Raw genomic sequence first — 115,343 nt, 5'->3', positions numbered from 1 at the left:
CGCCTCAGGCCGAGAGTGATCTGTTCTCGCGTCAACACACCACGCACCTGACGACAGCCGACGTCGAGGGGAATTGGGTCGCGATCACAAGCACGGTCAATACGAGCTTTGGGAGCTGCGTTGTGATCCCCGGAACCGGCGTCGTCATGAACAATCAAATGGACGACTTCAGCATGTCTCCGGGCACGCCCAACTACTTTGGCTTGATCGGAGCGGAAGCCAATGCGATCGAAGCGGGAAAACGGCCGCTCTCGAGCATGAGTCCAACGATCGTGCTCGATGCGGCAGGGCAGCCGCGATTGACCTGTGGTGCTGCAGGCGGCCCCAGAATCATCAGCACCGTCTTGCAATGCATTGTTCGCGTTCTGGACCTGGGAATGACAGTCGAGCAAGCCTTGTCAGCACCGCGTGTGCATCACCAGTGGCGTCCCGATCGGTTGATGCTCGAACCACAGTGGGGAGCGTCCACCGCAGACCAACTTCGCGCACGGGGACACAAACTGTCCGCCCCCTTTCAGGTCGGCGTGGGCCAAGCGATCGAACAAGCGGAGCCAGGCGTCTTGTCCGCCGCAACGGACCCCCGCGTCTAGGCATGGTTGAAACCATTGCTTGCACTCGGGTAGCTCGCATCAGCATGCGATATCACCTTCTATTTCTTAATCCTAACCTTACTCTTAATCCTAATCTTCTCCGACTGGTGCCGGTCCGGCGCAGGCTTGCGCAGACGGGATTAAGATTATGAGTTGCTTGTTCAAGGACTTGAGGAAGCTGTATCGATTGGCGTTTACAGCAACGTCGCCATCGCGAGTGTGATCGACCGTAATCGGCCGGTCGGAACCGGCACTACTCGACGTGGCACCTTTTAATTCTTAATCATACTCTTAATCCTAATCTTCTCCGACTGGTGCCGGTCCGGCGCGGGCTTGCGCAGACGGGATTAAGATTACGAGTAAGATTAAGATTACGAGTTGCTTGGCCAAGGACTCGAGGAAGCGGTATCGATTGGCGTTTACAGCAACGTCGCCATCGCGAGCGTGACTGTTCAGCCCCAAGGGGGGCGGTCCTATGTCAGCCCAGGGCACAGCACAGCGCCGCCCTGGGGGGGCGGAACAGTTTACAAACCAAAGCCCCAACGGGGCGGCCCGAATCAACCACGGGTTTACGACCGCCCCGTTGGGGCTGCGTTAAAGAGTTGCTTGTTCAAGGACTCGGCGAAACCGTATCGATTGGCGTTTACAGCAACGTCGCCATCGCGGGCGTGACTGATCGAAATCGGCCGGTCGGAACCGGCACTACTCGACGTGGCCACCTTTTAATTCTTAATCATAATCTTACTCTTAATCCTAATCTTCTCCGACTGGTTCCGGTCCGGCGCAGGCTTGCGCAGACGGGATTAAGATTATGAGTTGCTTGGCCAAAGACTCGAGGAAGCCGTATCGATTGGCGTTTACAGCAACGTCGCCATCGCGAGCGTGACGGTTCGAAATCGGCCGGTCGGTACCGGCCCTACTCGACTCACTTTCGGAGCCTTACGTAAACGGCGGTTCGGCCAGCTTGCTTGCTCTTTTTGATTTCGAACAGATCGATCGCCTCAAACATGTCACTGAGTTTTGGAAAACCGTAGGTGCGGTGATTGAACGGTCCTTGGTTGGAAATGTAAGACCCTACGGGGCCAAGCGATGCCCAACCATCTTCGTCGGCTGCGTCCTTGACGGCCGACCGAAGCGTGTTGATCAGTTTGGTGTTTTGTTTTAGCGAGGAGAGCGAATTCTCCTTCTTCTTCTGCGGCGTTTTGCTGGTGTCGTCTTCGTCCAGATAGATGAAATGACTGCACGCCAACACGAAGGCCTCCGGCGATGTTTGTCGGCCGAATCCGATGACTTGCTTACCATCCTCTCGCAGCCGAAGAACCAGCGGGGTGAAGTCGCAGTCCGACGAAACCAGACCAAACGTATTGACCTGCTTGGTGTAGAGGATGTCCATGGCGTCGATCAGCAGCGACATGTCGGCCGCGTTTTTTCCTTTCACCAGGTCGAAACATTGTTTCGGGGCAATCGCATATTCATGCAGCACCTTGATCCAACCATCCAGCGCACGCTTGGTCCAGTTTCCATAGGCTTTTCGGATATTGACGACGCCGTAGGTGGCCAGTTCGGAGATGATGAAGTCGATCTTTGCGGCCGGCGCGTTGTCCGCATCAATCAGTAACGCAATGCTGTCGTCGAGACTGTTGTCAGGCATGAATGTCGATCACTCAAGGGAACGGTGAGCAAGGGAATGGGGCACAGCAAGAGGCGTAGACCGAAGCACGGCATGAAGGTCGCTGCGACAAACGTGTTGGGTGCCACCCCGCGGTCGATTATAGCGTCGGTCACGGCTGAAAAGTGGAGCACGCGATTTGTACCGTCAATCGCCAGATTAATAAGCAAAAGTAGGGCTGGTTCCCACCGTTCGTTCCTCTCCTTCCCCCGCTACACCGCTGTCGGAATCGGTTTCCTTGATTTTGTGTTCCGATTTCTTAACCTCCCATTTTTCAACCTGTCTTCCATCCACGACGCGGAGGCCGGCACGTTCGAATCGACCCCGTTCGCCTTTTCTTCGTCCTGCAATGCCAATCGAAAATCGAACACTTAGCCTGCCTCCGGCGAAGCCCTCCTCTACTGCATTAAGAATGTACGCCCGCTAACATCACCTTCTTTTCTTCCGTTGTGTCCCTCGTGCCCTTTCGTGGCCAGCCCATCTCCATAACCGCAACCTCCGATATCGTCGGCAAACTCTGGTCGTTCTGACACGTCCATTCGCTGGGTGGCATCGTCTTTTACTTTTCTAGCCACAACAGGGCACAAAGCTCACAAAGAAAACCAAACAGCCCCTCGAACCCCGCTCTGTAGGAACCGGTCCTACCTACTTCGCAGCAAGGCGTTGATCTCAGCTTTTGAATGAGAATGGTGACGTTTATCGGAAGTACAAAAATACCTCAGCTTCGGTAGATCAAGAAGCGGACGAAGGTCACCGCTAAGGATCTTCGTGTCCAAGATGACGAACTCTTCCAGCTGCGAACATCCTCGCAGAAACTCCAAGTCCTTAATGTCAGCACAACGATCAAGCGTCATCTTCTTAACGCTCTCCAATTGTCCAAGTTGATCGATGTCTTCGATCTTCTTACACAGCTCGAACTTAACTAGCTGCAAACTCCCGCCTGACAGAGAGGTGATATCGGCAATGCGGGTTAACTTCGCAAACCGGTAGAAATGCAGCGATTGCACATGCCGCTGCCGCTCAACTCCCTCGAGCGAAGTGATCGCAGACAAGTTCAATTCGAGGTGTTTTAGCGATGGAACCACCGGAAGGCAACTCAAATCAGAGCGGGGACACTTGTACTTAAAAAGCGTCAAATTCTCTAGTTGCTCGTTGCGTTCATCCGGACTCAATTGCGGCGACCACTCGGCGCTCAGCGTCCGCAGTTTCGAGAACTGGCCCAAATCCGGCGGACCTTTGTAGGTATCCAAAGTCAAGTACTGCAAGCCTTTGAGATACTGCAGCCCCGCCAGATCAATTCCTTTCCCATAACTGATAGCGACTGCCGTGATGTTGGGAAAGTCTCGTAAGAACTCAAGGTCCTTCTCCGCGTAACGGGACATTGCCGAAATATGAACGCCCGCGAGATCTCCCTTGGAAAGCCTGCGCAAACAGGCGTCCCAATGCTGCGAATCGATCGTAATCAAGTCACCGGCTGGGCAGTCGCAGATGTTAGGTTGCCAGTCGCTCATTGTTTTTTGCCACGTTAGTGTGCAATGGTTCCCCCGACCTAAATTGTGTCTTTACGTTTGGGTGATTTGATTCGATTTCGATTGATCGAGCTACCGCTTGCTTCATCAACCTGCATCCGGTGCACTCACGCGTCGATTATATCGTCGGCGGCACCTCAAAAGTTTTATCAGGCAATGAGGATCGTCGAATCGGCTATGGACTTGCGATTGACTACGAATGGATTTGGGCGTGACTGTTCAGCTCCAAGGGGGCGGCCCTATGTCAGCCCAGGGCAGAGCACAGCGCCGCCCTGGGGCAACGGAACACGTTTACGAACACAAAGCCCCAACGGGGCGGCCCGAATCAACCATGGGTTTAGGGCCGCCCCGTTGGGGCTGCAGGTCCCATTTCGGAAACAAAAAACCAGGGCTTCACCCTGGGCTGACACAGGACCGCCCCGTTGGGGCTGCGTTAAAGAGTTACTTGGCCAAGGATTCCACGAAGCAGTACCGATTGGCTTTTTCAGCAACATCGCCTTCGCGAGCACGACCGATCGAAATCGACCGGTGGGAACCGGCACTACTCGACGTAACCTCCTTCTATCTCTTAATCATAATCTTACTCTTAATCCTAATCTTCTCCGACTGGTTCCGGTCCGGCGCAGGCTTGCGCAGACGGGATTAAGATTATGAGTAAGATTAAGATTACGAGTTGCTTGGCCAAGGACTCGAGGAAGCTGTATCGGCTGGCGTTTACAGCAACATCATCATCGCCGACGTGACCGATCGAAATTGGCCGGTCGGAACCGGCCCTACCCGACTCCCCCGATTCGAGCTACTGCAGCGGAAGTCCACCGATCAACATGGAATGTAACTGAACGCCACTGTTCTCGGGAAAACGGATTTCGATCTGGTGCTCTCCTGCGTCAAACGTCAGTTCTTCAGGAAGCGAAAACCATTTCCAACTACTGCTGTCAACATCGAGCTTGATCGCTTCGCCTCCATCAACAATGACTTGCATCGGCGCCGCCGAGCCCGCTTCGTCGGAGGCGTTGGCGGGATTCCGGGCCCGTAAACGGACCGGATACGAGGCGGATTCGGGGACATTGACGGTAAAGGTGGCTGTGCCTGCTTTCACGCCGGAGGCGGTGGCGAGGAACTTCCACCCATCAAGTAGATCTTCATCGATGAGCTCAACGGCACCGCTGCGTTTGGCGTCTTCCGCTTCGACCAACGACCACAGATAAGTATCGCGCGACTGCGGTGCATCGGCGGGCACGAGATTGACATCGTCGAGATAAAGGGTGGCTTCGACGGGCTCTTTAGTATGAGTGCCGACGGCGATGTAAGCGGCATCGGTCCCTGCGGGAACCGTGAACTCGGTCTGCAGTAGTTGCCATTCGCCGAGCCGCGTCAGGTCGTAGGGCTCGGTCGGGAACGATTGCCGCGTCCGGCCTCGGCTGCGCGTGGAAAGTCGCGCGGTCGGGGCAGGCGCACCCTCACTGATTTGGTCGATCCGTAGCCACAGAAGCAGACGCATTTTTTTACCGGGTCTAAGCGTCAGGATCTCCCACGGGGGGCCGCTGGCGTAACGTGTCACGACATATTCGTTCTGTTTGTCGCTGCGGCCTGAGATCTTGGCGGCTCCGACGCCACTGTGACGAATTTCGCTGCTATGGGTCAATTTCAAGCCGGGACGGGCCACCCAACCGTCGGTGTGCTGTTCGAAATCAGGATTCGGCACGGCACTGGGCAGAATTCCCCGCGTAGGGTCCAGTGCGGCTTCGACATTACGATGGTACTCCTCGGCGAGCGTAGGCCCGGGAAAATGCGCCATCTCATCGAGCGCGAACGGTGCCGAACAAGTGGTGTAGGCGAGCGACTTGCCGCGGGTTGCCGTGCCCGCAGCGATCATGCCCCGCAGAAACGTCTCCTGCGCCACCCGCATCAAATTTCTGTCGCGGGATTGGTTGGCCGCAAAGGCGAGTCCATTGGCAATAATCAGCGGACTGGTCGACGCGACACCTGTCAGCGGGCACGAGGTGTAGCGAAAATTACCGGACTTCGCATCGTACAGATTATCCACCAGCCAACGAGCGATATTCACGATCCGTTGTGCGATCTCCTCGTCACCGGTCGCGAGATAATAGTATTTGAGGGACGTCATCATCACGCCGGCCATGAATCCCGCTTCGCCGTAATGGGGTTCCTCGCAATTGCAGTGACCGCGGCTGAGTTTGTGCACCCACAATCCCGCTTGGGGGTCGGCCTTCTCCTGGACCTCTTCATAGATCAAGTGCATCGCATTGAGGTAATAAGGATCCTGGGTGGCGAAGTAGGATGACATCGCGATGATGCCCATCCAACCGGGAACGCGGGCGTTGCCGTAGCGGAAGTCGATGGTGTTCGGCCCGGCCAGCCAGTCGCCCAACTGCAACGCGGAACGACGGACCTGTTGATCTCCCGTCAGCAGCCAATAGGCGAGATTGCCTTGATTCCACATGTGCCCTTCGTTTTCGGCGTAGCCCTGAGCGTAGATCGACATCCCCATGTAATCGCGGGGATAGTAGCCGCCGGTGTGTCCCATGCAGTGAACCCAGGCTTGTCCGACCCGCCGGGCGTTACCGGGACCGGCCTTTTGTCCGGCCGCAAAGTGCACGACGTCGACGTCGGCATTGTGGCGGGCGGCGTCCTCGGCGACATCAAAAAAGCGTTTGTCGGCGGTGCGAAAATACTGGGTCAGCATGGCGTTTTGCAGATCGTATTCGATGTTCCCCCAGTTGCCGCCTCGCTCGCCCCACCAGTCGCCGAAGTTCATCAGTCCATACCAGTTGTTTTCCTCACGCTGCGCGACGTAGCCGTCGGTATCGTCGGCAAGCATTTTGTCATAGGCCGAAAACTCCGGTGCATTCTGGGCCGCCAGACCCGCCAGTGCCCCCGAACCGAGATACCAGTCCGGTGAAGCCGTTACCAGCAGCGGTTCGTTCACGCGGCCCTCGATTTCATCCCACTGGACCTCGCCCGTCGAGGGACCGATTAAAAGTTCGTGCCGTTTTTCAAATCCAGAGCGGAACGTGTAGTTCCCGTCACGCAGATAGAAGTAAAGGACGTGCTCGTTGGGCCGATTCGCGTAGCGGTCCTCGGAGTCAATCGCAGGGTAGAGCCCCAGCGCCAGAGCCCCTCTTTCAGCGGTGATCGCCTTGGGCCACTGCTGCCAGAAATCTCGCACCGCGACGGTCAACTTGCCTGAAGTCGCCAGCCCGGGCGAACGAGTTCCGGTGCCGCCCGAGGGCAACGAGAAGGCATCGCTCTCGTGCTGAAAAAGACGTTCACCAGGAGCAAGCGAGTGTTTTTTGTTTTCATCGATCGCGACACGAGCTCCCTCCGTTTCGGTGCCGAAAACGAGATCCAGCGAGCGGAACGATTTCATCTCGTCGCCATACTTCATGTCCGCCGACACGATGTCGTGCTGCAGAATGTGATCGACGCGGACATAGGGATCCCCTGCGTGAAGAAAGTACCGCAACTCGAAGCCAAACAGCGGCTCGCCCGCTTCGTCGAGATGATGCCCACGAGTCAGAATCACGACCCTTTGCGGCCCGCTCTCCTCCACCGTGCCGCTCTCGACTTTGCCCATGAAGACGCGTCCGTCGGTGCTGGTCAAACGGGACTGGGGCAGTTGACTGAGCAGTCCGTTGGCGGTTTCGATGGTGCCGAGACCGGTTTTGCGGTCCATCACAAAACGAGTTTTCCCGGTATCCACCACCATCGAGTTGCCGCTTTCCTGCAGCAAGGATTTAGCGGAATCCGTCGCCGGTTTGACGTCACCACCAAAGGCAAGCGTGAGATTTTTGGTCTGATTGGCCTTCAGCTCGACCCGCCCGCTGACGAGTAGCCATTTCACCGTGCGATCAGGCCAGCGGACCAGCGCGCGGCATTGCGCGGCGATCGCGTTTTTCCCATCCAAGAGTGCAACGCTATCCGGATGGCCGAGCGCCCCTTGCGGGATCGGCAAACCAAACGTGACCGGTTCATTGCGAGCGACGCCGGCCGTTTCTCGCACGGTCAGGGGAACCTCCGTTCGCTTTCCGGATCCGGCGGGAAAGGGTTTCGGCGGTGCCACTTCGATGACGTCCGACGAAAAGCCCCGCTCTCCGGCCGTGCCATGAACTTGGATGAAATGGGGCTGTCCGATCGTCGCAGCAACATCGAATCGGTGGTTGCGCAGGGCTTCGATTTCAGGCCTGCCCGCTTTGAGTGCTGCGGCCGAGGGACCGCTCGTCACGTAACAGATCGCCGGTGCTGAGGTGGTGAAACGCACCTGCACATGCCAACGGGAACCCTCTTCGGCAAGCACCGCCTGCGTGCTGAGATGCTCGATCACGGGTGCTTGTGGAGAATCCTCGGCACCAGCTGACTTAACAGGACCTGGGATCCCCAAAAGTGAAAGCGACAAGACAACCGTGACAAAGACGGAATGGGGCGGGCAAAATTTCATGTTGATTGACTAAACGATGTAAGGATGAGATGAGGGAATCTCAAGAAGACTCAAAGGGGCAAATCCGAATGCGGCGGGCTGAAGCAGCTCAAATGAACCCGTAGGCGATTGCGAGCGGCGGGGCACGACATTCTACGTACGGAGCTCCGTCGTTGCAAAAACGATGCGATCCCAGACGAAGAGCCGCTGCTTTGATGAATCAAATCCCCAAACTCTGGCGGGGAACGACTCCTGGAACCTTTGTTTTCCCTAACACGTCAAGCATAGCTCGCGACGCCCATCGAAGCTCGCATCCTCCCGTCGAGATGCCCATTGATTAGGCAATCCATGCGCGCATTCAGGGCAACTCAAGCCTCTTCGGCGAACCACGCTCCCGCGGCAGCGTGCTCGGCAGGATGTTTTTTTACCGAGCCAAAACACCGTCAAATACGAGTAAACGGTTCCCTTTAGCGAGCCGTTTCCGCGTTCGATTTGCCGCTGGTTTGGGAGACGGGCACAATGTTTGCTATTGCTTTGCTATTTGCTGACACGCCAGGCAACTGGCTACCGCTCCCTCTTCACTTCCCATTTGCAATCCAGGAATCGATCATGAGCTCCACGCTGCCCCCCGAGACCAAGAGCACGCCGACACGTGGGCCAGTCAGCAACGGGCACGCATCCACGCCCCCTGCCACCACGGCGCGACTCGCGGCGATCGCGGCGGTGACGGGCCACCAATCCAGTGCCCCCTCGCTCGATTCCTCCGCCGTCCCGATGCAAGACCTGTTCTGTGCCAATGTGTTCAGCAAAAAGGTGATGCAGGAACGATTGCCCGAAGCGGTATTTCAATCGTTGATGAAGACAATCGAATCGGGTCAGAAACTCGATCACTCGTTGGCCGATGCGGCAGCCACCGCGATGAAAGAATGGGCGCTCGCCAAGGGCGCGACCCATTACGCCCACGTCTTCTATCCGCTAACCGGGGCTACGGCCGAGAAACACGACAGCTTCCTTAGCCCCGACGGCAAGGGTGGCGCGATCGCCGAGTTCAGTGGCAGTCAATTGATCCAAGGGGAACCGGACGGTTCGAGCTTTCCCACCGGCGGCATTCGACAAACGTTCGAAGCGCGTGGCTACACGATCTGGGACGTCACGAGCCCCGCCTACATCCTGGAAAACCGCAACGGAAAAACGCTCTGTATTCCGACGGCGTTTGTGTCATGGACGGGAGAGGCGTTGGACAAGAAGACGCCGGTATTGCGATCGATGCAGGCGTTGAACCAACAAACCCAGCGGATCTTGAAATTGTTCGGGCACCACGATGGCGCCTTCGTCGCCTCGACCGCGGGTCCCGAGCAAGAGTACTTCTTGATCGACCGTCATTTCTACTACGCACGCCCCGATCTGATCAACGCAGGCCGAACGCTGTTTGGTGCCAAGCCGCCCAAGGGTCAAGAATTCGACGATCACTACTTCGGCGCGATCCCCGAACGCGTGCTGGCGTTCATGATGGAAACCGAACGCGAGTTATTCAAATTGGGCGTGCCCGTCAAGACGCGGCACAACGAGGTCGCGCCGGGCCAGTATGAAATCGCACCGATGTTCGAATCAGCAAATCTGGCGACCGATCATCAACAATTGCTAGTGACCACGCTGAAGCGAATGGCGGAAAAGCATGGCATGACTTGCTTGATGCACGAGAAACCGTTCGCCGGCGTCAATGGTTCGGGCAAGCATGTGAATTGGTCGCTCGGCAGTCGCTCGCAGGGGAACCTAATGGATCCTGGCGACACCCCTCACGACAACGCACAATTTTTGGTGTTCTGTGCCGCAGTGATTCGCGCCGTCTACAAGCACCAAGGCTTGCTGCGAGCGGTCGTAGCTTCGGCCAGCAACGACCATCGCTTGGGAGCCAACGAAGCGCCACCCGCGATCATGTCGGTGTTCTTGGGCGACCAATTGACCGACGTGTTCGAGCAGATCAAGGCGGGGGGCGCGAACTCTTCGATCAAACGAGGCACGCTCACCGTCGGGGTGGATGTCTTGCCACCGCTGCCGAAAGACGCCGGGGATCGCAATCGCACCAGCCCCTTTGCGTTCACAGGCAACCGCTTTGAGTTCCGTGCGGTCGGCTCAAATCAATCAATCGCGGGACCGTTGGTCGCGATGAATACGATCGTGGCCGAGTCGATTGACTACTGCGCGACGAAATTGGAAGCGGCGACGCAAGGCAAGCCCGAATCGTTGCACGGCGCCATTCAAACGTTGTTGGCGGAGATCATGAACGAGTGCTCGTGCATTATCTTTAATGGCGATGGCTATTCCGACGCTTGGCATGATGAAGCGGAGCGTTTGGGCTTGTTGAACCTGAAGTCAACTCCCGATGCATTGCCCAGCTTGGAAGCCCCCGAGGTAACCGAGATGTTCCAAAAGTACGGAGTCTTGTCGCCTCGCGAGCTAGCAAGTCGATTGGAAACGTACTTGGAACAATATTGCATGTCGATCAAGGTCGAAGCGAATTTGACCTTTGACATCGCCAAGACCATGATCTTGCCCGCGGTGAATCGTTACCAGAACGAACTCGCTACGACCTGTGTCAACATGCAATCGCTGGGCTGCGAGCTTGACTCCGACGCCTTGGACGAGATCAGCTCGCTCCGCCAATCGCTGCAGCAGAACTTGGCGACCCTCTACAGCGCGATGAACGACGCGTTCGAAGGTAGCTCAACGGAACACGCCCAGCACTATGGCCGAGTGGTGTTGCCCGCCATGAACGCGGTTCGAGAAAGCGTCGATGCCCTCGAAGGCATTGTCGCCGATGACCTGTGGCCGCTACCGAAGTATCAAGAGATGTTGTTCATCAAATAGTTTCCCATCGAACCCTTTTCTTTCGCCAAACCACTGGTACCCGGTTGAGGGTACCAGTGGTTTTTCAATCGAGAGATCGCGGTTGACGTGTTGCGGGCTGGACGTGTTGCGGGCTAAAAGGGTGTCGTGCACGATTCATGGGGTGCCACCCGCTTTGTGCTGGGGCGCGGCTTAGCCGAGCCAGAACGACACGGCGGCGGCAACGTCCTCGTGCTCCAAGGCTTCGTGGGCGAGCAACTCGTCGGCGACGGCAGCGATCGCGGCCCACCAAGGATCCTGCTCCATCTTGCGATAGAGTTGCGCGATCAATTGCTCCAGAAAACGGACCTGTTGAACCGGGTCGGCAAAAACGCCCATCGATCGCTCACATGCTTGTTGCCAATCGCCCTGCCAAGGGCCGAAGTGGGCGGGATGTAGCCGCTCGCCGCGATAGACCATCTCGGCGACCGGCCCGGCTAAAATCGTCATCAATTCTCGCTGGCGTTGCCAATCACAGCCGGCATCGACGTGGCCCCAATTGACCAAGCAATCGCCGAAGCGGCGGGGTAAATCGTCGTCAATCATGCTATCGAGCCGCACTTCGTCGATCTGGGCTCCGAGCAGATAGCCAACGACCACATGCCCCGCCTCGTGGTAAGCGGTCAGAGTTTCATCGTCGTCGTTCAAAGTTGACTTCCTTGTGATAAACTGCGGCGGCCTGAATTCAAGTTCACGCCGCCCATCCATCACTCTGCGATCGAGACCCCCATGAAAGCGTTATTGTTAACCCAATACAAAGAGATGCAAGTCACCGACGTCGACGCGCCCGAGACGGGTCCGGACGACGTGCTCATTCAAGTCGAAGCGTGCGGCATCTGCGGCAGTGACATTCATGGCTACGACGGCAGCACCGGTCGCCGCATTCCGCCCTTGGTGATGGGGCACGAAGCGGCCGGCATTGTGATTGCCACGGGCAAGAATGTAACCGACTTGCCCGCCGGAACGCGAGTCACGTTTGACTCGATGGTTTCGTGCGGCGAATGCCATTTTTGTCGCCAAGGCGATGCCAACTTGTGCGATAACCGACGAGTGTTGGGCGTCTCGTGTGGCGAATATCGTCGTCATGGAGCGTTTGCGGAACAAATTTGCGTGCCGCGCCGCATCGTTTATACGTTGCCCGACACGTTGCCGTTTGAACACGCGGCGCTGGTGGAAGCCGTTTCGGTGGCCGTGCACGCGGCCAATGTGACCCAGGTGACGCTGGGGGACACCGCCGTGGTGGTGGGGGCGGGAATGATCGGGCTGCTGACGCTGCAAGCGATCCGGGCGGCGGGGGCTAGCCAAGTGATCGCGGTCGATTTGAACGACAAACGTTTGGCCGTCGCCAAACAACTCGGTGCCGATGTGGTGTTGCGTGGTGACCAAGTCGACGTCCCAGCGGAAGTCCGCAAATGGACCGGGGGACGCGGTGCGGATGTGGCCTTGGAAGTCGTCGGGGCGACGCCGACGATCCACACTGCGATCGAGTCGGTCCGCAAAGGCGGCAGCGTGACGTTGATCGGAAATGTGTCGCCCACCATCGAATTGCCTTTGCAATCGGTCGTGACGCGTGAGATCACGTTGCGAGGCACCTGTGGTTGCAATGGCGAGTACCCGCAATGCATCGATTTGATGAACCGAGGGATTATCCAAGTCGCACCTTTGATTACCGCCAAGATCTCATTAGACGAGGCCCCAGCGTGGTTCGAACGCTTGCACGCTGGCGATCCCGATCAGATGAAAGTCGTCGTGGAGCCGCAAAAACACTAAGCCTCCATCGGTTGCGTAAAAGTTTTGCAGTGTTCCGGGCCGAAGCCCCAGCAATTTGCCTCGTCTGGCCCAGCGGGCCAGATCTTGGTTGCCCACAAAACCAAGGGGCAACGGCCCGACCCTTCATCGGGTTTCTTCGAGGTTTTCGGATCGGTTTCCCAAGCCACCGAGGCGATTAGCGGGGCGAAAGCGGTCGCGCCGGACTGGAGTGCCAGAGCGTCCCCCTTTGGCATACAATGAAGGTTATGATTAGCGAACCTACCATCATTCTGTCAGGCACCGATCCGGACCTCCCCCAGAACGTACCTCTTGGGCTGGCCCGTTACAGTCATCTGCGCGAGATGGCTCGTGGCGGCAGTGCGGTCCTCCGGGCTGGATTCGACTGTGTCACCGGACGCACCGTGGCCATCAAATCGCTGCTGCCGGAAACTCGCCATGATCGGCGTGAACAGCGACGAATCCTGCGCGAAGCACGCGTCACCGCGCAACTACAACATCCCAACACCGTGCCGGTTTATGACATTGGCAACGATGAGGTCGAAGGGATGTACTTTGTCATGAAGCGGATCTCGGGAGAGAACTTTTTCGAGATCCTCAAACGAATTGCACGCGGCGACGAAGCGACCATCACCGCCTTTCCGACGCATGCGAGATTGGAGATTGTCGCCAGCGCTTGCCAAGCGCTCGCCTACTCGCACGCGCGAGGCGTGATCCATCGCGATTTCAAGCCCGAAAACATTTGGGTGGGAAATTTCGGCGAAGTGATCCTGCTCGATTGGGGTGTTGCCAAGGTGTGGGGACACGCCGACGACAACGAACCCGTCAATCGCAGCGTTCTCGAAACGCGGGAAGAAGCCGAGCACGAACAACTGCGCACCCTCACCGGAGGCGGTCAACGCCCGGGCACGCCACTGTACATGTCGCCTGAGCAAGTCGATGGCAATCGCGGCATTGACGAACGCACCGATATCTTCAGTGCCGGTGTCGTGTTGTACGAAATGCTGGCCCTTCGCGAACCGTTTCGTGGTGCGGATATCAACGAGACCTTCGACAACATCAGGCATAAAGAGCTCGAACCGCCGAGCCAGCGGTCGCCCGATCGCCACATCCCCAAGGCGGCCGACGAGGTGGTGATGCGAGCGATCCAAAAACGCCCTGGCAATCGCTTTCAATCCATGCGAGACTTGATCGAGGCGATTCGAGCAATCGATTGCTCGTAAACGCTGGATCGGAAACGCTGGGAAGCCGACGCGTTCTCGTGTTACGAGCGATGCCCTATCTTGTTCCGTTTTTTCGCATCGCAGTCGCTTCCGCTCAGCCCTTGGGAGCGTTCATTGGTATTACTGGCTCGTTGGTGTCACTGCGATTGACCGCTTGCTAAGCAGGTAGGCAGAATAATTGGAAGAAAACCCATTAGCCGCTTGGGCGTTAGCCCCGGTTGAATGTGGGAACCGTGGCTAACGCCAAATCGGCTAATATACGGAAAGACTCCTGCCTAGCTGCTTAGAGCATTTTTAATTTTGATGTAGTCTAGTGCCGCCCAACGGTGGACCACGTTCTGGCGAACGCAGCTACGGCTTGAATCCCACGTCATCGATACCCCATCTTCGAACGCCCCCCCTTTCTCCAACGACACGGAACAACAACGCAATGTGTGGCATTACTGGGGCGGTTTGGCTCGATCCGCGACGAGCTGTCGATGCGTCGCGGCTGAGCAAGATGACCGACTCGATTGCCCACCGTGGGCCCGATGACTCCCAAACCTGGATTTGCACGGACCAGCATGACGCCTACGGACGCCAGGTCGGAGTGGGGCTCGGATTTCGTCGGCTTAGCATCATCGATCTCGAAGGTGCCCGCCAACCGATGGCCAACGAAGACGGCACCGTGCGGATGGTCTTTAACGGCGAAATCTATAATTTCGAAACGCTGCGGCGTCGACTCGAAGGTAGCGGACACACCTTCGCGACCCATGGCGATGGCGAATCAATCCTGCATCTCTACGAGGACATCGGCACCGATTGCTTTTCACATCTCAACGGCATGTTCGCGATCGCGATCTGGGATGCCAACCGGAATCGACTCGTGTTGGCACGCGATCGGATTGGTCAAAAGCCTCTCTACTACGCGCTCAAGGACGATCGGCTTGTCTTCGGCAGCGAGCTAAAGTGCTTGGTGGCGGCCGGTGGCGTTTGCAACGAGATCGACCCTGCGGCGATCGACGAATTCCTGACCTACCAATACATCCCTCACCCTGGCACGATTTGGAAAGGCGTACACAAATTGCCGCCGGGTCACTTCGCGGTATTCGAAAATGGCCAAGTTCGCGTCGAGCGATACTGGAACTACGATCCCACTCTCGAGATTCCGATCTCGCATGCCGATGCCTGTGATCGATTGCGAGAATTGTTGACCGATTCGGTCCGACTGCGGATGCACAGCGACGTTCCGCTCGGGTCGTTCCTGTCCGGTGGCATCGACTCGTCGCTGATCACCGCGATTGCTCAATCGCTTTCGGATCAACCGGTCAAGACCTTTAGCATCGGTTTCCCGATCGCCGATTTCGACGAAACCGCTTACGCGGCCCAGGTCGCCAAGCATCTCGGGACCGACCACCAACGCTTCGAAGTCACTCCCCGTGGCGTCGACGTGATCGACCACTTGGTATGGCACTACGACGAACCGTTTGGAGATTCGTCGGCGGTTCCGACGTGGTATTTGTCCGAGCTAACGCGAAAACAGGTGACGGTCGCACTTTCGGGCGACGGCGGCGATGAATTGTTCGCGGGCTATGAACGGTATCGTGCTTTGTGGCTTAGCAATAAGCTGCAAAAGATGTTTCCTCTGCACCGCATGCCGGGCATCGGATTGGTCCAGCGGTTGCCTGATTCTGCGAAGCGTCGCTCGTTCACGCGCCGCGCCAAACGCTTCCTCGAAGCCCTTGGGCAACCGGCCGCGCGGCGTTATTTGAATTGGCTACAAATCTTTCCCGAATCGTTGCGTGCGGGCCTGTACACGGACGACTTCGTGCAACAGTTACCAGGGGATGATCCGTTTGATTTCCTCGATTCCGTGTGGGCTCGTTCCGCAGGACGCGATGTCGTCACGCGCGCTTCGACGAGCGACGTGTTGAGCTATCTGCCCTGCGACCTTTGCACCAAAGTCGACATTGCCTCGATGGGCAACGGATTGGAGGTGCGGCAACCGTTGCTCGATTACCGCGTGGTCGAATTTGCAGCGTCGTTGCCGGTGCGATACAAATTCCGCGGGGGTCGAGGAAAGTTGATCCTGCAAGACGCGTTTGGCTCGCTGATTCCCAAATCGATTTTCACACGCAAAAAGATGGGTTTTGGGATCCCGATTGCAAACTGGTTTCGCGACGAACTCAAACCGATGGTCCACGACACCTTGTTAGCCGACGATGCCAAGATCCTTCCTTTTTTGCGTCGCTCGACGGTAGCCGAATTGGTCCGATCGCACGAACAGAACGAACAAAACCACGGCTACCGACTCTGGAATCTACTAATTCTCGAAAAGTGGTTGCGGCGTTGGACTTGAGCGGTGCCAACGATGTGTTGCAGGCCTTTGGCCCTGGACCGCTAAATCCAAACGCGTCACTTCAAGAGGGACGCGTCGGGTTGGGACCAATCCGACTTAGCGGTAATCGCGGTCCTGGCCACTTGCGCCGGTGCCCGAAATCTCGGTGGCGAGTTGCTTGACTTTAGGACGACGTTTGCGGCGAGTTTTGCCTGGAATCATCGCCCGCATCGCTTCGAGTTTTCCAAAGCACAACAAGCGGTCGCCCGGTTCGAGCGTGCGTTTGAGACGCGGATTGGGAATCACACTGGTCCCGCGATAGAGCGTCAACACGTTGATGTCTTGCTCGGGAAGTCCCGATTGGTCGATCGTTTTGCCACAAAACTCGGAGCCCTCGGGGATGTGAATTTCGGTCACCCCGTACCCACGACTGACGGTCAACCGTTGCCTCACATCGACTTCGGGAAAATCGACTTGCGCCGAAACGTAGTCGATGATCGCTCCCGCGATATCAAGCTGGGTGCAGGTCTCGATCCCTTCTAAGCCGGGCGAAGAATTCACTTCCATCACTTGAGGTCCATCGCGGCCTTCGAGCATGTCGACGCCGGCGACGCGAAGTCCCATGATTTGTGCACAGCGGACAGCGGTTTCGCAGTACTCGTCATCGAGCTCTACCAATTCGGTACGACCGCCGCGGTGCACATTGCTACGAAACTCTTGGCCCTGAGCCACGCGTCGCATCGCCGCGACCACGCGATCGCCGACGACAAAGGCACGAATGTCACGCCCTCGACTCTCGGCGACAAACTTTTGCACGAGGACGTTTTGACGAGTGCTTTGCAAGGTTTCAATGATCGCTTCGGCGGTCTTGACCGATTCCGCCAAAATGACGCCGACGCCCTGCGTGCCTTCGAGCAACTTGATGATGATCGGCACGCCCCCGACGCGTTCGATCGCAGGCAGCACGTCTCGCTTCTCGCGAACAAAGGCGGTTTCGGGAATGCCGATGTGATGGCGGCTGAGGATCTGCAGACAACGTAACTTGTCGCGCGCGTTGGTAATCCCAGCGGACGAGTTGGTCGTAAAGATATCCATCTGCTCGAACTGACGCACCACCGCGGTTCCGTAGAAGGAAATCGACGAACCGATGCGAGGAATCACCGCGTCGTAATGACTGAGCAACTTGGAACGAAAGTAGAGATCCGGTTCGCCTTGCTTTAGGTCAATGGAAAAACGGAGCGTGTTGAGAACCTTCACTTCGTGACCACGCGACAGCGCCGCTTCTTTTAAACGCCGCGTGCTGTAGCAATTTGGACTGCACGAGAGAATCGCCAACTTCATTAAATGATCTCAAAGCAAAAATTTTAGGGGCAACGATCTTCGGCCAGCTTATTCGGCGAGCACAAAGGCAAAAGGGCACAAAGGCGAAAAGAGAATGGGCTGCGATCCCTAATGGGGGCAACCCGATTCAACAAAGCGGCTTCACCGACGAGGAGAAAAACGCACCAACCATGACGACGCGAACATTCAAAAACGAAACCGGAATCCTCTTTTACTCCCACACAAAACCAAGACTCGGCAAAAAAGGACTCGACCATGAAAGTCATCATCCCGCTCTAATGCTTTTTCTTTTTCTTGGGCGGGCGTCCACCAAAGTACGATTGTCCTGGTTCAACCAGCATGCGTCCGCGAACCGCCTCGCGTCCCAACAACATGCGGAATCCCATCTTGTAACGATTCGCCAGCGTCAACTCCACCTGCCAAGTCGTCTCAAGCCAATGCACCTCGGTCAGGATAAAGATCCGCTTGGAGGCTTCCCCGCTGGAACTGCGGACACTGCGGATATCATGAATCGGGGCTTCACATACAATCGTTTTGGCATCGGAGCGTTGATGGGGATGCACATCAAACCTGACCATCTCGACGCCGTTGGTCTCGAAGGTTTCGATATTGAACGCATGCAAACTTGACGATCTCGCCCCTGTATCAATTTTCGCCTTAATATGACGAATCCCCAAACTTGGCAAAGAAACCCATTCACGCCACCCGATGATCCATTGATCCCCTACGGTGACGGGTGCGGGTACGTTTGAGCGGCGGGCGGATGCGCCATCTGAATCTGTCGGAAATGTCAAAGCGATTAATCCCGATTCGTCATCGGACATAGTTTCTTAACGGTCTTCCAAACAACATTGGCTTCCAAGCAACATCGGAGCCACTGGAACGTCCATATCAAGAAGTTACCCCTGGCCGCTACAAGATGTCCAGACGGCAAACTCTCACAAATCGAATACACTGAGTTTTCCGGAACACGTCACCGAACATCCCGCTCGAGTAAATTGCCGCTCCGAATTGCCTCTCAGGGCAACTTGCCGAACCCCAAGCAACTTGCCGAACCCAATGTTGCCCACCAAGGAACCTGGAAAGTGTCCGACGGATTGCCTGCGAAAAAAACCGTAAAAAAGCGGCCCTTAAAAGCGAAAGCCCCCGCCACAGACGAGGGGCCTCGTGTACGCAAGATCGGGTCCTTGGTGAACCAATTGATTGCCCGTCGAGGCTATGCTCAAGTCGCCGCCGTCAATGAGCTCCAAGAGGCCGTCATCGCGTTGATCGACGAGCGCATTCGAGCGAACATCCGGGTGGGAAATCTGAAGCGCGGCGTGCTGGAGATCTACGCCTCCGATTCCGTCACGCTCCAGGAACTGAATTTTCAAAAACGCTCGATCCTCAAGAAGCTTCAAAAAGCACATCCGACATCCAAGATCGGCGATCTTAAATTCCGTATCCAATCCAATTAACGATGGCCCCCAATTAACGACGGCCCCCACCGGACACCATCGGATCCATGCTCGGCTGGCATCCGTTTGAGAGCGAGCCGAGCAACGGCTTGCGATTCAACCGCACCCCTCTCCACGATCCCTACCAAGCCAATATGAAAGTTGTCTTCTTAACGGCCGGCGCCGCAGGCATGTATTGCGGAAGTTGCATGCACGACAATGCCACCGCGCGAGTGCTCCAGGCCTCAGGAATCGATTGCATCTTACAGCCCATCTACACACCGATTCGGACCGATGAGCCAAGTATCGCTCAGGAACAAATTTTCTTTGGTGGGATTCACATCTATCTGTTGCAACAACTGCCGTGGACACGATTTTTTCCCAAATCGATTCGACGGCTACTCGATTGGCCACCGCTGATACAGATGGCGACCCGACGTGCGATGTCGACCGATGCGGCCAAGCTTGGTGCGTTGGCAATCTCGATGCTCAAGGGAACCGAGGGTCGGCAAGCCGAAGAAGTCCAGCGGTTGACCACTTGGCTGGAGTCCGAGATGCAGCCCGACGTTCTGGTTTTGAGCAATCTGTTGATCGGGGGTGCGTTGCCGACGATTCGCCAGCGGTTGCCAAACACGAAGATTGTCGTGCTGCTTCAAGGCGATGACATTTTCCTGGATCACTTACCCGCCGAGGCGCGTGCCCAGGCAATTGAGTTGTGCGCCAAGCTTGTCGATTCGGTTGACCAATTTATCGTCAACAGCCGCTTCTACGCGGACAAGATGGGCTCGCTGCTAAGCATTCCCGAACGCAAATTGACAACGATCCCGCTGTCGATTGATCTACATCCCTTCGCGCCGCGAGAATCATCAACAGAAAACGTGGAACGAATTCGACTTGGATACCTAGCTCGCATCGCCCCGGAAAAAGGACTGCACCGGCTCGTCGATGCATTCATCGAATTAGCGCACCAGCCACCGCACGCCAACCTCACGCTCGAAGTCGCTGGCTGGCTCGGCGAAGCCAATCGGCCCTACCTCGACTCGATTCAGCAGCGAATCGACAAAGCCAATCTCCGCCATCGTTTCACCTATCACGGCAGTCCCTCGCTTGATGAAAAGTCGCAATTCCTCCGTTCCCTGGACCTGCTTTGCGTTCCTACCGAGTACGAAGACCCGAAAGGATTGTTTGCACTCGAAGCCATCGCCTCGGGGGTACCGGTCGTGCTGCCGGACCACGGAGCCTTCGGAGAATTGATTGCCTCGACCGCAGGTGGCGTGCTCGTGCCGGCCAATGATCACCATGCCCTCTCCGACGGTATCGGGCGACTCGCCCGCGATCACGAACTCCGTCATCATTTGGCTCGCACGGGACGGATCAATGTCCAACAAACGCATTCGATTGAAACGACCGCCGAGCGACTCGTCTTGCTGTTCAACGAGTTGACGTCGACAGCTTGAGTTACTGCACCCCTTCGCGCCGCAACGTCAATTCGCGGCGGATCTCGCCCTGCACGTACTTGATCGGTACAAAGTTATTGTTCGCCATCGGCACGCCCACTCGAACAGTCACTTCACGTGTATCGCGATTGATTTTGTTGGGGATCACTTGGACACGAACATCGACAAGCCCCAGCGAATTCAGTAGCGAGCGTGCTTTTGCTTCGGTTTCTGCCGCAGTGGCACCGGGCAGGATTCCGGTCCGCGCGGCTTCGTAGACGGCATTGTCGGCGGTGTGACGAATCATCGCGGCGCGACAAAACTCAAACGCGGCAAAGAAAAACAGAAACAAGAGGGGCGCTACGATCGCGAATTCCACCAAGGCCGCGCCTTGCCGCGGACGTTGTTTTTGCACTGGCTTCATTGACTTTTGCCGATCGCAGGTTGGGTTTGGATTGAGCTTCGAACTTGACATCATGATTGGCCTCTTACTGCGTCATCATCGTTGACAAGGTGAGTGCGATTTCGCGATAGATATTCCGCAATTCATCACCGCTGACGGCGTTGAAGGCGCGTCCGTTACCGATCTTGGCAATCTCTCGCATGCGTGCGACGTCCGCGCCGGCACCAAAGGTAATCGTGTGAATGGTCACTCCATCGGCGGCAATCCGAGTCGCCGCTCCGCGCGGTTCAGGACCTCGATTGTGTTTTCCATCGGTCATCACAATCATCGTCTTTTCGATAAACCTAGGATCACGACTGCGGTTCATAATCTGGTGCCCCGCATCCATGCCCCGCGAAATACTGGTGAGCCCATTGACCGGCAATGAATCCATCGCCGTGGTGATCAGATTTAAATCGACCGTCAATTGAACGTCTTCGCTCGCAAACTCGCTGTACGATGCCAAGCCCACTTGTTCTTTGACCGGCGTTCCCGCAAGGGTTTCCGTAAATATCTTAATCGCCTCTCGCAAGTCTCTAATTTTCTGGCCGCTCATCGAACCGCTACGATCGACAACCAGCACCACATCGCGTTCGATATAGGTGGCGGTCGCGAGGGCTTGAGGTTCAAAGAACTCAAAACCGACAAAGTTGCCAAAGAACATTGGGATCGCTCCGGCGACCGAATCGTGGGTTCGCTTGCCGTTGACTCTCACGCTGTTGAGCGGCGTTTGTCCCGATTGGAATTGAAATTTTCCAGAATCCGATTCCTTGCTGCTCCCAAATTCAAATTGATCCGCAGCGATCACTAGCGGTTCACCGATGACCGAATTACGAAGCGAGACCTGTTGACCTCGCTGAATCGCTTTCGTTGTGCTCAACGATCGCGATAGTTCGAGTGCAGCGGCTTTGGATGCCGCGTCCGTCGCACTGCGAAGCTCGGTTCGGGCCAGATGCATTTGGGCAATGTCGATCGAAAATGCAACGGCAATCATGAAGGCAACGAGCATCAGCACGATCAACACCAACATCGCCCCGCGACGTTGGGATCCAGGCTGGGAGGCTAGATTTCTCATAAGGATTATTCTTTCAACATCACGACGCGAGCGACTAAATCACGATTGGAAACAAACTGACCCGCCAACGGACTGTTGGGCTGTGTCGGAGCAACAACTTCAACGGAGATTTCGTTTCCGCGTTGCACCGCATTAGGATCTCCATCCGGAAAACGAACTTCAAAGCCTTGCACATTTCGTGCGGCCAAAATATTGGCAGCTCGATCTTTGGCCGCGGTTGACGTCGAATTGTTCAACGCCGCTTCGCGAGCCCCTTCGTACGCCGCCACGCTGAGTGCCTGTTTCAGAAAAATAAAACTGCTCGCTTCGATCGCGCCAAAGACCAGCAGTACCAGAATCGGCAAGCAAACGGCGAACTCGGCAGCAGCCACTGCTCGGCGAGCTCGGCCACGCCGCGGAACCCCACGTCGGTGCGGAACCCCACGTCGGTGCGGAACTCCACTTTGGTTTTGCTGACCCGGATTACTCGGATCGGAAACACGATTGCTGGAAATTGAATGCATCGATTGGAATGGGTTTGTCATGGTTGACGTCATCGTTCTTAAACCTCCTTGCCCGTAGCCGAGGAATCATCACCACTCTTGTTTGTTCCATGAACACGCTCAGCAATGGCGTTGAAGTCCACTGCCATTTGATGCCAAAAGTCGTTACTACGAAATTGCAGCGGAGCGACCGTGCGGCCCGCACGCACATCGGACAATGCATGGCGTAGTCGCAGGATCGGACCTGCGAAACGGTTGGTCAACTTCAAGGTGTCCCAGACAAATGCGGGAATGAGTGCCATCGTGATCACAAAGAACGGAAGGAACCGCTGCAGGGTGTCGGCAAACGTGCGTCCCCAATCCACATCGGGTTGCTCAAACAAGCGAATCCAAATGGTCAGTGCAATCGCGTTGCAAACGAAGAAGATGATCCAATGCAAGGCGATCCTACGAAGCAAGCCTCCCTGAACTTCTCGATCGACAAACGTACGACTGCGGCGTGATTGGGTATCGAACATGGTCTCGTCTGCGGCAATGGTTTGATAAATGACTAAACGAGAGTCCATCGGCTCTCACAGGGAACCTAGGTCAGAGTTGAGCAAATCATTGACGCCACCCCCAAACTTGCTGTACCAATCCGTTTGAAGTGAGGGTTAGGCCGAATAGAGCGAAAACGCAGCCATCGATCCCCCCCAAGGTCCCAAACCACCGCAAAGTCAGGCGATCCCAAGCGAGCGAAGGATGAGAGGCACCGCCGGCAAACCCGTCGCAAAAATGACTCGCCCTGTGTGTCTCGCGTTAGCAGCCCTGATGCTCAACGGGACCTGTTTGCCTCCATCTCGGCATGGACCACGCGGGAGCGACGTGGATCAGCCGAGGCTGCGGCAACCCCGCCATAAGTTCTTTTGCATCTATGACTTACCAGCCCCCAAAAAGCAAAATGTCAAACTCGCAAGCGCGCGATTCTCACCCCCAACTGGCGGCGCGATCTCCGGCGACGCCCGATCGGGTAACCGACATCGAAAAAGCAAGCCATTTGTTCTATAACGTCGGATCCAGCCCGGATGGCTTACGCACGATCACACATCCCCCCCCCCCCGAGGCAACGATGCATCAGTGTGCCCATCACGCTACCGAGAACCAAAACTACGGACCGGCATTTGCGATCGGTGTCGGTCTAAACGTGGTGTTTGTCTTAGTCGAAGCCGGCTATGGCTTCTACAGTCATTCGCTCGCGTTGTTAGCCGACGCAGGACACAATCTGTCGGATGTGCTCGGCTTGTTGATGGCTTGGGGCGGATACGCGCTTGCGAAAGTGCCACCGTGCAACAAACGCACGTATGGATGGCGCAGCACCACGATCCTAGCAGCCCTGTTTAACGCATTGTTCCTACTGGTCGCCATTGGCGGCATCGGCTGGGAGGCGATTCACCGCTTTCAAGAACCGAGTGAAGTGATCGCTCCCACCGTGATCGCCGTCGCCCTCATTGGAGTGGTCATCAATACGATCACGGCGATGTTGTTCATGAAAGGCCGCCACGGTGACTTGAATATTCGTGGCGCGTTTCTACATATGGCCGCCGACGCGCTATTGTCCTTGGGCGTCGCGATCGCTGGCGTCCTGATCCTGTACACGCAGTGGAACTGGATCGATCCGGCGATCAGCTTGGCGATCGCGGTAATCATCTTCTTCGCAACGATCGAACTGCTTCGCGAATCGGTTAACTTAGCCCTGCAAGCCGTGCCGGGGAAAATCGACCTCGAGGATGTCAACGATTACTTGCTGAGTCTTCCGGGAGTGACGGCGATCCACGATTTGCATGTCTGGGCGATGAGTACGACCGAGGTCGCTTTGACCGCTCATCTCGTCAAACCGGACGTTGAAAACAACGATGCGCTGCTCAAGAAAATCTCGCACGATCTAGATCACCGATTCCAAATCAGTCACGCAACGGTCCAATTCGAAGCCAATGTCGACGCTGCGAATTGCCGTCAAGCGGAGACGGGATCGCTGTGAAATGGCATGCGGTGGACCGCATTTTAGCAGTGAAGTGGTAATTTCAGTGGGAAAAAGGTGTCGCCCAATCCTTGTCGCCTTGACTAAAATGAAGTGTTATCTCCTCACCCCTTCCGCACCGCAATCGTTGCGGCCACGGCGACACTCTAGCCCTCCGCACCGTCTATGCCGCACCTTTTGCTCTCGCGCTCCCGCACCCGACTCGTGGCGATATTGATCGCCCTTGCCCCCTTGAGTGTCCACGGCGCCGACAGCGATGCATCGGTGCGGGTTCCCGCAGCAGCAAGGCAATTGCTGGAAAACTCGTGCGTCGATTGTCATGCCGACGAGTCGGGCGACGGCGGGTTTGATGCGAGTACATTGGGCGCCGATTTATCCAACCCCAGAACGATCGCGACGTGGCAACGTGTGTTTGACCGAGTCCAACTTGGCGAAATGCCGCCACGCGATGCGGAAACGTTGGCCCCCAAGGCCCGCAAGCAATTTCTCGAGGCGACCTCCGACTGGATCACGACGACTCAGCTCAGCGAGTTTGCCGCACGCGGCCGCGTGCGAGCACGACGATTGACCACACTGCAGCTCGAGCGAACGCTGCACGACCTGCTCTCGATCGACATCCCCCTTGCCGCGCTCGTGCCCGAGGATCCTCGCGTCGATGGGTTTACGAACATTGCCTCCGCCCAGGCGATGTCACACTTCCAGCTCGACTCGCACCTAAACATCGTCGACGCGGCGCTCGACGAAGCGTTTGCTCGCGCAAGCACCGAGGAGTCGCCTCATACGAAAACGTTAACGGCCAAACAAATTGCCCGATCGAATCCGAACCAGCGATGTCGTGAACCGGAAATGCTCGATGGCAAAGCCGTCATATGGTCAGGCAATGTGACGTTCTATGGCCGCATCAAATCCACGACGGCTCCCAAAGATGGTTGGTACCGCATCAAGGTGACCGCATCAGCGATGAACAAGCCAAAGGACCATGGCGTTTGGTGCACGGTTCACACGGGCTTTTGCACTTCGGGAGCTCCGCTGATGTCTTGGGTTGGATCGTTCGAAGCGACCGATGAACCAACCGAGCGAACCTTTGAAGCGTGGATCCCTAAGGGACAGATGTTCGAGATTCGTCCAGGCGATGGAACATTGAAGCGGGGGCGATTCAAGGGAGGCCAAGTGGGTGCAGGAGAAGGCACGCCACAGAATCTTCCTGGGGTGGCGTTTCACCAGATACAGATCGAAGAAATCCACCCGGGCGGAGACAGGCAAGCCGTTCGCGCCACCTTGTTTGGAGACCTCAAGCTTAGCAAGCAGGGCAAATCGAATCGTCTGGAATTGGACAAGGATGTCACTCGAGCCGAGCTGCATTCTCAATTAAATCGATTTGCCCACCACGCGTTTCGGCGACCGGTGTCCAAGCTAGAATTACAGCCTTACGCTGAGCTGCTTTCGAGCGTATTAGAGAACCAAGGCAATCCGCTTGAAGCGTTGCGATCGAGCTATCGTGCGATCCTCTGCTCGGCTCGATTCATGTACTTGGTGGAACCGACGTCCACCAAGCAGGAAAACAGCAAGCCGTCACGGGCTCCGTTAGATGACTTTGCCATCGCGTCGCGGTTGAGCTACTTCTTAACGGGAACCATGCCCGACACCGAATTATTCCAACTTGCTCGGCAACATCGTCTTCGCGATCCCAAGGTACTGGTTTCTCAAATCGATCGTTTGCTAGACAACGGGGGACAACAGCAATTTGTCACTGACTTTACCGCTCAATGGCTCGATTTAGTTGACATCAACTTTACCGAACCCGATCGCAAACTTTATCCTCGCTTCGACTCGGTAGTGCAGAACGCGATGTTGGCGGAAACGCATCATTACATCGACACATTGCTCAGTAAAAACGCCAGTGTGGACCAACTGGTTCGCTCGGACTTTACGTTCTTGAATAGTCGATTGGCGAGGTTCTATGGCATCGATGGGGTCACCGGGGATGCCATGCAACTTGTCAAGCTTGACAAAGGATCGTCGCGGGGAGGACTCTTGGCCCAAGGATCGATTTTAAAGGTCACGGCAAACGGCACCACCACTTCGCCTGTGTTGAGAGGCGTTTGGGTGTGTGATCGCATCTTAGGCCAACCCGTCCCGCCGCCACCGGAGAGTGTTCCGGCGATTGAACCCGACATTCGCGGCGCAAAAACGATTCGCGACCAACTGGAGATGCACCGTAACCATACCGAGTGTGCAAGTTGCCACTCCAAGATTGACCCGCCGGGGTTTGCACTGGAGAGCTTTGATGCGGCCGGACAATGGCGCAAGCATTATGCGATTCCAGGAAAGGGCAACCGCAAAGGCCCTCCGGTGGATTCAAGCTACCAACTTTCCGATGGCCGTCCGTTTGATGGTTTCAACCAATTTCGTGCACTGATTGCGAGCGAAAAAAAACTGCTGGCTCGTAACTTCGCAGAAAAACTATTGGTCTACGGCACCGGAGCACCGATCGCGTTCGCGGACCGCCAGACCATTGAGCAAATGGTCGATTCCACTTCGGATGACAACTATGGAATGCGATCGCTGCTCAACGCGGTCGTGTTAAGCCCGCTCTTTTTATCAAAATAGAATTCGACCGCGTTCCTCCCAAGCCTCTCCTATCCCTCACTGAAGCACCGCGAACTTATCGCTAGCGAAGAGACGAACCATGAAGAAATCCATTTACTTCAATCTGAAATCTCCACTGAATCGCCGCAGCGTGCTGCGCGGCGTCGGCATCTCGATGGGGTTGCCGTGGTTGAGCGCGATGCAATCAACGTTTGCCAACGAAAAACGCGAAACCAAACCGAAGCGGTTTGTCGCCATGACGCTTGGATTGGGATTGGTCGCGGACAACTTGTTCCCGCAAACCAAGGGACGCGACTATCAAGCGAGCCCCTACCTGCGCTCGTTGGAAGACCTTCGTGACCAATTCACCATCGTCTCGGGCACCTCGCACCCAGGCGTTAAAGGGGGACACCGCGCCGAAGCGAGCATTTTGACCGCAACCCCGATGGGTTCCGCCGGCACGGCAAAGAACTCGATCTCGATGGATCAATTGCTCGCCAAGCATTATGGCGACGCCACCCGATTTCCATCGCTCGTGCTCAGCAACGGCGGATCCACCAGCCCGTCGTACACCGAAAATGGATCGATGATCCCACCGGAATCGTCTCCCTCGCGTCTGTTCGCCAAGCTGTTCATCAACGATCCCCCAAAACAACGAACGATCCAAGCCCAACGGGTCCGCGAAGGTCGCAGCATCATGGATCTCGTCGGCGAGGATGTGAAATCACTTGAGCGGCAACTTGGTACCGGGGACCGCAATCGGTTGGACGCCTACTTCACCAGCGTCCGGCAACTCGAAAAACGGATGGCGTTATCCGAGCGTTGGGCCAACCTTCCCAAACCGGTTGTCGATGCCAAAAAGCCCGTGGACGTGGGGAACCCGAACGATTTGATCGCTCGGCAGAAAACGATGTGCGAAGTCATCAAGCTCGCCTTGCAAACCGATTCGACTCGCTATATCTCGTTTCACGTCCCCGGCAGCGGTGGTGTTTTGCCGATCGAGGGTGTCGACGAAGGTTATCACTCGCTAAGTCATCATGGCCGGGACGAAGAAAAACTGGCTCAACTTGCCCTCGTCGAAGAAGCATTTCTAACGCAATGGGGAGAGTTCTTGCGAGCCCTTCACGAGACGGATGATTCCGGCACGTCATTGTTGGACCTAACCACCGTCTTTTTAACCAGCAACCTTGGTAACGCTTCGAATCACGACAATCGCAATATGCCCGTGCTGTTGGCCGGTGGCGGGTTTCGCCATGGACAACACCTCGCGTTTGACCAACGGAATAACTACCCACTACCAAACTTGTACGTTTCCATGTTGCAAAACCTTGGCATGGAGATCGACCAATTTGCAACGAGCACCGGAACGATGAACGGGCTGTCCAGCTAACCGCCGAGACTCGCGCCGTCTCCAAGCTCCCTCGTCAATCGAGCGATCCCGTTTTGTTCGTGAGCTCGTCGCGTCCGTTGACCGAGCGAACTCCCCTGGGCTGCTGAACTGGACTGCTGCACTGGGCTGCCCCTCTGGGCTGAAACAATCCCCGCAGCGCTCGATGCCAATATCTTCTTGAACGCGCGGGCCCCAGACCGGAATACGGATCGAGTTCGCCTTGCGACAAGCGACTCCATTCGCGGTCACCGCGTCGCAGACTCTGTCACCGCGTCGCAGACTCTTCTCGTTGGGACACTCAACCGAACGCTTTCCAGCCCCACTCTCGCTGCTGAAGAAAGCGAGGAGCATTACTGCAAAAAGCGCCCCCCATGTCCCCGGTCGGTACAGGGATGGAGGGCCGGTTCCCAGCGGCCAATTACAACATGACCGGTCGGAACCGGCGTTTCGTCTTCGCTCACCAGCGAGGCAGTCATCTCTCCGTAAACGTAGCCGCATGAGGTTCGCCGCGGTTCGTGCAACCACCGCGGCCAACGCCCCTGCGGTTGAGGAGGACGTCACCGAATCATTCCTTGCTAGCTGCTTCGCACTCGGGGTTACGCGGACTGAAGTGACCCTGCTGGTTACAGCGGTCATTCACATCCAGGGACACCAGAAATCCGTTGCAACATGCTTATTCCCAACGATGCTCACCAATGCTATCCGATGAAATACTGTAACAATCGATCCCACACATCGACGGGCACACACATCAGCAGGCCCCCCTCGACCTAGATCACCTTTGCTGCGGCATCGATCGTTTGTTTCTATCACCTTCGAGTTTCACGACAACGGACTCGCCTTGCATTTCGGTGTACCTCATGTCTAAACGACGAATCTACTTTGCCCATCTGTTGCTAGCTGCCTCAACCACCGGCTTCATCGGGTGTGCCTCAACCGCTCCGTTTTCCTCCATCGCTCCGTTTTCATCGCAAGCCGATTCGGATCAAGGGACGTTGCTTGACGCGTCGCTATTGGATGATTCCATTCCCGAGGCGAGCGAACCAGCCAGCGACGTAGCTGTAGCGCAAGTCGTGTTCGATCAACGGAGCCAGGACAACCATGACGACGCTTCTACGAACGCGACCGTCCAAGTCGCGATTCCGTTCGCCGAAGCGACCTACGATGCATCGCCGATGACCTTTACCTCGAATCCATTGGAATCGGGCCCATTGGAATCAGGCCAATCCGTGATGACGCTTGCCGACTTCGAGGCGCTCGCTTTGGCGGGCAATCCCACGATCCAAGAGCTCGTTGCCACCACACAAAAAGCTGCCGGTTTTCGCACTCAAGTCGGTTTATGGGCGAACCCAACGCTAGGGTATCAAGGCGTCCAACTAGCCGACCAGGGTACCGACCAACACACCGTTTCTGTGTCGCAAACGATCGTCACAGCGGACAAGCTCAAGCTAAATCGCCGTGTTGTCAACGAAGCGGTGCGTTCTCAGTTGCTCGAATTGGAAGCACAAAAGTATCGAGTGGCGACCGACATTCGCGTGAAATTCTTTGATGCTTTAGCAGCGCAGCAACGCGTGAAATTGATCAGTGATTTTCAATCGGTCGTGGAGAAAGGGCTTGAATTAGCGGAATTGCGCAAGCAGGCGCTCGAAGGCTCCCAACTCGACGTCGTTCAAGCGAAGGTGCAAAAGAACGAGATTGATTTAGCACTCCAACAGGCCGAGATCAGCTTGGCCACTGCTTGGCGAGAACTCGCGGCACTGGCGGGCACTCCCCACCTCGCCCCGGTGACGTTGCAGGGTGAATTGCCTGATGCCGACGCCGCGATGGATTGGCCGACCGTGGCGTCCACGATGGTGGTGTCGAGCCCCGAATACCAAGCCGCTCAAACGCGAGTCAGCCAAGCGCGTGCCAACCTTGACCGCCAATGTGTCCAGCCGATCCCCAATTTGGATCTACAATTTGCTACCGGCCGGGATAACGCGACGGGCTCGGGATTGATCAACGTCCAAGTCGGTGCTCCGATCCCCGTTTTCAATAAAAACCAGGGAAACATTGCCGCCGCACGGGCGGAATGGGTGCGGGCAAGCAAAGAGCTCGAGCGGATTGAAAACTCGATTAAAGCGAGACTCGCGGCCGTATCTCGCGAATACGATTCGTCACGCGTTGCGGTTGCAAAGTATAGCGAGGACATTCTTCCCAATGCCGCCGATGGCCTCACATTGGCAGAGACCGCTTATAAAGCGGGCGAGACCAGTTTTGTCCAAGTGTTGGTGGCTCGACGTAGCTATTTCGATACCAATCTACAATACGTCGCCTCTCAAGCTCAGCTTGCTCAAGCTCGTGCCCGCGTCGATGGATATGTCCTCACCGGGGCTCTCGAAGCGGTCCTCGACAATAGCGGCGACGATGGCTTACGAGGCCTAACGTTCAGCCAGCAGTAGCTGCTAGCCGCCGGCTCGGAACACAGGAGCGGGGACGGAGGCCCTCCGTCCCCGTTTGCCGATTCAAATCAAGTTTTGTTCCCATTGACCCGACTTACCTTATTAGGAAAGATAATTAAGACGGGTCCCTCGTCAACAATCTCAGTAATCTCTCGCAGGATGTTTACGAAGTGTTTGCCCGCTACACCCATCTAGTGACGCTGATTGCGTTCGCCGCTCACGCGGTGTTGGGTTGTTGTTGGCATCACTCTCACGCGTTGGGAAATGAGTGTTGCGTGCAACACTCCGAACCCGCTTCGCCTCCCGAGATGGCGTCGCATGTCGTTCCCGTCACTGCGAAAGCCTCTTTGCCCCACGCTTGCTGTGACCATGACAACGATCACTTGCAAAGCCCTGCGGCGGTCGCGTTCGCAACAGCCGATCATGGCCTCGTCGTGATCCAAAACGCGGCGATGAACCATGGAGCGATAGAAAGTGGAGCGATGGAAAGCGGTGCGATGGAAAGCGAAACGCTCGACCACGCCGATTTGCCATGTCAAGATTCACACGATTGTAACGAAGCGAATTGCAACTTCGCTGCGATGCAAGTGAAGTCATTGGATTTGAATTTCGAAATCGCGTTTGGCGAAGTCCCTTCTACCGACGTTGCCGCATTTGCACAACCGCCCGCACATTCGACAGATTGTGAGCGGCATCGGGCATCTCGGTCTCAGTTCCTGACATCGACTCAGCACTGCGTTCGTCTGCAATCTTGGCAGATTTGAGCCTCATCTTTTCTCTCTTCGCCGCTCGGGTTTAAGCGTAGCTAAACGTCATTATTGACGTTCCGCGAAACGCCATTCCCAGTACTGGCAATTCACGAGAATTTGCGTCTTCGTCCGCATGACGCCCCCCAATCGCAAACGGGATCTCCGGCACTGAAAATCCTTGCGCCATGATCATTACATCCCGCTGCGCCCCTGGGGCATCCCTTTTCACTTACGTTATTATCGAGTTCGATTGATGCGACCCAATCTATCAAAACTGCCTTGGGCAGCGATCCGAATCGTCATGAGCGTCGTTATCGTCGTGGCGGTTGGTTTGAGCTATTCGCTGTGGTGGCCGCCGCTATCGGGATGGATCGACACGACACTTTCTGCGCAGCGAACCGCGAGTGCTGCCAACGAAAACGGACACGCAGCAGATGATGCCCCCGAGAGCGGCGTCGCCGAAGTGACCTCGTTGGAACTGACACCCCAAGCGAGGATGAATCTCGGGCTGACCCCCGAATTTCTAACCCCGATCGAATTGTCGAATTATCGCCGATCGATCACGGTGCCTGCGGTCGTCGTCGCCAAACCGGGACGTTCGTCGATCGTGGTCTCGTCGCCGCTCAACGGTGTGGTCACTCATGTCCATGCCGTGACCGGCGAAGCGGTGCAGCCAGGCGACTTGTTGTTCGAGGTTCGTTTGACCTACGAAGACCTAGTGGAAACGCAGACCGCGTACTTAAAAACAATCAGCGAATTGGAGGTCGAAAACCGCGAGATTGTGCGTCTCGAAGAAGCCACGCGATCGGGAGCGATTTCTGGAAAACAACTCTTAGAGCGGCGTTATGCCAAAGAAAAACTCGAAGCCTTTGCCAAGTCACAACGCGAGGCCCTCCGGCTACACGGGTTGTCGGATCGCCAAATCGAAGCGATTGGCCGAGATGGCAAGTTGCTGGGCGATCTGAAGATCGTCGCTCCCGATGTCGATTCTCATGCACAGGACGATGAGCTGCGATTGAGTCAAATTGCGGCCCATCCCGTCTCCTTCACCCAGTCTCTCGACACCCCGCTCCCCAAGGCCCATTCCTCGGAGCAAAAATTGCTTGTGATCGATGACTTACGGATCCACAAGGGGCAAGCGATTACGTCAGGCGAACGACTGTGCTCGCTATCCGATTACACCCAATTGTTTATCGAAGGCAAAGCGTTCGAAAACGATGTAACGGCAATCGCCGAAGCGGCACAACAAGGCTGGACCGTGGATGCCGTCTTCAGCGGTTCGACGGGCCAGCAGGTCGTCCGCGGATTGAATTTGGCGTTTGTCTCCAATTCGATCCATCCCGAATCACGGACCCTGTCGCTGTTCGTGGAACTGCCCAACGAAATGGTCCGTGACAAAACCAACGCCGAGGGGCAACGATTTGTCGCTTGGAAGTACCGACTCGGCCAACGACTTGAGCTTCGTATTCCAGTCGAGGAGTGGGAAAATCAAATTGTGTTGCCGATCGACGCGGTAGTAAAAGAGGGTGCGGATTGGTTCGTTTTTCAACAGAACGGCAAACACTTTACCCGGGTGCCTGTGCACGTTCGGCACCGCGACCAAAGGACGGTCGTGATCGCCAACGATGGCTCGATTTATCCCGGGGATGTGATTGCCCGCAAAGCGGCGCACCAGATGCAAATGGCCATCAAGAACCAATCCGGCGGCGCCATCGATCCCCACGCTGGCCACGCTCACTAAGGGAAGAAGAAACCATCGATCCGATCGTCCACCTCGTTCAACTCCCAACCCCCGAGATCTTTGCGAAGAAGCAAGGGTTGCAGTTGCTCGACTCCTGATTCCTGATTCTCCATCCCTCATTCCCCTCCCTTCCTAATGCTCAACGCCGTCATTCGCTTCGCACTTCATCAACGATTGCTTGTCATCGCAATCGCCTTGTTCCTGATCGGCTATGGAACGTGGCAGACGACGGTGATGCCGATCGACGTCTTTCCCGATTTGAACCGTCCACGCGTCGTGATCATGACCGAAGCCCCCGGGATGGCTCCCGAGGAAGTTGAATCGCTGATCACGTTTCCGATCGAAACCACCATGAATGGTGCCAATGGGGTCGAGGCGGTTCGCAGTTCCTCGGGCGTGGGAATGTCGGTGATCTATGTCGAATTTGCCTACGGCACCGATGTCTACACCGACCGGCAAATCGTTGCCGAACGGATGCAGATGGTTCAGGATCGTTTACCCCAGGGAATCACGACGCAACTCGCTCCGATCTCTTCGATCATGGGACAAGTTTTAATGTTGGGGATGTGGAGCGACACTCCCGACAACAGTCCGATGGATCTTCGCATGACCGCGGATTGGGTCGTACGTCAACGTTTGTTAACGATCCCGGGCGTGTCGCAAGTCTTTACGATGGGAGGCGAGCGTAAACAGTTTCAAGTCTTGGTCGATCCCGATGCAATGCTTCGTTTTGGAGTGACGTTGGCTGAGATTGAAACGGCGGTCGCCGAAAGCAACGAAAACGGAACCGGCGGTTACCTCGACAAACAAGGGCCCAATGAGTTATTGGTGCGTTCGCTGGGGCGGATTGAATCGTTGGACGATTTAAAAAAGGTACCGGTAAAGATTCGTGAAGGCCGACCGGTCTTGCTATCCCAAGTCGCCGAGGTCGTCGAAGGGGCGCAGGTCAAACGAGGCGACAGCTCGGCATTTGTCCGCACCTCCGATGCGGATCCTTCTTCGCTTTCCCCCGAGGACGCAACTTCGGACTGGCGGGGCGGGCCGGCGGTGGTGCTGACGATCAACAAGCAACCCGGTGCCGACACCCGCCGTGTGACCAACGACGTGCTCAAAGCGATCGAGGAATTGAAGCCGACGCTGCCTGCGGGAATGCAACTATCGACCGTCTACTCGCAAAAAGCATTCATCGACCGCGCTATCGACAACGTGGTCGAAGCGCTCCGCGACGGCAGCATCCTAGTCGTCATCGTGCTGTTCCTGTTTCTACTGAATCTACGCACCACCTTCATCACGTTGACCGCGATCCCGTTATCGCTGGTGATGACCGCGATCGTGTTTTCCATTTTTGGATTGTCGATCAACACGATGACGTTAGGTGGCATCGCCGTGGCGATGGGGGAACTCGTTGATGACGCGATCGTCGACGTTGAAAACATTTTCCGTCGATTGAAGGAAAACCGATCCAAGGGCAGTCCGCTGAACCCGTTGTTGGTGGTGTTTCGGGCCAGCACCGAGGTGCGCCGCAGCATTGTCTTCGGCACGATGATTGTGGTCTTGGTTTTCATTCCGTTGTTTGCCCTAGGCGGCATGGAAGGCAAATTATTTGTCCCGTTGGGGATCGCTTATATCGTTTCGATCCTCTCTTCATTGCTGGTTTCGTTGACCGTGACCCCCGTGCTTTCGTATTGGTTGCTCGGCTTGAATCAGGGCGGCGGCGAAGAGAAAGACGGTTTCATCTTGTCAGGACTGAAATGGGTGGCCGACAAGGTGATCCGATTTAGTCTCACCTTTCCACGCTTCAATTTGGGGGTAACCTGTGTGCTCGTGGCACTCGCCGCGATCTTTGTATCGCGACTCGAAAAGGATTTCCTGCCGCCGTTCAACGAAGGCACGATCCAGTTGAACGTGGTCTTGCCACCCGGGACATCGCTAGCCGCTTCCAACGAAATCGCGCAGTCGGTCGAAACGTCGCTGAAAAAAATCCCCGACGTGCAACGCTTTGCTCGACGAACCGGGCGTGCGGAATTGGACGAGCATGCCGAAGGCGTGAACATGTCCGAAATGATCATCGAACTCGATCCCAATTCCCCGCGATCACGAGAAGAACAACTAACCGAAATCCGCGAGGCGATGGACGGTTTCCCGCACATTGTCACAGCGGTGGAACAGCCGATTGCACACTTGATTTCACACATGCTATCGGGCGTCAAGGCTCAGATCGGGATCAAACTCTATGGCGACGACTTGGACCTGCTGCGTCAAAAAGCCGAACAGATCAAGGCCGATATCGAGCTTGTCCCAGGCGTAACCGACGCCATGGTCGAACCGCAAGTCATCATCCCTCAACTGCGAATCGAACTCGATCGCGATCGGTTGCTGCAATACGGACTCAGCGCCGCGTCGGTCAACGAATACATCGAAACGGCAATGAACGGTGTGATTGTCTCCGAAGTCCTCGATGGGATGCGCACATTTGACTTGTTAGTGCGGCTCAAGGAAGACTACCGCGAAGACATCGAAGAACTAAAGCGTTTGTCGATCCAATTGCCCGATGGAGGCACGATCCCGCTGTCGGGACTCGCAAAGGTTTACGAATCGGGTGGCCCGAATGTTGTGAATCGAGAGAACGTTCGTCGCCGCATCGTGATTCAGTGCAACGTGGCCGATCGCGGTGTGGTGGATGTGGTCAGCGATATCCAAAACACGGTCAAGCCCATCATTGCCCAATTACCCTCGGGATACTTCGTTGAATACGGCGGCCAATTCCAAAGTCAACAATCGGCAAGCCGAACCATCATGGCGCTGTTTGTGATCTCGATGATCGGCGTGTTCCTCGTACTCTTCACCCTGTTCCGCAGCGCCAACTTGGCATTGCAAGTCATGGCGGCGTTGCCGATGGCGTTCATCGGTTCGGTTGCGGCGTTGGTCTTGACCGGGCAAACGCTCACGATCGCCGCGATGGTCGGCTTCATCTCACTCGCTGGGATCGCCTCGCGAAACGGCATTCTCTTGCTACAGCATTACCTGCACTTAGTCCAACACGAAGGCGAACAGTTCACTCCCGCGATGATTGTTCGCGCCGGTCTTGAACGACTCGCCCCGGTGTTGATGACCGCGTTGACCTCCGGCATTGGCTTGGTCCCGCTGGTTTTGTCGGCCGGCGAAGCGGGCAAAGAAATTCTGTATCCCGTGGCCACCGTGATTCTAGGCGGTCTAATCAGCTCCACCATGCTGGACTTCTTCGTTCACCCCGCACTGTTCTGGTTGTTCGGAATGAAATCGGCCGAGCGAGTGGTCGATGACTCGAGCAACACAATTGAACTCGAGGAACTCTAAATCGACCCAAAATAATGCAGTACGAGACGCCCCTTCACAATCCTATCCTGTCCTCCTTCCACGTTCACTTCCTCCCTTTTTTTCACAGAAAGAAGATCCCCATGCGCATCACCTACTTCGCAACCATCACCGCGGGCCTAATGATGTTGACCACCGGCTGTGGCGACAAGACGGCCGACTCCACCACGGACACCAATCTGAGCGCATCGAACACCGAGGTCACCATGGACGGGCCTCCGCCCGCCACCGCCGACGTACACAACCATCCCAGCGAAGGGCCGCACCATGGTACGTTGGTCGAGCTCGGCAACGAAGAATTCCATGCCGAAGTCATTCACGATGACAAATCGGTGACCGTTTACATCCTCGATTCCTCTGCGAAAAAAGCGGTCCCCATCGACGCATCGGATTTGACGATCAACTTGTTACACGACGGGACTCCCGAGCAATTCAAGCTTGCCGCCAGCCCGGATGCGAGCGACCCCGCGGGCAAATCGTCTCGCTTCACCCTGGCCGATGCTGAGCTGGTCGGACACATCGACGACGATGCTTCCGCCCCCAAGTTGAGCGTCACCATCAACGGCACGCCTTATCGTGGCGAAATTCATCACGATCATGACCATGATCATGGACACGATCACTAACTCATCATTAACGATGCCCATTAAAAACGGCGAGCGTGTGTCGAAGAACAACAGCCAAGGAGAAAACGGCGTGATGGAACACAACCGATCCGCGTCAAGTCCGCGTTCCCCCGTTCCCTTGCTGCTCAGTGCTTCGGCGCGTCTGTTGCCGTTTTACCTGATTTTCACAGCATCGGGTTTCGCTGCCCTCGTTTACGAGGTCAGCTGGAACCGGCAATTGGGTTTGTTGTTCGGCCACACCTCTCACGCTGCCGCGGTGGTTTTGGCGGCGTACTTCGGCGGCATGGCGATCGGCTATGCCATCGGGGGTCGACTCGCCAGTCGAATGTGTCCGTTTCGCGGCTATGCGACTTGCGAACTGATCGCGGGACTTTGGGCGATTGCAATTCCTGTGTGCGTGAATCTGAGCACGCGATCCTTTCTTGATCCCCTACTGCAATCGAGTGATGCGAACCTGCAATTGGTCTCACGGGTGATCTTCAGCCTGTTGCTACTGGCGCCCGCGACGATCGCACTCGGCGCGACGTTGCCGATCATGAACGAGATGCTGCGTCGCTCGCTCACCGACTCGAATGACGGCTTCGGCCATCGCGATCGTTTGATACGTGCGTACGGATTCAATGTGCTCGGTGCCGTGCTCGGCGTGATCGCCGCATCCTCGGTGCTGTTGGCTACCGTCGGCGTCACGCGAAGCAGTCAGCTCGCTGCGATCATTTCCTTTGCCTGTGCCGCGGCTGCGATTCGGATGCGAAGCAGAGCATCATCGATAGCAGCGCCGACGACGGACCAACCGACAACCAAGGCGATGATCCCGACGTCCCACCATCCCGGCGATTCCGACACCCGTTTTTGGATCATGGCGGTGATCGTTTCGGGCGCAGGCACGTTGGCCTTGGAAGTCCTCTACACGCGGCTATTCAGTCTGGTTTTCCACAACAGCACGTATACGTTTTCGTTCGTGTTGATCGGTTTTCTGCTGGGACTTTCGCTCAGCGCGCTGGTCGTACGAAGGCTGCTCGTTCGCTTTTCGCCTAAAACGATCGTGATGGGGGGCAGTGGTTTCGCGGCGATCGCAATTTCCGTTTCGGTGTTTGGTTTTATCATCGGGACTCGCTTGGAATACTTTCGTGCCGGGCAAACCTTTGCCTCTTATTACTTAGGCGGCTTGTTGCTCGTCTTGGCAATGACGTTGCCGGTTGCATTTTCGGCAGGGGTGTTTCTGCCCTCGGCTTGGGCCGCGTACAGCAGCCAGGGGCAACTCGATAGCCGCGACGTGAGCCGTTTCACACTCGTCAACACGATCGCAGCGGCCTTGGGTGCAATCTTGAGCAGTTTTGTCTTGTTCCCCGCGGCAGGGCTTTGGAAGTCGTTTGCCATGGTTGCCTTTGTCATGTTGATCCCAGCGATTGCGTGTCTAGTCAACAGTCTCCGGCCGACACGAATTGCCATCGCCGTGGTCCTAGCCGGCATCAGCTGTCTGCCACTCGCGGTGACCAATCCCGAAGCATGGGTTCGTGACGAAGGGTCCGAAACGTTGCTACGCCGTTGGCACTCCAGTTACGGATGGATCGATGTGGTCCAAGACAGCAAGAGCGGCGTCAAAAAGGTGCGTCAAAATTTACACTACCGCTTCGGAGCCACCGGCAGCAACGCCACACGTGAATTTCGGCAAGCTCACTTGCCGTTACTGCTCCATCCCCAACCCCGCGACGTTGCCTTTCTCGGTCTCGGGACCGGAATGACTGCCGCGGGTGCCGTTCCGCATCGCGAGCTGCGGTCAATCGACATTGTCGAATTGATCCCCGAAGTCGTCGATGCGGTGCGCATGCTTGCCGAGGAAAACCGCAACATCGTCGATGAGCCGCGGACGACCATGATCGTTGACGACGCGCGTCACTTTTTGGCGACGACCGAGCAAACCTACGACGTCATCGTTTCCGATTTATTTGTCCCCTGGGAAAGTGAAACCGGCTACCTGTACACCGTTGAGCAATTTGCGTTGGCAAGAACACGATTGCGCGAATCGGGTTTGCTGTGCCAATGGTTGCCACTCTATCAACTCGGGACCGACGAATTCCGCATGATCGCGGACAGCCTTCGCAGTGTGTTTCCCCACGTGACGCTGTGGTGGGGCCGATTGCACGGGTCGCGTCCCATTTTGGCGTTGGTGGCTTCCGAGCATGGGCTGCGAATTAACGAAAGTGAAATGCAACAACGCTTAAACCGTTTAACGGCAACCGGTCAATTCGAGGATGCTTCCTTCGCCACGCCCACTCGAATCGTCGAGTGGTATGCGGGGGATTGGCCGCGACACGAGGGAGCTCGCTTGAACACGGACGAGCATCCCTGGGTCGAGTTTCATTCACCAGTGTCCCACCGCAGCGGAAACCTACTTCGTCGCAACATCCTTCGAGACTTTCTAAAACAAACGCTCGAAACCAATCCAGACGACTCAATGACGTATTTGCAAACGCCCGATTCGCCACCACCGAGCAATCGCTCGTGGCAGCGTACGGTGTTGTTCCCCGAAGTCGAAACCGTGTCGCGAGGGACCGAAGCAAGTTTTGAAGTTGGGTTATTTCCGTTTTCCTCAGCAAATCATACCCCGCAGCGTTAGCGAGGGACCGAATCAAGAGAAAGATTCCCTCGCCTACACTTCGAGTTATGAAAATCACACTCTCGATGACGCATCACGATGCTCCCCAACCCGATAGCGAAAACAACCTCTTCAGGGAGACGCATTCCGATGGGCGACTTGTGAAGCGTTCCGTCGCAAATCTACTGGTGGCGATTTCGGTTTTCTCTCTCGTCACGATGATCGCCGGAATGTTGGGGAAGTGGCATTTTTTGCTGGATCTCGCCAGCCACCTACGCGTCCAGGCAACAATTGCGGTGTTGGCTTCGGGAGTGATGTTGGCGATGCTCGGCCGCAGACGCGTCGCCACCGCATGTGTGCTAGTTGGCATCGGCATGGCGACCACCCTGACGCCATACTACTGGCCACCGAAGCCCATGACCGGCAAGACGTATCGATTGATGACCGCAAACGTACTGACTCGCAATACGAACAAGAGCTTGGTGTTGCAATCGATCGATCAAATGGACCCTGATTTTGTCCTCTTACAAGAAACCGACAACGCTTGGACCCAGGCGATCCAACGAGGCTTACACCAGAAGTATCCTTATCACCGACTAGAGCCTCGCGATGACAACTTTGGCATCGCAATGTTCAGCAAACATCGCTGGTCCAAATGCGAGGTCATTTCGTTCTCACCGGAGATCCAATTGCCATCTTTGATTGCGGAATTCCAGCTACCCGACGGCACCGAATTGCAATTAATTGCCACGCACCCCTTACCACCGATCCGTCATTCGACATGGACCGCTCGCAATCGTGCGTTTAAGGGAGTTGCCAAAGAGGTGCAGCAAAGGGGGAGCCATCGCACGATCGTGGCAGGTGACTTAAACAGTACGCCATGGTCCTATTGGTTTAAGCGGTTGTTGAAGGAATCGGGCTTACGCGACTCCTCACGGGGACAAGGATTGCAGAGCACATGGAATCCGACGTCATTACCGTTCCCGGGCCTCGCGATCGACCATGTTTTGGTTGGATCCGAGATCGAGATTGCGGATCGCATGGTCGGCCCCTCGATCGGTTCGGATCATCGCCCCGTCATCGTCGACTTTCGCTGATTCAGATCCGTTGTAAAAACGCTTCCAAGAGCAAACAACCCGCTACAATGCGTCTCATGAATATCGAACGCCCCATCATTCCACGTCAAATTGTTCCGCGTCAAATTGTACCTGGCATTTCGCTTAACGCTGCGGGACACGCGACGATCGATCCGTCGGTCCACGATGCCTTGTTCGACCTCGCCCTACGCCTTGAAACGCCAACCCGTTTGCCCGTCGATTTCGAGCATGTGGTCGCGGCAATCGTGATGGCCGCACACCAAAACGAGATCGATGCGGGCCGCTCGCTCTCGGCGGATGACACGGGCTTGATCGAAATCTTAACCCCTCATATCAAATCCGTTTTCGCACGCTACGGCGGTAACGTTGGCAGCGACGAGTGAGCGGCGATCGTTGACCAAGTCGTGACGCATTCAGAAGAGCCTGGTTGCGATGCCGCTTGAGTCGACTTGCCATGGAGTCCAAACGATCATCGGCTCGGTCACCTTTAGGTCGCTTTTGCGTGGAGCAATGACCGTGGTTTCGAGCTCCAGATGATTGACATCGTACTTCTCATTGAAGACGGCGATCTCTTCTCGCAGTTCCTGGTCGAGCTCGGTCATTTCCAAGGCCAGCGATCGAGCGGTGTCTTCGGCTCGCGTGACATCGGCGCGCTGTTGTGCTGCCCGCCCGACTCCCCGTGCGGCCGTGGACATTTTTGAAACGTTCGTACGACTCGCCATCTTTTTACCAAGAAAGGCACCGACCAGCGAAGCGCCAAACGACAACACGGTGGACAATTTCGCTTGGGAGTACTGTGCTTCTTCCACCGCGATTCGATCGTTGGCCGCTTGGATTCGCTTGTCCAACGCTTTCATCTTGCCAGCAAATTTGTCACGAAGTTTCTCCACTTGCCGATCGCGTTCTTCGCGGGCCGCTTGCTGGAAAGAGGTCCTCGCATCGGTTTCGCTGACTCCCCCCGGAGCGTAGCTGCGTAGCAGCGAACTTTTGTACAACGTCATCGTGTGATGGCGATACAAGTAATCCTTGAACTGTTTTTCATAATTCTTGAATCGCTTAGCGTTCCGCAACCCGTTAGGTAATTCGCTGAACGCATAATCACCGTCGGGTTGATCTTCCAGTTCGATGTCGCGCGGAACCAATTCACTGGTTTCCCAAAGCTCTTCGGGGACGCCGTTACCACAGCGCACCAATAAGCGAACGTCGCTCCAAACATCAAGGTTGGCCGAACTGCGGATGTGGTGCAACGTTCCTTCGGCATAAACCGCCGCTCGATAGACTAAACGAGCGTCTGCGTTCGCCCTCTCGGTGGGCACCAGGAATCGCTCGTTGATTCCACTCGGGATCACTGGGCGCGTTGGAGCAACCGGCTCCTCTTGGATCGATTCTGATTTTTGTTCTCGGTTTGTTTCGTGAAGCAACCTTTTGCGTTCGGCCATCAAGCGGCCGATTTGGTCTCGCGCGAGCGGTCCGGCTAGAAACGAAAGTGCCCAACGTGTTTGGAACGTGCTAGGGGCATCGTCGTGGACGTTGTTCATCAAGAACACACGATTGCCGAGCGAGGCGAGTTTCTGTTCCATCGCGGCTCGATCGAACGGATGTCCCGATTGGACGGCGGATCCCTCGAGCCCTTCGAGCACGCGTGCCTTGTCGCGTTCGGTTTGCAATCGCCCGAGGAACCAAGTTCCGATGTTCGACAACCCTTTGTAGTCGAGATCGACGGGGTTTTGCGTCGCCAAGACAATCCCCAAACCATAAGCACGAGCCTGTTTTAGCAGCGTTAGCATCGGCGGCTTGGAAGGCGGATTGGCAACCGGTGGGAAGTAGCCAGCAATTTCGTCCATGTAGAACAACGCTCGTAAAGAACTCGTTCCACTCTGAGTGCGCATCCAAGCGAGCAATTCGTTCAGCAGGATGGTCAGAAAGAACATCCGTTCGTTGTCATTAAGGTGGGCGATCGAAAGGATCGATACGCGTGGTTTGCCATCGTCGGTATACAGCAGCTTCGAGATCGATAGCGGTTCACCATCAAGCCAAGTCGAGAACGCGGGCGAGGCAAGCAGATTGTTCAGCTGCATCGCCAACTTGGCGCGGTCCGACGGCGGCATAAACGAATCCAAGTCGAGGACGCCAACACGTTGGATCGGAGGTGATTGAATCAATCCGATCAGCTCGCCGACATTGACGTTTCGGCCCTCTTGCCAACACACACTGAGGATCGTCGAAACCAAAATGTGCTCACGCGAGAGCAGCGGATCGGCATTGATGCCCATCAAGGTCAGCAGCCCCGAGGCGGACCCTGTGATCCGTTCACGCATGGCGTCCGAATCGGCCAACACTTCCGGTGGTGGTGCATCAAAACTCTTGAGCACGGTCAGCGGAATGCCCGCATTGCTGCCGGGGGTGTAGATGGCGATATCGACGCTGTTGCGAAACTTGGCAATGCGCTCGCCGTCCTGCCCCCATTGTGCGAGTCCCTTCCGCCACATCGCAGCCTTGTCTGTCGCGAGTTGGTCGAGGGTCACCCCTTTGCGAGTCGCTTCCCCTTGCTCGAGCCACGGCTTGAAATCTTCAGAACGGAGCTCGGGAAAGGTCAATAACAAGTTGGCCAAGTCGCCTTTGGGGTCGACACAGATCGCGGGAATGCCGTCGATCGCGGCTTCCTCTAAGAGCGACAGACAAAGCCCCGTTTTACCGCTGCCGGTCATCCCCACACACATCGCATGCGTGCACAGATCTTTGGCGTCGTACATTAACAAATCGTCTTTGAGTTCGCCGCGGGCTAACTCGTAATGACGACCGAGGTAAAACGACGCGAGCTTCTCGAAAACATCGGGGGAGGGAACTGGCATAAGAAAGGCGATGTCCTTCGATTAGCAAGTCAATGGAGAATCGTTTGGAAAATTTGGGACCTTGGGGAAGATCCCTACGTTGTTATTTTGTCGAACGGGTTAGCGAATGTACTCTCTGGCACCATGCTGCTACTTGGTAGTGCGAATCGCGATTCACCAGTTAGGGGTGAAGTTCGCTGTGCAGTGCAATCAAGAGACAAGTGCAATCAAGAGACAAGGTTCACGCAAAGCGTTCGTGGGAAGTGGATTGTCGATACTTGGGAAGTCCACGGCGCCGTTGGGAGTGCCGCGAACTTAATGGTACTTAATTTTAATCGAAACAAAATTTTAACCGAAACAAGTCTGCTCGCAGACTATGCTCGGGCGCGCTATGATACCGACCTACCGATGGCAAACGCTACGATCTTTTTCCATTGATCGTAGCACAACCTGAACTGATCATTGACTCATTTTTGACGACACCCCCATGCTCGATTTATTTGACAAGATCGAAGACGCTTGTAAAAAAATTCGCAGTCAGTTTGCGAAAGTACCCAAGGTCGGTATCATCCTGGGCACGGGGCTCGGTGGACTCGCCGAACAAATCGAAGTCGAAACCTCAATCGAATACGGGGACATTCCCCATTTCCCGACATCGACGGCGACGAGCCATCGAGGACGGTTGGTATGCGGGCAACTTGCTGGCGTACCGGTCGTGGCCATGGAGGGCCGTTTTCATCAATACGAAGGCTATCCACTGAAGCAAATCACGCTTCCGGTGCGAGTTTTCAAAGCCCTCGGCGCCGAGATGCTGATCGTCAGCAACGCGTGTGGCGGTTTGAATCCCTACTTTTCAAACGGCGACATCATGGTCATCGAAGACCAGATCAATCTGATGGGCGATAACCCGCTGATTGGTGTCAACGACGATCGCCTAGGACCTCGCTTTCCCGACATGTGCGAACCTTACGATCAACAATGGGTTGACCGTGCAATGGAAATCGGGCGACGCGAAGGCATTCCCGTCCACAAAGGGGTCTTTGTTGCCGTGACCGGCCCCAATCTAGAAACTCGAGCGGAATATCGGTTCTTGCGCATGATTGGTGCCGATGTTGTCGGCATGAGCACGGTGCCCGAAACGATTGTCGCGGTGCACTGCGGTTTGAAGGTGGTCGGTTTGAGCGTGATCACCGACATGTGCTTGCCCGACGCCCTGAAACCCGCCGACGTGAACGAGATCATTGCAACGGCAAATGCGGCCGCGCCGAAACTAGAAACGATGGTTCGCGAAATCGTCAGCGAAGCGGGACAAGTCCGGATCGCGTAAGCGTTTGTCGTTGATCGCTCCGCGATCGATACGCCTGCATCTGCATCGGCTTCGAATTTAGGAAAGACGCCATTTTCAGGAGTAACAAGATGCAGCAGAATCGTTCCACCAACGCTCCCCCGCAAACGGCCCCATCACTCCGCCGCATCGATGAAGCGGTGGCCTTGATCCGCCAACATACCGAACTTGCTCCCGCTGTCGCGATTATCCTGGGGAGCGGATTGGGCGGATTCGCCGAAAAAATCGAAGACGCGGTTGCCATCCCGTTTGCCGCGATCCCTGGCTTTGCCACTTCGACCGCCAGCGGGCATCGAGGCCAATTGCTGATCGGCCAATGTGAACAAGTGCCGGTCGTCGCGATGGCGGGCCGCTTTCATTGCTATGAGGGATGGAACCGCGATCAGGTCGCGTTTCCGGTGCAGGTGATGGCGGCGATCGGAGCGAAACAGCTTGTCGTTAGCAACGCAGCGGGCGGTTTGAACCCCAAACTAAAGGTCGGTGATATCGTCGTGATTCGCGATCACCTTGATTTCTTGCGTGGCAACGGCCTATCGAATGACTCAGGCGTGAGGGACGCGAACCTAGGCAATCTGGGCGAACCCCGTGGCGGTTTCCCTCCCCTGCACCATGGCAACGCTTACGACCCCGCTATGTCCAAAATCGCCCTGACCGCCGCAATGGAAAACAACTTTGCGGCGTACCAGGGGACCTATTTGGCCACGCTAGGTCCCAATTATGAGACGCGGGCCGAATACCGGATGATGCGTCGGATGGGAGCGGATGTGGCGGGGATGAGCACGGTTCCCGAGGTTTTGGCGGCGATGAGCGTGGGCATGCGAACGTTAGGTTTGTCGATGGTCAGCAACGTGGCGAACCCCGATTCCGCTGCGGTAGCCAATCACGAGGAAGTCTTGGCTGCGGGGCGAGCGGCCGAAGGTAAAATGGAAGCAATCGTGCGAGCGGTGCTGCGACAGGAGTTCCTAGCGTGAATTTTCATGACCCAATTCGGTAGCGGGGAAATGCAGCGCGAGCTTTGCCCCCGTAAGGTACACTGCTTGCAACGATGGACGAACCATTGCGCAAGTTTGGTGACGCATCAACGCCGCTACGGTTTCTCTCCTCATTTTTAAAATCAAAGCCAAAGATTTATGTCGTCGGATGAAGCGGAACTACCGCAAAAAGATTCGTCGTCGGGTAAGCGTCATGTTTTTTCGATGAAAACGATGACCGATGCCGAGTTGATTGCCGCCATCGATGCGGTTGCCGGTGCGGAGGGCGACGCTTCGCTACCCCAGATTCAAATCGACGGTGCCGATGGCCAACACGCAGCGCTGATGCGATTGAACGCAACGGTGCGGATTCAAATCGCGGGCTCGCTGGGCGATTATGCGTTTGCCTACAACGCCGAAGCCGACATTCGTCAAACCGGCAACGTCGGCCATGGCGTCGGCGAAGGGATGCGCAGTGGTGCGGTGCGGATTCGCGGCAACGCGGGCGTGGGCGCGGGAGCGGCGATGACCGGCGGTACGTTGGCGATCTATGGCGAATCGGGCGACCGTTGCGGCGCGGGGATGCGCTCAGGCGGCATCTTTGTGCGCGAGGACGTGGGCCACGAAGTGGGGGTCGGGGCGATCGGAGGGATGATTGTGATCGGAGGGGATGCGGGCCGAAATCTGGGGGATGCAATGAACAACGTCACCGTCTTTATTCGCGGCCGCGCGGAAAGTTTAGCAGATGGAGTGACCGAGGCGCCGCTGCGAAAACGCGAACAACTGCGACTGGGGCTGTTACTAATCAACGCATCGATTCGCGGCGATGCCAACGAGTTTCGCCGCGTCGTTCCCGAAGCGATGTTGCGTGCCGAAGAGGCTCGGCGAGGCGAAGTAGTCCCGAATTGGCGATAGCTTGATTTGTCGGAAAGAGACGCATCCATGAACACAAAACATCGACTCGCGCCGCTGCATCTACTCCCCCCAACGGTCAATACACCGTGGACCGGAGTGCAGGTTGATTCCCAACGGGGAACGATTGCACGGCAGCATGGCGAGGCCTTGCCGCTGCCTTTACCGCTATTCTGGTACGATCCACCGTGGTATCAAGTGACGTTGGAGCAAGCGGACAACTTAGCGGTCGCGGTTGGTGAACTCGATATTCTTGTCACCGCCATGCGCAGCGATCTGTCAGCGCCACACCATGAACCTGTCTTTCATGCCGGGCGAACCGTTGATTCGAGTGCTGCAAACGAGGAATCGACTCGCCGCCGCTATCGACGGATTGTGCCTTATCGCTCGGAGCGCTACGGATTAACGGTCACTGATTTCGATCACGCGGACATCGTCGATTTGCGTTTGATGATGGCGCGCGATGTCTCTGGACGATTTGCCTATTCGCCTGCACAAATCCAGCGCTGGGAAGCCGCTCCGGCGACAGCACCGGTCGCCGGTGGCGGTTGGGTGCCGGCAGCAACGTTTCCGCCCGATGTCGTTTCCATCGACCACTTGGATTCCAAGGTGCGCCAATTGCGACGATTGGCAAACTCCGCCGCCGTGTTCGTCTCGATGGGCCCGTATCGAATGGCGGATGAATTGCCAAAGCTGCTAGCGTCACAACCCGATGGATTGATCCTCCGACTTGATGAAATCCAGCTCGAAGGTTTAGAACTGGCTGCGATCACACGACGGGCTCGCCAGATGATGAATACCGAGAATCATTCGCATGTTCCACTTTGGGTGGTGCCGGGGGTGATCACCCCAGACGATGCGGTGAAGTTGGTGACCTTAGGCGCGTCGGCGGTCGCCGTCGATGGATGGTGCAACGAATTGATCGATTTGACACGCCAATCGCAGCCATCCAAGCCGACCTCACATCCCGCGACCCCCTCGGACAAACCGCACGAGTACGATCCACGCTGGGGGGATTTTGCTCGTGAACACTTGGGTGAGTTGACGGAGCGGTTTCGAGGACTCTATGAATCGTTATGCAGCGTCAGTGAAAGCGACCGTTTGGGCAGCTTCAACGCAACCTGGGCGAAAACACTCGGCGTCCACGGGCTTCGCTAGAACGCGTCGCTGTCGGCATCGCTCGGCATTCGCCAATCGCCTCGCGGTGAGAGGCTGACCGATCCCACCTTGGGGCCATCTGGGACGCAGTTGCGTTTGAATTGATTCTTGAAGAAACGCTCGAAGAACGTATCGAGCGTTGCGTCGATGGTCGCGTCATCGTGCGGGGCATCGAACTCGGCATGCTTGGCGAGGAAGCGAATTCGATCTCGATCACAGCCATGACGCACAAAATGATACAAAAAGAAATCATGCAATTCGTAGGCGCCGATCGAGGCCTCGGTCTCCTGACGAATGGTTCCGTCGGCACGCGGGGGCATCAATTCCGGCGAGATTGGCGTGTCGGCGATGCGATGCAATAACTCCGTAACCTCCCCGCTGAAATAATGGTCCGCGGCGTAACGCACGAGAAACTTCACCAAGGTTTTCGGAATCGATGTATTGACGTTGTACATCGACATGTGGTCGGCATTGTAGGTCGACCAACCGAGTGCTTGCTCGCTCATGTCACCGGTGCCAAGCACAAAGCCACGGTTCATCAATAACATCGTGCGAATTCGCGCCTGCACATTCTCGAAAGTCAAATCGGCAGTTTCCACTGGGACGTCGTGCAGCGCCGCTTGCAGCGATTCGGGCGTCGTGGTTTCGTTGATCTCGATCCCCAGCGGTTTGTGATCGAGGGACCGAAATGTGTCGAGACACAATTGCCGAATGTCAATCGTCTCGCTACGGATCTCGGTCAATTCAATCAACCGATCCGCGCTCGTCTTGGTGTGCACGGTGGTACCGTAGCCCGGCATCGTGATCCCGCGAATGTTGCCGCGCGGTAGCTTCATTGCGTCAACTGCACGCAGCGCCACCAACAATGCCAAGGTGCTATCGAGGCCTCCGGAAATACCGATCGCCAACGTCGTCGTATTGGACAACCGCGATAAACGCTTACATAGTCCGCTGGCTTGAATCGCAAAGATCTCTTCACAACGAGCTTCTAATTCACTCGACGTCTTGGGCACAAAGGGATGGGCGTCGACAACACGAATCAAATCGGGAGATCGCGCCGTAGAGGGCGTTTCGCCATGCTCCATTTCAATCCAACGATAGTCCATCCGCAGGGAAGGCTTGGCGTCATCAAACGATCCAGTCACACGTCGATCGTGAGCCAGACGCGCCAAATCAACATCGACCGTGACCACGGTTTCGCTTGCCTGGGTCGCCGCGGCTTGATCGACGATCGTGCGTGACTCGTCCAAGATCGCACCGTTTTCAGCGATCAAGCAGTGGCCTCCGAAAACCAGATCGGAACTGGATTCGCCGGGACCCGCCGAAGCGTACGCGTAGGCGGCAATGCAGCGCCCCGATTGGCTGCGAATCAAATCGCGTCGCCACTGGGCTTTCCCGATCGTTTCGTTGCTGGCCGATAGATTGACCAAAACATTTGCACCGGCCAGTGCCGCGCTGCTCGACGGGGGAATCGGAACCCAGAGGTCTTCACAAATTTCGATCCCAATGGTTGCATCGGCTTGTTGGAACAATAGATCGATCCCGAACGGCACCCTCGTTCCCAAGATTTCGACCCAAGAAGGATCGCAGGTGGAAGCGGCGCGGAAATGGCGACCTTCATAAAACTCGCGATACGTCGGCAGGAACGATTTTGGCACGATGCCTTCGATTCGACCGTTGGCGATCACCGCAGCGGTGTTCATCAAGGAATCGTCCACCGCGATCGGCAACCCGACAATCACCGTTTGCCGCGGAGCCAAACGACTATGATCAACCAACATTTTCAAGGCGGCAAGCGTCGCCTTCTGTAGCGATTCGGTTGCGAACAGATCGCCACACGTGTAACCGGTCAAGCTCAGTTCCGGAAACAGGATGAGGTCCGAGTCGCATGAATCCATGACCCGAATCATCGCCTTGGCATTCGCTGCGGGATTGGCGACCAAGACCACGGGGGACGCGACCGTGATCCGAAAGAAACCGTGTGCAGACAAAGCGAAAGGCCTTTAAAGGAAGAAGATCAGTTCGAGGGGGGGGAGTGACACGATTTTACTTGCCAAATCCCACAGGAATAATGGGGAGTGTGCGTGAGAGGAGGAATTCCAGTAAAGTCGCCATTGAATCTGAACAATGTCGTTGATCGCTCCGCGGTCGTGACGCAAATGTCGTTGATCGCTCCGCGGTCTTTACGCCGGGCATCAGTTCCGCAATCTCGCGCCACGTCAGGATCGCGGAGCGATCCACGACTCTCCCCCCACTTGTGATCTTTGCATGGCACAGCCCGTTATTCCCCAGGCATTATTTCGTTTCTTGCGTGAACTGCAATCGAATAACAATCGAGATTGGTTCAACGAAAACAAGCTTCGATACCAAACGGAGGTACGCGACCCTGCTGTGGAATTGGTGCGGCAGCTCGATAAACCGCTGGCTCGCTCGGCCCCGATGCTTTCGGCAATCCCCAAGTCTCATGGCGGGTCGGTGATGCGAATCTATCGCGACACACGATTTTCCAAGGATAAAACGCCGTATAAAACCAACGTCGGCATCTCACTACGGCATCAAGCCGACACGAACATCCACGCTCCCGGAGCCTACATCCATCTGGCCCCAGACGAGTGTTTTATCGGCATGGGGTGCTGGCGGCCTGAGCGAAACGTCTTGGCGGCGATTCGCAATGCCATCGACAAAGACCCCAAAGCGTGGATCAAAACTCGCGATCATAAGAAATTTCGCCAGGATTTTGAGTTTGCCGGCGAGAGGTTAAAGACGACGCCTCGCCAATACGACAAAACCCATCCGATGATCGATGATTTGCGAAGGATCGATTTCATTGCACTCGCGACGCTCAGCGAAGCCGAGATGACCAGCGCGGAGATCGTGCAAATTTTGATCGCTCGTGTCCGTGCCGCGCGGCCGCTAATGCAATTTTTATGTGATGCGATCGAGGTCCCCTATTAGCAATCTATCCAAAAACCACGAAGAAACGCGTGGCTAGCGCCTAATGCTATCTACATTTCGTAGCTTCTACGGCGCGAACGGTGGCAAGGATTGCCGAACGAGCAAATTTTCCTGGTCCGCGACGACGGAAGCGACGAAGCATTGTAGATGAGCGACTGCACAGCTTGCCTCAACTGCGGAATTGCCCGGGGAAACCTCGAGCGATGGTTGAAACTCGGAGGCCGAGAGTTTCGGTGAAAGCGGACGCAGGCACCTGCCCCACCTCAGGCAGGATGACCGTCGCCATGGTGAGCGTCTTGTCAAAATTCACTCGTTTTTCGACACGCCGATTTAGCAGAATTTAATTCGAAAATCGGGCAAAAAGGGCTCAAGAAAACGGATTTGATGAAGCGGGAATCCGCCGCCGAGGTCGCGATCGGGATTATTCGTCTATCTCTAACGCGTTTGATTCGCCTAGACTGCCCGCGACGCTGGTCGGTTTGGTGACCCTGGTGGCGAGGATTGTCATCGAAGGTTGCAAGCAAGAACGACTAACCGAGCGATCAATGAGTCGAAACTAGTACGGATACTACGGGGAGTGCTGCGGCATGGAAGCCGGATTGATATTACGACGTCTCGTATTCGCGGTGGCTGGTATTGCATCAGCCGTGTTGGTTGGGAACGGCGCGGAAGCCGCGAACTTCCGAACTCAGAACTTTCTAATCCACGCGCCCGATCAAGCGTTAGCTCAAGCGGTTGGCGAAGCTGCCGAGCGTTACCGCAAGGACTTAGCGACGTATTGGCTGGGTGCCCCGTTGCCACCATGGCCTGTGCCCTGTCCCGTCCGCGTTGTTTCGGGACCGCAATTAGCGGCTCAAGGAGTGACGACGTACAACCGTGCTCCGGTTCGCGATTTCCAGATGGAAGTGGTGGGCACGCCCGAGCGAATTCTTGACAGTGTCCTTCCCCACGAAGTCACCCATACCATTCTGGCCACCCATTTCGGACGCCCGCTACCTCGCTGGGCCGATGAGGGCATTTGCACGACCGTCGAGCACGAGTCGGAGCGTCAAAAACACGAAGCGAAGCTGCGAGAGTTCCTGGGAACGCGTCGCGGGATCGCCATGAACAAATTGTTTCTGTTGACCGAGTACCCTAACGATGTCTTGCCGATGTACGCCCAAGGCTACTCGGTCTGTCGCTTTTTGATCGATCAAGACAGCCCGCAAACGTTCATTCAATTCCTGCAAGATTACATGCAGAATCCATCGTGGACTGCGAATGTTCGCAAACACTACGGCTATGAATCGTTGGCCGAGCTGCAGGACTACTGGCTCGCCTGGGTTGCCGCGGGCAGCGGACCGGTAGAGAAGTTTGCCAAACGCGGCTCGAACATCGATGTCGGAGACAGTCGTGTCGCAATCAACTCGCCCTCGAACAACGTTGCACCTGTGAACTCGACGGTTGACCCCCGGGCCACTGGTTCGGTTCGTTTAGCTCAAATGGAAACACCTTCACCAGCAACCCGATCGCAATCGGCAGCCACGCAGGCGACAGCGCTCGCCAGCTCGCACGCGAACGGATGGTACCAACGTCGCAAGTTGGACGGAGATCACCAAACCGATGCGGTCGCGGCCAATCCCGCCGCGCAGCCTGGCTACGGACGCAGCACACCACCCTCGAATTCGAACCGCGGGATGGCATCGGATCGGCTGCTCCCCCCTTCGGTTCGACGCAGCAGCACCTATTCCGCCGCACAGCCTCAACCGGAGCAATCGTTTTCACGCTCGGGGATCGCGTTACGCCCCCTCCAACAAGCTCCTGAATCCGCACAATCCTATCCTGGCGGGTCCGATATTCGTCCTCCCTCTCCCACATTTTTTCGTTAGGATCGGCGGCTCGATCAAGCGTCCTGCTCAACGGCCGCGTGGGGTTCACTCCACACGCCCTTGTCTGGTCCACGTCATAACCCCAGTACTCCGCCGAGTTTAGCGACAAACACCCCAAGCCATTGTGGCCCCTCAACGGCATCCTGTGAGGGTCCGCAACCGTGAAAAGCCTTCTTCCCAGGAACCTTTTGGGGGATGGCTACCAAAACGATGCCAAACATGCTATTTTCTCACGCTCGATAAAACTCTAGCTGAGATTTTTCGATAACTATTCCGCTCACCTAAGTTGTATAGATCCATGGCAAAACCACACCATAAGCTGAAAAAAGCGAACCACGGACAACGTCCGGCCAACGCAAAAGCGCGTAAAGCAAAGCGTCGTAAAGTTAAAACCTAATCTACCGCTGCCCGCAAAACTAACGGAGCAGTTCGTGGCTAAAAGCGATCTTATCGTTGATTTGGCACTGCTGGACCTTGAAAATCCGATTGCGGATATCGAGGACATTCGCAAGCTAAATCCGCAACGTTTCGAGATGGAACATCTGACCGGTATCCTCTATGAGGACACCGAACGCTCGGTGTGCGCCGGTTACAAAGATGTCACCGAAGACGAATTTTGGGTGCGTGGCCATATGCCAGGCATGCCGATCATGCCTGGAGTGATCCAGCTTGAAGCGGTCGCCCAGCTTTCCAGCTACTTCACCCAGCGACATGACTTGCTTGGCGCCGCAATGGTCGGCTTCGGCGGTCTAGACGAGGCTCGTTTCCGCGGCGTCGTCACTCCCGGTGATAAGCTGATCCTGCTGATCGAGCTGAAAAAGGCGAGTCGCGGTCGCATGATCGTTGCCAAATTCCAAGGCGTCGTCGATGGCAAGCTTGTTGTCGATGGCATCCTGCGAGGCATTCCGATTCCGATCGACTCGGTTAAGAAACATCTTGAGTCACGAAAATCACGCTAAGGGCGTTGGCGCCCAAGCCATTACACAGCGAAGGTCGCCACGCGATTGATTGCTGGCTGCGCCATCTTGCCTGCCCCCCCCCCCGTCGCTGCGCTGACGATCCGCTGAATCGGCTGCTGCGCCCTAACGCCCGCTTCGTTGCTCATCGGGCGAGCGGCTAGACCCGTGACTTCTCAGTCAACTGGCGAACCATTTCAACGGGATTATTATTCGCCTCCAACAGCGTGCGCTGGATTCCGGACCATCCGCTCCTGGCCGCCATCTGTTTGACAAAGCTGAGTTCGCTTGCGCAGCCAAGATCGACGGCAGTATCGCTCAACTGGTCGACCATTTGACACACAATCTGCTCCACCGGCTCGACGTGATAGTCGCGAGTATTGACCAGTCTGGCGGAGCGACCAAAGCGAGCGGCTCGCCATTTGTTCTGGCGAACCATCATTGGATGACAATCAAATTGGTAAGTCCCTTCCTCGATTTCGTCACTAAGACTTTTGACCAAGCATTGAATCAATGCCGTTAACCCGCACACCGCATCGAGGTCACCGGGCATATCGCAAACACGAACCTCTACCGTCCCAAAATTGTGATGAGGCCGCACGTCCCACCAAATCTCACGAATCGTGTTGATGAACCCCGTTTCGATCATATGGTTAACCAACCAAACATACTCGCTCCAATTTCGCATCAGGGTGGGAAGGCCGGCGGTCGGCAATCCTTCCATTAGCTTGGATCGATACGAGTGTAGCCCGGTGTCACGCGCTTGCCAAAACGGACTGCTCGTCGACAACGCCAACAACGTAGGCAAGTGTTGCATGATGCGATCACAAATCATCACCGCTTTGTCGCCGGAGTCCACGCCGACATGCACGTGCAACCCAAAGGTGATCAAACGGCGGGCGAGCTCTTGCAATAGCTCAACCAAGCTCAGGTAACGCTCGGTCGGCGTCACATCTTGGCTTTCCCAGCGGCTAAAGGGATGCGTGGATCCCCACCATAAACGCATATCGAGCGAATCGGTAAGGTCTTGCACCCGCTTGAGCTTGCCGCGCAGATCCTCGCGCACCTCGCCAACGTTATTGCAAACCCCGGTAATCACCTCGATACAACACTGCATTAACTCAGGCTTAATCGTCGCGCGGAGCTCGTCCGGTATTTGCTCCAGCAGAGAGTTGCATCCACTGATTAGATGCATCGTTTGCCCGTCACAGATCCCCAATTCGAGCTCCACGCCTAGCGTGAGCGTTGGGTTGGAATGAAATTCTAGCTTTGCCATGAACGTCGTCTCCGCGATGGGATGGAAGGAACGCGTGTCGTGCTCTAGCGGGCTTCGGTGTCCACCTTAGCGTGCTCAGGATCGAAATAGGCAATCACGGCGGCAGCAAAAAGCTTAGCACCGACGAGAATCGCTCGTTCATCGATATCGAATGCAGGAGTGTGCAGCGGAGCGTGCCCGACTTGCTCGCCCGCGACACCGAGCCGGAACATCGCTCCGGGGACATGCTCGAGGTAGTACGAAAAGTCTTCGCTGCCCATGCTCGGCTCGTCGATCCACTCGACGGCACCCGCGGTGAAAAGCTGCGTGGCGGATGTCGAGAGCAAATCGACCAACGGCGTGCTGTTGACCACCGCGGGCGCCGAAAAACCGAGCGTCATCTCGACCTTGCACCCGGATTCAACCTCAATCGCTTCGCAAACATCTTCGAGTGTTTCCAAGGCAACGCGACGGGCCTGGGCATCGAGCGAACGGAGCGAACCGGCTAGCGACGCCGAATCGGGAATCACATTCGGACTGTGCCCCGCTTCCATTTGGCCGATGGAAAAGACCACGGTCTGGTGAGCGTTGACGGTTCGCCCGAGGCGGCGAAACGCCGATTGCACCCAATGGGTCATCGCATCCACGGGGTCGTTCGTGAGATGAGGCCGAGCCCCATGACCTCCGTTGCCATGAAAGCCAACTCGCAGCGCATCGCAGGCCGCGGTAAGCGTGCCGTGGCGAAATCCAATACAGCCAACCGAACGGGTCGGGTCGACATGCAGCGCCAAAATCGCGTCGATGTCACGCAAGGCGTGATTGTGAATCATGTAACGGGCGCCAGTCGCCAACTCTTCGGACGGTTGTAACAGGGCGCGAACGGCAATCGGCCACGGCAAGCCATTCGCCGCCTGCATCGATGACAAGATCTGGATCGCCGCAAATACAACGGACGCGTGAACATCATGACCACAGGCGTGCATCACTCCTTCGCAACGGCTGCGGTAGGCAACCGCTTTGGAGTCGGTGATCGGTAACGCGTCGATGTCTCCACGAATGGCGATCCAGTGGTCGGGGGCTTGCTCGAACGTCACCAAATCGGCCGTCAATCCCCGCCCCTCAATCGGGACATGCGTCGGCAATCCAAGCTGGGCGAAAGCACGGGTCAAATATTCGGTCGTTTGAAATTCCGCATCGGAAAGTTCAGGGTGAGCATGCAAATGGCGGCGCATCGCAACCCACTCTGCTTCGAGAGGCTCGGCGTGTTGATGAAGCGTAATTAGCCAAGGGGGTGGAGTGCTGATCATGTTGGGTGCTAGTGCAATTGTGATGCCATTCGCATATGTTTCATGACACCACGGAAATCTCGGCGGTCATCACATGCGAGCCACCGGGTTTCAGCTCGATCGAGTGCGGCGCGACGTTGGCCGTTTCGATGCAAACCATTGACTGCCATTCATCGTCACCGAAATCACGCATCGCAACACTCTTGTCGATCCAAGGATTCCAGACCACGGTGCACTGCGAATTGGATTTTCGGATCTTAATCGATCGTCTCATCGCGGTGTCATGAAGGATGCAATCCGCTGCCGCGGTGAAATAGATGCGATCACATTCGCCAGTGAAGTGAATCGATTCGTCGGTCGCCGGCTTCCGCTTCATTCCATCAACCTTGTCGGCGTAGCTCGCCGACTCCAAGCCCTCGATCAGTGCTTGCTGGATATCTTGAACGGAACAATAGGTGTGCAGGGCTTCTTCAAATGAGACGGAACCGTTGGCGTGCTTCGATAGTTCAACGCGGAACAAGATCGCGAGCGAACGACCAAAGGTGACTTGATAGGTCAGCGTAAAGTCATCAATCGAAGTGGCTAGCGTCAAGATAACAACGCCATCGCCGTCGATTTCGGCCGCCTCCAAATCCCAGTGACGAATTCGCGCATCCCCATGCAGCGGAGCTGCGGGATCGGTGGGATGAGGGCCAAACCAAGGGAAGCAGATTGGCACTCCACCACGGATCGGTTTCCCGACTTCGAAAACCGACTCGTCACTCATCCACAACACGCCTGCTTCGCCCGCAGGTTGAAAATGAGTGAGATGGGCTCCGTAAAGATAAATCTCGCCCTCGGCGAGGTCGGTTTCCACGACCGCTTTTACAAGTCTGCCGCGTCCCAGTTCAAAGCGAAGTCCGGGTAGAGAGAATTTCAACGCAAGTTGGTCGAGGATGGATTGCATGAACGATGCCAAGAAAAAGTGTGAGGAACGCCCGATCATCCGTAGCGAAACTCACCAAGAGCTTCAGCTTGATCATCAATTTCTCGGGACAGCCCTGTGGAAGGTCCTTCCGTATTTAGTGTACCCGCTGAATCGAATCGCTGCGTCCCTTCGTCGCCGAACTGCGCATCGCCGAACTGCGCATCGCCGAACTGCCCCTCGCCGAACCGCGTGGGCACGCATTGCCCGCCCACGGATTGCGTGAGACTAAAAGCGACGTCCACGACCACCTTCTGTCGATCCTTCCCTTCGACTGGCACGGCTATTCGCTTGGTACGGCAATCAACCAATTGATCGTTGTGTTTCCGCCGCCTGCCGGTGTGCCTAGAGTTAGCGTTAGGTGGCCATCGGTGACGTCGACCTCGGCCATTGTCTCGTGAAAGACGCCGAGAGATGTGGCGATGTCCTCCGCGATCACGGTGCTCTCGACTCGCAAATGTTGCCCGGACTGTTCGTGCCCCGCGTCGCCCAAACACACATGCACCCTCCATTTTCCGTTGTCCACTTCACACTCCCAGACATCTTGTGTACGTGTGAAGACAAATCCGTCGCGCAGAGGGCCAAGGTTGGTTCCACGCAATCGCGTGTTGTTACTCAAATCTTTTCGCCAACCGAACCCTCGCTTCGCAGAAAATTCGCTGCCCACGTCGTTGGTAAACGACTCAGCGATTGAACCGGCGGCCGAGGTAAAGTTGATCGCAACGGCTCTAGCTGGATACGGAGGAAGCTGCGGAGGATTGCCATCGTGTTCCGGTAATCGCTGCCAAGAAACCGTCCCTCGCGTAAAGGGAAGTGGGTCTTCGGAATCGAGTATCCCATCATCGTCAGCATCCAATTCGTTTTTGCGAAACGGCTTGGGAATGGGCTGTGATTTCAATTGATTCCACAACGAGATCGCAACCTCGCGGCGCGTGGCATTGGTTTCGAAGTCGAGTTGCGGTGCCGGATAGCCCGCGTTGACGATGGCATCCGTTACACGCTCGATCCATGATTCGGTGGCGACTTGGTCGAGCCGAAACGCCGTGTCGGTGGGACGGAGGCCGAGCAATCGACGCAGTGCAAGCTGCTGGATCGCGGCAAATCCATCGTCATAGGGATCGGTATCCGAGAATGGCCAAACGGCCAACGGCGCGCCGTTGACGGGCTCCAACAGCCCTTCCCAGATCTCGGCAAGTTGGTCGGGGCGGAGGTAAATCGCGGCCGGATCAACGTCGTGACGCAGACTGACCGCAGCCACCGCGCCACTGGCTTGGCCGGCATGAATCGATTGATCATGCAGCCGACATGACGAGCCAACGATACTCGTATAACCCAAGTTTTTCTGTGCACCGAGCAGTCCCTGGATTCGCTCGGGGACCAGTGCCCGTAGCGGAAAGACGGCGCGTCCGGTTCCGCCGCGACCAAAGCGACGGTTGCCACGGAAGGTAGCTTCCCACGGTCCCGCGTCTCCCTCATCGCTCACCCAGGATCGCTGAGTCGGGTGAAAATCCTTTTCGAATTGCCACGAGAAAACCGCATCCGGAAACATTGTGGTCGCATAGTTTTTGTAGCCCCCAAATCCCTCGACCTCCTGTTCACGAACGATGTGCCGAGCGACAAGCCGAAGGCTCTCGCGGACATACGGTTTCGGAGGCAAATGATCGGCCGTTCCAAATTCGTCACTCAGCGCCATCGAGCGGAATTTTGGAAAGTTCGTTTGCAGGTGATAGTAGTAGCGAAGCGAGTGGCGTTTGGCATCCTGAAAAACAATCTCACGCTGCGCCGGTGTCATTGCAACGAGTGTTTTTTTCGAAGCACCCGCTTCGCTCTGCTCGAGCTCGGCCACAACGTTGGCCGGCAGCGAATCGAGCGGATAGTCGATTTGGGGCGAATTGATCAGCAGCACATCCGCGTGGTCAATCTCCGCGAATCCTTTACCGTCGACTAATCGCCGCGTCGTGTAGGCGAATTCCTCACCGATCCACCCCCACGTCCCCGTAAAGTAACGAGGGTCGTACGTCATCGGCTTGGGATACAGTGACTGTTGGGCCTGTTCGACCAAGATCATACAGTAGGTGATCGGTGCCAGATCCGTTGTCGGTTGATTCGTTTCAGGAGCGTTGGGTTCACCAAATTCAGCTTGCGCATCGATGCCACAGTCCCACTTTGCACCGGAGGACTTGATAACATCGCCCCAATCGCTGGCGTCAATCGTCATGCGGGCGCGAACGATCATCGTGTTCGGTTTCGTATTCGCGCCCGTCGTTACGAACTCGACTCCACGAACGGTGTCGTCATCGACGATCGCCCTCGAAACACGGTAGCGTGAGTAACACTGGATTTGGCCTGAATGCTGATACGGGGCAATCAGGTCGCGAAACACCGACTCCGAAACCATCGGTCGCGCCGTCGTGATCACACGTGTGTTCCCCGGACGCCTGACGCCACCATAAAGGTGAGCGTTCTTGGTTTCAATCGCATCGATCACTTCTCGAAAAATGCCCGAGCGGGGAATTGGCACCGCGCCGTTGTACTGATGGGCACGATTTTCATCGATCGCACCGAGTCCCTCGGCACTGAATTGACCACCGAGCCAATCGATATCGTTGACCAGAACAATCTTTTGCACTCCCATGCGGGCAGCCTGAACCGCCGCAGCACAGCCGGATTCAGTACCTCCGACGACCAACAAGTCCGCCTCGACGATGACCGGCTCGATCACGGCCGGCGCGATCACGGCCGGCGCGATCACGGCCGGCTCCGACGCAGCAGCACGCTGCAGCGGAGCGAATGACGCCATCAAGAACAGCCAAGTCGTTAACAACGCAGTATTTGTTCGCTGGAGAACTCTCATGCTGAATTCACTTGCGTTTCGCGTGATGCTACCGGACGACTTACGCCCAACGCGATCGACTTCGTAAGCGGCACGGCGCGAGCCGTCCGGTGGAAGCAAGTAAAACGTTCGAATTAGACCGGGCGGCTCGCACCGCCATCGAATTCACTCGCTTAGCGTCAAAGTCGATAACATTGGCCCCACTGCCGCCAGCGATGCAATCGCGTGCAACGCCACGGGCGAGCGGGAAACTCCGTCTAGTATAATCGTCACGGGTGGTGACATGGGGGCGGTGACGTGGGGGGGCGAGTGTCTTGGACCGTTCCGATCGCGGAGCGATCCGCGACGATCCGCCCACGATGGTTCCGCCGCGGCTTATTTGCCGAGCAATTGGCGAGTCGCGACCTCGATATCGTCCTGACGCATCAGCGATTCGCCTACCAGCACCGCTTTGACGCCCGCTTTGCCAAGATGCAGAACGTCCGCGTGCGTGCGAACGCCGCTTTCGCCGACCACCAATCGATCGCGGGGGATCACGCTGCACATTCGCACCGAGTGCTCTAAATCGGTATGAAAGGTCTTTAAGTCACGGTTATTGATGCCGACCAACGGGGTGCCGGTCGCCAATACCGCGTCGAGGTATTGCGGTTCAAACAACTCGATTAGCGTCTGCAGACCGATCTCAGCCGCCTGCTGATGCAGCTCGCACAGCTCGTTGGCGGAAAGACACTCGGCAATCAACAGCGCACAATCGGCACCTGCTTCACGCGCTTGCAACAATTGATAGCGATCAACAATAAAATCCTTGCGCAAGATCGGCAAATTCACCGCCGCCCGAACCGCTCTCAAATAATCGAGCGACCCTTGAAAAAACGGAGCATCGGTCAAAACGCTGATACAAGCGGCACCAGCCTGCTCATAACACGATGCGATCTTCACCGCATCAAAGTCTTCGCGAATCAATCCAGCCGAGGGACTTGCACGCTTGACTTCGGCAATCAATTGAACCGCATCGCCAGCGGCCAATGCCGCGTGGAAATCACGGCATGGTGGAAGGTCCGCGATCGCGGCTTCGAGCTCCGCCTCGGATCGCAGGGCTTTATCCACCGCGATCGTTTTACGAGTCTCGACCAGAATTTTATCAAGGACATTCATTAGTGTTTGAAATGTCGGCGACCGGTCATGACAAGGGGCAAGCCATGCTTGTTGCAGGCATCAATGACTTCGGAGTCACGTCGCGAGCCACCGGGTTGGATCACGGCGACGATCCCCGCTTCGGCGGCCGATTCGATCGAATCAGGGAAGGGGAAGAACGCATCCGAAGCCAACACGGATCCACGGGCTCGATCCCCCGCTTTGTCGATCGAAATTTCGACGCTGTCGACGCGGCTCATCTGCCCTGCACCGACACCGATCAACGACGTATCTTTGGCCAAGACGATGGCATTACTCTTCACGTGGCGAACCATTTCCCAGGCGAAGGAAACGTCGTCCCACAATTCGTCGGCGACCTGGGTTTCGGTCACGGTTTTCCATTGCAGCGGGGCGCTGGTCATACGGTCGGCATCTTGGATCAACATGCCACCGCTAATGAATCGGCGTTGGAATGACGATGGGCCGTCATCGAGTCGCCCCACCTGCATCAGTCGCACGTTTTCTTTCCAACGAGGCTTTGTGGTCAGCAGACCGACCGCACCGGCTTCGAAATCGGGCGCCACGATGGCTTCGATGAACAAGCCGGGCTCGCACAACATTTCTGCGGTTTCCATGTCGACGGTGCGGTTGAACCCGAGCACGCTACCAAAGGCGCTTAGCGGGTCACCCGCGAGGGCTTTGCGACAAGCTCGTGAGATCTTGGCGTCGGTTGCAGCGCCACAAGGGTTATTGTGCTTGATCACCGAAACGGCGGGTTGGGCAAACCCACGCACGATCTCAAGGGCGGCGTCCAAGTCCAACAGGTTGTTGTACGACAATTCCTTGCCGTTGATTTGTCGGGCTGAAACCAAATTGACGCTGCGCACCGAGGGATCGATGTAAAGCGCGGCGCGTTGATGAGGGTTCTCGCCGTAACGAAGCTGGGATTTTCGCCGCAACGAGATGTGCAGCGACGAGGGGAATTCGCCCGTCAACGTTTCGCCTTGCATGTAATCGGCGATCGCGCGGTCGTAGGACGCAGTGTGCTCGAACGCTTCTCCGGCGAGCTTACGTCGTTGTTGCAATGTCGATCCGCCCGCGGCGATCTGGTCGAGCAGGCCGCTGTATTGCTCCGGACTGGTACAGATCGCGACATGGCTGTGGTTCTTTGCCGCAGCACGAACGAGACTCGGACCACCGATGTCAATTTGCTCCACGCATTCCTCGCGTGAAACGCCGGGACGAGCGGCGGTGGCGGCGAAGGGATAGAGATTCACCACGACAAGGTCAAAGGGGACCATCTCGTGCTCGTCCATGCTGGCCACATGGTCCTCGCGGTTGCGCATCCCCAGGATGCCACCAAAGATCTTGGGATGCAGCGTTTTAACGCGGCCGTCCATCATCTCAGGGAATCCGGTATAGTCGGCGACGTCCTCAACGTGGACGCCCGATTCCTCAAGATGCTTGCGTGTTCCACCGGTGCTGTAGATGGTGACGCCAGCGTTTTGAAGACCGATCGCAAAATCGGACAGCCCCATTTTGTCACTGACGCTGATGAGGGCATTACGAACGGGGACAAGGTCTGACACGGGTACTCGGCAAGGGTTAGAGGAACTGTCGATTAAGTTGTAGTGCGGGCGACCCTGAGTAAACGATTTCGCCACTAGAAGACTGTCGCATCGGCCTGCGTGGCGGTCAACCCGGTCACCGATCCCAGCTCGCCTTCTCCCGCACTTCCTTGATCCGCTGTCGTGGGGCAAAGTGCTCACCTCGGACGAACTCGCCGCCGAAATGCCGCATCGGCAAGTCGCACCCCGCCCGGCAGGTTGGCCCCCTCAATGGCACCGCCAACGGGGCCTCAAATGGCCGTAAGGAGCACGATGGAAGTCACGCGATTGGCGTTTTCTCAAGGAAATCATGACCTGACGCGTCAGCGAGGGCCCCAATCTAGACCGATTTTCCCTCGCTGACGCGTCGGATAATGAAAAACGTGCAACGCAACCGAGGACATTCCGTGGCCAGCGTCACTCCCCGCGACGCTCGAAAATCGCCAAGATCCTACCTCTTACTCTCCCACCCCCCCCTCCGCAGCCGTATCCAATGATCACCAACGGGGAGCTGTTTTTCGCGGGCCGGGTTTGGCAGTCGGCCGCAAATTGATTTGCAAATTTTTTAGCGAGTTGTTCGAAATCGCCTTCCAGCGTCATCCCTTAGGCATTTTGCTTCAAGCGGACGGGAATCCCGGCGTCACGCATCGCTTGCTTGGTTTCGTCGATCGTGAATTGGCCAAAGTGGAAAATGCTAGCGGCAAGTACCGCATCGGCTTTGCCTAGCTTGATTGCATCGATCAGGTGTTGGGGTCCTCCTGCTCCGCCGCTGGCGACCACCGGAATCGAGACCGCATCGCTGACCGCAGCGGTGATCGGCAAATCGTAGCCGTCACAGGTGCCGTCGGCGTCCATGCTGGTCAGCACGATTTCGCCCGCTCCGAGATTTTCGATCTCCTTGGCCCATGCGACCGCTTCCAAGCCCGTCGGTGTGCGACCGCCGTTGATGTGCACTTCCCAAAACTCTTTGCCGTCACGCTGGACACGTTTGGGGTCGATGTTGACGACGATGCACTGGCTGCCAAATCGGTCGGCGGCACGACGAACAAAATCGGGGTCTTTGCAGGCGGCCGAGTTGATCGAAACCTTGTCACATCCCGCGGACAACAACGCACGAACGTCCTCGACCGTGCGAACGCCTCCGCCCACGGTCAGCGGCATAAAGATTTGCTCGGCGGTGCGGCGGACGACATCCAAGATGATGTCGCGATCCTCATGGCTAGCGGTGATATCCAAAAAAACCAACTCGTCGGCCCCTTCGGCCTCGTAACGACGGGCGACTTCGACCGGATCGCCTGCGTCACGCAGATTGACAAAGTTGGTGCCTTTGACGACGCGTCCGTTGTGGACGTCCAAACAGGGGATCACTCGCGCGGCGAGCATGACGGTCTCTCAGGGGTTCGATGGGAAATTCACGAAGCAGTCGCGGCCGAGGCCCAATGACCCTACTTCGTTCGCAAGATTTCACTTGCGACTCGGTGGCATTGGCCAAGGTAACCGCTTCCGAACAAGTTCAGATGGTTTAGCAGATGATAAAGAACATAGACGTTTATGCGATATTGCCAACCATCGGGAAGCGGCCAAGTGGACTGGTAGGCGTCGTAAAACTCGGACGGGCAGGAGCCAAACAGCTTCAGCATCCCGAATTCCGCTTCGCGACATCCATAATAGACCGCCGGGTCGATGATCACAGGCACCCCGCAATGGTGGTCGTCCGTGGCACCGCAAAGATAGTTGCCGCTCCATAAATCGCCATGCAACAGCGAGGTTTCGTCCGCACGACCGGACAACAGTTCGGGCATCGCAGCTACAATCGCCTCGCCGTCGCGGCGCAGCTTCGCATCAACCCGCTGCTGGTCGATGGCCCAGCGGAGTTGGAAACCGATACGATTTTCGGCCACAAATTCGGCCCAGCAAGCGGTTGCGGTGTTGGGCTGGATCGCCGAACCGAGAAAATTGTCACTTCTCCAACCGATTGGGTTGCCAGCGGTCACCCGGTGCAGCTCCGCCAATTGTCGACCGAAGTCGGCAAAAAAACGGTCCGATGCAGGCCGCGTTTCCATCCACTCGGTGATCAACCACGCTTGCTCGGCGGCGATGCCCACGGCGAGCGGTTTAGGGACCACAATCGATTCAGCGGCAGCCAGAGCGTTCAAACCGTCCCATTCGGATTGAAAATTCTCGATAAACCCAGCCTCGTTTGACTTGGCGAACACCCTACGATTGCCAAGCCGCTCCGACGCCAGTGTGATCTTCAGGGCGTTACTGATGCAGCCGCCCCCAACCGAGCGAACTTCGGATATCCTAATGCTGGGGTCGATTAGCTGGCAAAAAGCTGCCGAAACATTCGCAGGTGACGGTGGTTTCATTATTTAGGAACGAGCCAAAAATAGGGGTGCGGTTTCGCGTAGGGCCCGTTTCCACCGGCCGCGGTTGACAGATCGATAGAGTCGGCCGGTAGGAACCGGCCCTACGCCGCTCTGCTATAAAAAAATCCAAACTGAATTTCTCGTCCAACCAATTTTCTCGTCCAACCTCGCAGGTGCTTTGTGATTTGCGTTCGCTTCCGAATCGCGTCCATTTGGGTCGTTATGCTTTCGCTCGTGGTCCCCATGTTGCCAACGCTTGCGAATGATCCCGCAGCCACCGGCGGCACATCGCTCGAGCGAATCGATCTGATCGATTTCCGTGGACGAACTTGGAAGCTCGACGATTTCCAGTCCGATTCGCTGTTGGTCGTTGCCATGCTCGGCACCGAGTGCCCACTGGCCAAATTGTACGCGATTCGGCTGGGCGAAATTCAACAGCAATACGAGTCGCAATCCGTTCGCGTGATCGGCGTGATGAGCAATCGCCAAGATTCGCTCGAAGAGATTGCCTCGTTTGCCAAACGTCAAAACATCGAATTCCCGCTGTTGAAAGACGCCGGCAATCGGTTCGCTGATCAAGTCGCTGCGGAACGGACCCCCGAGGTGTTTGTCTACGATGCTGATCGCGAGCTTCGCTATCGTGGCCGAATTGATGACCAATATGGCATCGGTTACATCCGCGACGAACCCCGTCGTCACGATCTGCGGAGTGCACTGGATGAATTGATCTCGGGGCGAGAGGTTTCACTACCGCAAACCGATACGGTGGGTTGCATTATCGGGCGCACCAAAAAAGTCGCCGAGCACAGCGACGTGACCTACGGCGGCCAAGTCGCCGAGATTCTCCGAAAGCGTTGCGCCGAGTGTCACCGCGATGGTGAGATCGCTCCGTTCTCGTTGACCGATTACGACGAGGTCGTGGGCTGGTCCGACATGATGGCCGAGGTCGTTCGCGAAGGTCGGATGCCGCCGTGGCACGCCAGTGGTGATCATTTGCCATTTGCTAACGACCGCATGATGAGCGACGAAGAAAAAGAAACGCTCTACGCTTGGGTCGATGCGGGATCGCCCAAAGGGGACGCCAGCGATCTGCCGCCGTTGCCCGAAAAAGTAGCCGGATGGCAATTGCCGCGAGAACCCGACTTGGTGGTCCCCGTCAGTCCTGAGCGAATCAAAATTCCCGCGACCGGCGAGGTGCGTTACCAGTACTACCGTGTCGATCCGAAACTGGACAAAGATGTTTGGATCGAAGCGGCCGAGTTGAAACCGGGCAATCGCGAAGTCGTTCACCACATCTTGGCCTTCGCAGCCCCCAAGGGGACTCGCGGTGGCTTGGACGCGGCGCGTGGTTTTTTGGTCGGTTATGTTCCCGGCGCCCGATTGGAATTAGCACCCAAAGGTCACGCCAAACGGATTCCGGCGGGCAGTGAACTGATTTTCCAAGTTCACTACACGCCGATCGGTACGGAACAGCAGGATCAAAGTTCGCTGGGGATCTGTTTTGCCGATCCTGAATCGATCACGCACGAGATTGTCACGACCAGTGCATTGCAGACGCGTTTAAACATTCCGCCGGGAGAAGCGAACTACAAAACCTCAGGAACGAGCCCTCGCTTTCCCGCCGAGGCAACGCTGTTGAGCATGAGTCCGCACATGCATGTGCGAGGCAAGTCGTTTCGCTACGAGCTGGAAACGGCAACGGGCAAACGAACGATGCTGATGGATATTCCCCATTACGATTTCAACTGGCAAACCACGTACGTATTGCAGGATCCATTGGCCGTCCCGACGGGAAGCCGGATCGTCTGCACCGCGACGTATGACAACAGCGAAGGCAATTTGAATAATCCCGATCCGACCGCAACAGTTCGCTGGGGCGATCAAACGTGGGACGAGATGATGATCGGCTACTACCACTACGCCGTGCCGCTTAGCGAGCAAGAGCGAGGCGGAGTGCAGAAGCCCGAAATGACGCTGCGAGAAAGAGCTCAAGCTCTGATTCGCAACGCAGCTCGGCTACAAAAATTCGAGCAACTCGACAGCGACGGCGATGGCAAACTCGCCCGCAGCGACACCCCGAAGAAGCTGTACGGAGTGTTCGATGATCTGGATGCCAACGGCGACGGGGTCTTAACCAGACAAGAGGTCGAGTCGGCGCCGTAGCAGTGGGCCGTAAGCCCCGTAAGACGCTGGGCAATAAACCTGAGCCGTACGGGCCAATGCCATCGATTTGTTAGCGGCACGGCGCGAGCCGTCCGGTTGCAGCTCGCAAAACGTTCGAATAGACGCGGCGAGGCCCCACGCCGCTCCAAAGACCACACGTTCAGTGCCAAAATAGATGACCTGAGCCGCACGACCTGTTTGCAGGGAGAGGCAACTCAAATCTGCCGCAACGGTGTCGCTTGAACAGTGACTCGATTAAGCCTATATCAACACAACCGAAAATCACTCGGGGATCTTGGTGCTGGCGATGACTTCCTCCGGCGATGCCTCGAAGTGGGTGCGGCAGCCCTCGCTGCAAAGGTGAGCGGTGTAACCGTGCACTTCGCAGGTGATCTCCTTGTTGCCATCCATGCCAAGTTCGCAAACATAACATTTGCTGATCACATGATCTTCGCTACCGTCCAACAGGTCGGCTTTGTGTAATGCTACCAGTGTTGCTTCGCTCGCTGGCTCTGCTGTCGTCGGCGCCACTGTGGTCGCTGTCTCGGTGTTTTGTCCACAGCCTAAGACGGCAACCGAAAGGGTGAGTGTGGCGAGAAAGAAGATTCGTTTCATCGTATTTTCCTAGAGTCAAAAATGGATTTCAAAGTGGACCGCATCGGCTTACTTTGGGTTGGCAATGCGGTGTGAATTGGGAACATCGATCGTAATCGTCGATGCATAGCTCGTGAATTCGTAGTCGTCGCTGCGCTCGTCCATCGCGGTGTAGTGAGCCACGATCAAGTGACGATTGCCTGTCTTGGGAACGAACGACACCCTGCCATCACTATCGCTGCGAAATTCGTACTCGGGATCAAGGTCGCCTGACAATTCCACTCCCTCGGGGATAAACGCAACGACGACGTCGGCAAGCGGTTTTCCTTGATGCAAAACTTGAACGGTGATGGGGCTGCCCGCAACCGTCTCGCTAAACGGGCAAGTTTGCAGCACCAATTCGAGTGGCAATCCGACAGGTTTTTCGTGCACATCACGATCCACCGTCGCTGAATCGAGCGAATCGGAAACGAGGAAATAAGTCTTGGCGGTGCGGATGCTGCGGATCGATTTGCCATGATTCATCACACGATCAAGCGACTGTGCAACACAGTGAACACCAGGTTTGGAAACCGCCAGAGGGGTGGTCCAGTAACCTTCTTTCTCAGCCGATGCCGTCGCAAACATTTTACCCTTGATGTCCATTTTATTGCCATCGGGCGTGATGTGGTCCAGCGAAACCCAATCGAGGGTAACTCGACCGGCCAGTTTGAAATCACGATGATGGTTTCCGTGATTGCCTAAGCGGAGATCGACGTAAACGTTTTCACCGGTCCGCACGATGGCAGTATTGGTATTTAGCCAAACGTCGTGCGCCGACGCCGTCGATGCGGCAACGAGCAAACCGATGAGCGAGAGAGTTCGCAATGAGTAAGTCATCATAAGTTCCTTCGAGTGGAAAGGGGGAGAAAGGTCGTTAAGAGGAATGACGCCGGCTCTGCCAATCGGGGCCGACTTCGATCAGGATCGCGTGAAATTCATGTTCCGGTGGGAATGAATCCCAGATTGCTGCTGCGATCAATGTCTGCAATGCAGGGTGAAGATCCGTAAACGTTTGTGAATTCACGAGATAGCTAAGTGGATACTCGAACATGCGCGTTCGCTTATTGAGCTGTCGCAACGATTTGCTCCCGGGGTTTTGAGCATCGCGCCAGCGTGATTTGCTTTCGGTTGTCACTGCACCGCATCCGCCGGGCCGCTTCGCGAGCCGCTTGGACGGCGGGCAACAGTAGGCCAACCAGCACGTCGATGATGGAAATCACCACCAGTAGCTCCACCCGTGTAAAGGCGCGCCGAGCGTGTTTCGGCTTGGGGTGAAGTCAGAGCAAAAGGTCCATAAGGTTAGCCTGCTTTTGTGTTGTTCGGGTGGGCGCGGACCGCTAGCCAGCACGCGGCATCCATGTGTCGCGAAAGGATCAACGGAAGTTGCACTCAGGCGTCGCAGGTCGCTCCCGCGCCAGCGGCGAAGACCACACTGGTGTGAGGAGCGAGCCTTCAAACACTAGCGCGGCAGCGGTGATACCTGCGCGGTCGGAATCCCGTACAAGCGGAACGACCGGACACGCAGCAACGAGCCAGATTGCAATCGGAACATGTCATAGAGACCTCGGCGCACGGGGCGATGTAAGTCACCCCGGTGTCAAGGCACAGCGGGCACGGACGCTAGGGCACCGGCGGTTCCGGACAAAGGGAGATCGAGACCGCTTGCTGATTGCAGGGCACGAAACGGAATAGCAGCGGAGGCGTGCAGGACGCCAGCATAGGTGGACGCGTTTGCGTCACCGCACTGGAAAAAATGGACCACAGCCAATCGATGCCGTGGCAACCGGCGGCATCCTCGAGTCGCACGAGCCGCGTCTTCGTCAGCGAATCGGATTCAGAATCCCGATCCACTGCTTGCATCGGCTTCGTCGCACACGTGGCAGAAACAGCTGAGCAAGCGAAACACGAGGCCGCGGGTTTGGGAGCGTCTTTTTTGCCACTCGCCAGCGAAACAGCAAACGATTTGCCAGTCCGGGCGATTAAAAATGCAGGAGGTTGGACGTTGTTATCGAAGGCCCATTGCAATTTTTCAGCGTCACTGTGGCAGCAACATTTGTCCCAGCAATACTCGGCGGTGGAGCAACCGCAGGGGCAGTTTTCACACGGAAACCGCCCGTTTTTCTCAGAAATGGGAGTGGAAATCGGCAATCCTGTCATTCCACACGCCAACACAATCAACAGCGTAGAGCTGATGACTCGTTTAAGCGTTGCCGATCGATGGGAATGAAAGAAAAACAAAGTAGGCTCAAAGCCTCGCGACGGGCCAAAGATTGGCTCGCTCCTCACCCTTGAGATTCTACACTGCGCGGGACCAATGTAAATTAGTAACCGGCAACATAGACATGCGGCTTGCTGCCGCACGACCGAGCCGTCGTGCACTAATCCCCCCGTGGTGATGCACCAGCAAACTCAAGTTCAAAAGTCCCGGATTACGCAGGTGCGGTTCGCATCATCACGGCGACAACGTGAATGCCGTCTCCTCACCTCCACGGATGGTGAGGAGTTGATCATCGGAAATGCGCAAGTCCCGGTCGCTTCAGCGTTACGGCTCACTGAATCGAGAAACCCGCTCGTGACTTAGCTCAGAGCTCGACGAGCATCAATCGTCGTTCGGACAGGCGACGCGATGTGAAAAAAATGCACGTCGGATGTTTGCACACCGCGGGCCCCCGCCCGTAAATCTCGCTGACGGCTCGATTTCCGACCCTCCCAACGACGGCTGGGAGGGTGAAACACCTAGCGGTGAATCAATATTCGTGGCCGGTTGCACCGGAGTCGACGGCGGCAGCGGCACTGAGGCTGCTCTTGACCGCTTGCCGCACTTTGCGAGTCGCGATCTCGTCTTTGAGCCGTGCAATCGCTTCGGCGATTGGCATCGATCCGAGGTCGCCATCAATCCGGTCGCGCAGTGCCACTTGGCCTGCCTCGGCTTCTTTCGGACCGACCACAGCCATGTAGTTAACCAAGTCGAGTTGCGCGTTGCGGATCTTCGCTTGCACCTTGCCGTCGTTGTTGTCGATCGTCACCTTCAATCCGGCTTCGTCAAACTGCTTCGCAACCGCCACGGCGTATTCCAATGACTTGTCGCTTAGCGGCAACACACGAACTTGTTCAGGCGACAACCACATTGGGAACGCACCGGCAAAATGCTCAATCAACATGCCGGTGAAACGCTCGAGCGATCCAAACGGAGCACGGTGAATCATCACGGGGCGATGGGTCGCATTGTCGCTGCCGGTGTACTCGAGCTTGAACCGCTCGGGCAAGTTGTAATCGAGCTGAACGGTACCAAGTTGCCATGAACGGCCGATACAATCGCGAACCATGAAGTCTGCCTTCGGTCCGTAAAATGCCGCCTCGCCCGGTTCTTCATTGAAATCCAAACCCGAGTTCTCTAGCACGCCGCGCAGGGCGCCTTCGGCATGATCCCAGTTGTCTTCGCTGCCGACATATTTGTCGCTGTTGGGATCTCGCAATGACAATTGCACGCGATAATCGTCGAGCCCCACGGCATTGAGCACAAACTTGGTCAGCTCGATGGTCGCTTTGAATTCTTGTTCGACTTGATCGCCGGTACAGAAAATATGAGCGTCGTCTTGAGTCAAACCACGAACGCGGAGCATGCCGTTCAGCTCGCCGGTTTGCTCGTGGCGATACACGGTTCCGAACTCGAACAATCGCAGTGGCAATTGCCGGTACGAACGCGGCATCGCCTTAAACATGTGGCAGTGATGCGGGCAATTCATCGGTTTGATCAAGTACCGCTCGTGGACGGTTTGCCAACGATGCAGCACTTTTTGTTTGTCTTCGCTCGAGGACGACGACTTGTAATCGGGGAACTCGGCGCCGAGCACCTTGGCGGCTTCCATCAGCTTTTCTTCGCTGTCGCTATCGAGAGTTCCATCGACTAACCGCTGATTCCAAGCGTCGACCAATCCGCCCGCTTCGCTGCCGAACAACGGCGAGAATTGGCTGTCCCGGTAATACGGAAAGTGGCCGCTGGTTTCATAAAGTTCAACACGCCCGATGTGCGGGCTGTAGACCGGATCGTAACCGCGGGTGAGCAGTTCCTTGCGAAGAAATTCTTCCAAGGTCACGCGGACGCGAGCGCCTTTGGGAAGCCACAGACAAAGTCCCTGGCCAACTTCGGGGTTGATCGCAAACAAACCGTGTTGTTTGCCGAGCACGCGGTGGTCGCGGCGTTTGGCTTCTTCGAGTTGTTCCAAATAGGCCGCCAGCTCTTTCTTGTCAAAGAACGCGGTGCCGTAGAGTCGTTGCAGTTGCCGCCCCGAGGCATCGCCTTTCCAGTACGCCCCGGCGACGCTCATCATTTTGATCGCCTTGATCTTGCCGGCGTCGGGGATGTGCGGTCCGCGGCAAAGGTCAACGAATTCGCCTTGGCGATAGAAGCTGACGGTGGATTGATCGGATAACCCGGTGTCGATGTGTTCGACTTTGAGATCTTGGTCCAAATCGTCGCACAGCTTGCGAGCTTCATCGCGATCGAGAATGAAGCGTTCAAACGGTTCTTTTTCCTTGATGATCTTTTTGATTTCCGCTTCGATCTTGGGGAAATCGTCTTCGCTAATTTTTTCAGGGATGTCGAAATCGTAGTAGAAGCCACCCGAGGTGGTGGGGCCGAACGCGAGCGAGACGCCTTTGTAGAGTCGCATCACGGCGCGGGCCATCACGTGGGCGGCCGAGTGACGCAGGACGTCGAGTGCTTCGGCATCGCGGCTGGTCAACAAACGCAGGGCGATCGGTTGATCATCTTCGCTCAATTCGCCCAGCGGACGATTGGCGTCGACCACTCGGCCGCTGATCTCGGCGGCGATCACGCCGCGGGCCAATCCGTCGCTGATCCCTTTGGCGATATCCATCGCCGTGGTGCTGGCGGGGTGCTCGTGAAGGGTGCCGTCGGGGAGCTGGATTTGTACGTTCGCGCTGGATGCGTTAGACATGAGTGCTCGGATAGTTTTCGTTAATGGGAACCGTCCATACGTTACGGAGGCATGGATCGATCCCAAAAGGATGATGATATCGCTACCTAACCGTCAATCCCGAATCGAATTGACGGATCATCGGTCCCCTCTTTTCTCGACTGAAACCACGATTCTTCGCCAGCGAATTGGCCCCGAGGCAAGCAAAATTGAATGCAATTCCACCCCGCTTCGTGATCCTGCGGCACACCCCTGGTCCCCAGGGGACACGCGGTCAAAACGCATCGAACCCGGTACCGACGCACTTTGATTGGATGTTTGAAGCCGCTGGAGCTTTAAAAACATGGGCCACCGAACCGATCGCGTCGTTTCAGCAGGGGATTTCTATGAAAGTAGAGAAATTAGCCGATCACCGGGTTCACTATCTCGATTTCGAGGGCGATATCGGAGGCGGTCGAGGCGAAGTGCAGCAAATCCTCTCGGGCCATTACCAAGTGATCGAGGAAGCGTCCCACCGCTTCCTCGCCGAGCTCCGCTGGGTCGATGCGGGTGGCCGCGCACAATCACAACGAGTCGAGATTGGCTCGGACATACTCCGACTGGGCCCCGTCGCGGCTTCGGTCGAGAGCCCTTGATTCACGCGGCAACGCCGCAGACGCATCGGATTCGCGCCCACGACTTTGTTTTTAGCAAATTAGTTTTTAGCCGCTGCCGTCAATGATTGCGCATTGCTGTATTGGATGGCGGACGTCGCAAGACCGCCCACTTGGGACTCCTGAAACTTCAGCAGCGCCGCTTCGAGGTTAAAAAAAGGAAAATAGGATCCAAACAATAGCCGTTCATGGGGAACGGTCGTGACCCATTTTTCTAAAGCCCCCACGTTTTCGAAATGCGATATTTCAAAATAGACCTGCCCCGACTCGGCGAGCTGTGCCGCCCTGCTCTCCTTGATCGCGCCGTAATTATTCATGATGACGAGTCGCAGATCGGGATACTGCTTCACTAGCGTTTCCAAAGGCTTGGTATCGACGACGGGCACTTGCAGCAAAGGATGTTGCACGCGGGGATCCTCCATCGACAACACCAATTGGACAACCAACTCGCGGTCATGCGCTTCCTTAAGCAATTGGCTACACTGTTCCGAATCGAGCGTGTATCCATGGTAGTTGGGATGAAGACGTATCGCATGCATTTGGTGGACTTCATGGCACCGCCTCAGATCCTCCTGCCAATCAGGAAGGGTCGGATTGACCGACCCCACCGGCACCAACAAGCCTTCGCCGTGTTCCTTGCAATCGGCGACCAGTCGTGAGTTCACACTGGAGATATCTTTGTGCAACAGACCGTCGAAACTGCCTGCCCAGGCTTGGCGCACACCGCGTTGCGATAACTTTCGAACTAGCGAAGTTGGGTTATCGTGTGGCAATCGTCGGAACGGCCAACGCGAGAGATAGACATTCACATCAATGATCATAGCGTGACTCCCTTTTTCTGCAGAATGGGCTTCAACATCCGCCGCAGGTTGCCACCCAAGATCAGCTTACGTTCCTCAGGCGTAATCTCGGCACCGTACACTTTCGCCAATTGAGTGGCAAAGCTACGACCCCCAATGTCACTTCCGTAGACGACACGTTCGGGGCCCAGTTCACGCACCGCCATTTCCACAAACCCTGCGGTCGGATCGCTGCCTCCGATCCCTACGGATACATTGGGGAACTCGCGAATCGCACGAATCCCGAGCGTCCAATCGCCACCGGTGTGCCCACAAATGAGCGGCACCTCGGGATGGCGTGCTGCGAGCTGAGCCAGATCGAGCGGCGTGGACTCGCCTGCCAGATTTCCGGTCACTTTGAAAAACGTGTGTTGGTAGATCAACGCATTCAATTCTCCACAGCGTCGAATCAACGGATCGATCTCTTCCTCGCTGCACTTGCTGGCCACCCACAACTTGATGCCGACCATTGGTCCTTCGTGGATGCAACGTTCGATTTCCGCTAGCGACGCATCGGGATGACTTGCATTCAAATAGGCAAAACCGAATAGCCGTTCCGGCCAACGCTCGAGCACTCGAATGACTTGATCATTTTGTCTGCGGAAATCATCCGGCGTCGGATTTTGTGACCATGGCCAGCCCATAAAGAAAATCAACCGCTGGATCTGCATCCGATCGGCGTACTCGAGCAACTGCGCGGCTCGTTCTTCAACCGTTTGCCCAGGAACACCGGAAAGATGACAGTGTAAATCCCAGATCGCATCCCCATCGGTCGCCAGCGGGAGATCGCGACTCGAAACCTCGGTTTCCGCAGTGGACACCCCCGCGGAGCCCACCGCTCCCAACCCCGCGGCGACGCCGCCGGTCGAAAGGGTGATGAAGGTTCGTCGGTCAAAAGAATTCATCATTTCCTGCTGGTTCGTACGCGGGAGCGATTGTGAATGAAGTACGCAGTCAAAATCATAACACGAAACGCAAGTTTTGAAGTTGCGAGTGTTTCACAGCCCGAAGCGTCCGCGAGAGAATACCACGCTTGATTCGGTCCCTCGCTAACGCGTCGGGTTATGATTTGCTCGGAAAAACGACAATAACACAACTTCAAAACGGATGCATTGGACTGGGAAAGATCCCGGGCTAAGGTGCCTGCCCCAACGATAACAAATAGGTAATCAGATCGGCCATTCCCTGAGCATCAATCGTCTGCTCAATCCCTTCGGGCATCAACGATTTCCCCGACGATCGCAACTCTTCGATCTCCACTCGTTGAATGGTTGTTTCCACCCCTTCGGCTTGACGAAGCGTGATGCTGTTCGCATTTTCCGCCGCGATCATTCCAGACGAAATCCGCCCGTCGACCGAGAGCACATTGTATTCGAGGAAATTCGGGCTGACCTCTCGACTGGGATCAAGAATGTTTACCAGCAATTGCGAGGCAGAACGATTTTGGATCGTGGCTAGATTGGGGCCAACGTCAAACCCAAGATCGCCAAAGCGATGACAGTTCGCACAATTCTTTAGAAAGAGAGGTGCTCCACGCTCGGCATCCCCGCTTAACGCCAACGCCGCTTGGTACTTGTCGAGAACGTCTTTACGCGAATGAGGCTGGTCTTCGGAGAACACTTTGACGGCACGCTGCCGAATCTCTTGCTGAGAACTTCGCAGGTAAGCCGCACGACGATTCGGAGAAACAAGATTCGCGGGTACCGTGCCCGCGCCCACGGCATCTAAAACGATGGGAATCCATAGGGTGCGCTGCAACAATTGGTTCACAACCTCCGCTTGCACACTCGGTGTGAGCGCCGGGAATCGGTCAAGCAAGATCGCAGCGACATCCGAGCGAGCCGTACTCGTCAACGCAGCGACCGCAGCCATTTGCAGCTCGGGTGGATGTTGAATGCTAAGCAGTTTTTCGAGCGTTGGTTTTGCACGTTCAAACCGATCGTAGCCGAGCAACGCAATCGCATCGAGACGTTGCGATTGCGGCAGCGAAGCGTCGAGAGCGTTGGCGTTTGACGCCTCCAAAAACGCCGCAACCAGTGGTCCACTTGAGTGAGAGGGGTCACTGATGATTTCACTTAAATCTCGTTTGGCTCGTCGCAATCCTGCCGCCAAATTCTTCAGCATTGCCACTTTTACCGTCGCAGTGGACTGCGAAAGGGCCGAGAGAAACTCGTTCACAACAGCCAACTCTGCTTTCGAACCGATCATCAAAGCCAGTTGCGAAATCATTTCCAATCCTGAGCTGGACTCCGAGAACGAGCGATCTTGTAAGAAAATCTTAAGCAGAGGCTCCACCGATCGAGACACGGAACTCATCACCGCCGTTTGCATCAACGGATCGTTCGCATCCCGGCGGGCCAGTTGTGCAAGGGCGGCAACGACACGAGGGTCCTCGATTTCACCCAGAGTGAATGCCGCTTGGAACCGAACTCGTCTAGCATCATCGCCGGCCGCGTCCACGATCAACGGCACCAGACTCGGTGCCTGGGGTAATCGCCGCTCGGCCAGACGAATCGCATGCTCTCGAACGCCGGCGGCCGGATCTTTGATCGCCGCTACCAAATCTGCGGTTGAGAGAGACTCCAACCCCTCCAGCGTCCAAAGTGCATGGACTCGCGTGACCGGCATCTCGTGTTCGCGAAGCATTTTTTTCAGTAGCGAGACCTGGCTGAGGTCTTGCCGCTCAAACAGCAATCGGTGCGCGGTCTCGCGCCACCAGGAATTAGGATTGGCAAGCTCAGCGATCAACTCCTTTGTGCTGGCGGTTCCCAGTCGTGGAACCGGAGGTTTGACAAATCCTTCACGATAGCGTGGGGGAACCAAGCGATAGATCCGGCCACGATCTTTTCCGGATGTTAAATCGACCTGAGCTTTCAAATCATCCGGCATCGACCAGGGATGCTCAATCGTTTCACGATACATATCGAGTACATGCAGCGTTCCATCGGGTGCATTGATGAAATTGACCGGCCGAAACCAATTGTCCGTGGAAGCCAGAAACTCGGCCTTTTGATGAGCCCGTTCACCCTGGAACGTCACTCCATCGGCTTCGATCCGGTAACGCATGACCAGATTCCCCGCCACTTCTCCGATGAAGGCGTTGCCATAGAATTCTTCTGGATAGGCGTGCCCTCGATAGATCGTGACTCCACTTGAGGATGTCACGTATCCTTTGGGAACCGTCGAATCGAATGGCGATTTTTTTGTGTCATCTGCAGCCAACCGCTGCGCATTGATGGCACGCCAAGCTTCCGGAGGACTGATCTGAAAGACGGCAAGGCTATCGCCCGAGGGGACGACATCCTGCAGCACATGCGGGGCGCGGAGAAAAGGATTGCGATGGAGATAATGGGCTGGAAAGAGAACATGTTGAACCGGGTTGCGAATGTCGGTCAAAAAGCGATTGCCCCAATCGTCCTGGGCATGCCCAAACCGCGCTCCACCGGAGACGGGTTCAAATCGTTCCTGTCTTGGATCAAAGCGAAAATCGCTACGGCGGATCACTGCGGCGGGCGAAGCCTGTGCCGACGTCTCCCCTTGCTCCACCGAGCGGATTGCTGTGATCTCTCCTCCATTGCTCGCCCCGGCTGTATAGATTTCGTGATCAAGTCCCCACAACGGGTTATTCATCACGGCTTGGACATTGTATTTGCGAAAACCGGTAAAGACCTTCCTGCGAACATCGGCCCGACCATCTCCGTCGGTATCTTTCAAGTACCAGACGTCAGGAGTCGCCAGCACGTAGATCCCCCCTTTCCATAACGCGACTCCGGTAGGCCAAGAAAGGCGATCGGCAAAGACGGTGGATTTGTCGAATTTTCCATCACCATCGGTATCTTCTAGAAAGCGAACTCGTCCCATCGGCTCGGAGGTTTGTGTTTGCCACGCTTGATCATGGGATTTATTCGAGTACGGATAGTCGTTCATCTCAATCACGTACGCCGAACCGTTCTCGTCATACTTCATCGCAATCGGGTCCGTCACCATCGGCTCGGCCGCAATCAACTCGGCACGAAAACCAGCTTGTAACTCGATGGTTTGCTCAGCTGCCGCAGCAGCAGTGGGAGGCACGCGTGGTAGCTCTTCGGCGGGCAACCCACGGTCGTCAACGGCGAGCAACAAAACCACATGGAAAAAGATCAAGCGATGCATCGAACTCTCAAAATTAGCATGTTTCTCGGCAGCCATGGTTCACCGCAAACGATGCTGGTTCCAGGACCTAACCTTGAAAGGCACCGTTGGGGGAGGCTCTACCCGGGTGTGTGTGAAATTCAGCACGCAGCCCCCAATGCCATCGACCTTGGCGCTCACCGGATGCTTGTTGTCGCGGAGCGGCGCAGGGCTACCAAAGTCGATGGCACAAAGGCGGCGTCTGCGGGCCATTGTACGCCAACTCGATTCCGGAGTGGCACTCGCATGCGCAAGAAACGCTACGAACGGTTTCGCGTGGGGGACGCCTGGAGACAAAATTGGCGCTAGAAGCGTATCGGTTTGGGCAGCCAGCCCTTGATTCGCTCGGCCACGCCCAGCGGCGCAACTTCTTCTTCTTCGAGCGTGTTTTGGATCACCGGCTGAGGGCGAACTCGGGTGTCATTCAACAGGAACTGAGCCCAACGGTTTTTCAACAGCCGCGACGACGGAGCCAAGTTGCCTCGCTGTAATCCTTGAACCGCCAAAAACGCTTGACTTTGCAACTCAGCTCGCTCTTTGTTCATCGGAAAGAAGTCATGCAAGCGAACGTCGTCAATCCACAATTTCCCAGGCGATAGGCTGTCGATGGTGATCCGCAACGACTCGACCGTCATCGGATCGATTAAGTCGGCTTCCACCAATGACTTACGCGGTTGCCATTGTCCGTTTCGTGGTACATCGACCTCTTCAGAGAATCGAAACGAAACTCCCGCTTGAGTTCCTTCGACCGAGACCCGGACGCGGTGAGGCGTGGTCGCCTCGCTCGCTTCGCTGCGGCATGCCAACGAGACCGCCATGCGACCGGTCTTGGGTGGCGTGATCGTTTCGCTGACCAACCACGTCTTGGTGGCCATCGTGTTGGCGGTCGTTAGACAAAGTGAACGCTTCCCTTCGATGGCCTCGTCCTCCGCCAGACGAACGGCACCTTCGGGATACTGAGCGTGCATCCATCCCGTGATCCCGATGCCGCCCACGACTTCAAAACCTGGATTCGACAACGCATCGTACGGTTCGCTGTCGGCAAGCATTCCCAACCGTTCGACGACGACCGTCACATCGGACTTGATTTGATCAACGGTGGTGGTGCCGCCACGGACCCGTGATAACCAAGTCGCAAGGCTATCCGATGTCTCGGGAAGCTCCGAACGCAGGACCTTGATTTGGCCGGCATTCAAATCAATCGTGGATGTCAATTTGTCGGCACTTTGACGCGGAGACGCCGCGCTGTTGCCAATCACGCTCCAACCGATCGCCTTTTTCGAGATCAAGTCGACTTCGCAAGGCCAAGGCGCATGGTTGGTCAGGCTTAAGATCAAATGTTGATTTTCGACACCCCAACGAACTTGAACCGTTTGCGAGGCTTGATCCGGTGAACCGAATTCTTTCATCGGTCGACTTGGTAACGCACTGTGGCTAATCAGTACAGGACGCAGGTCTCGCGACAGATTCCCCCGTAGCGTCCCATAGTCCACCATCACCACTTTGGGATCCAGTCGATCGATCCAGCGGCTCAATTGAGCTGCAAGCGATCGGTCAATCACCGTGGGGAAATTGATGGGAACGGTGTCTTGGGAAAGCGAGTCCTGCATTACACGCTGGATTCGGCCGGGTGTGATCGTCAATCCAATCCGACCCGCGATCGGTTGCAGCATCGTTAAATGTTGGACGCTGTGCTGTTGAGTGTCAATTTGTTGGGCGAGTGAATTCCAGCCCTCATGGGCCTGCGACATCAACGGAACCAAGTTCGAATTCGTTGACGGCCATGCCATGTCGACTAACGACACGCCCGGTTCGGACGACAAATGGCGGGCTGGCAACCCCATCATCAGACACAATTTGCCCGGCATTTGATTGGCCATCGATGTATAGAAATTGCGATTCGATTGGATCGCCCACCGACGCAGCGATGCTTGCTGGTCTTCGCCGATCCAACTTCGCACCTCCGCGATCGATGCGTCAGGCTTACCAGCGGCGATCGCAAATTGCCGCAGCGTCGAATCGCTCGGAGCAACGGTGGGATCAAATGCGGCTGCATGACTCGAACCGCTGCAATGCATTGCCAATCCGGCAAAGCACGTGTGTCGATTCGACGTCGCAGTGACCTCTTGGACCAAAGCCAAAAGGGTCTGCTGCACGACCGGTTCGAGCAGGTTGTAGGGCGCTGGACGCTCGGCGGTGAACGACTGCGACCGGTCCTGTTCGACAGCGTGAAACGCCATCAATGGATTCAAGCCTACGATCACACGCAGGTCGCTGTCATCCATCAGACTCAGAAATAGGTCGAGGTATTGCGACTGGACGTTGTGGTTGGGTGACGCGGTGGAAATCGGGTTGGATGCAAATTGAGCTGTCGGGAACCACGCTGCCCCACCTTCGTTTGCTAACACGCAAATCGAATTGACCCCCGAAAGGGCGGCATATTCCTTTAACCGCTCGGTCGCAACAAATAATTGGTGCAAGGAAATCGCGGCGTGCCCAAAATCGGATTTCGCCAAACGCTTCACTTCATCGCTTGCAAACGCCTGGGGCCAAGCGAGGTCGCTGAGGTTCAACGTGGAAAGCCGTGAAGGAGCACTCGTCGAGATCACCGCAGCGGATGCGAAATGGGAAGGTCCCACCTTGATCTCAATCGATTCGATCGCCGCGTCCTGGTCGAGGTCGAGGTTCGTTAAACGCAGCTGATCGTTTCCTTGAGGATAATAAAGGAACGATTGGCTGCGCCACGGATGTGGATCCTCGCGATAACGGTCTTCCGCTCGCTTTTCATCGCTTAGGACATAATTCGTCAAAGCGGGATTGTCGCTTGAACCACTCGTCAATCGCAGGTGAACATGAATGTCGCGTTCTGCGGAATAACGAACGGTAATATGATGAGGAAGACCGCTACGCAGCTTCGCGAGACTGGTCTCAAAGGTTTTGCCGCTCGGCACAATCGTGATTTTTTGCCCCGCATCGCCCCCATCCGAACGAGAACCGTCATGCTTGATCAAGCTCGATGGAATCAAAGGATTGTTACGGGTGCTGAGGAAGGTGGGAACGGTCCACTCCGAGCCATCGGTTGGTTTGATTTTTGCGACGGTTTGCCAAGCTTCAAAATTGATGTTGCCGTTGAAGGATCCCGCGGGCGGTGGCACCACGAAGACATAGTTGGTGCGTCCAATCGAATCGCTGCGGCGACGCAATCGAGACCACAATGCATTCTGGCCCTGCTCCAATTCACAACGGATTTCGTAAACCCCCGGTTCGCTAGGGGTGAGGTGTTGGATCTCAATCGGACCGCTGTTGCCATCCGCGTCCAGCGGCATCGGATAGGTTTGCGTCGCTACCACATGGTGATCCGCGACACGCACCACGGAACTGTGCACACGGACTTCGCCCTCGCTAGGAACTTGAACCGAGTTGCCACGGACATGCAACCGAATCTCCGCATTGGGCTGCGATACCAAACTCGAGCGTGAAAGGCCCCCAGCGGGATCGGCGGATACGCGGAGCGAGTCGCTCGCCGAACGCTGTAGCGTCCATTGCGGCCCCGATTCGCTCGAGAAGGAGTTTGCGATGAGTTGCGCAATCGGCAACCGTGTTATCGACGGTGTGACGGTTTGGGTCGCCGAAGATCCCACCGCCGGATCGCTGGCCCCCACAGACGAGGCCCCCACCGAAGGCGTACCCGCGGACGAGGAACCCGCGGAGGGCATGCCCGGATGAGCCTTCGTTGTGATCACAAGTTCAGCGGCGGAGGAGGCTTGCACCCGGAAACTCGCCCCGCCCGAAGCCATGGCAACGGAGGAGTGAAGATGCCAATGGGGGGCCGATTTGGAAAGCTGCATCTCGCCACAAGTAGTGGCATCGGCACAAAAATTACGTAGCTCCGAAATCGCTGCCGCAGCATCGGGATCAACGACGTCAACGTCGACGCTCCAATGCTGAGCCGTTTGCGCCGCCCAGCGGAGTTCGAGATGGAGGTCGAGTTTTTTAGCTCGAGCTTGCTCCTGGAACGCTTCGTTTCGAATCGGCTTGACGGCCTCGTTCGCAATCGGATCTGCCGCTCTGGCATGCTTGCCGCTGAAACTGCAAATCAACGCGCAGCAACTGAGGCTCGCTCGGAAAAGGAGAGCGATGAGTGAACCGTGCCGGCAAAGACGTCCCTGTCTAGCCATTGTCGCGCCCTGAGTAAGGCTACCTACCAATCCAAGAATTAAGATGGAGTGTTGAACGATCTGTCCAAAAGAAGACCCTAGCCAGAAAACGACCGCGAGGTAAAGGTGAGTTCTCGAAGTCGCTGTTTGCTAGCATTTACAGTTGGGTTCAATCCTGTGGCTTGTCGTCTGCGGCGTCATTGGCGAGTGTTTCTTTTGTGTCCGTTGGTTCCTCGCCCGTTTGCGTTTCAGCAGGTTCGAGCACCTTATCCGCTGGCTTTTCCCAGTCGCGCCATGCGTTCAAGTAGGCGGTATAGGCTTCCGACGAATCGGCTCGAGCTTCGATCCACTGTTTCGCTTTTTGCACCAACTCCATTTCGTTATCGAGCGTGGTTTTGCCCATCAACACCATTGATCGCAGGAAAATAAAGTAGGTATCGAGCACATCGCAGCGACAATAATCGCTGATTTCTAACAGGTTGCCGTCATCGTATTGCTGTTGAACTTGGTCGCCTCGCAAATCCATCTTGCCGGGTTTTTTGACCAATTGGGCGACGAGATTGAGACCACCATTGCAACGCGCCGCGCCATAATTGGTGAGCAATTCCTGCAAATCCAAGTGAGCTTCGGTGGTAAAGCGATTTCGCGGCGACCGATAGCCATCGGACTTGAACCAAGCGGCCGCTGAAATGCCATAGCGAAACGCGGCAAGCTCCATGACCGGCAGATCGAACGATCGGCCATTGAAGGTGACCCATTGCGGTTTGCCATACATCTCCCAACCACGCCAAAAGTGCTCCGTGATGACGTGCGGACGAAAGTGGGGTTCATCCAAGGAAACGATGTCGATCAAACTAAAGTCGGCAGCCACTTTGGCGATCACGACCGAGATCGGAATTTGGAAGGTATGGGGGATAAAGGTGGTGCCGTTTTGCTCGACCAACTCATCTTGATAGGTCTCGATCGCTTTCTTGGGCGATAGCCCTTGGCCACCGTACCGGACGTCCGCGATCAGTTCCCCATCCGCGATACTTTCCACATCGAAAATGAAATGGGCGACTTTTTCGGTCATGGGATTGTTTCACTGGAGGTAACCTCGCAGCGCCGTGGGCAAGGCAAGGATGAGTGTGGAGAGTCATCCGCAGGTCGGCGGGAGCTCAGCGAGTGGAGTCGCGGGCGCGTGGCACGCTTTCGTCCGAATCTTTACGCCGTAACCTTAAACCGTCAACGATTCTCTCTTAATATGGTGTCACTTGCCGTAAAGATATCAAAACTTGGCCTCGTTCACACGCTAATCCAGTCAACGCGATAAACCATGACACACCCCCCTACCGTCACGATCAATTCAACACGGCTGCTCGAGCGTTTCTTGCGTTACGTGCGGATCGACACCGCTGCGGACCCCAATAGCGATCAATATCCCAGCTCGCAAAAACAGCGGACGCTTGCTCGATTTTTGGAGCAAGAGTTGCGTGAAATGAGTATCACGGACGCTCGGATGGATGAGAACGCTTTGGTGTGGGGGACCATTCCCGCAACCAACGGAGGGCATAGCCCCGTGGTCGCTTTGGTCGCGCACATGGATACGTCACCCGAAGCCCCCAGCGAGAACGTTTCGCCCCAGGTGATCGAGTCTTATCCCGGAGGCGACATTCGGCTGCCCGCGGGAATCGAGATTTCCTGTGCCGCAACACCCGAGCTCGAATCGATGATCGGCAAGACGTTGGTGACGACCGACGGGACGACGCTGCTGGGCGGTGACGACAAGGCGGGCATCGCCATCATCATGGAGCTCGCTCAGACCTTGATCGAGAATCCTCATTTGCAACACGGTGACGTTCGTGTGTTGTTTACCTGTGACGAAGAGATTGGGCACGGTACCGACAAAATCGATTTGCCGGCATTGAATGCGATGGTCGCGTACACGATCGATGGAGGTGGCGCCGGAGACATTGATGTCGAAACCTTCTCGGCTGATGGAGCCACGGTGCGGTTCACCGGCAACAACATACATCCGGCAATCGCCAAAGGGGTGATGGTCAATGCGATGCGAGCGGCGGCCGATTTCGTCGCGGATTTGCCACGCCAAGAGATGACGCCCGAAACCACCTCAGATCGCCAAGGGTTTATCCATCCCCACGCGATCCACGGAGGCGTCGGCGAAGCGACCGTGGAGTTGATCCTGCGTTCGTTTGATTCCGATGATTTGGTGGGGTATGCCGATCGCGTTCGCAGCGCTGCGGAAACCGCCGCAAAGAGAACGCCCGGCGTCAAAGCGGACGTCACGATCTATCGTCAATACCGCAACCTTCGCGAGGGCTTGGAAACGCTTCCCCAAGCGGTTGAGTTTGCCGAGCAAGCGTTTAAGAATCTCGGCCGTCCGTGTCGCCGCGAGATCGTTCGCGGCGGGACCGATGGCAGTCAATTGACCGAGAAAGGATTGCCGACGCCAAATCTGTCGAGCGGCCAGCACAACATTCACAGCGTCCGCGAATTCGCCTGCCTCGACGAAATGGTCGAGGCGACCGAGCATCTCGTCGAACTGCTTTCGCTATGGAGCAATCAGCGGTCCTAAGAATCCAAAGTGGACCGTTGCCCCTTAGGAACTCGCCAATTGCGATTTCCAACGCTCAACCTGGCTTCGCACCTGCGCCGGGGCGGACGATCCATAGCTGACGAAGGCGTTCACCGCGTTCTTGCTGCCGAGAATCTCAAATACCGAATCATCGATCTCAGGTGCGTGCATCTGCATTGCCTCCAAGGGCAACTCGCTGAGCGGTACGTCTCGCTCCATCGCTTCACCGACGATCGCACCGACGAGATGGTGGGCACGGCGCTGAGGCATGCCTTTGCGGATCATCCATTCCATCAACGTGGTGGCATCCAAGTAGCCGCGTTCCAATCGGCTGGCGATCGATTCACGACGCAGCTCCGAGCCTTCGACAATCGGGATCGCGAGCTCAAGCGAGGCGATCACCGTATCGAACGAATCGAACACTGGCGGCTTGTCCTCTTGCAAATCACGATTGTACGCCAACGGTAAATTCTTGACCAACAACATCAACGTTTGCAAATTGCCCATCACCCGCGCCGACTTGCCACGCGTCAACTCAAGCGTATCGGGATTGACCTTTTGCGGCATGATGCTGCTGCCGGTACAGAATGCTTGTGGCAATTTGATAAAGTCAAATTCGACCGTGCTCCACAAAATCCATTCCTCGGCCCAACCGCTCAAGTGCGAAGCGATCACCGAGAGCACGAATGCGCTTTCGAGCATGAAGTCGCGATCGCTACTGGTGTCCAAGCTATTGGCGGTCGGACGGTCGAACTCTAGCGCCTTGGCGGTTTGCTCTCGATCGATCTCTAACGTGGTCCCCGCGACGGCAGCCACCCCGAGGGAACATTCGTTGAGTCGCTTGCGGCAATCTGCCACACGCCCCCGGTCGCGTTGCAGCTTTTCGACGTAAGCCAACCAGTAATGAGGAGCGATCACCGGTTGAGCGCGTTGGAGATGCGTGTAGGCGGGCAAGATCACATCGAAGTCGCGGTCGCAGCGACTCAGAAACGCACGCTGAAGGTCGGCTAAACGAGCGTCGACTTGGTCGAGCGCTTCGCGGATCCAAATTCGCACGTCGGTGCTGACTTGGTCATTGCGACTTCGCGCGGTATGCAGCTTTCGCCCCACATCGCCAATGCGGTCGATCAAGGCCTGCTCGATATGCATATGGATATCTTCGAGTTCCAACCGAATGGGGAACGCGTCGGCTTCGATTTCGGCTTCGATTTCTCGCAAAGTGTCGCGAATCGTCGAAAACTCTTCGGGGGTCAGCAATCCGACGCTGCAGAGCATGTCTGCATGCGCGATCGACCCCCGAATATCCTGGTGATACATACGTCGATCAAAACTGATGCTCTCGGCAAAAGCTTCCAATCGCTTGTCGGTTTTAGCTTGAAAAACGCCACTTCGTGATGGACTATCAGCCATCGCCCTATCCTGTTGCACGGTCGGTCTTAATAATGAAACGCTCGTGCCATTATCACCCAAGAAACACGGGTGACGACCCCCAAGCAGAGAAAGATTGAATCGCTCATGAAATTTAGCTGGAAAACGATTTCGATGTCGCCTGCGGTTGGCCGTTGTCGGGGGCAGTTCGCGGATCGGCATGTCGGTACGACGGCTCTCGCCCCCCGTTTAGCGTCGCTCGTTGCCCTGTCGTTGCTGCTGGTCCCTTCGTCGGGTGAGGCGGTCGAGATCTTGGCCGCCGCGCAGGTCGGCGAGCCGTTTGGTGTCGCCACGATTGAGATCCCTTTAGCAGCCCCGGTATCGGTGGGGACACAGCCCCCGCTCCGCGTCAGTGATGCCCAGCGACGAGTGTTTTATCCGGTTGGGCAGGAGGTCCGGGTCAAGGTCATCCCGCCTTCGGAGCGTCCCGTTCCCGAGCCAGGACGAGGCCGATTGCTCAGGCGGGTGGGAAAATTGATCCGCGAAATCACCAGCGATGACCAAGAGACCGAAGAGACGGTGGCCCGCCGTGTCTCGTTCTTGTTCCAGGGCAGCGCGCCGATGCTCATCACCGTGAGCGATGCAACGGGTGTGATCGGTGAATATGAACTTCGCCCCGAATCGAATGACACGCCCCACGCTCAGCTGTTGGGCCAGTGGTGGTCCGATTACACCGCGGCCGCTAAAACGCGAATCGACCTTGGCGACTATCCCCCGTGGGTCGAAAATTATTTGGTCGCGATGCTTTCGGGACGCTTGCATCTTCCGCTGCCATCGTGGTTCGAAACCGAGTCGAAGACCGAGGATGCGCTGGTGTCAACGTTGAAGTTGATTGCGGGCGCCGAGGAAGCGACCGAGGCGATGTTTCGCCGCACTGCTTCGGGACATCAAGTTCCGCCGGCCATGAGTCGCCAAGTTTCAATTCCCCCGGCGCCACGATGGACCCAGCCGATTCCAACGGGCAACGCCCCCGGCGATGTGAACGACACCACGTTTATGGAACCGATCGCGACGCGAGTGCCTCCGGAGTGTTTTTATATCCGCTACGGCTCTTTCGAAAACTATTTGTGGTTTCGTGACCTTTCCGAAGAATACGGAGGCGATCTGTCGCGAATGGCGACGTTGCGTGGATTTCGCAGCCAAGGCACCAAGGCCATTGAATCGCAATTGCATTTGCACATGAACGAGCTGTCGCGGCTGCTTGGCCCGACCGTGATCGAAGATCAAGCGATCATCGGGCGAGATTTGTTCCTCAACGAAGGCGCGACCCTAGGCGTGCTGTTCCACGTCAAGAACGCCTTTCTGTTTCGCAGTTCGCTGCAAAATGATCGCAACAATCGAGCCAACTCCGATGAAGCAATCCAGCTTGAGGAGACGACGATTGCTGGAAAAACGGTCTCGTTTCTGCACAGCGCCGACAATCGAGTGCGATCCTACATGGTCGAGGATGGCAACTATATCTTCGTCACTAACAGCGAAACGCTCGTTAAACGGTTTGTCCAAGTTGGCAAAGATGGCCAATCGCTCGCGGCCACATCGGAGTTCCAATTGGCGCGGCGACTGATGCCGTTGGAACGCCAAGATTCCATCTTCACCTACTTTTCACCACAAATGTTGCAAGGTCTGGTGTCACCCGAATACCTGATCGAGCTGCGGCGACGGACTGGTGCCAAGTCCGACATCACTCTGGTGCAGCTGGCCAAGTTGGCGGCAGCGGCCGAAGGGACGCCGACCCCCTCGATCGATCAATTGATTCACTTGGGGTACTTGCCCAATAACTTTAGCCAGCGTGCCGACGCCAGCGGGATCGTCGAAGTGGGCGAGGATCTGATCGACACTCGCCGCGGCGGACGCGGCACGTTTCTGCCAATTGCCGATGTGGAATTGCGCAACGTGACCGCCGAAGAATCCGATTGGTACTCGCAGATCGCAGCCAGCTACAGTTCGCGGTTTCCTCACATGGATCCGATCATGGCCGGTGTCCAGCGGAAAACGATGTTTGCCGGCGACGACCGCAACGCCAAGATCGAGCGGCTGGCGATCCATGCCGAGATTGCTCCTTGGTCGCCGGCTCAATACGGAAAATACGCTCAACAACTTGGACCGCCTACCCGAGTCGCGATGCAGTTCGCTCCCGACGACATTGTCGCGGCCCAGGCGCACGTGGTGTCAGAACAACTGGGTCCGCCGACGCATCTATTTGCTGCGATCAAAGACTCAAACCCGCCGAATCCCGATGATTTCGATGGGCTAATCAAGACGTTTCGCGCCCTGAAACAATTACCCGGTTACATCGGCGCATGGCCGTTGCCAGGCATGATTGACCGATTGCCGCTAGGGCTCGGCCGAGGCACGCCGGTGAGACCTGGGATGACTCGTTTGCTGGGCGGTATTTATCGATACACCGGCGGCGGGTTCAGTGTGCTGTCGTTCTATCCCGATTTGCTAACGGCGAGTTTGCCCTTCTTGGCATCGGTCGAAGTGGAGGATGCCGCACAGCTGCGCGGTCGAATCGGAAACTTGCGCGGCAGCCAACTCGAAGGCTGGGTCACCAACCAATTGTATCAACGCTCCGCAACGAGCAGTCGCGCTGGAGCGGATTTCCTCGGCATGCTGTCGCGCCAACTACGCGTTCCACCGGCCGAAGCATTGACGGCAACGCAAGCGATCTTCAACACCGATTTGCAATGCACGCTCGGGGGCCAATACGAATTCTTGCCTCAATCCGATCAATGGACCAGCACCGTTTGGCAGGGCAATGCGATCCCAACCAATCCGCCCTTGGATTATGTCCATCCGATCATGCATTGGTTTCGTGGCGGTCAAGTCACATTGACTCAATACGACGATCGTCTCGTCGTCGATGCCGTCATCGATGCCGCACGCCAATAGTCAATTGACCGGAGGGAGCCGCCGCGGCGTGGGCGCCGATGGCAGGGACGACGCTAGATCGCAGACTTCGGTGCACTCGCACGGGCTGCGATGCCAGCAACCATGAATGCCAACAAGTATCCACTCAACACCATCAGGTAATGAATTCGGTAGAGCAGCAAGCTCGAGGCCGATGGGTTGTCGGATGGGTTGCCCGACGGGTTACCCCGCTTGGCAAATTCAAGTTCCAACCACGCCAACACAAAGCTCCCCAAGATGGCGAGCAACCCCACGACCAACAAGCGGACAACACGGTAGCGAAACGAGGGAGCGAGCATGGCTTGGCAGACCAAGGTGACCATCACCGGCATGCCTCCCCAAATTCCAAACAGAACCGGCCAGTATTGGACGGGTTCAATCGGGGGCGAAAAGTGGCGGGCGCTACCCAGCAGGAATGCGAAAGCCGCGGTGATTGCGATCAGGGAGGCAATCGAAAATTGCCCCCGCATCCGTTCGCTTGACTGACGGGGATCGTTCCAGTGGGGTACCCAAAACCAAGCAAACAGAAGATTTTGGACAGAGACGATCCCCATCGTATCAATTAACGTTGAAATCCAAGGGTCGTCGTGAAACGTTTTCCAATACAACGTCACACCGACCAGGATCAGTGCCGCTTGGCCTGCGTATCGCAAAACCGGCGGCCGAGCAGCGGTCGCAATCCAGCACGCTACCGCGATACTTCCCAGCACCGTTCCCTTAACGAGGTAACGAAAGACGTCGCTCACCTCCTCGTTCTCTGTGATTCCATGATCCGGATTTGCAAGCAAGTAAACCGCCACAATGTTGGCCAGCATTCCCCCGCCCAAGAGGGTCAGCGCCCTTCGGTTTAGCAATGGAATCAAGTAGGTTTCATGTCTCCCCGAGTCCACTTGAAATTCCTCAGGTTTGGTTTGAAAAAGCGAACTGAAACATGGATGGTACCACCGAACCGATCATCGCAGTGCTAGGCCACCCGATTGCCGGGAATCCTTCACAACTTGCCATCGAGCGTGCCTTTGCGGCAATGAAGCTCGATTGGCGCGTGATGTCGTTTGACGTTTCGCCCGAAAATTTGCCGATCGCACTAGCGGGCCTCGAGGTGCTCGGAGTGCGCGGGATTTTGTTGGGCCCGCATTTGGTCAGCGCCGCAGCGTGCTGGGCCGCCGGTCATCTTCCCGATCCATCGGGTCCGGTGGTACTCGATTGCTTCTATCGTGATCCGATTGCCCGCTCGGGTCTACAAGCCTCCACTTCCCAAAGCTCGGGACTGCTTGGATTTGACGCGGAAAGTCAATGGATTTCGGCTCAGATCCTTGCCCATCTTTCAGCCAAAGGAAACGATTCCACCGCTTCAGCCTGTGTCATTGGCGAAATCCGCCGCGACCTCGACACGCTATTTCCCGAACCGTTTCGCGAAACGCTGAAACAAGCTTTGGCCGAATCCGACCCTTCATCCGAAGATCAAGCGGACTCGAACAGGCCATCGATCGCTACGGCCGATATCATCCTGGTTGGCGAGATCGATGCGGATGCGGTGGCACTGGAAATCGAAGACGCATCCGGCTTGAGCCCCACGTGCTTGGTGATTGACCTTAGCAATAGCGAGGCGGTGGCCGAAACGCTCTCGAATTTCAACGTTACCTTGATGAACATCGACCAGCGCCGAGTCGGTATGATTTGCCAATGCATCGAAAAGTGGGTGGGCAGAACTCCACCCGAAGACATCGTGATCGATGCAATCGAAGAATACATGGCCGTCTAGTAGCCCAGTCAGCCAGCCTGAGATTGTGGGATAGGCTTCACGCCCTGCCATTCCCCGCACCACGATCGGGTTTGTCATGCGGAGCGAAACACCCCTTCCGGCTTTTCTGCGAGACGCATACGAATGAACGAAACAACCGACTACGTCGCAAAAAAGCCTCACGATCTGCTGAGACTGCGTGATGACCGCATCGTGGAAACGGTCGCGATGCTGCAAGTGCGGATCGACGAGCGATTTCCTGATTGTGGGCTGGGCAAGCTATGCGGGCAACTTCACCAAGTCTCGCTGCAAGCGGCATCGCGTTCCGCCTGGATTGGGCGACCGATCTTGTGGATTCGCGCGGTCGGTTACTTGTTGGCGTTCAGTCTGTTGGCGGTTTTGATTTTCTACGGAGCGCTCGTCGTTCGCTTGGAACCCGATGAAGTCAGTCCGATGGACTTCATTCAAACCTTTGACGCCGGCATCAACGGTGGCGTGTTTGTCGGCATCGCCTTGTACTTTTTGATCAGTTTGGAAACGCGGATTAAACGCAAACGAGCGTTGGCGGCGGTTCACGAGTTACGATCGATCGCCCACATCATCGACATGCATCAATTGACCAAAGATCCCGAACGGATTTTGCGAAATTGGCAGGCGACCGATCACTCACCCAAATACAACATGACGCCGTTCTTGCTCAGTCGTTACCTGGACTATTGCAGCGAGATGTTGTCGTTGGTTGGCAAGATTGCGGCATTATACGTCGAGCGATTCGACGACGCTCATTCGGTCGCCGCCGTCACCGAGATCGAACAACTGAGCACCAGTATGAGTCGCAAAATCTGGCAAAAGATCATGATCTTGAGTCAGTCGCGAGACCTGTTTGCCAGCGTCACTCAGGATCCTCCCGCACCCCAGAAAACCGAACTCGAAACCGTGTCCGAAGGACCTGAAACTCTCTAATGGCTAAAAAGAAACCGAGTCTTCACGCTCAACTCATTGCTGCCGCTCGCCAACTGCGCGACGACGTCGACTCGCTCTCCTTCGCCGAACCGGTGACGCACGTCTACAACCCGCTGCGCTACGCCTGGAAGGCCCATCAAGCGTACATCGAGAAAGTCAACGAGAAAGGGATCAAGGTGATGTTTCTAGGCATGAACCCTGGGCCGTGGGGGATGACGCAAACCGGGGTACCGTTTGGCGAGATCGAGTCGGTCAAAAATTGGATCGGCATCCATGCCCCCATCGATCGCCCGGAACACGAACATCCCAAGCGTCCGATCCAAGGATTCGAGTGTCCCAAAAGCGAAGTCAGTGGCCGTCGGCTTTGGGGCTTGTTCCGCGAGCGTTTCAAGACGGCTGATCTGTTCTTCAAAGACCACTTCGTGGTCAACTATTGCCCGTTGGTGTTCATGGAAGAATCGGCTCGTAATCGAACGCCCGATAAATTACCCGCTGCCGAACGACAGTTGCTCGACAATATCTGTGACGCCCATTTGCAGCGTCTAATCAAGCTCCTCAACCCGGCGCATGTCGTCGGCGTGGGGGCATATGCCGAAAGTTGTTTGAAGCGTTCGATGGAAGCGATCGATTGCGAGGCCCAACTTTCACGTATCCTTCACCCCAGTCCTGCATCGCCGGCGGCAAACCGAGACTGGGCTGGCACCGCGAGCAAGCAGATGAAAGAAGCCGGCATCTGGGCCTAGTGCCAACCGGAGGATGGCGTTGGCCTAGCGTCCTTAACCGCTACAGCTGGTTTAGCAGCAGCGACTCCTCACTCCTCACTCCTCACTCCTCACTCCTCACTCCTCACTCCTCACTCCTCACTCCTCACTCCTCACTCCTCACTCCTCACTCCTCACTCCTCACTCCTCACTCCTCGCCTCGACTGCTATCCTGACACCCACGAGCCCGTTGTTTCTTGTTCTCGCTTGCGTCTGGAAGGCCTTATGTCCCGTATCCTATTTCGAAATGCCAACGTCGTTCTCGCTGACTCGGTCCGCCCAGGATCGGTGCTGATCGAGGAGGGCAAAATTCTGGACGTGGACGCAGGCCCTAACGTACAAGCGGACCAGATTATTGACTGCAGCGGCCGTCACTTGCTGCCGGGCGTGATCGACGACCAAGTTCATTTCCGCGACCCCGGTTTGACTCACAAAGAGGACCTCGAGACGGCCTCTCGGGCCTGTGCCGCTGGCGGGGTGACTTCGTTCCTGGAGATGCCCAACACCAAGCCGCCTGCGATCACGTTGGCAGGAGTTCGTGACAAAGAAGCGATCGCGGCTGAAAAATCGCGAGTCAATTACGGGTTCTACATCGGCGCCACCCCCGACAACGTCGCTGAACTCAAGCAAGCAACGGACGTTCCGGGGATCAAGATCTTTATCGGCAGCAGCACGGGGAACCTGCTTGTTGACGAGCAAGAGGCACTGGAACGGATCTTTGCCGAAACCGAGCTGCCGATTTGTGCCCACTGTGAAGACGAAGCCACCGTGCGTGCCAACGCCGAGCGGTTAGCCGGAACGACCGACATCGCCGACCACTCGCGCATTCGCGACGAAAACGCGGCGGTGATCGCGACCAAGCGAGCGACGGAATTGGCTCGTCGCCATCAACATCGCTTTCACGTGCTGCATGTCTCGACCGCAGCCGAGTTGCCGCTATTAGCCAATGCGTCGCCCTACATCACCGCAGAAATTTGTTTGCACCATGTGTTCTTTAACGTCGACGATTACCCGCGACTGGGCAGTCGCATTCAGATGAATCCGTCGATCAAAACCAAGGCGGATAACGACGGGCTTTGGCAAGGATTGCTCGACGGCACGATTCAAGTCATCGCGACCGACCACGCCCCCCACACCTTGGAAGAAAAATCGCAGCCCTATCCGCAAAGCCCCTCCGGTTTGCCCGCCGTCGAGAACAGCTTGGCGTTGATGCTCGATCAAGCCAACGCAGGACGCTGCACGCTAAACCAAGTCGCGTCGTGGATGAGCGACGCACCGGCCCGAGTTTGGGGCATGGTCGGCAAAGGACGGATCGAAGCGGGCTATGACGCCGATTTGGTGTTGGTCGATCTGAGCGAAACGCGGACGATCCGTGATGCCGAGCAACACACCAAATCTCGCTGGAGCCCGTGGGATGGACAAACTTTACAAGGATGGCCCGTAGCGACTTATGTCCACGGCCACTGCGTCTGGAATACAATACGTGGATTCGACGAATCCTTTCGCGGATCCAAGTTGCGGTTTGACCATAGCCGTGGTGGCTTTTGGAACACCGTTGATGGCATTGGAACCTAACTTAGAGACAACAACATGAAACGCCTTACCGCCGGTTTGATCACAACCCTGCTCCTTTCCCCCTCCGTTTCGTTCGCCCAGGATGACGCGGCCCCTCCCACCGCCGCCGCGAAAACCGCTGCCGATCGAGTGGTGATGTTTGATGGCAAGAGCCTAGAGGGCTGGAAAGGCCGTGAGGATTTGTGGTCGGTCGAAGAGGGCCAGATTGTCGGCAAGACCACCGATACCGATCCCATCGACGCGAACACCTTTTTGATTTGGCAGGGCGACGCGCCGCAAGACTTTGAATTGGTCGCTTGGTTCAAAATCGAAGGTGGCAACTCGGGAATCCAGTATCGCAGCAAAATTGTCGATGAAGCGAAATTCATCGTGGGCGGTTACCAAGCCGACATCGACTTTACCAACCAATTTGCCGGGATCTTGTACGAAGAACGGGGACGTGGAATCCTGGCCCAACGAGGTCATCAAGTGACGATCGATGCCGAGGGCAAGATGCACGACCAATCGTTTGCCGATGGGAAAGCACTCGCCAGCGCGATCCATCCCGGAGAGTGGAACGAGTACCGCATTGTCGCTCGCGGCAACCAACTTCAACACTTCATTAACGGCACGATGACAGCCGAGGTGATTGACCAACAACCCGAAAAAGCATCGTCCGATGGCGTGATTGCCTTCCAATTGCACCGCGGCCCTGCGATGACCGTACGCTTCAAAAACATCGTTTTGCTAAAGTAAGATCTCACCGATGGTAAAGAAGATTTCTGAATCGGCGTTCGAACGCGAAGTGCTCGACGCCGACGTTCCGGTACTTGTCGATTTCTATGCAAATTGGTGTGCACCGTGCCGCAAAATGACCCCGATGCTCGACAAATTGATGTCCGAGGCAAAGGGCCGCTACAAGGTGGTCAAAGTCGATACGGAGACGGAGAGCGAATTGGCGACTCAGTACCGCGTCACGACGCTACCGACGTTGATCGTGTTCACCCGCGGGCGGGCGGGCAAGCCGTTGGTCGGCGTGCAAGACAAACTGACGCTGATGATGGCGCTAGGATTGGTCTGAAGTAGCGGCACTCACGCGAGAGTCTCGGCTGAACTCGCAAATCACGAAAGTCCTGACGACTTCCGCTACGATCAACCTCTCATTTTCAATCCCGACAAAGCACTAGTTTGCCGAGGCATTGAACTTTTTCGCGGTTGGACTTTTTTGCGGGGTGATTTCCAGCGATTTACTTTGGCCCCGCTTCAATCAGAGGACGGACGGCTTTGGCGATATGCTTTGCTAAAATCGCAACGCCCTCTTTCGAGGCATGCACCCCATCGTCACTGAGCCACTCGGGCTGTTCCTGTAACAGTTGATTCAAATCGACGACCGCAACGTTCCGCTGACTCGCCACTTGCACGACCGCTTCACGATACTTGGTTAACAGCACACCGAGCCCACCGACTCGCTCAAACGCCGCTTTATCATGACGCGTAAAGTAGCGTTCGTGATTGATCGGAGGAATGGTGCACAAGACCACGCGTGCCTCTTGTTTCTCACACGCATCAATCATCTGGTGCAGATTCGCCGTGTACTTTTCCAACGGCACGAAGACGCCGGCATTGTCGATCCGAGTGTCGTTCGTGCCAAACAAGATCACCACCACATCGGGATGCTGCGCTAGCACATCGCGTGACATTCGCCGCAGGGCTTGGGAGGTCGTATTGCCGCCAACGCCCGCATTGATGGCTTGGACATCCAGCAGCGAAGCCAAGATTTCGGAGTAACCTTGCTTCGTGATGCTGTCCCCAAAACAGACCACTTTGGCACGGGCTGGGTCGCTCGCATCACAATCAAGCGAAGTCATCACGGTCGCGAACCCGACGGCGAACAACAAGACGCAGAAACGAAGGTGGTTCATTAGCGTGAATCCTGTGGTCGGGTTTCGTGTGCCGTGGTGAATCGCTTAACGAACTGCAATGAAGTTCGTTAAGCGTGCTGTCGGAAGCTACGTTTTGATCGCGGAGCGATCAACGACGATGTCTAGCAGGTCGCCATCGCATCGATGGTCGCGTTTAGCGTCGCACTGGGACGCATCACTTCGCTGGCCTTCTTGCAATCTGGTTGGTAGTACCCCCCGATGTCGACCGCTTTGCCTTGGACCGAATTCAACTCGCTGACAATCTTGTCCTCGTTTTCGGCGAGCGTGGCGGCAAGCGATTGAAAATGGGACTTCAATTCAGCATCGGAATCTTGGGCTGCCAGAGCCTCCGCCCAGTACAACGCCAAGTAGAAGTGGCTACCGCGGTTATCGATTTCATTGACTTTACGCGATGGCGACTTGTCTTGAGTCAAGTACTTTCCGGTCGCTGCGTTCAACGTTTCGGCCAGCACTTGGGCGCGTCGGTTGCTCGTTTTTGCTCCGAGATCTTCGAGCGAGACCGCCAGCGCCAAGAACTCGCCGAGTGAATCCCAACGCAAGTGATTTTCTTCGAGCAGTTGTTGGACATGCTTCGGAGCCGATCCGCCCGCACCGGTTTCGAATAATCCACCGCCTGCCAAAAGAGGAACGATCGACAACATCTTTGCACTCGTTCCCAATTCCAAAATAGGGAACAAGTCGGTCAGGTAGTCCCGCAAAACGTTTCCGGTGACCGAAATCGTATCGAGTCCGTCTTTGGCTCGTTGGCACGACAAGCGAGTGGCATCGACCGGGGACATGATTTGGATATCAAGGCCAGCGGTATCGTGCGAAGGCAAATACTCGTTGACTTTGGCGATCAGGTTGGCGTCGTGAGCACGATTTTCGTCGAGCCAAAAGATGGTGGCCGAACCGGTCGCGCGAGCGCGGCTGACCGCCAAACGCACCCAGTCTCGCACGGGCAGGTCCTTGGTTTGGCACATCCGCCAGATATCGCCTTGCTCGACTTCATGCTGCATTAGCACGTTGCCGTTGGCATCGACGACGCGCACACTGCCGTCGCAGGGGATTTCAAACGTCTTGTCGTGGGAACCGTACTCTTCGGCCTTTTGCGCCATCAAACCAACGTTGGCAACGTTGCCCATCGTGGTAACATCGAACGCGCCGTTTTGCTTACAGAAATCAATGGTCGCTTGATACACTCCGCTGTAGCAACGGTCGGGAATGATCGCTTTGGTGTCGTGCAGCTTTCCATCGGGCCCCCACATTTTTCCTGAGGAGCGGATCGCCGCTGGCATCGAAGCGTCAACGATGACATCGCTTGGCACATGCAGGTTCGTGATGCCACGATCCGAATCGACCATCGCCAACGGGGGACGATCGTTGTAAACCGCCTGAAGATCAGCAAGAATTTCTTGTTTTTTCGCTTCGGGAAGCGTCTCGATCCGAGCGTAAACGTCGCCGATGCCGTTGTTGGGATTGACCCCAAGCTCGTCAAATAAATCGGCATACTTAGCGAACACGTCGCGGTAGTAAACTTGGACCGCATGGCCGAAAATAATCGGGTCGGAAACTTTCATCATGGTCGCTTTGAGGTGCAGCGACAACAACACGCCTTGGCTCTTTGCATCCTCGATTTCGCGAGCCAGGAAGTCACAGAGCGATTGCCGGCTCATTCGCGAAGCATCGATGATCTCGCCCGCGAGCAGCGATAGTTTTTCCTTCAAAACCGTCGTGGTCCCATCCTTGGCCAACAATTCGATTCGCACATCGCCCGCTTCGTTCATCACGTGCGATTGCTCGCTGCCGTAGAAGTCTCCGTCACTCATCGTGGCCACATTCGTCTTCGAATCGGCGCTCCATTTCCCCATCGAGTGTGGGTTTTGTTTCGCATACTCCTTGACCGGCGCGGCCACGCGTCGATCGGAATTGCCTTCGCGAAGGACTGGGTTCACTGCACTGCCGAGCACCTTGGCGTAGCGTGCCCGCGCATCCTTTTCCGCATCGGTCTTGGGTTCATCGGGGAAATCAGGAATCGCAAATCCATTTTTTTGCAATTCCGCGATGGCCGACTTCAACTGAGGAATCGAAGCGCTGACATTAGGAAGCTTGATGATATTTGCTTCCGCTTGCTTCGCTAATTCACCCAATTCCGCCAGCGCGTCGGAGTGTTGTTGGTTGCTGGGCAGCGTGTCCGAAAAACCAGCCAAAATGCGTCCCGCGAGTGAAATGTCTTTCGTTTCGACTGTGATTCCGGCCGCTGACGTGAACGCACGAATGATCGGTAGCAACGAATAGGTTGCTAGAGCAGGAGCTTCGTCAGTGTGGGTGTAGACAATCTTTGAATCGCTTTGAGACATCATCTTCCTTCGTTTGCTTTCGGTAACCAATCGACGATTTGTGCCGAACATGGACGCTAATTACAGGTGAGAAACGCGGTCCTATCATCGTGTTCAAACCGCTCGATGGGAAGATGCCACCCTCGATCAAGTGGTGTACTCGGAATTGAAGCGAACATAGTCGGTCGTCAAGTCGCTCGACCAATACGTCGCTTCGCCCGCTCCGGAGCCGACTCGCAACTCGATATCGATTTGCGGATGCGCCTTCATCGTCCCGCTCAGTGACGCGGCATCAAACGATAGCGGGGTCCCTTTGTCGTAGATCGATTGGCCACAGACGGACAAGGCAACCTGTGACGGTTCGATCGGCTGGCCCGCGTAGCCGGCGGCTGAAACGATTCGCCCCCAATTGGGATCACCCCCGGAGATCGCGGTTTTGACCAACGGGCTTGCGGCCACGGTTTTGGCAATGATCTCGGCCGACGTATCACTTGACGCCCCGACGACGTGAATCTGCATCACGTGGGTCGCGCCTTCGCCGTCAGCAACTAATTGCTTGGCAAGCTTGATCGCGAGCTCCGTGAGCGACGCTTCAAATTGGGCCAACGCGTCACCCGAAAGTGGATCGTCACTGCCGCTGGCCAACAACAATAGCGTGTCGTTCGTACTGGTGTGTCCATCGACGCTGACACGATTGAAACTAACGTTTGCCACGCGAGCAAGCATTTGTTGGGCGTCTTGCTCGGTAAGCGAAGCATCGGTGCACATCACCGACAACATCGTCGCCATGTTCGGGGCGATCATGCCCGCGCCTTTGGCCATCGCGGCGATCCGAATCGTTTGGCCACCGAGCGTTAACTCGCATGATTCGGTTTTACGATCCGCATCCGTCGTGCGAATCGCTTCGGCAGCTTCGATGAACGCGGTGTCATCGTTAGCGAGTTTGCCGTGCGCCTGTTCCACTCCCACACGGATCTTGTCCATCGGCAACGGTTTACCGATCACGCCGGTGCTCATCACCAACACATCGTTTTCATTGCATCCGACCAACTCGGCGAGCTGAGCACAGGTCGCCTTGGCGTCTGCCATGCCTTGCTCGCCGGTACATGCGTTGGCGTTGCCGCTGTTGGTGAGCACCGCTCGGATCGCAGCGGAGGGGGTCCGTGAACGCGACAGCACGACGGGGGCGGCGACGATTTGATTCGTGGTGTAGACCCCCGCTGCGACGATCGGTCGATCCGATACAATTAACGAAACATCCGGTTTCCCACTGGCTTTGATTCCGCACGTCGTACCAGCAAAACGGAAACCGCGTGGCAAAAACAAGGGTGAATTCGACATGGATCTGCCTGTGAAATGGGTATGCTATTTGGGATCGCTGAAAGCCCGCTTCCCACGATTTGACTGCTGCAAACAATAAAGGGCGTCGCGATCGACAACAAGCGACCCAGGCTAAGCAAAATTCCATTGTCGGCGTCATCACCTCTCCCTCGGTTCGTGAGCCCCACCGTTTGAATCCGCCCCTAAAACCCACCGACCAACGGATCGACGCCGATCCGAACCCTCCGCAGGACGGCGTCGATGTGCTGCGTTGCGACGCCTTGTGCAAACGCTATGGCGACTTTGAGGCGTTGGTCGATTGCTCGCTGCGTGTCGGCAGTGGAGACATTTTTGGCCTGCTGGGGCCCAACGGAGCGGGAAAGACCACGTTGATTCGGCTGCTGCTCGGCTATCTGCATCCTAGCGGCGGGAGGGCGACCGTGCTCGGGATCGATGCCGAACGAGACAGCGTTGCGGTACGACGTCAAGTGGCTTACCTGCCCGGTGACGCCCGATTGCCTCGGCACATGCGTGGCGAGGGGGTGCTGAAATTTTTTGCCGAGATGCATCCCTTCGGTGATCTGCAACGCAGTCGCGATGTTGCTGAGCGTTTAGAACTGAATACCAAAACCCGTGTGGCGTTTATGTCGACCGGGATGCGACAAAAACTGGCGCTCGCCGTCGTATTCGGGCCGCAAACACCGCTGTTGATTCTGGATGAACCGACCGCGAATCTCGATCCCACCGTCCGCGCCGCGGTACTGCAATTGGTCATCGAAGCGCGTAACAACGGCCGCACGGTCATGTTGTCCTCGCACGTGCTCAGCGAGATCGAAGACACTTGCAACCGCGTCGCTTTCTTGCGACATGGCCGCTTGGCCCACGAGATGTGGATGAGCGACTTGTTCCAGCGTCACCGCATGACGGCGATCACCAGCCAATCCTCGCTTGCCGTTCCCGAGACGCTGCAAGAAGCGGTCCGCGTCTCAATGCGTCCCTCGCGACTTGCCCACCATCAAGTCCAGATCGACACCGCCGGCGACCTCGGCCCCATTCTAAAATGGATCGATTCTCTCGATTTGAAACAGATTCGTTTCGAGCCGTATGGACTCCGCACGGTGTATGAATCCGTCCATGCCGGCGAATCGGTCTGCACCACGTTGCTAGGAGACCCCGGAGTGCCAAATGCGGATGTGATCGCAGAATCGGGAGCCGGAGCATGATCGACCGTGTTTTATTAAAGAAATATATCGGCCAATCACTGCTGCTGTTTTTGTCGTGTGGGTTGGCCCTCTTTGCATTCGCGTGGGTACGAGTTTGGGTCGTCAGTCTGTTGGACATGGGGCGATTCCAAAACATCGTGGAACAGTTCCGCGACTTTGAAAAGTTTTCCCCCATCCCGTTCGATGTACTGTTCACCTATCCCGGGCGAGTTGGGATGACGTATGACGAACCGATCGTAATCCTGTGCATCGTGATCTGGTGCATCTCGCGTGGCAGTGACGTGGTCAGTGGCGAACTGGGACGAGGAACGTTGGAAATGGTCCTCTCGCAACCGATCAGCCGGACACGGTTACTGTTTTCGCACGCCGCCGTCTCGGTGGTCGGGTTGGCGTTATTGTGCCTGTTGGTGTGGGCCGGGATTGGGGCCGGAGTGCAGACGACCAGCGTGAAAGAGACGGTGCCTCCCCCGACGATTCGCATTCCCATCATCGAGTTTGATTTTCCGCTGACGATGGGCGAACCCGAAATACAGACATTGCACTTGAGGGATCGCGTGGATGTGCGAATGTACGCCGCGCCCACCTTCCATCTGTTCGCGTTTGGCTTCTTTTTGATCGGCCTCGCAACGCTGCTCAGCAGCCTCGATCGCTATCGATGGCGGACGGTCGGTGTCACGGTCGCGATCTACATCGTACAAACGGTCATGTTTGGTCTTGGCAAAGCGGCCGAGTCGCTCCAATTCCTGCTGTCGATGACGTTCCTAAGCTGCTACAAGCCACAGCAGATGGCGTCGATGGTCGCTGGCGACACGCTCTACACACCGTGGACGCTGACTCACCGCGTCGATGATACGATGCTGCCACCGCTGGTGTACCCGTTGATTTTGATTGGCTTCGGGGTCGTGTTTTACATCGCTGCGATGGTTTGTTTTAACCGTCGCGATCTTCCCGCACCGCTTTAATGTCGCCGCTTTAATGTCGCCGCTTTAATGTCGCTGATCGCTCCGCGATCTTGGCGCGATCTTGGCGCCCCGTGTGACCTTGGCGCGCCGTGCAAAGCTGGGCAACTCAAAAGTTCGTATTGACGCTGTTGGTACGTGCGTTGGACTTGCTCCTTACGCCAGCGGCGTAAATGGAAACGAGCCCTTGAAATAAAAACGAACCCGTGGAATGAAGCCGTGCAAGCAACTCCGCCTGTCCATCCCCGTTTTTTAACAGCGCAGCATTAGCCGCAGTTCTCCTGCGGTCGTCCCCCTACGGTTACTTCGCCGCTTCGGCAGGCTTGTCAGCCTCTGCCGGCTTCGCCGCGTCCGATCCCGGTTTGGCCTTCTCCGCCGCTGCCTTCTCCGCCGCTGCTTTCTCAGCCGCCGCTTTTTCTGCAGCCGCTTTTTCTGCAGCCGCTTTTTCTGCAGCCGCTTTTTCTGCAGCTGCTTTCTCCGCAGCCGCCTTCATCTCAGCTTGCTTCTTCTTCTTCGCTTCTTCCTTTTCTTTCAGCTCGCGAGCCTTCTTCTCTTGTTCCTTTTTCTCACGCTCGATCTTCGCTTGCTGTTCTTTCTTTAAAGCCTCCAGCTCTTCCGGGGTCGGAACGACCGGGAAGGTGCCGCTCGCCAATCCACGATCGACAATCCATACGTTGCGAAAACGAACCGGGTCACCATGGTCTTGGAACAAGGTTGGCAACAAGTTGGGCTCTTCCGCTTTACCTGCCCCCGTCGGTCCTGGCAACTCGACGTCGTCTTGGATTTTGACGCCGTTGAGCCAACTGGTCACGTGAGCGCCGCGGAGTTTGTTGCCGTCGGCGTCCCAGCGTGCTGCGGTAAATTGGATGTCATAGGTTTGCCACGCCAGCGGTGGGAAGCACATGTTCAAATCGGGAGCACGGAATCGGTACAAGGCTCCCGCTCCATTGAACACTGGTGGAGTGGCGAACGAGTCGAGCACCTGGCATTCGTAGCGTCCATGCAAATAAATACCGCTGTTGCCTCGAGCTTGATCCAATGCTTCGGGCATGTACGGCAACCGAAACTCGAGATGCAAGTTGAAGTCTTGCATCATCGGCTTGATTTTTGTTCCGTGCATCAACAAACCATCACTCGTCATTTGGCCATCGATAAACTGGTCGGTCGACGAGCCATCAAACAACACGATCCCATCTTTCGGCGCGGGTGCATGCAAAGTCGAGCTCTCTCGTTCGACTCGCTTCAGTTCCCCGATTCGGTTTCCCTTGCGGTCCAACACAAGGCAGCCCTCTTTTTCGACGAACACGGCGTAGGGGCCACCCGACAAAACCACAAAATCACCGCTGCGACGGCCGATCAATTGCACCGTCTCGGTCTGATGCCCTTCTTCTCCTGGCAGCCCGCCGAGGTACTGAATCGCCTCGAACGTGTCGTTGCCGATCGGCCGAATTTGCAGCGCCACGACATTCTTATCCTCCGTATCCGTCTTGATCGGACCGACAAACTCACCCATCAGCGGAAAGTTGGGTTCCGAATCGGGCGCCTCGGTGTAGACGGGCCCCTTGGGGCCCGCGGCCATCACGGGGGCACTACCCGACAACAAACCGTCCGAGACCAGGAGCGCCAAGCAGACGCTGGTGAGCGCGTATCGTGGCCGAGAGATCATATTGGTTCCGTTTCTGAGGGAGAAAGAGTTTGTGTGGGGGGGAGGGAGGTTCTGAGGGGAAATCGCCATCCGCGATTACGGTCTTCAACCGCTCCTAAAATAGTTGCCCCTTCGCTGTCGGGCTACGGTTTTACCGTGATTTCTTACTGCAAACCCCATTGAATTAGCGAAAGTCCGCTGAGCAAAGTCTTACCTGCCCCGGAGGCTCTCATTAAAATGTCAGGACGAAACCGTCCCGTCTCGGCTCCTCCAACCGCCCGCATACCGCATGAAATCCCCCGTTCTCGCGACCCTATTCACGCTGGTCGTCACTACAGCAGCGCAAGCGGCGCCGCCCCCCAACATCCTTTTCATCTTTACTGATGATCATTGCGAACAAGCGCTCAGCGCCTACGATCCCGCTCGCATCTCGACCCCGAACCTCGATCGCATTGCCAAGCAAGGAATGCGGTTTAACCGTTGTTTGGTGACCAATTCGATCTGTGGCCCCAGTCGTGCGGTGATCCAAACGGGCAAGTACAGTCACCTCAATGGCTTTAAAACCAACCGCGATCGATTCAACGGAGACCAACAAACGTTTCCAAAATTGCTGCGAGCGGACGGCTATCAAACTGCCGTGATTGGAAAGTGGCATCTCGTTTCCACCCCTCAAGGTTTCGATCACTACGACGTTTTGAAGGGACAAGGACCGTACTACAACCCGCCAATGTTGACCGCCGGTGCCGATGGCAAACCCGTCACGCGACAGCATACCGGATACACGACCGAGATCATCACCGACAAAACGTTGACGTGGCTGAAGGAACAACGGGATCCACAAAAGCCGTTCATGTTGATGTGCCAACACAAGGCACCCCATCGCAATTGGATGCCCAGTCCCAAGTACCTCAACTGGCTCGACGACGTCACGATCCCTGAACCGGAAACGCTGCGGGATGACTATTCCGGCCGCACCCAATCGGCCTCGCGTCAACAGATGACGATCAAGGAACATCTCAATGCCAACGACCTAAAACTGACCGGGTACGGCACCATGAATGCCCAGCAACGCAAGCTCTGGGATGCCGCCTACGGACCCAAAAACGCAGCGTTCAACGAGGCGCGAGTCAAGATGACGGAGAAAGAGGTCATCCAGTGGAAGTATCAACGCTATGTGAAAGACTACCTGCGATGTGTGAAGAGTGTTGACGACAGTGTCGGTGAGGTATTGGACTATCTCGAGGAAGCCGGCTTGGCTGACAACACCGTCGTCATTTACTCCTCCGACCAGGGTTGGTACTTGGGCGAACATGGTTGGTATGACAAACGATGGATGTATGAAGAATCGCTCAAGACCCCGCTGCTAGTTCGTTGGCCGGGCGTGGTCAAAGCGGGCGAGACCAACAATGACGTCGTTTCGAATCTCGATTTCGCGGAAACGTTTTTAGAGATCGCCGGAACGAAAATCCCCAGCGACATGCAAGGCCGCAGCTTGGTACCGATTTTCCAAGGCAACACGCCTGCCGATTGGCGAAAGACGTTTTATTACCACTACTACGAGAATCCTGGGGCGCACAATGTCGCGCGGCACTATGGCGTCACCAACGGCCGTTACAAACTGATTCGCTTCTATGCCCTCGAAGGTAAACCACTCGACGATTGGGAGCTGTTTGATTTACAGAAGGACCCGCACGAGCTGCACAGCGTCTACGGCGACCCTGACTACGCCGAGGTGCAAGCCGATTTGGAAGCGGAGCTGGCAAGGCTAAGGAAGCAGTATGCCGTCACCGAGGATCCCATCCGTCGTTGATCGCTCGGCGATCAAAACGTCCACGAACTAAACGTCCACGATCTCACGTTCATTACGAATCATTTCAGTCGCCAGCGGCGACCGGCAAATGGTTTTTCAGCGGTAGGGTTGCCAGCGATCAACTCCAACTTCGATGTTGGAGGGCCCAATGGATGGGCGCGACCCACTAAGATTGGGGTAATTCATTGGATTGCCAGTGGCATTCGATTCGGAAAAACCGGCATGATTGGCTATGGGAGGGACATCTGGGAAGTTTTGCAGGCGCCGGGAGCCGTTTTTTTGGCGAAGAAAAGCACCAGGACTTGACGAGAGGATGGGACAGTCAGTACTCTTTGCAAAAGTGAAAGAGACCTTCCGGGGGATTAGCTCAGTTGGGAGAGCGCCTGCATGGCATGCAGGAGGTCATCGGTTCAAGTCCGTTATCCTCCACTCGGAAAGCCGCTTGTGAAATCACAAGCGGCTTTTTTCGTGCGCCGAAGTCGTTCATGACCAACGATTTACGGTGTTTCGTGATTCAAGCCGCATGGTGGGGACAAGTGCGTGGGTCAGGAAATGGGGTGGATTTTGGGTCAGATTTCAAATCAAATCCGACCCAATGAAGAGATGACCGCTGCGGACGGCCATCTCTTTCTAAACGCCAGACAACCGTCACCACTAGCTGTTCTTGGCAAGCTCATCAAGAAACGGTTGGAGCTTCGGGCGCAGATCAATGATGGCTGCCTTCAAGGTCTCAAAGCGTGGATCTGAATATCGGTTGGTGACCGATGTACGGGACACTCTTCGAGCGTTCGAAAGGTCTGCAATTTCACTCCCGTATTTCTGTCGCAAGAGATTCGGCAGCACCTTCCGCAGGTTCTTCAACGGGTGCTTTGGGAAGGTTGGATCGATACGTTGAACTCGGGTGATAACCCCGACACCGGTAATCGTTTTCCCATTAGACACCTCTCCCCACCACTTCGTCATTCGTTGGGCCGCATTGCGCTTGTCGTCTTGATACCACGACATTCCCTTTTCATTACAAACGATCACGTTGCCACTACAGGCTTGCGACCGTCGGATACCCCATCTCAAGAGCTCGTGGACCTCGTCGAAAAGAATCCACTCTGCATATTCAAATGTCTTGGGACGTTCAAAAATCACCCACGGCCCGGACTCCGGCTTTCCGGACGCCTGATGAATTCGTTCTGGGTGCAAAGGATACAAATCATCGGGGACTAATCGCCCAATCTCGGCTGGCTGCATGCCACAGTTCACGGTGCCCCAATCCACCTCATCCAAGCAACACTCGGCCACTCATCGGTGGCAACAACGGGTCGCTACCTTCACGCACGTCCCACCGAATCGAGTGCCTGCGATCTGCCGGCTTGAAAGGAAACCTCGTCCTGACAGGGCTGCGATGATAACGGGCGCTATGCTTCAAGAAGTTGCCACGGCGATCAATGAGTCACTCCAGCAACAAGATCAGAAACATCATCGACGCTCAACACTTTTGCTTGAGGTTTCGCTATCTGTTGGATAGCGATCAGTACCGCATTTGCGGCACCCGAGGGGCCCCAGTATACTCCCTTTGATCATGACTCCTGAAAGACGTGCTTGGAGACGAGCGATGAACCGGATTGCAAACCAACTATTGTTTGTGGCGACAGCATTTCTGTTCGCAAACACGGCGGTTGCCGAAACCACTACGGTGCCTATTGAGATTCAGTCCGTAGAGCCAAGAGAACGCAAGATTACCGTTCGTTACAGCGGCAAAGTGACTACTTTAGCCCTAAGTGATGACGCTACGATCATTTTGGAAGGCAAGGCCACAGATCTGACATCAGTGATCCCCGGCGACATCGGTCATGTTGAGTTTGACAAAACGATTCCTGCTGTCACAAAGCTAGAGGTTCGGCGAAGCCAGATGGCGCCGGCAGAAAAGCTAGATGAAGGGTGGGAGGAAATCGACCAACGGCTGCTTTTCTTGATGGTGAGGCTGGTCGATGTCGAAGCCAACTTGGACGCAATCGACGAGGCTATGGGCAAAAGTAAGTCCCGTGCAGGCATTGCGACCGGTCAGGCAAATCGAGCACAGGCTGGCAATGACCGAATGGACCGCAGGGCTGGCGGTCCAGTTAGATGGGACAGGTTCTACGGGACGACAGCAGAGAAATTTTTCTACCACCCAACGGAGAATCATACCTACCACACGTGGACGGTCTTAGGGCAAAACAATTCTGCAAGCGACAATCAAACTGAGCCCGGTGTACCTTCTCGCCAAGGACTGCCTGTCCATCAACGACCTCCACAGTTCGACTACATGTATCGTGCCAACCAAAATGCGCAACAAAGAGCGATTGCTAACGTAGCTAAATTTCGAGGAAATGCCGCTGCCTTAGCTGCACGTGAACATGAACTCCAATTGGAGCAGAGCAAGTTGTGGTGTGAAGTTGCATTTCGTGCAGTGGCAAGAAATGATCTGGATCGGAAACCTCTTTACCGGTTTGCACCATCAGGCACAGGTAAGGAAGACTTGCTCGCAGCGACTAAGTTCGTTGCCGTCGCACTGTCGATCATTGATGGAGGTCAAAAGGATCAACAAGCGACCTTCCAACAGATTAAGATGCTCATCTCCAATGCCCGAGATGCTCTCGGAAACGAGTGGCTAAATTTGGGAGTCAACTATCGGGATGAGTCAACGGACGAGTGGAGATTTGTGTCGCTCGCAAGACGGTTGGAGGATATTTCAGCAAATTTGGGGGATAGCTACACCGTATCGGTGAAACGTGAGAATGCCGGTGACTCCGAACGTCGTGACCTCTACCGAGGTTTGCTACAGCAAGCGTTGATTCAATATGCCGAAACGGTATTGGCGTTGGATGAGATGGCCTCAGCGATGGCCAAGGCGAAAGAGTTTGAGCCAGATCTGGATAAGTCAGTCGCTATGCCTGCCTTGACTGAGACGCCGACCTTGGCAACGCCAGGGCCGGTAAATACGCCTAGCCTTGTTAACCCAACCCCTGATCTCAAACAGTGGCAAAAGGGAGACGCTACCTTGGAATTGACGAGCATTTCCTTTTTATCTGAGTTGGACCTGCGAGGAAAAGTAGAGGAAGGGAAATGGCAGGTTCAACGTGGCAAACTATATGGTTTTGCTGCACCAAAAACGGCAAAGGCATCGCTCGGTAGCATTCCATTTGAACACTATGACCTTGAAGTGGCTTTTTCGACCACTCAGCGGAGCAGCAACGGCTTCGGTGATCTCATTTTCGCTTTGCCGGTAGTTCAGGGAAGCCTTTGCATTCGAGTCACAAAAGAGAACAAAACAATCATCGGCTTCTTTAGTTCGGGGGAATTTGGTGAATTCAACTCGGCAACTTTTTCGGGAGCCATTTCCTTACGCACTCAACACAAGTTGTCGGTAAAGGTGCGGGGCAAAGAAAACGTAGAGCTTTCGCTTGACGGCAAGCTTGTTAAGTCATTCACGTCGCTTCCCAATCTCAAGACATTCGAAGGCAACGTTTTCAAAATCGTGCTTTCACCGCAAATGAGCGTCGTTTTCGACCAGATCGACGTGGTCAATCAAAGCCAGTAGCAGCTAGACTCTAAAATTTCCAGAAATCTTTCTTTCCTGCTCTAGCGATTTGATCTGCAACAGTCTCGTGCGCATCCTCTTGTGAATAGCCCCATCGGCCAAGCTTCACATACGCAGTCGGTATAGAGATTTTCTCGACCTTTGCCAGCTCCGCTTGCTTGCCAGCGAACTGGCCCGATTCTTCGCACGATCCACCATCGTTCGAGGGCGATCTATGTGGGTCAGATTTGGTCGGGAATCGGGTCAGATTTCAAAAACAGCCAAATGCGTAAGCTGTTTCCTGAAAAGCACTTGCGTCGACAAGACGAGAATTCCGTTATCCTCCACTCGGAAAGCCGCTTGTAAATTTACAAGCGGCTTTTTTCGTGCGCTGACTCTTTATTGCCAACCACTCACATCCACCACCCAGGCAATCTGGGGCGGCAGGAATTTTCTCCGCTTCCGCTGCGGGCTTGCCCCCGCGGGATCAACGAAGCGAGACGGCGTCCGCCAGGACAAGCTCGACTGGAAGGAACATTCAATGCCCGCAAACTGGAACCGATTTCGCCTACCTTTTCCGCCTTAAGCTCCAGCTTCCGCCTCAAGCTCCAGCGCCATCCATGCTTCGACATGTCGACGCGAGGTGATGCCAGGGTTGTGGGGCGTATCAATCGCCTGGCGGGGGCCCATCAAGTCGACGAACCATTCCGCACAGCCGAGGACCAGCAGCGGTGCAACGTCGCGGAGGAACAAGATGGGGATTTGACGTTTGTTCATGGCAGTGAGAGCGATTCTAGACGAGCAGTATTGAAAATTGAGAATTGACTATTTGAATATGCAAAATGAATTTCGGTTCAGGCGCACTCAATTTGCATTTCTCAATTGCCCATTCAACGTTTTCAATTTCCTATCTCTGATTTCCCGCCCCGTTCCCTCGTCCCGGACGATTGTTCGTGTCAATCTGTCCCCAGTATCCTCCGATGATGTGGGGGTATTCGCCCGGCGTGACGTGATAGTGGGGACCACGATCGGGGTCTGTGTGAAGATTGAAGTCGTTGAGCGGGTTCTTCGTATCGTCTTTGGCGAGCAAGCCTTTTGATTCGTATGGCCCGTAGACGGGGAATCCGTCGAATGCGAATCCAATCACGCCCGAATGCGATTGCCCTTCGTCGCTCCAAGGCGTCTTCACGCAAACGGGATACTTGTGATAGTGGTACTGTTGTCGAGGGCTGGGGTGGCCGCAACAACGATCGAGTCGCCAAACCGCATCGGTTTCAAAGATGTGATCGAAGGGATTGAAGAAGATCACGCCGTTGGTTGCGACACCAATCGCGCCCATTGGTAAAGCTTGGTTGGAGTTCTTTTCGTCCATCGCGATCGCATTGGGATCACGCTTCGGCTCCAACGGAATGTGCCAAGTATTCGCCTGCTCTTTGATGTACGACGGGTTGCCGTCCAACATTCGCCAGCGATCAGGGAAGGTCGCGGTCGGGTGGTTTGGCAAGTTCCGACTTCGCATGACCAGATGTTCGTCAGTGAACGTGACGATGACAGCGTAGGGCTTGTACTGGTCCTTCGTGACTTCGTCACCGTTGAAATCGAGGTAACCGGCACGCAACCACGAACTCATGTTGCCAGCGAACGGAGCGTGGTAACGATCCGTTTTGTAGAGCAACTGATCTGCGTTGGTGTAGTCGAACTGCTTCGGTGCTTGGCGCTGTCCAGCTTTCGGATTGAAGTACCAGCGACCTCCAAGGGCAATCAGCTTCGATTCATCCGGTTGTGGGAAGTCTTGCAGGGTCGGTTTGGCGGCTTCGTAGTTAGCGGGTACGTCAATGGGTTTGATGTCCATCGAATTGACCCAGAACTCGGATTTCCCTGTCTGAGCTTTCCCATTGGCAAAACCGACGCTCAGCTTCAGCCGATCGACTTCTGCGAACGGGGTTCGGAAGTCCATCGCGTAGGTTCGCCAAATCGAGTGTCCAAGGCTTTCGTTGGTGTCTTTGTCGAAGAAATCCTTACGTTCCTGCAAAACTTGCGGGTAGATGCGTTCTTTGATCAGGTCCAGTGAATCGGTGCCGCGCTTTTGGAAAAACTCGACTTTCAAATACAGCTCGTCCTGGTCAACGGCGAAGTTGTCTTGAGCGAGCCCCGAGATGTAGAAGCGATACCAACGCTGGTCGGCGGATACTTGGTCACTGGTAAGCGACGCCTCGCCCGCAAGTGTGCCGTTGCCGTCGACATCTTCGCTGGAAAGCAAGCGTATGCCACGCCCACTGGATTCCACTCGCGGATCGCCCAGCACCCCGTACTTTGCGTCGCCTCGGAGCGTGGCCGTTGCAAGCGATTCTCCTTCTTGTAGTTCCTTGGCGGTTGTGACGGCAAGCGTGTGTCGGCCAGAAACCACACTCTGGCGAGCGTAGCTACTGTCGCCAGACGGTGGTGCCAGTTGTGTGCGTCCCACGCTCTGGCCAGCGTAGCTACCGTCGCCAGACGGTGGTGCCGGTTGTGTGCGTCCCACGCTCTGGCCAGCGTAGCTACCGTCGCCAGACGGTGGTGCCGGTTGTGTGCGCCCCGCACTCTGGCCAGCGTAGCTACCGTCGCCAGACGGTGGTGCCGGTTGTGTGCGTCCCACGCTCTGGCCAGCGTAGCTACCGTCGCCAGACGGTGGTACGGGACCATCCGTTTGGACAATCACTTGGTACTGAATCAACTTGGACAACAACTGCGAGGCAATCTTCGCCTCCGAGCCAGCGACGTTTCTTTCCTCCGTTGGATCCCTTCGCAAATTGAACAGCTCCGTGCCCCCGTCGGCAAATTGAATCAACTTCCAATCGTCGTGAATGATGGCGTGGTCGTTCTCGGCAATCACGATGGTTCGCGAAGTTGCCTTGCCACTGACCAATTGTGACCAGAGACTATCTCCGTCGAGCGGTTTCACCGATGAGATTGAAACTCCGGTGGCTGCGGCGAGCGTGGGGAACAGATCGTGAATCGCGCAGAGCTGTTCATTTTCGCTTCCGGCTTTCAACAAACCAGGAGCACGGATGACGCAAGGCACATGAATGCCGCCCTCGTAGACTTGCCGCTTCTGGCCGCGAAACGGTTTGTTTGTTCCGGCTCGTGCCGCACCGTTATCGGATGCAAAAACGACGATCGTATCTTGGCGAAGTTGCCTGTCGTCGATCGCGTCAAGAATGCGTCCGATGCCTTGGTCCATCGAATCGACCATTGCCGCGTAGGTCGCTTCCGTTGCGCTCAATTTGCCTTGGTATTTTGCGATCAAGTTCTGCGGAGCTTGAAAGGGCGAGTGCGGCGCGTTGAAGGAAACGACGATGCAGTACGGTTTACGTGAGCGTCGGTTTCTGATTTGACGCACTGCTTCATCGGCCAACAAGTCGGTTGAGTAGCCTTTCTCATCGAGGGTGGTCCCACCCCGTTGCCAATCAATCTTCCCTCGACTTGCAGTGTGTTCGTAGTAGTCGATCGAAGCATCGAGAAAGCCATAGAATTGATCGAATCCTCGGCGGATGGGATGCGATTGATCACCTGCGAGCCCCAGGTGCCACTTACCGATCAGGCTGGTTTCATAACCAGCTTTTTGAAACGCAGCGGGCAGCAACGGTTCGCTCGTTGGCAAGCCTTCGTCGCGAGGTCGCACGGGGCCAGAGATTCCATAGCGGTGCGGGAATCGTCCGGTCAACATCGCAGCACGAGCCGGGCTACACGCCGGATAGGCGTAGAAGCGATTGAGTCGGACGCCGTCTTTGGCCAGCGAATCAATGTTTGGCGTGTCGGCGGCTCCTCCGTGGAACCCAACGTCACCCCAGCCAAGGTCATCGGCTAACAAGATCACAATGTTCTTCCGCTTTTGCGCATCGACATCGTCGCCAACACAAAGACTCTGCATGGACAGCAAGGCCGCGAGCACTAGCACCCCATTTATGCAGTAACGACCTTCCGTAGCTACCGTCGCCAGACGGTGGCCCGTTTTGTTCGCAATCCACGCTCTGGCGAGCGTAGCTACCGTCGCCAGACGGTGGTGGAACCTGTGCTCGTCCCACGCTCTGGCGAGCGCAGCTACCATTGCCAGACGGTGGATGAAGTGCAATGCGAGAGTCGGTTTCATCAAAATCGGCCTTGGATACAATGGATTGTGCAATTACCTCATGGTCAGAAACCCCAGCGATTGCCGACATCTACAGCCAATAGGCATTTTTTTGTGAATCCCAACGTCGGAAACATCGAACAGCAACTTAAGCTTGGCGATTTGTCGCTGTTTGCCGATGCGTTTTCCGTCCATCGCCCGCGGTTGTGGCAGATCATCCATTTCCGGCTCAGCGATCAGATTCGAGCTCGTGTTGATGCGGATGATGTATTGCAGGACGTTTATTTAGATGCCGAAAAACGGCTCGGTCACTATGTCGAGGGCGATTTTCCTTCACTATTTCTTTGGCTACGACTCGTCACCGGACAGACGCTTAGCCGTGTTCATCGCCGACATCTGGCCACCGAATCACGTTCGACGTTGCGTGAATCCAATCCGCACGAAGAAAATCCATGGGGCAACACGTCGCTGTGTCTTTCGCAACGTTTCATCGCTCATCTGACTTCACCGAGCCAAGCGGCTGTGAAGGTTGAGTTGATTGCGGAGGTGCGGTCGGCACTGAGTGAGATGAGTGAGATGGATCGCGAAGTCGTTGCGCTGCGTCATTTTGAAGAACTGACCAACCAAGAAGTTGCCATGGCACTTGGCATCACGCCGAAAGCCGCCAGCATCCGGTATGTGCGAGCGCTGGAACGATTGCGGTCGGTGCTGGAGCAGATTTGAGTGCTCGGTTGTAGCTACGCTCGCCAGAGCGTGGCGTGAGCACAGACCGATCCACCTTCTAGCGAAGGTAGCTACGCTCGCCAGAGTGTGGCGTAAACACAGACCGGCCCACCTTTCTAGCGGAGGTAGCTACGCTCGCCAGAGCGTGGCGTAAGCACAGACCGATCCACCTTCTGGCGAAGGTAGCTACGCTCGCCAGAGTGTGGCGTGAGCACAGACCGATCCACCTTCTGGCGAAGGTAGCTACGCTCGCCAGAGTGTGGCGTAAACACAGACCGGTCCACCTTCTGGCGAAGGTAGCTACGTTCGCCAGAGCGTGGCGTAAACACAGACCGATCCACCTTCTAGCGGAGGTAGCTACGCTCGCCAGAGCGTGGCGTGAGCACAGACCGGCCCACCTTCTGGCGAAGGTAGCTACGCTCGCCAGAGCGTGGCGTAAACACAGACCGATCCACCTTCGAGCGAAGGTAGCTACGCTTGCCAGAGCGTGGCGTAAGCACAGACCGGCCCACCTTCTGGCGAAGGTAGCTACGCTCGCCAGAGCGTGGCGTAAACACAGACCGATCCACCTTCGAG

Annotated in this window: 82 protein-coding genes, 1 tRNA gene and 1 pseudogene (1 of these 84 running past the window's edge); 42 read left to right on the top strand and 42 right to left on the bottom strand. The window is 56.1% G+C overall.

Going from position 1 to position 115,343, the window contains the following annotated elements; genetic code table 11:
• Positions 1–590, top strand: the end of a protein-coding gene (gene ggt, locus Pla52o_RS23390) for a gamma-glutamyltransferase (protein WP_146597045.1). It extends 1,189 nt beyond the left edge of the window; the window shows 590 of its 1,779 coding nt (coding positions 1,190–1,779); the start codon falls outside the window, past its left edge; the stop codon is at positions 588–590.
• 925 nt (positions 591–1,515) lie between these two features.
• Here ggt and Pla52o_RS23385 read toward each other — a convergent pair.
• The 3 genes from Pla52o_RS23385 to Pla52o_RS23375 form a co-directional block, all read right to left on the bottom strand.
• Positions 1,516–2,241: an NYN domain-containing protein gene (locus tag Pla52o_RS23385; protein WP_146597044.1), complete on the bottom strand. Its 726-nt coding sequence runs from the start codon at positions 2,239–2,241 to the stop codon at positions 1,516–1,518.
• Positions 2,242–2,900: 659 nt separating this feature from the next.
• Positions 2,901–3,770, bottom strand: coding sequence for a hypothetical protein (locus tag Pla52o_RS23380; RefSeq protein ID WP_146597043.1), 870 nt, complete (start codon positions 3,768–3,770; stop codon positions 2,901–2,903).
• 814 nt (positions 3,771–4,584) lie between these two features.
• On the bottom strand, positions 4,585–8,247 hold the full coding sequence (locus Pla52o_RS23375; protein WP_146597042.1) for an exo-rhamnogalacturonan lyase family protein: 3,663 nt from the start codon (positions 8,245–8,247) through the stop codon (positions 4,585–4,587).
• A gap of 498 nt (positions 8,248–8,745) precedes the next feature.
• Here Pla52o_RS23375 and Pla52o_RS23370 point away from each other — a divergent pair, with 498 nt between their 5' ends.
• Complete coding sequence (locus Pla52o_RS23370; protein ID WP_231612598.1) at positions 8,746–11,094, top strand: glutamine synthetase III family protein; 2,349 nt, start codon at positions 8,746–8,748, stop codon at positions 11,092–11,094.
• Positions 11,095–11,265: 171 nt separating this feature from the next.
• On the opposite strand, the gene Pla52o_RS23365 is transcribed toward Pla52o_RS23370, so the two are convergent.
• The gene (locus Pla52o_RS23365; protein WP_231612597.1) at positions 11,266–11,760 is read right to left on the bottom strand and encodes a cell division protein FtsH; all 495 of its coding nucleotides are present in this window, start codon (positions 11,758–11,760) and stop codon (positions 11,266–11,268) included.
• A gap of 81 nt (positions 11,761–11,841) precedes the next feature.
• Between Pla52o_RS23365 and Pla52o_RS23360 the strand changes: the two genes are divergently transcribed.
• The 3 genes from Pla52o_RS23360 to asnB all read left to right on the top strand — a co-directional run bounded on the left by Pla52o_RS23360 (position 11,842) and on the right by asnB (position 16,440).
• Positions 11,842–12,882 carry a galactitol-1-phosphate 5-dehydrogenase gene (locus Pla52o_RS23360; RefSeq protein ID WP_146597041.1) on the top strand — a complete coding sequence of 347 codons (1,041 nt, stop codon included), beginning with the start codon at positions 11,842–11,844 and terminating at the stop codon, positions 12,880–12,882.
• A gap of 245 nt (positions 12,883–13,127) precedes the next feature.
• Entirely contained in the window at positions 13,128–14,102 is a 975-nt protein-coding gene (locus Pla52o_RS23355; protein WP_146597040.1) for a serine/threonine-protein kinase, read from the top strand.
• Between the two features lie 430 nt (positions 14,103–14,532).
• Entirely contained in the window at positions 14,533–16,440 is a 1,908-nt protein-coding gene (gene asnB / locus Pla52o_RS23350) for an asparagine synthase (glutamine-hydrolyzing) (RefSeq protein ID WP_146597039.1), read from the top strand.
• 96 nt (positions 16,441–16,536) lie between these two features.
• Here asnB and Pla52o_RS23345 read toward each other — a convergent pair whose 3' ends face one another.
• Both Pla52o_RS23345 and Pla52o_RS23340 read right to left on the bottom strand, forming a co-directional pair.
• A complete protein-coding gene (locus Pla52o_RS23345; RefSeq protein ID WP_146597038.1) occupies positions 16,537–17,760 on the bottom strand; it encodes a RimK family alpha-L-glutamate ligase in 1,224 nt (407 codons plus the stop codon).
• A 275-nt stretch (positions 17,761–18,035) separates the two neighbouring features.
• Positions 18,036–18,554, bottom strand: a complete 519-nt coding sequence (locus Pla52o_RS23340) for an ATP-dependent zinc protease family protein (protein WP_231612596.1) — start codon at positions 18,552–18,554, stop codon at positions 18,036–18,038.
• Positions 18,555–18,758: 204 nt separating this feature from the next.
• Here Pla52o_RS23340 and Pla52o_RS23335 point away from each other — a divergent pair, with 204 nt between their 5' ends.
• A complete protein-coding gene (locus Pla52o_RS23335; RefSeq protein WP_197169456.1) occupies positions 18,759–19,217 on the top strand; it encodes a DUF721 domain-containing protein in 459 nt (152 codons plus the stop codon).
• Positions 19,218–19,264: 47 nt separating this feature from the next.
• Positions 19,265–20,653, top strand: a complete 1,389-nt coding sequence (locus tag Pla52o_RS23330) for a glycosyltransferase family 4 protein (protein ID WP_231612595.1) — start codon at positions 19,265–19,267, stop codon at positions 20,651–20,653.
• Position 20,654: 1 nt separating this feature from the next.
• On the opposite strand, the gene Pla52o_RS23325 is transcribed toward Pla52o_RS23330, so the two are convergent.
• The 4 genes from Pla52o_RS23325 to Pla52o_RS23310 are packed head-to-tail and all read right to left on the bottom strand — an operon-like array spanning position 20,655 to position 23,197.
• Positions 20,655–21,110, bottom strand: a complete 456-nt coding sequence (locus Pla52o_RS23325; RefSeq protein WP_231612594.1) for a TadE/TadG family type IV pilus assembly protein — start codon at positions 21,108–21,110, stop codon at positions 20,655–20,657.
• Between the two features lie 10 nt (positions 21,111–21,120).
• Positions 21,121–22,149, bottom strand: a complete 1,029-nt coding sequence (locus Pla52o_RS23320; RefSeq protein WP_231612593.1) for a vWA domain-containing protein — start codon at positions 22,147–22,149, stop codon at positions 21,121–21,123.
• Positions 22,150–22,154: 5 nt separating this feature from the next.
• Positions 22,155–22,652, bottom strand: a complete 498-nt coding sequence (locus Pla52o_RS23315; RefSeq protein WP_231612592.1) for a TadE/TadG family type IV pilus assembly protein — start codon at positions 22,650–22,652, stop codon at positions 22,155–22,157.
• A 38-nt stretch (positions 22,653–22,690) separates the two neighbouring features.
• Complete coding sequence (locus tag Pla52o_RS23310) at positions 22,691–23,197, bottom strand: hypothetical protein (RefSeq protein ID WP_231612591.1); 507 nt, start codon at positions 23,195–23,197, stop codon at positions 22,691–22,693.
• Positions 23,198–23,571: 374 nt separating this feature from the next.
• Between Pla52o_RS23310 and Pla52o_RS23305 the strand changes: the two genes are divergently transcribed.
• From Pla52o_RS23305 to Pla52o_RS23255, 11 genes are all read left to right on the top strand, one after another.
• Positions 23,572–24,648, top strand: a complete 1,077-nt coding sequence (locus tag Pla52o_RS23305; RefSeq protein ID WP_231612590.1) for a cation diffusion facilitator family transporter — start codon at positions 23,572–23,574, stop codon at positions 24,646–24,648.
• 204 nt (positions 24,649–24,852) lie between these two features.
• Positions 24,853–27,258, top strand: coding sequence for a DUF1592 domain-containing protein (locus tag Pla52o_RS23300; protein WP_231612589.1), 2,406 nt, complete (start codon positions 24,853–24,855; stop codon positions 27,256–27,258).
• 79 nt (positions 27,259–27,337) lie between these two features.
• Positions 27,338–28,627: a DUF1552 domain-containing protein gene (locus Pla52o_RS23295; RefSeq protein WP_146597034.1), complete on the top strand. Its 1,290-nt coding sequence runs from the start codon at positions 27,338–27,340 to the stop codon at positions 28,625–28,627.
• A gap of 860 nt (positions 28,628–29,487) precedes the next feature.
• Positions 29,488–31,068: a TolC family protein gene (locus Pla52o_RS23290; protein ID WP_146597033.1), complete on the top strand. Its 1,581-nt coding sequence runs from the start codon at positions 29,488–29,490 to the stop codon at positions 31,066–31,068.
• 275 nt (positions 31,069–31,343) lie between these two features.
• Complete coding sequence (locus tag Pla52o_RS23285; protein ID WP_146597032.1) at positions 31,344–31,832, top strand: hypothetical protein; 489 nt, start codon at positions 31,344–31,346, stop codon at positions 31,830–31,832.
• Between the two features lie 238 nt (positions 31,833–32,070).
• Complete coding sequence (locus tag Pla52o_RS23280) at positions 32,071–33,558, top strand: efflux RND transporter periplasmic adaptor subunit (protein ID WP_146597031.1); 1,488 nt, start codon at positions 32,071–32,073, stop codon at positions 33,556–33,558.
• 135 nt (positions 33,559–33,693) lie between these two features.
• Complete coding sequence (locus Pla52o_RS23275; RefSeq protein WP_146597030.1) at positions 33,694–36,894, top strand: efflux RND transporter permease subunit; 3,201 nt, start codon at positions 33,694–33,696, stop codon at positions 36,892–36,894.
• Between the two features lie 101 nt (positions 36,895–36,995).
• Complete coding sequence (locus tag Pla52o_RS23270; protein WP_231612588.1) at positions 36,996–37,538, top strand: hypothetical protein; 543 nt, start codon at positions 36,996–36,998, stop codon at positions 37,536–37,538.
• 13 nt (positions 37,539–37,551) lie between these two features.
• Positions 37,552–40,155 carry a fused MFS/spermidine synthase gene (locus Pla52o_RS23265; RefSeq protein WP_197169455.1) on the top strand — a complete coding sequence of 868 codons (2,604 nt, stop codon included), beginning with the start codon at positions 37,552–37,554 and terminating at the stop codon, positions 40,153–40,155.
• A gap of 47 nt (positions 40,156–40,202) precedes the next feature.
• On the top strand, positions 40,203–41,231 hold the full coding sequence (locus Pla52o_RS23260) for an endonuclease/exonuclease/phosphatase family protein (protein WP_146597028.1): 1,029 nt from the start codon (positions 40,203–40,205) through the stop codon (positions 41,229–41,231).
• Between the two features lie 56 nt (positions 41,232–41,287).
• Entirely contained in the window at positions 41,288–41,614 is a 327-nt protein-coding gene (locus Pla52o_RS23255) for a hypothetical protein (RefSeq protein ID WP_146597027.1), read from the top strand.
• A 30-nt stretch (positions 41,615–41,644) separates the two neighbouring features.
• On the opposite strand, the gene Pla52o_RS23250 is transcribed toward Pla52o_RS23255, so the two are convergent.
• Positions 41,645–44,083 (bottom strand): ATP-binding protein, encoded by a 2,439-nt coding sequence (locus Pla52o_RS23250; protein ID WP_146597026.1) that lies wholly within the window; start codon positions 44,081–44,083, stop codon positions 41,645–41,647.
• A 466-nt stretch (positions 44,084–44,549) separates the two neighbouring features.
• On the opposite strand from Pla52o_RS23250, the gene Pla52o_RS23245 reads away from it, so the two are divergent.
• From Pla52o_RS23245 to Pla52o_RS23230, 4 genes are all read left to right on the top strand, one after another.
• A complete protein-coding gene (locus Pla52o_RS23245; RefSeq protein WP_146597025.1) occupies positions 44,550–45,389 on the top strand; it encodes a purine-nucleoside phosphorylase in 840 nt (279 codons plus the stop codon).
• Between the two features lie 89 nt (positions 45,390–45,478).
• A complete protein-coding gene (locus tag Pla52o_RS23240; protein WP_146597024.1) occupies positions 45,479–46,378 on the top strand; it encodes a purine-nucleoside phosphorylase in 900 nt (299 codons plus the stop codon).
• 159 nt (positions 46,379–46,537) lie between these two features.
• A complete protein-coding gene (locus tag Pla52o_RS23235) occupies positions 46,538–47,293 on the top strand; it encodes a tributyrin esterase (protein ID WP_231612587.1) in 756 nt (251 codons plus the stop codon).
• Between the two features lie 27 nt (positions 47,294–47,320).
• Complete coding sequence (locus Pla52o_RS23230) at positions 47,321–48,448, top strand: hypothetical protein (protein WP_146597023.1); 1,128 nt, start codon at positions 47,321–47,323, stop codon at positions 48,446–48,448.
• On the opposite strand, the gene Pla52o_RS23225 is transcribed toward Pla52o_RS23230, so the two are convergent.
• Positions 48,445–50,439, bottom strand: a complete 1,995-nt coding sequence (locus Pla52o_RS23225; RefSeq protein WP_146597022.1) for an NAD(+) synthase — start codon at positions 50,437–50,439, stop codon at positions 48,445–48,447. The genes Pla52o_RS23230 and Pla52o_RS23225 overlap by 4 nt on opposite strands.
• A 277-nt stretch (positions 50,440–50,716) precedes the next feature.
• Here Pla52o_RS23225 and Pla52o_RS23220 point away from each other — a divergent pair, with 277 nt between their 5' ends.
• The 4 genes from Pla52o_RS23220 (at position 50,717) to Pla52o_RS23210 (ending at position 54,230) form a co-directional block, all read left to right on the top strand.
• Positions 50,717–51,403: a DUF2461 domain-containing protein gene (locus Pla52o_RS23220; protein WP_146597021.1), complete on the top strand. Its 687-nt coding sequence runs from the start codon at positions 50,717–50,719 to the stop codon at positions 51,401–51,403.
• A 599-nt stretch (positions 51,404–52,002) separates the two neighbouring features.
• Positions 52,003–53,271 carry a hypothetical protein gene (locus Pla52o_RS23215; RefSeq protein ID WP_231612586.1) on the top strand — a complete coding sequence of 423 codons (1,269 nt, stop codon included), beginning with the start codon at positions 52,003–52,005 and terminating at the stop codon, positions 53,269–53,271.
• Positions 53,272–53,569: 298 nt separating this feature from the next.
• The gene (locus Pla52o_RS27965; protein ID WP_372717856.1) at positions 53,570–53,668 is read left to right on the top strand and encodes a 50S ribosomal protein bL37; all 99 of its coding nucleotides are present in this window, start codon (positions 53,570–53,572) and stop codon (positions 53,666–53,668) included.
• Between the two features lie 34 nt (positions 53,669–53,702).
• Positions 53,703–54,230, top strand: a complete 528-nt coding sequence (locus Pla52o_RS23210; protein WP_146597020.1) for a 3-hydroxyacyl-ACP dehydratase FabZ family protein — start codon at positions 53,703–53,705, stop codon at positions 54,228–54,230.
• A 157-nt stretch (positions 54,231–54,387) separates the two neighbouring features.
• On the opposite strand, the gene Pla52o_RS23205 is transcribed toward Pla52o_RS23210, so the two are convergent.
• The 9 genes from Pla52o_RS23205 to Pla52o_RS23165 form a co-directional block, all read right to left on the bottom strand.
• Positions 54,388–55,503 (bottom strand): carboxylate-amine ligase, encoded by a 1,116-nt coding sequence (locus tag Pla52o_RS23205; protein ID WP_146597019.1) that lies wholly within the window; start codon positions 55,501–55,503, stop codon positions 54,388–54,390.
• Between the two features lie 44 nt (positions 55,504–55,547).
• Entirely contained in the window at positions 55,548–56,789 is a 1,242-nt protein-coding gene (locus Pla52o_RS23200; protein ID WP_146597018.1) for a M20 metallopeptidase family protein, read from the bottom strand.
• Between the two features lie 40 nt (positions 56,790–56,829).
• Positions 56,830–57,714 carry a D-hexose-6-phosphate mutarotase gene (locus tag Pla52o_RS23195; RefSeq protein ID WP_197169454.1) on the bottom strand — a complete coding sequence of 295 codons (885 nt, stop codon included), beginning with the start codon at positions 57,712–57,714 and terminating at the stop codon, positions 56,830–56,832.
• A gap of 35 nt (positions 57,715–57,749) precedes the next feature.
• Positions 57,750–57,983 carry a hypothetical protein gene (locus Pla52o_RS23190; protein WP_146597016.1) on the bottom strand — a complete coding sequence of 78 codons (234 nt, stop codon included), beginning with the start codon at positions 57,981–57,983 and terminating at the stop codon, positions 57,750–57,752.
• Positions 57,984–58,015: 32 nt separating this feature from the next.
• Positions 58,016–60,586, bottom strand: a complete 2,571-nt coding sequence (locus Pla52o_RS23185) for an FAD-dependent oxidoreductase (protein WP_231612585.1) — start codon at positions 60,584–60,586, stop codon at positions 58,016–58,018.
• 354 nt (positions 60,587–60,940) lie between these two features.
• Positions 60,941–61,720: an indole-3-glycerol phosphate synthase TrpC gene (gene trpC / locus Pla52o_RS23180; protein WP_146597015.1), complete on the bottom strand. Its 780-nt coding sequence runs from the start codon at positions 61,718–61,720 to the stop codon at positions 60,941–60,943.
• Positions 61,720–63,237: a bifunctional phosphoribosylaminoimidazolecarboxamide formyltransferase/IMP cyclohydrolase gene (purH, locus tag Pla52o_RS23175; protein ID WP_231612609.1), complete on the bottom strand. Its 1,518-nt coding sequence runs from the start codon at positions 63,235–63,237 to the stop codon at positions 61,720–61,722. The genes trpC and purH overlap by 1 nt, the downstream gene beginning before the upstream one ends.
• A 672-nt stretch (positions 63,238–63,909) precedes the next feature.
• Entirely contained in the window at positions 63,910–64,689 is a 780-nt protein-coding gene (gene hisF, locus Pla52o_RS23170) for an imidazole glycerol phosphate synthase subunit HisF (protein WP_146597013.1), read from the bottom strand.
• A gap of 62 nt (positions 64,690–64,751) precedes the next feature.
• Complete coding sequence (locus tag Pla52o_RS23165; protein WP_146597012.1) at positions 64,752–65,675, bottom strand: fructosamine kinase family protein; 924 nt, start codon at positions 65,673–65,675, stop codon at positions 64,752–64,754.
• A gap of 243 nt (positions 65,676–65,918) precedes the next feature.
• Between Pla52o_RS23165 and Pla52o_RS23160 the strand changes: the two genes are divergently transcribed.
• Positions 65,919–67,838: a redoxin domain-containing protein gene (locus Pla52o_RS23160; RefSeq protein ID WP_231612584.1), complete on the top strand. Its 1,920-nt coding sequence runs from the start codon at positions 65,919–65,921 to the stop codon at positions 67,836–67,838.
• Positions 67,839–68,120: 282 nt separating this feature from the next.
• Here Pla52o_RS23160 and Pla52o_RS23155 read toward each other — a convergent pair whose 3' ends face one another.
• From Pla52o_RS23155 to thrS, 6 genes and pseudogenes are all read right to left on the bottom strand, one after another.
• Positions 68,121–68,453: a hypothetical protein gene (locus tag Pla52o_RS23155; protein ID WP_231612583.1), complete on the bottom strand. Its 333-nt coding sequence runs from the start codon at positions 68,451–68,453 to the stop codon at positions 68,121–68,123.
• A 48-nt stretch (positions 68,454–68,501) separates the two neighbouring features.
• Complete coding sequence (locus Pla52o_RS23150; protein WP_146597072.1) at positions 68,502–69,311, bottom strand: DUF4198 domain-containing protein; 810 nt, start codon at positions 69,309–69,311, stop codon at positions 68,502–68,504.
• A 37-nt stretch (positions 69,312–69,348) separates the two neighbouring features.
• Positions 69,349–69,525, bottom strand: coding sequence for a hypothetical protein (locus Pla52o_RS27150; RefSeq protein ID WP_197169453.1), 177 nt, complete (start codon positions 69,523–69,525; stop codon positions 69,349–69,351).
• A gap of 55 nt (positions 69,526–69,580) precedes the next feature.
• Positions 69,581–69,709: pseudogene (locus Pla52o_RS23145) on the bottom strand (type II secretion system protein); the annotation flags it as partial.
• A 385-nt stretch (positions 69,710–70,094) separates the two neighbouring features.
• Complete coding sequence (locus Pla52o_RS27565) at positions 70,095–70,334, bottom strand: hypothetical protein (protein ID WP_231612582.1); 240 nt, start codon at positions 70,332–70,334, stop codon at positions 70,095–70,097.
• Positions 70,335–71,221: 887 nt separating this feature from the next.
• Entirely contained in the window at positions 71,222–73,435 is a 2,214-nt protein-coding gene (gene thrS / locus Pla52o_RS23130; protein WP_146597010.1) for a threonine--tRNA ligase, read from the bottom strand.
• Between the two features lie 188 nt (positions 73,436–73,623).
• Between thrS and Pla52o_RS23125 the strand changes: the two genes are divergently transcribed.
• On the top strand, positions 73,624–74,049 hold the full coding sequence (locus tag Pla52o_RS23125) for a hypothetical protein (protein ID WP_146597009.1): 426 nt from the start codon (positions 73,624–73,626) through the stop codon (positions 74,047–74,049).
• A gap of 59 nt (positions 74,050–74,108) precedes the next feature.
• Here the strand turns inward: Pla52o_RS23125 and Pla52o_RS23120 are convergent, their stop codons facing one another.
• From Pla52o_RS23120 to Pla52o_RS23100, 5 genes are all read right to left on the bottom strand, one after another.
• Positions 74,109–74,888, bottom strand: coding sequence for an amidohydrolase family protein (locus Pla52o_RS23120; protein WP_146597008.1), 780 nt, complete (start codon positions 74,886–74,888; stop codon positions 74,109–74,111).
• Entirely contained in the window at positions 74,885–75,814 is a 930-nt protein-coding gene (locus Pla52o_RS23115; protein ID WP_197169452.1) for an amidohydrolase family protein, read from the bottom strand. The genes Pla52o_RS23120 and Pla52o_RS23115 overlap by 4 nt, the downstream gene beginning before the upstream one ends.
• Before the next feature lie 226 nt (positions 75,815–76,040).
• Positions 76,041–79,094, bottom strand: coding sequence for a PVC-type heme-binding CxxCH protein (locus tag Pla52o_RS23110; RefSeq protein ID WP_146597007.1), 3,054 nt, complete (start codon positions 79,092–79,094; stop codon positions 76,041–76,043).
• Between the two features lie 287 nt (positions 79,095–79,381).
• Positions 79,382–83,176 carry a hypothetical protein gene (locus tag Pla52o_RS23105; protein ID WP_146597006.1) on the bottom strand — a complete coding sequence of 1,265 codons (3,795 nt, stop codon included), beginning with the start codon at positions 83,174–83,176 and terminating at the stop codon, positions 79,382–79,384.
• A gap of 226 nt (positions 83,177–83,402) precedes the next feature.
• Entirely contained in the window at positions 83,403–84,305 is a 903-nt protein-coding gene (locus Pla52o_RS23100; protein WP_146597005.1) for a 3'-5' exonuclease, read from the bottom strand.
• A 243-nt stretch (positions 84,306–84,548) separates the two neighbouring features.
• Here Pla52o_RS23100 and pepT point away from each other — a divergent pair, with 243 nt between their 5' ends.
• Positions 84,549–85,808 carry a peptidase T gene (pepT, locus tag Pla52o_RS23095; RefSeq protein ID WP_146597004.1) on the top strand — a complete coding sequence of 420 codons (1,260 nt, stop codon included), beginning with the start codon at positions 84,549–84,551 and terminating at the stop codon, positions 85,806–85,808.
• Between the two features lie 24 nt (positions 85,809–85,832).
• Here the strand turns inward: pepT and argH are convergent, their stop codons facing one another.
• Positions 85,833–87,218, bottom strand: coding sequence for an argininosuccinate lyase (gene argH, locus Pla52o_RS23090; RefSeq protein ID WP_146597003.1), 1,386 nt, complete (start codon positions 87,216–87,218; stop codon positions 85,833–85,835).
• 105 nt (positions 87,219–87,323) lie between these two features.
• Here argH and Pla52o_RS23085 point away from each other — a divergent pair, with 105 nt between their 5' ends.
• Positions 87,324–90,128 carry a hypothetical protein gene (locus Pla52o_RS23085; RefSeq protein WP_146597002.1) on the top strand — a complete coding sequence of 935 codons (2,805 nt, stop codon included), beginning with the start codon at positions 87,324–87,326 and terminating at the stop codon, positions 90,126–90,128.
• Positions 90,129–90,181: 53 nt separating this feature from the next.
• On the opposite strand, the gene Pla52o_RS23080 is transcribed toward Pla52o_RS23085, so the two are convergent.
• The gene (locus Pla52o_RS23080; RefSeq protein ID WP_146597001.1) at positions 90,182–91,009 is read right to left on the bottom strand and encodes a hypothetical protein; all 828 of its coding nucleotides are present in this window, start codon (positions 91,007–91,009) and stop codon (positions 90,182–90,184) included.
• A gap of 68 nt (positions 91,010–91,077) precedes the next feature.
• Here Pla52o_RS23080 and Pla52o_RS23075 point away from each other — a divergent pair, with 68 nt between their 5' ends.
• The 6 genes from Pla52o_RS23075 (at position 91,078) to trxA (ending at position 96,246) form a co-directional block, all read left to right on the top strand.
• Positions 91,078–91,908, top strand: coding sequence for a hypothetical protein (locus tag Pla52o_RS23075; protein ID WP_146597000.1), 831 nt, complete (start codon positions 91,078–91,080; stop codon positions 91,906–91,908).
• A gap of 123 nt (positions 91,909–92,031) precedes the next feature.
• Positions 92,032–92,850, top strand: a complete 819-nt coding sequence (locus tag Pla52o_RS23070) for a hypothetical protein (RefSeq protein ID WP_231612581.1) — start codon at positions 92,032–92,034, stop codon at positions 92,848–92,850.
• A complete protein-coding gene (locus Pla52o_RS23065; RefSeq protein WP_146596999.1) occupies positions 92,850–93,593 on the top strand; it encodes a uracil-DNA glycosylase family protein in 744 nt (247 codons plus the stop codon). Before Pla52o_RS23070 ends, Pla52o_RS23065 begins: the two co-directional genes overlap by 1 nt.
• Before the next feature lie 243 nt (positions 93,594–93,836).
• On the top strand, positions 93,837–95,186 hold the full coding sequence (locus Pla52o_RS23060) for a dihydroorotase (RefSeq protein ID WP_146596998.1): 1,350 nt from the start codon (positions 93,837–93,839) through the stop codon (positions 95,184–95,186).
• A gap of 15 nt (positions 95,187–95,201) precedes the next feature.
• Positions 95,202–95,921 carry a 3-keto-disaccharide hydrolase gene (locus Pla52o_RS23055; protein ID WP_146596997.1) on the top strand — a complete coding sequence of 240 codons (720 nt, stop codon included), beginning with the start codon at positions 95,202–95,204 and terminating at the stop codon, positions 95,919–95,921.
• Positions 95,922–95,931: 10 nt separating this feature from the next.
• On the top strand, positions 95,932–96,246 hold the full coding sequence (gene trxA, locus Pla52o_RS23050) for a thioredoxin (protein ID WP_146596996.1): 315 nt from the start codon (positions 95,932–95,934) through the stop codon (positions 96,244–96,246).
• A 166-nt stretch (positions 96,247–96,412) separates the two neighbouring features.
• On the opposite strand, the gene Pla52o_RS23045 is transcribed toward trxA, so the two are convergent.
• From Pla52o_RS23045 to argJ, 3 genes are all read right to left on the bottom strand, one after another.
• Positions 96,413–97,087: an SGNH/GDSL hydrolase family protein gene (locus Pla52o_RS23045; RefSeq protein ID WP_146596995.1), complete on the bottom strand. Its 675-nt coding sequence runs from the start codon at positions 97,085–97,087 to the stop codon at positions 96,413–96,415.
• A gap of 122 nt (positions 97,088–97,209) precedes the next feature.
• Positions 97,210–99,447, bottom strand: a complete 2,238-nt coding sequence (locus Pla52o_RS23040; protein ID WP_146597070.1) for an NADP-dependent isocitrate dehydrogenase — start codon at positions 99,445–99,447, stop codon at positions 97,210–97,212.
• 126 nt (positions 99,448–99,573) lie between these two features.
• The gene (gene argJ, locus Pla52o_RS23035) at positions 99,574–100,767 is read right to left on the bottom strand and encodes a bifunctional glutamate N-acetyltransferase/amino-acid acetyltransferase ArgJ (protein ID WP_146596994.1); all 1,194 of its coding nucleotides are present in this window, start codon (positions 100,765–100,767) and stop codon (positions 99,574–99,576) included.
• A 170-nt stretch (positions 100,768–100,937) separates the two neighbouring features.
• On the opposite strand from argJ, the gene Pla52o_RS23030 reads away from it, so the two are divergent.
• Complete coding sequence (locus Pla52o_RS23030; RefSeq protein WP_146597069.1) at positions 100,938–101,969, top strand: ABC transporter ATP-binding protein; 1,032 nt, start codon at positions 100,938–100,940, stop codon at positions 101,967–101,969.
• Complete coding sequence (locus Pla52o_RS23025) at positions 101,966–102,931, top strand: ABC transporter permease subunit (RefSeq protein ID WP_231612580.1); 966 nt, start codon at positions 101,966–101,968, stop codon at positions 102,929–102,931. Before Pla52o_RS23030 ends, Pla52o_RS23025 begins: the two co-directional genes overlap by 4 nt.
• A gap of 298 nt (positions 102,932–103,229) precedes the next feature.
• On the opposite strand, the gene Pla52o_RS23020 is transcribed toward Pla52o_RS23025, so the two are convergent.
• On the bottom strand, positions 103,230–104,594 hold the full coding sequence (locus Pla52o_RS23020; protein WP_231612579.1) for a 3-keto-disaccharide hydrolase: 1,365 nt from the start codon (positions 104,592–104,594) through the stop codon (positions 103,230–103,232).
• Between the two features lie 268 nt (positions 104,595–104,862).
• On the opposite strand from Pla52o_RS23020, the gene Pla52o_RS23015 reads away from it, so the two are divergent.
• Both Pla52o_RS23015 and Pla52o_RS23010 read left to right on the top strand, forming a co-directional pair.
• Positions 104,863–106,383: a sulfatase family protein gene (locus tag Pla52o_RS23015; RefSeq protein WP_146596991.1), complete on the top strand. Its 1,521-nt coding sequence runs from the start codon at positions 104,863–104,865 to the stop codon at positions 106,381–106,383.
• Positions 106,384–106,739: 356 nt separating this feature from the next.
• A tRNA-Ala gene (locus Pla52o_RS23010) sits at positions 106,740–106,812 on the top strand.
• 225 nt (positions 106,813–107,037) lie between these two features.
• On the opposite strand, the gene Pla52o_RS23005 is transcribed toward Pla52o_RS23010, so the two are convergent.
• Entirely contained in the window at positions 107,038–107,661 is a 624-nt protein-coding gene (locus Pla52o_RS23005) for a hypothetical protein (protein WP_146596990.1), read from the bottom strand.
• 328 nt (positions 107,662–107,989) lie between these two features.
• Here Pla52o_RS23005 and Pla52o_RS22995 point away from each other — a divergent pair, with 328 nt between their 5' ends.
• Positions 107,990–109,957 (top strand): hypothetical protein, encoded by a 1,968-nt coding sequence (locus Pla52o_RS22995; protein ID WP_146596989.1) that lies wholly within the window; start codon positions 107,990–107,992, stop codon positions 109,955–109,957.
• Between the two features lie 561 nt (positions 109,958–110,518).
• Here the strand turns inward: Pla52o_RS22995 and Pla52o_RS22990 are convergent.
• Together Pla52o_RS22990 and Pla52o_RS27560 are read right to left on the bottom strand one after the other, a co-directional pair.
• On the bottom strand, positions 110,519–110,713 hold the full coding sequence (locus Pla52o_RS22990) for a hypothetical protein (RefSeq protein ID WP_146596988.1): 195 nt from the start codon (positions 110,711–110,713) through the stop codon (positions 110,519–110,521).
• Between the two features lie 130 nt (positions 110,714–110,843).
• A complete protein-coding gene (locus tag Pla52o_RS27560; protein ID WP_231612578.1) occupies positions 110,844–113,846 on the bottom strand; it encodes a sulfatase-like hydrolase/transferase in 3,003 nt (1,000 codons plus the stop codon).
• Positions 113,847–114,158: 312 nt separating this feature from the next.
• On the opposite strand from Pla52o_RS27560, the gene Pla52o_RS22975 reads away from it, so the two are divergent.
• Positions 114,159–114,767, top strand: coding sequence for a sigma-70 family RNA polymerase sigma factor (locus Pla52o_RS22975; protein WP_146596987.1), 609 nt, complete (start codon positions 114,159–114,161; stop codon positions 114,765–114,767).
• 344 nt (positions 114,768–115,111) lie between these two features.
• Here the strand turns inward: Pla52o_RS22975 and Pla52o_RS27555 are convergent.
• The coding region (locus Pla52o_RS27555; protein WP_231612577.1) for a hypothetical protein at positions 115,112–115,343 on the bottom strand (232 nt) is incomplete at its 5' end.

The sequence above is a fragment of the Novipirellula galeiformis genome (assembly GCF_007860095.1).
Lineage (GTDB): Bacteria > Planctomycetota > Planctomycetia > Pirellulales > Pirellulaceae > Novipirellula > Novipirellula galeiformis.
The sequence above is the reverse complement of the archived record's forward strand: the minus strand, read 5'-3'. Positions and strand labels throughout refer to the sequence as shown.

Excerpts from the sequence above, each read along its gene's own strand:
- Pla52o_RS23270 (WP_231612588.1), top strand. The coding sequence starts at position 36,996 with ATGCGCATCACCTACTTCGCAACCATCACCGCGGGCCTAATGATGTTG.
- Pla52o_RS23115 (WP_197169452.1), bottom strand. The coding sequence starts at position 75,814 with ATGATGAATTCTTTTGACCGACGAACCTTCATCACCCTTTCGACCGGC.
- Pla52o_RS23305 (WP_231612590.1), top strand. The coding sequence starts at position 23,572 with ATGTCAAACTCGCAAGCGCGCGATTCTCACCCCCAACTGGCGGCGCGA.
- Pla52o_RS23075 (WP_146597000.1), top strand. The coding sequence starts at position 91,078 with ATGGATGGTACCACCGAACCGATCATCGCAGTGCTAGGCCACCCGATT.
- asnB (WP_146597039.1), top strand. The coding sequence starts at position 14,533 with ATGTGTGGCATTACTGGGGCGGTTTGGCTCGATCCGCGACGAGCTGTC.
- Pla52o_RS23230 (WP_146597023.1), top strand. The coding sequence starts at position 47,321 with ATGAACACAAAACATCGACTCGCGCCGCTGCATCTACTCCCCCCAACG.
- Pla52o_RS23065 (WP_146596999.1), top strand. The coding sequence starts at position 92,850 with ATGGCTAAAAAGAAACCGAGTCTTCACGCTCAACTCATTGCTGCCGCT.
- Pla52o_RS23345 (WP_146597038.1), bottom strand. The coding sequence starts at position 17,760 with ATGAAGTTGGCGATTCTCTCGTGCAGTCCAAATTGCTACAGCACGCGG.
- argJ (WP_146596994.1), bottom strand. The coding sequence starts at position 100,767 with ATGTCGAATTCACCCTTGTTTTTGCCACGCGGTTTCCGTTTTGCTGGT.
- Pla52o_RS23205 (WP_146597019.1), bottom strand. The coding sequence starts at position 55,503 with ATGGCAAAGCTAGAATTTCATTCCAACCCAACGCTCACGCTAGGCGTG.
- Pla52o_RS23375 (WP_146597042.1), bottom strand. The coding sequence starts at position 8,247 with ATGAAATTTTGCCCGCCCCATTCCGTCTTTGTCACGGTTGTCTTGTCG.
- Pla52o_RS23360 (WP_146597041.1), top strand. The coding sequence starts at position 11,842 with ATGAAAGCGTTATTGTTAACCCAATACAAAGAGATGCAAGTCACCGAC.
- Pla52o_RS23245 (WP_146597025.1), top strand. The coding sequence starts at position 44,550 with ATGCTCGATTTATTTGACAAGATCGAAGACGCTTGTAAAAAAATTCGC.
- Pla52o_RS23185 (WP_231612585.1), bottom strand. The coding sequence starts at position 60,586 with ATGAGAGTTCTCCAGCGAACAAATACTGCGTTGTTAACGACTTGGCTG.
- Pla52o_RS23280 (WP_146597031.1), top strand. The coding sequence starts at position 32,071 with ATGCGACCCAATCTATCAAAACTGCCTTGGGCAGCGATCCGAATCGTC.
- Pla52o_RS23235 (WP_231612587.1), top strand. The coding sequence starts at position 46,538 with ATGTCGTCGGATGAAGCGGAACTACCGCAAAAAGATTCGTCGTCGGGT.
- Pla52o_RS23260 (WP_146597028.1), top strand. The coding sequence starts at position 40,203 with ATGAAAATCACACTCTCGATGACGCATCACGATGCTCCCCAACCCGAT.
- Pla52o_RS23330 (WP_231612595.1), top strand. The coding sequence starts at position 19,265 with ATGCTCGGCTGGCATCCGTTTGAGAGCGAGCCGAGCAACGGCTTGCGA.
- Pla52o_RS27560 (WP_231612578.1), bottom strand. The coding sequence starts at position 113,846 with ATGCAGAGTCTTTGTGTTGGCGACGATGTCGATGCGCAAAAGCGGAAG.
- pepT (WP_146597004.1), top strand. The coding sequence starts at position 84,549 with ATGACACACCCCCCTACCGTCACGATCAATTCAACACGGCTGCTCGAG.
- trpC (WP_146597015.1), bottom strand. The coding sequence starts at position 61,720 with ATGAATGTCCTTGATAAAATTCTGGTCGAGACTCGTAAAACGATCGCG.
- Pla52o_RS22995 (WP_146596989.1), top strand. The coding sequence starts at position 107,990 with ATGAACCGGATTGCAAACCAACTATTGTTTGTGGCGACAGCATTTCTG.
- Pla52o_RS23160 (WP_231612584.1), top strand. The coding sequence starts at position 65,919 with ATGTTGCCAACGCTTGCGAATGATCCCGCAGCCACCGGCGGCACATCG.
- Pla52o_RS23200 (WP_146597018.1), bottom strand. The coding sequence starts at position 56,789 with ATGATCAGCACTCCACCCCCTTGGCTAATTACGCTTCATCAACACGCC.
- Pla52o_RS23020 (WP_231612579.1), bottom strand. The coding sequence starts at position 104,594 with ATGATCTCTCGGCCACGATACGCGCTCACCAGCGTCTGCTTGGCGCTC.
- Pla52o_RS23195 (WP_197169454.1), bottom strand. The coding sequence starts at position 57,714 with ATGCAATCCATCCTCGACCAACTTGCGTTGAAATTCTCTCTACCCGGA.
- Pla52o_RS23290 (WP_146597033.1), top strand. The coding sequence starts at position 29,488 with ATGTCTAAACGACGAATCTACTTTGCCCATCTGTTGCTAGCTGCCTCA.
- Pla52o_RS23025 (WP_231612580.1), top strand. The coding sequence starts at position 101,966 with ATGATCGACCGTGTTTTATTAAAGAAATATATCGGCCAATCACTGCTG.
- Pla52o_RS23310 (WP_231612591.1), bottom strand. The coding sequence starts at position 23,197 with ATGGACTCTCGTTTAGTCATTTATCAAACCATTGCCGCAGACGAGACC.
- Pla52o_RS23015 (WP_146596991.1), top strand. The coding sequence starts at position 104,863 with ATGAAATCCCCCGTTCTCGCGACCCTATTCACGCTGGTCGTCACTACA.
- Pla52o_RS23325 (WP_231612594.1), bottom strand. The coding sequence starts at position 21,110 with ATGATGTCAAGTTCGAAGCTCAATCCAAACCCAACCTGCGATCGGCAA.
- Pla52o_RS23055 (WP_146596997.1), top strand. The coding sequence starts at position 95,202 with ATGAAACGCCTTACCGCCGGTTTGATCACAACCCTGCTCCTTTCCCCC.
- Pla52o_RS23385 (WP_146597044.1), bottom strand. The coding sequence starts at position 2,241 with ATGCCTGACAACAGTCTCGACGACAGCATTGCGTTACTGATTGATGCG.
- purH (WP_231612609.1), bottom strand. The coding sequence starts at position 63,237 with ATGGGGCTGTCCGATTTTGCGATCGGTCTTCAAAACGCTGGCGTCACC.
- Pla52o_RS23120 (WP_146597008.1), bottom strand. The coding sequence starts at position 74,888 with ATGATCATTGATGTGAATGTCTATCTCTCGCGTTGGCCGTTCCGACGA.
- Pla52o_RS23355 (WP_146597040.1), top strand. The coding sequence starts at position 13,128 with ATGATTAGCGAACCTACCATCATTCTGTCAGGCACCGATCCGGACCTC.
- Pla52o_RS23370 (WP_231612598.1), top strand. The coding sequence starts at position 8,746 with ATGTTTGCTATTGCTTTGCTATTTGCTGACACGCCAGGCAACTGGCTA.
- Pla52o_RS23085 (WP_146597002.1), top strand. The coding sequence starts at position 87,324 with ATGAAATTTAGCTGGAAAACGATTTCGATGTCGCCTGCGGTTGGCCGT.
- Pla52o_RS23045 (WP_146596995.1), bottom strand. The coding sequence starts at position 97,087 with ATGAACCACCTTCGTTTCTGCGTCTTGTTGTTCGCCGTCGGGTTCGCG.
- Pla52o_RS27965 (WP_372717856.1), top strand. The coding sequence starts at position 53,570 with ATGGCAAAACCACACCATAAGCTGAAAAAAGCGAACCACGGACAACGT.
- Pla52o_RS23320 (WP_231612593.1), bottom strand. The coding sequence starts at position 22,149 with ATGAGAAATCTAGCCTCCCAGCCTGGATCCCAACGTCGCGGGGCGATG.
- hisF (WP_146597013.1), bottom strand. The coding sequence starts at position 64,689 with ATGCTCGCCGCGCGAGTGATCCCCTGTTTGGACGTCCACAACGGACGC.
- Pla52o_RS23110 (WP_146597007.1), bottom strand. The coding sequence starts at position 79,094 with ATGGCTGCCGAGAAACATGCTAATTTTGAGAGTTCGATGCATCGCTTG.
- Pla52o_RS23060 (WP_146596998.1), top strand. The coding sequence starts at position 93,837 with ATGTCCCGTATCCTATTTCGAAATGCCAACGTCGTTCTCGCTGACTCG.
- Pla52o_RS22990 (WP_146596988.1), bottom strand. The coding sequence starts at position 110,713 with ATGAACAAACGTCAAATCCCCATCTTGTTCCTCCGCGACGTTGCACCG.
- Pla52o_RS27150 (WP_197169453.1), bottom strand. The coding sequence starts at position 69,525 with ATGTTCGAGTATCCACTTAGCTATCTCGTGAATTCACAAACGTTTACG.
- trxA (WP_146596996.1), top strand. The coding sequence starts at position 95,932 with ATGGTAAAGAAGATTTCTGAATCGGCGTTCGAACGCGAAGTGCTCGAC.
- Pla52o_RS23100 (WP_146597005.1), bottom strand. The coding sequence starts at position 84,305 with ATGACCGAAAAAGTCGCCCATTTCATTTTCGATGTGGAAAGTATCGCG.
- Pla52o_RS23040 (WP_146597070.1), bottom strand. The coding sequence starts at position 99,447 with ATGTCTCAAAGCGATTCAAAGATTGTCTACACCCACACTGACGAAGCT.
- Pla52o_RS23165 (WP_146597012.1), bottom strand. The coding sequence starts at position 65,675 with ATGAAACCACCGTCACCTGCGAATGTTTCGGCAGCTTTTTGCCAGCTA.
- Pla52o_RS23155 (WP_231612583.1), bottom strand. The coding sequence starts at position 68,453 with ATGAAACGAATCTTCTTTCTCGCCACACTCACCCTTTCGGTTGCCGTC.
- Pla52o_RS23240 (WP_146597024.1), top strand. The coding sequence starts at position 45,479 with ATGCAGCAGAATCGTTCCACCAACGCTCCCCCGCAAACGGCCCCATCA.
- Pla52o_RS23220 (WP_146597021.1), top strand. The coding sequence starts at position 50,717 with ATGGCACAGCCCGTTATTCCCCAGGCATTATTTCGTTTCTTGCGTGAA.
- Pla52o_RS23250 (WP_146597026.1), bottom strand. The coding sequence starts at position 44,083 with ATGCCAGTTCCCTCCCCCGATGTTTTCGAGAAGCTCGCGTCGTTTTAC.
- Pla52o_RS23315 (WP_231612592.1), bottom strand. The coding sequence starts at position 22,652 with ATGCATTCAATTTCCAGCAATCGTGTTTCCGATCCGAGTAATCCGGGT.
- Pla52o_RS23255 (WP_146597027.1), top strand. The coding sequence starts at position 41,288 with ATGAATATCGAACGCCCCATCATTCCACGTCAAATTGTTCCGCGTCAA.
- Pla52o_RS23275 (WP_146597030.1), top strand. The coding sequence starts at position 33,694 with ATGCTCAACGCCGTCATTCGCTTCGCACTTCATCAACGATTGCTTGTC.
- thrS (WP_146597010.1), bottom strand. The coding sequence starts at position 73,435 with ATGTCTAACGCATCCAGCGCGAACGTACAAATCCAGCTCCCCGACGGC.
- Pla52o_RS27565 (WP_231612582.1), bottom strand. The coding sequence starts at position 70,334 with ATGCAAGCAGTGGATCGGGATTCTGAATCCGATTCGCTGACGAAGACG.
- argH (WP_146597003.1), bottom strand. The coding sequence starts at position 87,218 with ATGGCTGATAGTCCATCACGAAGTGGCGTTTTTCAAGCTAAAACCGAC.
- Pla52o_RS23295 (WP_146597034.1), top strand. The coding sequence starts at position 27,338 with ATGAAGAAATCCATTTACTTCAATCTGAAATCTCCACTGAATCGCCGC.
- Pla52o_RS23070 (WP_231612581.1), top strand. The coding sequence starts at position 92,032 with ATGAACGAAACAACCGACTACGTCGCAAAAAAGCCTCACGATCTGCTG.
- Pla52o_RS23150 (WP_146597072.1), bottom strand. The coding sequence starts at position 69,311 with ATGACTTACTCATTGCGAACTCTCTCGCTCATCGGTTTGCTCGTTGCC.
- Pla52o_RS23380 (WP_146597043.1), bottom strand. The coding sequence starts at position 3,770 with ATGAGCGACTGGCAACCTAACATCTGCGACTGCCCAGCCGGTGACTTG.
- Pla52o_RS23265 (WP_197169455.1), top strand. The coding sequence starts at position 37,552 with ATGCCCATTAAAAACGGCGAGCGTGTGTCGAAGAACAACAGCCAAGGA.